This window comes from Pseudomonas sp. GW823-FHT05G12, assembly GCF_058795575.1.
Genome location: NZ_CM179501.1, coordinates 4,428,701 through 4,542,718, shown reverse-complemented (window position 1 = coordinate 4,542,718; position 114,018 = coordinate 4,428,701). Strand labels below are relative to the sequence as shown.

Here is a 114,018-nt window from a genome sequence, read left to right as displayed (position 1 = left end):
TGATCTCGGCCAAGCGGCGTAAGATCCCTACCTTCCACATGGAAGCTGGCAACCGTTGTTTCGACATGCGCGTGCCCGAAGAGATCAACCGCCGCATCGTGGACCATACCGCTGACATCAACCTTACCTACAGCACCATCGCGCGTGACTACCTGTTACGCGAAGGCCTACCAGCCGATCGCGTCATCAAGACCGGTAGCCCGATGTTCGAAGTGCTCAACCATTACCGCGACGGTATTGAGGCGTCCGATGTGCTTGAGCGGCTTGGGCTTGAGGCGGGTAAGTTCTTTGTGGTCAGCGCGCACCGCGAAGAAAACATCGATTCCGACAAAAACTTCCTCAAGTTGGTCGATGCACTCAATACCGTTGCCGAACAATTTGATTTGCCAGTTATTGTTTCTACCCACCCCCGCACCCAAAAGCGCGTCGACGTGATGGGGGTTACGTTCCATGCCAATGTACGCTTGCTGAAGCCCTTGGGTTTCAAGGATTACAACAAGCTGCAACTCACCTCCAAGGCGGTGCTGTCCGACAGCGGCACCATCAACGAAGAGGCGTCGATACTCAACTTCCCAGCCTTGAATATCCGTGAGGCTCATGAGCGCCCTGAAGGCATGGAGGAAGCGGCTGCGATGATGGTCGGACTTGATGCCGAGCGGATTCTGCAGGGGCTGAGCATTCTCGAAAGCCAATTGCGCGGCGAGCAGCGCAGCCTGCGATTGGTGGCCGATTACAGCATGCCGAACGTTTCGGACAAGGTGGTGCGTATCGTTCACAGCTACACCGACTACGTTAACCGCACAGTATGGAAACGGTACTGAACCTGTGGAAGGCATACCCGAGAAGAAACTGAAGGTGCTGGTGGTCAGTCAGTACTTCTGGCCAGAGAACATGCGTATCAATGACATGGTTCGTGACCTCACGGAAAAGGGCCACGAAGTCACGGTGCTGACGGGGTGGCCAAACTACCCCGAGGGCAAAGTTTTCCAGCGATACAAGGATAATCCTGACCAGTTCTATAACTACGAAGGGGCCGAAGTCGTCAGGGTGCCACTGGTACCCCGTGGCAAGCGCAGTATCCAGTTGATACTAAACTACCTTTCATTCGTGCTATCGGCATCTGTGCTGGGGCCACTCAAGCTCAGAGGAAAACAGTTCGATGCCATATTTGTTTATGCGGTGTCGCCGATTCTTGCCGCGATTCCCGCAGTGGTGCTTCGCCGTTTGAAGCGCGCGCCGTTGTTCATCTGGGTGCTCGACTTGTGGCCGGAAACGCTGCGCGCGGTGAATGTCATCCACAATCCCAAAGTGTTGGAACTGGTGGGTTTGGCTGTTTCCTGGATCTACAACCGCACCGATTACCTATTGTTGCAGTCTCACGGCTTTTTCGACAACGTGCGCCGTTATTGCACAAAGCCCATCGATGCAGATCGCCTAGTGTACTTCCCAAGCTGGGCCGAAGATGATTTTTCGGCTCAGGTGCTTGAGACTTCGAAGCTGATTAAACCCGATGATGCGACGTTCACCGTGGTGTTTGCCGGTAACTTGGGGGAAGCACAGGATTTTCCAGCAATTCTCGATGCTGCAGAGGTGTTGCGTAGCCAGGTTTCGGTGCGTTGGGTGATCGTTGGGGATGGTCGTATGAGTAGCTGGCTCGAGGAGCAGGTACGCAGCCGAGGGCTGGACAACATTTTGCTGCTCGGACGACATCCGTTGGAAGAAATGCCGCCGCTGTTTGCACAGGCTGATGCTTTGCTGGTGTCCCTGCGGACCAATGACGTCTTCGAGAAGACTATTCCCGGCAAGGTTCAGGCATACCTGGCATCCGGCCGCCCGATACTCGGCATGATCAACGGGGAAGCCGCGCGCGTGATCGAGTCGTCTGGGGCAGGGTTCGCCTGCGAATCGGGAAATGGCGGCGGGTTGGCCAATATTACCCGGCAGCTGGCGGAGCTAACTGCGGCACAACGCCAGCAGATGGGCACGGCAGGGCGGCAATATTACGAACAGGAGTTCGCTCGGCCTGCGCTGTTGACGCGACTGGAACGCCTTTTTAGCAACGCCACTATGAGAAGGTCAGGACGATGAGCCACAAGGTTTTTCTCACCGGAGCCAGCGGCTTCGTCGGGAGTGCAATTTTGCGCAGGCTCGTGGCTGATGGGACCCCCGTGACTGCTGCTGTCAGGCGGGGGAGTGCAGCGCCGTCTCCGTTGGTACGGAGCGTACTGTTCCAGTCGTTCGAACAAGATAACGATTGGGGGGGAGCACTGACAGAGTGTGATGTTGTGGTCCATAGCGCAGCGCGTGTTCATGTGATGAATGACACCGAGGCCGACCCGTTAGCAGCCTTCAGAAGAGTCAACGTAGAAGGGACATTGGCACTGGCCCGCCAAGCCATTGCGGCAGGGGTTAAACGGTTTGTGTTCATCAGTTCGATCAAAGTGAACGGTGAAGGTACCCTGCCTGGTAGACCTTATTCCGCCAATGACACCCCGCTGCCGCAAGATCCGTATGGCGTTTCAAAGCTGGAGGCTGAAATGGCCTTGCAGGCGCTCGCAAGGGAATCTGGCCTTGAGGTGGTGATCGTGCGCCCGGTGCTGGTGTACGGGCCAGGTGTAAAGGCCAACTTCCTTAATATGATGCGCTGGCTCGACCGAGGCATCCCTCTGCCGTTTGGGGCCATACACAATCGACGAAGCCTGGTAGCTCTGGAGAATCTGGTGGACTTGGTTGTCACGTGCATTGGTCATGAGGCGGCAGCCAACCAGGTGTTTTTGGTCAGTGATGGAGAGGACCTTTCCACTACCGAGTTGCTGCGGCGTATGGCGAAGGCGCTGGGCAGACCGGCGCGATTGCTGCCGGTACCGGCAGGCTTGCTGAGTGCTGGTGCCAAAGCGCTCGGCAAAGGTAGTTTATCTCAGCGCCTATGTGGGTCGTTGCAGGTGGATATCAAGAAAACACGCGATTTGCTCGGCTGGTGCCCCCCGGTAAAGGTGGATACTGCGCTTCAAGCTGCCGCCAGGCACTATCAGGAATACGATAAGAAATGATGCTTTTGTGGTTTCTTCCGGCCATATTGATTATGTCACTCTTGATGACAGCGGGCTTGCGCCGCTATGCGCTGGCACGCAGTGTCATGGACGTGCCCAATGCACGTAGCTCGCATACAGTCCCCACACCAAGGGGCGGCGGCGTGGCTATTGTTCTGACGTTCCTGCTTGCCATGATTGGCCTCATGCTGTCAGGTACCGAACAGATCAATACGCTGCTGGCGGTGGGGGGGGCAGGGGTATTGATCGCGGTCATTGGTTTCATGGATGACCATGGGCATATTGCTGCTCGCTGGCGACTGCTCGGGCACTTCGTTGCGGCTGCCTGGATGCTTGGTTGGCTGGGTGGGCTGCCACCACTGGTAATGTTTGGCTGGACGCTGGATCTGGGCTGGTTTGGGGGGCTGCTGGCTGCTTTCTATCTGGTGTGGTTGCTTAACCTGTACAACTTCATGGATGGTATTGACGGCATTGCCAGCGTCGAAGCCATTACCGCGTGCCTTGGCGCGGCGTGGCTTTACTGGCTCGCAGGCCTCGGCGGTACCGCTGTGTTGCCGTTGCTGCTGGCAGCGTCGGTATCAGGCTTTCTTTACTGGAACTTTCCTCCTGCGAAGATTTTCATGGGGGATGCAGGCAGCGGGTTCATCGGCATTGTGCTGGGCGGGCTTTCGCTACAGGCAGCGTGGGTGTCCCCCCCCATGTTTTGGTGCTGGCTGATTTTGCTGGGGGTATTCATTGTTGATGCAACCTATACCCTTGTGAGGCGTTTGCTGCGCGGCGACAAGGTCTACGAGGCTCACCGCAGCCATGCTTATCAATTTGCCTCGCGCGCTTACGGCAAGCACCTGCCGGTTACTGTCGCGGTAGCTGCCCTCAATGTCTGCTGGTTGCTGCCTATTGCATATTGTGTTGCCCAGTTGGGCCTGGATGGCGCGGTGGGGGTGGTGCTGGCCTATGTGCCATTGATATTGCTGGCGATACGGTACCGTGCGGGCGACCTGGAAAATTGACACTAGAGTAATGGGACAACGGATTGTCGGTTGACAAATGGAAGGCATTTAGAGGGGTTATGGGAATAGTGCGAAAAAAACTGCTTGCTCTGCCTCGTCGGCACAAGCGCATGTTGCAGGTGCTGACCGATATCGTGTTGATATGGGTCGCTCTGTGGATGGCGTTTGTGGTGCGTCTCGGTATCGAAGAGCTGGCCAACCCCATCATCGACCACTCGTGGTTGTTCCTGTGTGCCCCGGTTGTGTCCATCCCGCTGTTCATTCGTTTTGGTCTGTACCGCGCGGTCATGCGCTACTTCGGCAACGACGCTCTGATTGCCATCATCAAGGCCGTTACGCTGTCCGCGCTGCTTCTGGGGTTCATCATTTATTGGGCCAGCAACCACCAGAACGTCGTGCCACGCTCAATCACCTTCAACTACTGGTGGCTCAGCCTGATCATGATCGGCGGGCTGCGCCTGGCCATGCGCCAGTACTTCCTGGGCGACTGGTTTGCCGCAGCCGCGCAACATGTACCGTTCGCCCAACGTGACGATGGCCTGCCCAAAGTCGCCATCTATGGTGCAGGTGCCGCCGGTAACCAGCTGGTGGCTGCCTTGCGCATGGACCGGGCCATGCGCCCTGTGGCGTTCATCGATGACGATCCCAGTATCAGTGATCGCGTGATTGCAGGGCTGCAGGTCTACCGTCCAGAGCAACTTGACCAGATGATCAACGTGACGGGGGCCCAGGAAATTCTGCTGGCCATCCCTTCATCAACGCGCACCCGTCGCAGGGAGATTCTCAACTTCCTGGAAGGCTATCCGCTCCATGTTCGCAGTGTGCCGGGCATCATGGACTTGGCCAGCGGCCGGGTGAAAGTCGATGATATTCAGGAGGTCGACATTGGCGACTTGCTGGGGCGGGATACAGTGCCTGCCCAGGCTGACCTCCTGGAGCGCTGCATTACCGAGCAAACGGTGTTGGTGACCGGGGCTGGTGGTTCCATTGGTTCAGAGCTTTGCCGGCAGATTTTGGGGCAGACGCCCAAGTACTTGCTGCTTTTCGATCACAGTGAATTCAACCTCTACAGCATCCTCTCCGAGCTGGAGCAGCGTGTTGCCCGTGAATCCCTTACGGTCAGCCTGATACCCATCCTGGGCTCGGTGCGCAACCAGTCCCAGCTTCTGGACATCATGCGCACCTGGCACGTCGACACTGTCTATCACGCAGCCGCCTATAAGCACGTGCCGATGGTGGAGCACAACATCACCGAAGGCCTGATGAATAATGTCATCGGCACACTGCACACTGCCCAGGCCGCGTTGCAGGCCGGGGTTGCCAACTTCGTGCTGATTTCCACCGACAAGGCCGTGCGCCCGACCAATGTGATGGGCAGCACCAAGCGCTTGGCCGAGATGACCCTGCAGGCGCTGAGCCGTGAAGTGGCGCCGGTGCTGTTTGGCGACAGCAGCAACGTTTCGCAGGTGAACAAGACCCGCTTCACCATGGTGCGCTTCGGTAACGTGCTGGGCTCATCGGGGTCGGTGATTCCGCTGTTCCACAAGCAGATCAAGGCGGGCGGCCCGCTTACCGTCACCCACCCCAAGATCACCCGCTACTTCATGACCATTCCCGAGGCCGCGCAGCTGGTAATTCAGGCTGGTTCCATGGGCAAGGGTGGCGATGTGTTCGTGCTGGACATGGGCGAGCCGGTGAAAATTGTGGAACTGGCCGAGAAGATGATTCACCTGTCTGGCTTCAGTGTGCGCTCCGAGCGTAACCCGATGGGTGATATTGCCATCGAGTTCACCGGGTTGCGCCCGGGGGAAAAGCTGTATGAAGAGTTGCTGATCGGCGATAACGTCATTGCGACCCGTCACCCGATGATCATGAGTGCCAACGAAGACTTCCTGCCCTGGGATACGCTCAAGGAGTTCCTGCGGCAGCTGATGGCGGCAGCGGCGGTTGATGACTTTGTGCGGGTACGGCAGTTACTGCGCGAAACCGTGAGCGGCTATTCGCCGGAAGGCGAGATTGTCGACTGGATTTACCAGCAGCGGCGCCTGGAGCCTTGACCTTGCTTTGCAGGTAAACCTGCTTCCACAGGGCCGCAGCGCGGCCCCTGTATCTCCGCCATTCCAGCCTGAATGTCACGTTGCCATCGTCTTCGCTCTCGAATCAACCGCCGACAGGCTAGAATCCTGAAAGTGGAAGCGCAGACCCTGACAACGGAAGCAGACAAACATGACCATTCTGGTAACCGGCGGTGCAGGCTTTATCGGGGCGAACTTCGTTTTGGACTGGCTGGCCGGCGATGACGAACCCGTGGTCAACCTGGACAAACTCACCTATGCAGGCAACCTGCAGACCCTGAGCAGCCTGCAGGGCGACAAGCGCCATATCTTCGTGCACGGTGACATTGCCGATAGCCGGCTGGTCGCGGAATTACTGAATGCCCATCAGCCCCGCGCCATCATCAACTTTGCCGCCGAGTCTCACGTCGACCGCTCGATCCATGGCCCGCAAGCCTTCATCGAAACCAACGTCGTCGGCACGTTCCAGTTGCTGGAAGCCGCGCGTGCATACTGGGGCAGCCTTGATGAGCCGGCGCGGCAGGCATTCCGCTTCCTGCATGTGTCTACCGACGAAGTGTATGGCTCTCTGACTGCCGATGAACCGGCTTTCACTGAAACCCACCAGTACCAGCCTAACAGCCCGTACTCGGCCAGCAAGGCTGCCAGCGACCACTTGGTGCGTTCGTACTACCACACCTACGGCCTGCCGGTGCTGACCACCAATTGCTCGAACAATTACGGCCCTTATCACTTCCCGGAAAAGCTCATCCCGCTGATGATCGTCAACGCCCTGGCCGGCAAGCCACTGCCGGTGTATGGCGACGGTCAGCAGATTCGCGACTGGTTGTACGTAAAGGACCACTGCAGCGCCATCCGCCGCGTACTGGAGGCCGGCAAAGCCGGTGAGGTGTACAACGTCGGCGGCTGGAATGAAAAGCCCAACCTGGACATCGTCAACCGCGTATGCGCGCTGCTGGACGAACTGCGCCCACGCGCCGACGGCAAGCCCTACGCCGAACAGATCACCTACGTAAGCGACCGTCCAGGTCACGACCGCCGTTACGCCATCGATGCCCGCAAGCTGGAGCAGGAGCTTGGCTGGAAGCCTGCGGAAACGTTCGAAACCGGCATCCGCAAAACCGTGGCCTGGTACCTCGACAACCAGGACTGGGTGCAGAACGTGCAGTCTGGCAGTTACCGCGACTGGGTAGAAAAAAACTACGCAGGGCGTTCTGCATGAAGGTGCTGCTGCTGGGCAAGGACGGTCAGGTAGGATGGGAGCTGCAACGCAGCCTGGCCCCACTGGGGCAGTTGCTGGCGCTGAACGCCCGCAGCCAGGCGTACTGTGGCGACCTGGCCAACTTGCCGGGCCTGGCCGAAACTGTCCGTGTCTACGCCCCCGATGTCATCGTCAATGCGGCGGCCTACACTGCCGTGGACAAGGCCGAGAGTGACCGTGAGCAAGCCTTCAAGGTAAACGCCGACGCCGTCGGCGTGCTGGCCCGCGCTGCCGCCCAATGTGGCGCGCTACTGGTACATTACTCCACCGACTACGTGTTCCCGGGGCAGGGCACCCAGCCCTGGCGCGAAGACGATGCCGTTGACCCACTGAATACCTATGGCGCCAGCAAGCTGGCCGGCGAGCAAGCGATCCAGGCTGCCGGTTGCCAGCACCTGATTTTCCGCACCTGCTGGGTGTATGCCGCACGCGGCAACAATTTCGCCAAAACCATGCTGCGCCTGGCTGCGGAGCGTGACAGCCTGGGCGTGATCGATGACCAGCACGGTGCCCCGACGGGGGCCGAACTGATCGCCGACATCACCGCCCACGCCATTGTCGCCACCCGTCGCAACCCATCCCTGGCTGGCCTGTACCACTTGGCCGCTGAGGGTGAAACCACCTGGTGCGGCTATGCCCGTTACGTACTGGAGCAAGCGGCGGTCCATGGCGTGCCGCTGAAAGCTCATGCCGAGAACGTCACCCCCTTGACCACAGAGGCTTACCCGACGGCGGCCATGCGGCCGGCCAACTCGCGTCTCGATACCCATAAACTGCAGAAGGCCTTTGCCCTGACCCTGCCAGATTGGCGCCTGGGTGTGGCTCGCATGCTGACGGAAATCCACGAGAAAGGACCACTATGAAGCGTAAAGGCATCATTCTGGCGGGTGGGGCGGGTACCCGCCTGCACCCCGCGACCCTGGCAATTTCCAAGCAACTGCTGCCGGTGTACGACAAGCCGATGATCTATTACCCGCTGACCACACTGATGCTGGCGGGCATTCATGACATCCTGATCATCTCCACCCCGCAAGACACCCCGCGCTTCGAGCAGTTGCTGGGCAACGGCCACCGCTGGGGCATCAACATCACCTACGCCGTGCAGCCATCTCCGGACGGCCTGGCCCAGGCGTTCCTGATTGGCGAAGACTTCCTCGGCAACGCCCCCACCGCGCTGGTGCTGGGTGACAACATCTATTACGGCCACGACTTCCAGCAGTTGCTGCGCAACGCGATGGACCGCCAGGGCAGCGCCAGTGTGTTCGCCTATCACGTGCAAGACCCCGAGCGTTATGGCGTGGTCGAATTCGACGGGCAGGGTAATGCCATCAGCCTGGAAGAGAAACCGGCCAAACCCAAGTCCAACTATGCCGTGACCGGGTTGTACTTCTACGACAACGACGTGATCGAGATTGCCAAAAGCATTCGGCCATCCGCGCGTGGTGAGCTGGAGATTACCGACGTGAACCGCGCGTACCTGGAGCAGCACCGCTTGTCGGTAGAGATCATGGGGCGCGGGTATGCCTGGCTGGATACCGGGACGCATGACTCGTTGCTCGAGGCAAGTGGGTATATCGCGACGATCGAGCGGCGGCAAGGGCTGAAGGTGGCCTGCCCCGAAGAGGTGGCATTCCGGCAGGGGTGGATCGATGCCCAACAGTTGGAAACGCTGGCAGCACCGCTGGCCAAGACCGGTTATGGCCAGTATCTGCTGCGTTTGATTCAAGGCACGGTTTATTGAGGTAACAACCTCGGTGGGGCGGGGCCGCCATTCCACGGGCGGTTCAAGCCCCGAAGGGGCTGGGCCTGCTGGCCAATTTCCATCCGCCGTTCACCGTTGCCGCCGCTACCGTATTCGCGGGTAAACCCGCTCCTACGCAGATTGGTGGTGGACACACCTCGGGGGTTGGGCACGGGCCGTCGTGTAGGAGCGAGTTTACCCGCGAAAGGGCCGGCCCTGCTGGCCAATCCCCACCCGCCATTCACCGTCGCAGCCACCACCGTATTCGCGGGTAAACCCGCTCCTACGCAGATTGGTGATGGACACACCTCGGGGGTTGGACACAGGCCGTCGTGTAGGAGCGGGTTTACCCGCGAAAGGGCCGGGCCTGCTGGCCAATTTCCACCCGCCGTTCACCGTTGCCGCCGCCACCGTATTCGCGGGTAAACCCGCTCCTACGCAGATTGGTGGTGGACACACCTCGGGGTTGGACACAGGCTGGTGGTGGACACAGGTCGGCGGGTGGTCACGGGCCGCCGTAGGAGCGGGTTTACCCGCGAAAGGGCCGCCCCTGCTGGCCAATTCCCATCAGCCATTCACCGTCGCCGCCACCACCGAATTCGCGGGTAAACGCGCTCTAACGCCGTGAACCATCCCTCACCCCAGGGTTTTCCCACCCCCACAACCCGCGTATCATCTGCACACACAAATCTGAACATTCCCACGCCAGTTCCAGACCATGAGTCTTGCGCCCCCTGCGTGCATGGCAGTTTCAGGTACCCAGACAATCATCAGTGACATATAACGAATGGCCAGTTTCGTGGCCAGGCCAGGCATGCCGGCTGTCCGACGGATGGGACGGTGCCCGATGAGATTTGAAGGAATAGGTTTTGATCAAGCGTAGAAAGGTTGCAATCGTTGGTTGTGCGTACCGTTTTCCTGGCTCTTCCAATGCAGGCTTCTGGCAAAACCTGATGGAGGGCCGCGACCTGGTGACCCAGGTTGACCCGTCGCGTTGGAACAAACGCGAGTTCCTGCACCCGGACAAGGCCAGCCCTGCATCCAGCTACACCTTCGCCTCAGGCACCCTGGGTGATATCAGCGCTTTCGACGCTGGCTTCTTCAGCATCTCGCCGCGTGAAGCCGCGATGATGGACCCGCAGCAGCGCATGCTGCTGGAAATGTGCTGGGAAACCTTCGAAAACGCCGGGGTCAAGCCATCCAGCCTGCGTGGCAGCAACTGCGGCGTGTACCTGGGCATCGCCGGTGTCGAGCAGTCCTACCGCCTGCTCGAGGACCTGTCGGCCATCGATGGCGCCACGGCGACCGGCAACACCATGAGCATCGCGGCCAACCGCCTGTCGTTTTTCTACGACCTGCGTGGCCCGAGCATGGCCATCGATACCGCCTGCTCGTCGTCGCTGGTGGCCTTCCACCAGGCGTGCCAGGCCATCCTCAGCGGTGATGTCGACCAAGCCGTAACGGGCGGTATCAGCCTGCACATGCACCCGTTCGGCTTCATGATCTTCGCCAAGGCGACCATGCTGTCGCGTACCGGGCGCTGCCAGTCGTTCGACGAAAACGGCGACGGTTACGCCCGCTCCGAAGGCGGCGGGTTGTTCCTGCTCAAGGACTACGACCAGGCAGTGGCCGATGGAAATACCATTTTGGCGGTGGTGGCGGCCAGTGCAGTGAACACCGACGGGCGCAAGTCCAGCCTGACCCTGCCCAATGCCGAGGCCCAGGCGGCGTTGCTCAAGCGCGCTTACGCCCAGGCCGGCATCGCCCCCGAGCAATTGGACTACCTGGAGGCCCACGGCACCGGTACCGCCGTGGGAGACCCGATCGAAACCCGCGCCATCGGCGAGGCACTGGGCCAGGCGCGCGGCGCCGGCAACCCGCTGCCAATCGGCTCGGTGAAGAGCAACCTCGGGCACCTTGAAGCCGCCTCTGGCGTGGCTGGCCTGATGAAGGCACTGAACTGCCTGGCCGAGCGCACCGTGCCCGCTACCATTGGCGTGCAGGCGCTCAACCCGAACATCGCGTTCGCCGACCTCAACCTGCAGGTGGTCACCGAGCCCCTTCCGCTCAAGGCCGATGGCCAGTTGACCGTGGGGGTGAACTCGTTCGGCTTTGGTGGCGCCAACGCCCATGTCATCCTGCAAAGCCCCGAGCCACAGGCGCCGGCAGCGCAAGCGGCCAGCGCCCGGCGCGTGCCGTTACTGCTCAGTGCCAAGAGCGAACAAGGCCTGCGCGCAACCGCTGAACGCTTTGCCGCCTACCTGGCCGGGCAGCCCCAGGCCGACTATTACGATGTGGCCTACCAGGCGATGTTCCGCCGCGATGCACACAGCCACCGCCTGCTGCTGGTCTGCGACAACGCGGCCGAAGCCGCCCAGGCGCTGGACGACTATGCCCAGGACCCGACCCTCAGCGAACTGAGCGCAGTGCTGGAGGCCGGCCAGGCTCTGGACGGCGCCTCGGCACCGGTATTTGTCTACTCCGGCAACGGCTCGCAATGGCAGGGCATGGGCCGGGCGATGCTCGACCAGCCGCTGTTCGCCGCCGCCGTGGATGAAGTGGACGCGTTGTTCCAGCCCTTGGCGGGCTACTCGCTGCGCGCCGAGCTGCTGGGTGACAACGGCGAAGGCCGTTATGCACGTACCGAAATCGCCCAGCCTGCGCTGTTTGCCCTGCAAGTGGCGGTTACCAAAGTGCTGGCTGCCGAAGGCATCCACCCGGTGGCGGTGATCGGCCACAGTGTGGGTGAAGTGGCGGCTGCCTGGGCCAGCGGCGCATTGAGCCTGGAGGACGCCACCCAGGTCATCTACCACCGCAGCCGCCTGCAAGGCCTGACCCGTGGTACCGGGAAGATGACAGCGGTCGGCCTCTCGGGTGAGGCCACGGCGCAACTGATTACCGAACTGAAACTGGATGGCCGCCTGGTGGTGGCGGGCGAGAACAGCGCCCGCGGCGCCACTGTGGCCGGTGAGGTCGACGCCTTGGCACTGCTGGAAGCGGCCCTGGAAGAGCGCCAGGTATTCGCCCGTCGCCTGGACCTGGACTACGCCTTCCACTCGCCGGCCATGGACCCGATCAAGCAAGCGGTTATCGACGACCTCGCGCATATCCGCCCGCAGGCTACGAAGATCCCGTTCTACTCCACTGTCGTCGGTGGCCAGTTGAACGGCGAACGCCTGGACAGCCAGTACTGGTGGCAGAACATTCGCTTCCCGGTGCTGTTCCAGGGCGCGCTGGCTGCCTTGGTGCGCAATGGCCTTAACCTGTTCGTCGAAGTGGGCCCGCATGCGATTCTGCGCAGCTACGTCAACGATGTGCTGGTTGAGTGCGAACAACCGGGGCAGGTGATTGGCACCCTCAAGCGCAACGACCACAGTCCGCTGCTGCTGGAACGTACCGTAGCCCGCCTGCAGATTGCCGCCGTCGAGCCACAGTGGCAGGCACGCTTCCCGGTGACCGGGCGCCCGCTGCGCCTGCCTAACTATGCCTGGCAGCACGACCATTTCAGCTTGCCGGTCACTGCCGAGGCCTATGGCCCGCTGAGCCACGAGCGCGTGCACCCGTTGCTGGGTTACCCGGTAACAGACCAGGCGCTGACCTGGGAAAACCGCCTGGATACCCAGCAGTACCCAACCCTGGCCGACCACAAGGTGGGTGAGTCGGTACTGTTCCCGGGTGCAGGCTTTACCGAGCTGGCCCTGGCCGTGGCGCAACTGCACCAGCCGGGCGAGTTCGTCGATATCGAAGAGCTGGAAATCCACAACCCTCTGCTGTTGAGCAGCGAGGTCATCAAGAAAGTGCGCGTGCAGGTCGAAGAGGCCGACGGCACGTTGCGCATCAGCTCGCGCACATTGATGCAACGCGAAGACTGGGTACAGCACGTGGTCGCACGCTTGCCGGGCGAAGCGCGCGGTGTGCTGCTGGACACCCGCGCACCGGCGTTGCCAGCCCGCCCGGCAGACTTCACCGGCGAGCAGCACCTGGCAATGACCTGCGCGGTTGGCCTGAACTACGGCCCCGCTTACCAGACGGTGGCCGCAGCCTGGGTGGAAGGGGAGCGCGTGTTGGCTCAGTTGGTCGTGCCTGCTGCCATCGAACACGAACTGGCAAGCCTGCACCTGCACCCGGCGCTGCTGGATGGTGCCTTCCAGCTGATTACCGAGCTGCTGGCCAGCCGCCAGGGGCATGACGATGGCCTGGCGTTCATCCCCGTCAAGCTTGGGCGCGTTGCCTTTACCAATGCCGGCGGTGTGCCGGTGCTGGCCGAGGTGCGCCAGCGCAAGCGCACCGCACATTCGCTGCTGGTCGACTTCACACTGTTCGATGCCAGCGGCGCTGCCGTACTGGCGATCAAGGATGCGCGCATGCGTGCCGTGCGCCTGCAGTACGACCGCAGTGGCGACATCAAGCGTATGGGCCATGTGGGGCAGGCCGCGCCAGGCGCGGTTGTGCCAGTGCAGCGTAAAGCCGTGGCCTGCTCGCCGCTGGTCGAGGCCTTGCAGTGCCTGGCCGACGAGCCGGCACAGGTGCGTTACCTGAATGAAGTGGAGCCACTGCTGGATGTGCTGTGCAACAGCTTTGTCCTCGATGCGGTGGAACAGGCCGGCGGCCGCATCAGTGCCGAGCAGGTCGCGCAGTGGTCGCAGGGCCAGGGCGACTTCCTGGGGATGCTGTTGCGCCATGCCGAGCACGACGGCAGCCTGCAGCGTAGCGCGGACGGCAGCTGGCAACTGGTCGACCAGGGCGAGCGCCCGACCTCGCAGGCTATCTGGCAAGAGCTGTTCAAGAGCTACCCCGAGTACTTCCAGATTATCCATTCCGTAGGCCGTATCGGCCGGCATCTGTCGGCGTTGCTGGATGGCAGCCAGGCCTTCGACACCCTGCAACCGCGCGAAACCAGCGGCGCCAGCCTGGCGCGCCTGGTGCTGGGTGCGGCAGGGCAGCAGCACCTGCTCAGCGGCATTGGCCAGACCTTGGCCGCGCGCCTGGCGCAACTGCCGCCGGGCCAGCGCCTGCGTGTACTGGAATTCGGCTTCGGTGGCGCTTCGTTTGCCGAGCTGTTGTACGCCGGCCTGAATTTCGATCGCCTCGATTATGCCTACTGCGTCGCCGAGCCTGAGCTTGAGCAGCGCCTGCGTGACGATTGCCCGGCGCTGGAGGTACTTGGCCTGGAGCAACTGGCCGACGCCGGTACGTTCGACTGGGTGCTGGTGCCTACCGACTTTGGCCCCCTTGGTACCGTGGGTGACGCCCTGCGCCTGGCCAGTGGCCGGCTCAACCCGCACGGCCAGTTGGCGCTGCTTGGGCAGTACCCGGCGCGCTGGGCCGATTTCGTCTTCGGTGCCCAGCCAGACTGGTGGCTGGCCGGCCCGCAGCAGGCGTTGTCGCGCCAGCAAGGCCCGGCGTTCTGGAGCCATGAGCTGCAGCGGCATGGCCTGACCGCGTTGCGCACGCTGGAAGCGTTGCCGGGTAATGCCTGTGGTAGCTACCTGTTGCTGGCGGACAAGCCCGCCGGTGCCGACACTGCTGCACCCGTGGCCGTGCAGCGCTGGGCCGTACTCGCCGAAGCCGGGCAGGGCGCTGCCCTGCGCCTGGCAGAGCAACTGCGCGCCCAGGGCCAGCAGGTTGACCTGTTGCAGCCGGGTGACGCCCAGGCGCTGGTGGCTCAGCTTGGCGCCTTTGCCCAGCCCCCTGAGCATGTGCTGCACCTGGCCGGTTTCGACAGCGGCACAGGCCTCGATGGCCAGGCCGAGCGCTGCATGCAAGCGGCCGCGCTGGTGCAGGCCTGTGAGTCGCTGGCGATCGCCCCGCAGTGCTGGCTGTTCAGCCGTGGCGCTGCCGAGCACCTGCACAGCGCCGACACCGCCGCTGACGTTGCGGCCATCGGCGACGCGGCGTTGTGGGGCTTTGGCCGTACCCTGGCCAACGAATCCCCGAACTGTCGTATTCGCCTGCTCGATCTGGCCCACGCGGCAACGGTCGAGCTGGCGGTACCTGCGTTGCTGCACGCCGACAGCGAAACCGAGCTGGCCCTGGACGCCGAAGGCCGTCGCTACGTGCCGCGCCTGCGCGTGCTGGCCGACCAGCCGCGCCGCGCAGTGGGCGATGCGCAGTGGGTGTGCCTGGGCTTCGACCTGCCGGGCCAGCTGCGCAACCTGCGCTGGGAAGTGCGTGAGCCGCGTCAACCGGCGGCGGATGAGCTGGACATTCAGGTGCGCGCGACGGGCCTTAACTTCCGTGACGTGATGTTCGCCCTCGGCCTGCTGTCGGATGAAGCCATCGAAAACGGCTTCTCCGGCCCTACCCTGGGCTTCGAATTTGCCGGTGTGGTGCAGGGCAAAGGCGCCGAGGCAGTGGGCGACTTCGCCCCGGGTGACCGTGTGGTGGGCTTTGGCCCCTGCAGCTTCGCCAACCGCCTGGTCACCAACGCCAACGCCGTTGCACGCATCCCCGAAGGGATGTCGTTCGAAGCGGCGGCGACCATTCCGAGTACCTTCTTCACCGTGTACTACGCGCTGCATCACCTGGCGCGCCTGGAACCGGGCGAGAAGGTGCTGATCCACGGCGCTGCCGGTGGCGTGGGCATTGCTGCCATCCAGATCGCCAAATGGCTGGGCGCAGAAATTCACGCCACCGCAGGCAGCGACGAGAAGCGCGACTTCCTGCGCCTGCTGGGCGTCAGCCACATCTACGACTCCCGTTCGCTGGCTTATGCCGACCAGGTGCTGGCGGCCACCGGTGGGCGTGGCGTGGACGTGGTGCTCAATTCGCTGGCCGGTGAGGCCATCAACCGCAACCTGCAGGTGCTGAAGCCGTTTGGTCGCTTCCTGGAGCTGGGCAAGCGCGACTTCTACCAGAACACCCGTATCGGCTTGCGCCCGTTCCGCAACAACATCAGCTATTTCGGTATCGACGCTGACCAGCTGATGAGCGAGCGCCCTGCGCTTACCCGCCGCCTGTTCGCCGAAATGATGGAACTGTTCGAGCAGGGCATCCTGCATCCGTTGCCGTTCCGCGAGTTCGACGCCAACCAGGTGGTCGAGGCCTACCGTTACATGCAGCAGGCGCGGCAGATTGGCAAGGTCGTGGTGACTTACGCCAACCCCATCCAGCAAACCGTCGACACCCGTGTGCAGCCGGTGCGGGCATTGCAGCTTGCCGCCGATGCCAGCTACCTGGTCACCGGCGGCCTGGGTGGCTTTGGCCTGCGTACTGCGCAGTGGCTGATCGACAAAGGTGCCCGTCACCTGGTGTTGCTGGGCCGTCGTGGCCCGGCCAGTGAAGAGGCCCAACCGCAGCTGGCGTTGTGGCACGCCCAAGGTATCGATGTGCAGGCCGTGGCGTGCGACATCACCGACCGTGAGCAACTGCGCGGGGTGTTTGATCGCATTGGCGCCAGCCCATGGCCACTGCGTGGCCTGGTGCATGCCGCGACGGTGATTGACGACAGCCTGATCCGCAACCTTAACGGCGACCAGTTGCGTCGCGTGCTGGAGCCCAAGGCCAAGGGCGCGCAGTACCTGCATGAGCTGACCCAGGGCCTGGCGCTGGACTTCTTCGTGATGTTCTCCTCGGCCACCACCTTGTTCGGCAACCCCGGCCAGGCCAACTACGTGGCGGCCAACCACTGGCTTGAAGCCCTTGCGCGGCACCGTCGTGCTCAGGGCCAGGCAGCCACCGCCGTGCTGTGGGGCGCCATCGACGATGTCGGTTTCCTGGCGCGCAACAGCCAGATCAAGGACGCCCTGCAGAGCCGCATGGGGGGCTCGGCGCTGCGGGCCGAGGCCGCCTTGGCACAGCTTGAGGCCATGCTGTTGCAGGGAGATAACGGCCACGGCGTGCTGGAGCTGGACTTCAAGGCCCTGGCGCGCTTCCTGCCGAGCGCCACTACGCCGCGCTTCAGCGAACTGGCCCGTGCCTATGGCGGCGATCATGAGGATGAAGGTGGCGGTGAAGACATCCAGCGCATGCTGGAGGAGCTTGACGATGGCGAACTGCTCGAACGCTTCGTAGACATGCTCAAGCACGAGGTGTGCGAGATTTTGCGCCTGCCGCCAGCACGCCTGGATGCCCAGCGCCCGCTGCAGGAAATGGGGCTCGATTCGTTGATGAGCGTCGAGTTGGTAGTGGCGCTGGAAGAGCGTTTCGGTATTCGCCTGCCGGTGATGGAGCTGAGTGACAGCTCCAGCATCGACAAGCTTGCCGCACGCTTGCTGGAGCTGCTGCGTGGTGAAGCGGGCAGCGGCGAAGAGCAACTGGCGCAGAATGTGCTTGCCCGCCATGGCAGCGAGCACAGTGCCGAAGAGTTGGCGCAGTTGAACGCAGCCTTGGCCGACAGCAACGCGGCACCCAACCGATTGATTGATTAAGAGTGCCAGATGACAGCCAGAACCCCGACCGGCCTTGGTGGCGATGCCAAGCAACGCCTGATCCAGCAAGCCCTCGCCCGGCGCCGCCATGTGGCTGCCGAGGGCGAGCAGGGCGCCACCCTGGAGCAGGTACAGCAGGCTGCCCTGAAGGTGCCCGAAGCGCACTATCGCTTTGATCTGCACCCGGGGTACCAGCAACTGCGGGTACTCCAGCAAAGCGCCATGCAGTTGGGCGTGAGCAACCCGTTCTTCCGTATGCACCAGGGCACCGCCGGTGCCCAGACGCAGATTGGCGAGCGCGAGTTTCTCAACTTTGCCAGTTACAACTACCTGGGCTACTCCGGCCACCCGACCGTGGCCGAAGCGGCCAAGGCGGCGATCGACCGCTACGGCACCTCGGTGTCGGCCAGCCGCCCGGTGTCTGGCGACCGCCCGCTGCACCGCGAGCTGGAGCGCGAACTGGCGCGCCTGTACGAGGTGGACGATGCGGTGGTGATGGTCAGCGGCCATGCCACCAACGTCACCACCATCGGCTACCTGTTCGGGCCACGCGACCTGGTGGTGCATGACGAGCTGATTCACAACAGCGTGCTGCAGGGTATCCAGCTGTCCGGTGCCCGCCGTCTGAGTTTTGCCCACAACGACTGGCAGGCGCTGGACCGCCTGCTGGGCGAGCAACGCCAGCACTTCGAGCGGGTGCTGGTGGTGGTGGAAGGCATCTACAGCATGGACGGCGACTACCCCGAGCTACCCCGGTTCGTCGAGCTCAAGCATAAGCACAAGGTTTTCCTCATGGTGGATGAAGCTCATTCGCTGGGGGTGATGGGTGCGACGGGCAAAGGTATTCGCGAGCACTATGGGTTGGCTGGCGATGACGTCGACATCTGGATGGGGACCTTGAGCAAGACCCTGGCCAGTTGCGGCGGGTACATTGCGGGCCGCACGGCACTGATCGAGCACCTGAAGTTTCTGGCGCCGGGCTTCTTGTACAGTGTTGGCATGCCGCCGGCGGTCACGGCCTCTGCGTTGGCAGCGTTGAAGCTGCTGGCTGCTGACAGCGAGCGGGTTGCGCAACTGCAGGCGCGAGGGGAGCTGTTCCTGCGCCTGGCGCGTGAAGCTGGGTTGGACACGGCGACCAGTACCGGGTTGGCGGTGATCCCGGTGATTACCGGCAGTTCGTTCAAGGCTGGCCGCTTGTCCAGCGCCCTGTTCGAGCGTGGCATCAATGCCCAGCCGATCCTGTACCCCGCGGTGCCGGAGCATTCGGCGCGGGTGCGGTTTTTTGTGTCTTGCGAGCATACGGAAGAGCAGATCAGGCATACCGTGGCGGTGGTGGCGGAGGAGATGGCGCGGCTGGGGTGAGGGGCACGCCTACAGCCAGATGGCATCCCAGTGTGGGTATTCGCCGACATTGGGTGCCAGGCCGGCCCTGACCGGGTTGGCAATGATGTAGCGAGCGGCGTTGAGCAGGTCATCATCCTTGCGCATGGCGCGATCGCAGTAGCCCGGCTGCCAGATGGGGTTGGTTGTTACGCCGGCCTTGTGCAAGGCATGGCTGGACCTTGATTTGAAGCGGCGCATCAACGTGGCCAGTGTCACTTGTTTCAGCTCTATCAGCCAATGCACATGGTCGGGCATGACCACCCAGGCCAGCGTGACGCAGCTGTTTTCCCGGTCTGCCTGGCGCAGGTGATTGACCACCAGCCTGGCCAGGTTGAAGTTGTGAAACAGCGGGCGACGCTGGTGGGTGACGGTTGTCAGCATGTACAGCCTGCCGGGGTGTGAAACCCGGTGGCGGCGCAGATGGTGGGCGTGGGCGTAGTGCATGGGGTCATCCTTGAGGCTTCGATAGTTCGAGCCAGCGTAGACGCCCTCCTGGCGCCAGCAGCGATTCAACCATTGCAGAATGTGCCCACCGACCAGGGGGGCGGTGATTGGCCAGGGATATTGGCCAGCAGGCCCGGCCCTTTCGCGGGTGAACCCGCTCCTACACGACGGTCTGCGCCCAACCACCGATCTGTGCCCACCCCCGATCAGGTGTAGGAGCGGGTTCACCCGCGAATACGGTGGCGGCAGCAACGGTGAACGGCCAGGGATATTGGCCAGCAGGCCCGGCCCTTTCGCGGGTAAACCCGCTCCTACGACGGCCTGCGTCCAGCCACCGGGCCGGGGACTGGGCGTGGGTCAGATATGCGGTGCCTCATACGCATTCAACTGCTCCACAAACCGCCAATGGCTCTTCTTGCCAAACCCCATCAACCGCTTCAACCGGATATCCCAACGCATGTGGTGGTTGGCAATCCATGGCAATGCAAACAGGTGCGCCCCGCGCCATGGAATGAACGGGTTACGCCGCAGGCTGGCATAAATCTCGACGCGGTGGCTGGCCTGATGGCTCGCACAGCGGGCATGGAAACCAGACGTGTCCGCCACCACCAGGGTGTTGGCTGGCACCGCAAAGCGACGGGGCGGCGGCAGACCGAGGGCCGCCAGCTCGGGCTCGTCGATGCGGAACGAACCTTCACGGTGCATCTGCTCGCTGGAGCGCGCGGCCCCCAGGCTTTGACGATACTCCCAGGCCAAACGCTCCGGCGTCAGGCGGTGCGACCCCGGCACATAACTGAACGGCCCTTGGTCATCCGCCACATCGTCCAGAAACAACCACGCCTTCGCCGTGGGGTGGAAGGTGTCGGCATGCAGGCGGGTCTGCGGGTCCTGGTCGGCATTGGCGGCGTCGATCACGATCGACTGCAACTGGTAGGTAATGCCACCGGTATTGGACGACGCATAGGCAATCAGGTCGCGCACCCCACGGTCCGCCACAAACGCCGCACTGGCCGGGTTTTGCGCCAGCACGTCCTGGTCAAGGCTGACCCGGCGGGTAACCGCGCGGCCCTGGCGCATTTCCCATCCAGTGCTGCGCAATGCACCCAGCTCGGCGCGCAAGGCCGCAAACTGCTCGGCAGGCAGGGCGTTTTCACGAATAAAAAAACCGTTCTGCTCAAAATGCGCGCGCTCACCGGCATCCAGCCGCGAGGCCAGCGCATTGCGACGGTAACCTGCCATGGCCATCGCCAACTGACGACGCTGCACATGCAGGCCCAGGGCATTGAGCCGGGCGCTGCCCAGCACCGGGTTGTTCTCGAACGACTTGGCATGGGTAGCCAACTGCAGGCAATGCCAGGGGAGTGCCGCGTAACGGCCGATGTCCTTGATCGAAACAGGCATGATCTAGTCCTTTGATGGGGCCAATGGCCGGCCACAGCCGAGCATGGTCCGGGTATAGTTGAGCAACGGCGCCACTCGCCGATAGGCCACCGGCGCCGGGTGGGGCGCGCTGAGGCAGGCGAGGGCGTGCCAGGCATCGCAGGGCAGGTCTTGCTGGACGTCGGCATAGCGCGCATAGCGCAACAAGGCGCCGGCTACCAACTGGTCCAGGGTTAAACGCCGGGTGCGGCGGGGCAAGGGCTGATGGTCCTCGGTCAGGCCCCAGCCGGCATAGAACGGCGTGCCATAGGTGACCACCGGCAGCCCGCGCAGCAAGGCTTCGAAACCGGCGGTGGAACTGAGCGTATGCAGTGCATCGACCTGGCCATACAGGCTGGCGATGTCCACACCCGCCAGTACCTGATCGGCCAGCCCCACCAGCTGTGCCGGGGCAATGTGCCCGCGGCGCTTGCCGGCTTCCACGTCCGGGTGCGGCTTGTACAGAATCCAGGCATCCGGCAACCGCGCGCGCACCTGTTGCAGCAGCCGCAGGTTGCACCCGGCACCGCCACCGCTGCACAGCGCCGAGGCGTCATCCTCGACCTGGCCCACCACCAGTACCCGCAGCTGCCCCGGCTGCCCCAGCAAGGCCGGGCGCACATTGCTGCGCAGGTTGAACTTGCTGGTGCCGCTGGCAACGATCTGCGCCCGCAAGCGCGCCGCTTCGGCCAGGCATGGGGCGTCGAATTCACCATGCTGCAACAGTTGTTCCAGGTCGCTGGCAGACTGCGCATCGTAATGAATGCCACCCCGGTCCAGCACCAGTGACAGCGCCGGGCTGTTGGTAGCCCCCAACCCCGTGGAGCGCAAGAAACCATCCTCGACCCGCCACAGAGGCACCCCCGCCTGGCGCGCACGTTCGGCCAGGCCGGCCGGCTCGCGCGCAGCCCATACCAGCAGCCGGCCCTGTTCGGCCGCTACCTGGCTTATCAGTTGCGGGCTGTCCACGCTGAAGCGCAACTGCCCCCAACGGCTTGCGAAAAAGCGCCGGATGTTGTGCTGCTTGTGCCGCTTCACGCCCAGTACCGTGGTGGGGCCGGCAAACGCAGCATCGCGGGCTTTCTTGCTGGCCAGCTGGCGGGCAACGGTCAAGGCATCGGTCAATTGGCCGCTCAATGGGTCGACATAACGGCAGTAGCGCACATAGGCCGCCGCCACCAGTTGCACAAGGTCTGGCCTTGCCTGCCGGCGAGCAATGGCCATGCGGTCATCGGTCAGCCCCCAGCCCGCGTAGAACGGCAGCCCGAAGCAGGTGACCGGCACGCCCTGGATCAACGCCTCCAGCCCAGCCTGGCTGGTACCCACGTACACCCGCCGGGCACGCCGGGCCAGTGACGCCCAGGCTACCGGCCGCGCCTCCAGCGTTACCCTACGGGCCCGCGCGGCATCCAGCAGGCAACTGGGCTTTTGCCCGCCCAGGCAGTCCGGGTGAATGCGCACGCGCACGTCGGCATCCGGGTTTTCTGCCAGGGCCTCATCCAGCATTCGCACGTAATCGGCTTCGCATAGCCCGCCGCCCGGGATCGAATAATCCCCGGCAGTCTGGTCCACCACCAGCACCAGCGGCCGCTCGCGGCCCAGCGGGTCGTCGTCGGGCAGGTCCTGGGCGTTGTTGTACTTGCCGATGCCGCTGCTGCGCATCAAGGCAATCAGTTCGCGGGCGCAATTCAGTTCATATGCGCTGAGCGCCTCGGGTTGCTGCAGGATGTTTTCCAGCAGCGAAGGGCGGTCGGCCAGGTAGTGGATGCCCACCGGGTCGACCACCATGGACATCGGCGTATCGCCCTCGATGCCAAGCGAGGACGAGCGCAAAAAGCCGTCTTCCAGCGCAATGTAGGGCAGCGCCCAGCGCTGGCACAGCACCCGGGCATGGGCCGACGATTGCTTGTAGCCGATACCGGCAATGGCCTTGAGCCCCTTGGGCGCCTTGCGGCCACGGCGCCACAGCCAGAAGGGCGGGCCTTCCGGGCCGAGGAACTGCGGCAGGTGCAGGACCTTCCAGGCCACCCATTGCGACATGATGCCGACCCAGCCGCTGCCGTCTACCAAGGCATCGGGTGGCGAGTAACCTTCGGGCGAGTGGGGTGCAAAGGGCGGTGTGTTGTGCATTACACGGCCCGCCACATGTTGCGCACCGGCGGGAACGGCACCCAGCGCTTGCGGCGCAGGGCAAAGCCATTATGCAGGTACAGGTGCTGCGCCCGATGATTGCTCAGCGGCACCTCCAGCTCTACCTGGGTAAAGCCCTGGGCGGCGGCGTGCGCGCAGCACGCCTGCACCAGCGCCGAGCCCACGCCTTGCTGGCGTGCGGCCTTGCTGACCCGCAGCCCGTACAGCAAGAACGGGTAGCGCCATTCGCGCAGTTCGCTCAGGCAGAACCCGATAAACCGCACCCAGCCACTCAACACGCCGAACTCACCAACGAACGGCCGCCAGTGCAAGGCAAACGGCCCGCGCCGGCCATGCTTGAGCGCGGCAAAGCCCAGTGCCTGCTCGCCGTCGAAGGCCAGCAGCACACGGTCCCAGTGGATAGCCGCGCCCAGCAGGCGATAGCGGCAGGCCGTATTGCCAATCAGAAACGCCAGCGACCCCCGCCCCTCGGTCAGCAAGCGGGCCAAGGCAGGGTCTGCGGCACGCTCCGGCGACAGGTCCGATCCCAAAACGATACGCACCACGTTGTCAGGCTACCCCGGCACTGGCCATGGGCGTGTCCTGGCGGGTTGCCGGCGCCAAGGCATGGCCCAGCAATGTGCTGGAAAGCTGCTGCACCGGCATTGGCCTGGCCCCGCAGCCAGGCTGGCGGCGGTTGGACCACACCAGGTAGTCGGTATCACCCGCGGGCGCACCAACAGCCTGGTACACCTCGGGCAGGATCGGCACGTGGTCGCCAAAGAAGCACAGCAGCGCCTCGTTCGGCTGGGCCAGCAAGGTTTCGCGCAGCATGCCCAGCATGCGGTCGGCATTGCCGATGTGCCGCAGGTAGGGCGCCAGGTCTTTCATGCCCGGTTGCAGCGGGCGGTCGAACCAGGTGGGCAGCTCGTGCGCGGCTACGCTTTCCAGGTGCAACGGGCCATGGTTTTCCATGGTGACCGCATGGATGAACAGCGGCTGGGTGCGGCCTGGCGCCTGCAGCAGCGCGCGGATTTTGTCTGCTACGGCGCAATCACCAATGAACGGCCCGGCCTTTTGCGAAGCGTTGAACGCCTTCACATCGATGAATTCATCAAAGCCCAATGCCGGCAACACCTTGTTGCGGCCATAGAAACCACCATCGTACGGGTGGATGCAAATGGTCCGGTACCCCTGCGCCTTGAGCCTGGAGGCGATACTGGGCAGGCCTTGGCGGGCCAGCACCCGGTAGGGGTTGAAGCGGTGCACGCCCAGCCGGTCGGCAGGGATGCCGGTAAGGTAGGCGAACTCGGTCCGCACCGTATTGGCGCCCCAGGCCGCCACCTGCAGTTTGCCCCGGGCCAGCGCCTGGCTGGCCAGCAGGTCGTACTGTTCGAGCACTTGCGGGCGTACGCCAGGCCACAGCCCACGCACATCGAAGAACGACTCGCTCTGCACCGAGACCAAGTCCGGCAGCGCCCCGGCCTGGGCCACTGGCGGCTGCGAAGAGGCCGGCATAGCCCCACCCGCAAACGGCGAGCCCAGCCCGTCCCGGTCCACCGGCGCCCGCGCCGCCCAGAAGTACCGCCACAAGCTGGCCGCCAACCCCCAGCCACGCACATCCTGCTCGGCATCAAAGCTCGGCTTCACAGCCCGATGCCCCAGGCGCAGCAAGCCCAGGCCCAGCGCCAACGGCAGCAACGCCTCAAGCCGCGCGCCCGCCACCTCGAAGCTCAACCCCGCCCACAGGTAAACCAGAAAGCCCACCGCCAGCAGCGCGGCCTTGCCAAAGCCAAAGAACGGCAAGTACAACCGCGGGAACTTCACTGCATCGCTGAAATACTCGAAATCTGCACACACAAACGGCTCGCGCAGCGAGTGATACTTGGCGTTGCTGACCAGCACGATCAGCAGCCACAGCAGCAACACATTCACGCCACTGAACAACGGCCGCGCCGTCAGTGCATACAACAGCCCGAAGGCCACACACCACAGCCCCGCGTGCAGCAGCCAGCAATCGGCCGGGCGACGCAGGGCAGGGCGGGGAACCAGCAGGCGCTCGACCGCGACGGTCAAGCCCAGGCCGATCAAAGCGACCGGCAACATGGAAACATCAATCACTGTACTTCAACCCACGCAGGATCATCGAAGAAAGCCACTGCGGGATAAGCCCCAGCAGCCAGGTGCCCAGGTTGAGCGGGAACGGAAAGCTAATACGCGCCTGGTTCGCCGCCAGCCCGCGCTTGATACGCCTGGCCGCTTTGTCGGCGGTCCACAGAAAAGGTTTAGGCCCGGGCATTTCGAAGCACATCTTCGACTCCACATACCCCGGCACAATCACATTCACTTTCACCCCTTCCGGCGCCAGCCAGTCGCGGATGGCCTCGCCATACACACGGATAGCGGCCTTGCTGGCGCTGTAGGTCGGAGTGACCGGCAAGCCACGCCAGCCCGCCAGCGAGCTGAACAGGGCGATCTGCCCGTCGCCACGGCTGCGCATGGCGGGCAGGGCGGCCTCGACGGTGGCCAGGGCGGCCATCACGTTCACTTCCATCAGGGCGCGGCTGTCGTCCCAGTCTTCCGCTTCGCCATTGGCGCCCACGGCGGTGTTAAGCCCTGCGCCGACCAGCACCAGGTCGGGCTGATGCTGCTCGCTTACCCGGCGCACCATGGCCCGCAGGGCGTCCAGGTCGCGCACGTCGAGGGCTTCCAGCAGCACCTGGGCACCCAGGGCGCGGCATTGTTCGGCCATTTCGGCCAGGCGGTCCTGGCGCCGGCCTTGCAGGATCAGCGTCACCCCCGGGGCGGCGTAGGCAGGCGCCAGCGCGCCACCGATACCGCCTGTGGCGCCGGTGATGAGGATGCAGCGGGGTGAGGCATGCGAACTCATAGGTATTTTTCGATTCTTGAGGTTTTCGCCATCAGCACTTCCAGGCAGTTGGCCACGGCCATGTCCATGCCGCAGGCGGTGTAGAAGCCGCCGTTGACCTGGGTGGTGTGGATGACCGTGTTGCGGAAGCGATGGAAGAGCTTGATGTCCGGCATGTCCGGTGTGTGCCAGAAATCAGCCAGGCTGCCTTGGTGGGTAAGGCCGGGCATGGCGTAGATAGGGTCGGCCAGGGTGATGGTCGGGCGCCCGTGCAGCAGCGCCGAAGCGCCGGCGGTGCTGTTGACGGTAATCATGCCATTGATGTGCGAGAGCAAGGTTGGCATATGCCCGCTTTCCATGAACTCGACCCGGTCGGCTACATCGTATTCGCGGGCCAGCGCCTCGGTGACGCGCCGGTAGTTGACCAGGCCAGGCGTCAGCGGATGGTTCTTGACCAGCAGGCGGGCATTGAACGGGGCGTGCAGCGAGAACGAGTCGATCACGTGCTCGATGACCTGAGTCATGTTGTCGAACGGCGAGTGATCGCGGATCTGCGCGTCGCTGTCCAACTGCAGCGGCAGCAGGAAGGTGGGCTGGCGCTCACGGGCGACATCGGCGACCAGAGCGTCGTCGCGGCTGCGGGCGCGGAGCAGGCGCAGGCCTTGGCGAATGAAGCCTGCGTATTCCACTGCGGCGTTGAAAGGGGCATGGGTTCGGTAGTTCGGGTAGAAAAGGGCGTTAAGGGCGCCCCCGGTGTGATACATCACATCATGTGCTGCGCGCGCGGTGAACGACAGTTTGAACGAGTTGCCGTTTTGGTAGCGCGGGATGTATTTGCCCACATCGCGGTACCACTCCGGGTCCCGTGGCAAGCGCGAGTTGTTGTTGACGCCGTCGCGCTCCAGAGTGATCCAGTAAGGGCGGAAGTAGCCTTCCTCGAAGACGTGCACGCGAATGCCTTGCAGGCGGGCAAGCCTTATCGCCGTGCGGTGTACCGGGCGGCAGTCGCCGAACAGGACAAGGTCGGTGATGTTCAGCTCACCAAAAGTCTTCGCATAGTAGGCCTCTAAATCAGCTGTTTGCTGGCCACAGCGCTGCCGTGAACCGGAACCATAGAGCACGTCACCTACGTTGAAGCTTATGCTGTGCACCCGCTGATCAATCGAACGAAGGCCTTTGGCCAAACGATTGAAAAAGGGTGAGCTCACGCCTTGTAGAAACAGAAAGCTATTACGCGGAATCCCCAGCAGCGGACGACGCGTCGGCTCGAGAATCAGGCTGCCGGGCGCTTCCTGCCCAGCAAACTGCTCAACCGTCGTTTCAAATCCTGCCATCTGGAAGTTGCTCCGGGCTGCGGTAATGCATGCCAGTGTTGTAGTTCGTAAAGGGTCTGTTCTGCAGTGGTGAAACGATTGGTGATTCGGCTGACGTAGGTGGGATAAAGCAGGAGCGTCGCCGCCACCAGTTCATCCAGCGTTAACGTTCGACAGCGTCGACTTCGCACTTGAGCATCCAGCTCGTTGTCCATCGTCAGTCCCCAGCCGGCATAGAATGGCTGGCCATAGGTGGTAACCGGCACTCCACGAAGCAGTGCCTCGAAGCCCGACTGCGAAGTGAGCACATGCACCTCATCGACCACCGCCAACAGTTGATGCAGGGGAGTGTCGCCGATGACTTCGTCGCACCAGTGCACCGTTTGCGCTTCGTCGCTGCCGCTTGCACGTGTACCTGCCAGTACTTCTGGATGCGGCTTGTACAGCACCCAGGCCTGTGGATTACGTTCGCGTACTGCACGCAGCAACTGCAGGTTGCTGAGAATGCTTGTGCCACCGAAGCGAATCGAGGCATCACCCTCGACTTGCCCGGTGACGAGAATTACCTTGTGCGCATCTGTTGGCCGTTGCCAGGACTTGCCCGGCAGGTTGTATTTGGTCAGCCCCGCGTTGCAGATCGCCAGGCGCAGCTCTTGTGCGCGCATCAATAACTGGGTGTCAAACGTATTGTTGGCGAGCATTTGTTCCAAGCGCGACGGGCGTGTGGCGTCGTAATAAATGCCAATATCATCGATCACCCACGACAGTGGCCGAGCTTTACCAGCGCCTAGGCCGACAGAGCGCAAAAAACCGTCTTCAACGCGGTGGATCTTTTGGGGGTGGCCGAGCAGCTCAAAATCGAGTTTGCAGCCCCAAGTAATGACGGGCATCGACGCAGACACACGCTTCTTGGGTTTGACGAAGCGTATCGCACTGCCGTTGAAGAACAGTTTGGCTAATGGCTCTTTCCAGCGGCTGAAACCGCATACTTGCATCGATGCTGGCATCAAGCTGCGATGGTAGCGTTGCAGGCCTAACCATTTGATCAAAGATTCCGGGGTACTCGGCTCGCCCCGTTCAGGACAGATGTAGCGTGGGTAGCGCACCAAGCTCGCGTGGATCAGTTGGGCAAGACTAATCGGCGAGCGGCGAGAAGGGGCGGGCAGACGATCATCCGTCAGCCCCCATCCGGCATAAAATGGCATGCCCCAGGTATGTACCTGTACCCCCCACAGCAATGCGTCGAAGCCTAGCTGCGAAGTCATTACGTATACCGCGCGCATGCGCGGCAAAAGCTCAGCAGGATGAACGTTCTGAGTTAGAACCATCACCCGCGGGAGCTTTGCTACTGCAGCCAGATCGAAGTGCCCCGACTTACGCCCCGCAACCACGTCAGGGTGGACCTTGAGGAGAATTGTGCTGGCTGGGTAACGAGCCAAAGCTTCATTGAGCATCGCCACGAAATCGTCAGCTGTCGCACCTTGCAACGATGCGTCGCCGAACGTTTGGTCTGCCACTAGTACGCAGTTCGCTGGAAGGGCGGGCACTTCAATACGCGAATCGTTGTATTTCGACACCCGCTGCTCTTGCCAGAGCGCTTTGAGCGCCATCGCTCGTGCTTGCTGCTCGTGAGTGAGGGGCTCAGCGATCAACTGCTCCAGCCGAGAAGGTTGGCGGGCGTCGTAGTAGACACCGACATCATCGACAATCAGAGACAGTGGCGGCTCATCGGCACCTAGGCCTACAGAACGCAGGAACCCATCTTCGATGGTCAGCACCGGCTTTCCGGCTTTGCGCGCAGCGGCCATGGCCAAGTGCGCGCTTGGTTTGCGGCCCCATGCCATTACCCAATCCGCTTCCGAAACGTCAGCCACGACGCCGTTCTGCAGCTCGAAATCGGGCAGCAGCGCAGGCAAAGTTCTGATCTGCTGAGCCCCTTTGGACAGGATCAACAGGCGTTGGCGAGGCAAAACGTCATCCATAAACGTGTAGCGGGGTTCCGTTACCAAGGTCGCAATGGGCAGAAGGCCAAGTATCCAGTGGGCGATTTGAAGCGGCGAATCTTAATACAGATTCAGGATTGTTGGATGGTTTTATTGCGTTTTTTTCCCGGTGAAACGCAATGGATCCGGGTAGATCTCAGAGGATGACATCAAAGTGACATCTATTCACAGCAGGCTGAGGAGGTACTTGTACTTCTCCAGCAGCAGAGGCATGCGATCTCGCTCACGGTACTCTTGGATGGTTTCGGGGCGCAGGCAGTGGTAAAGCGCTGTCAAAAGGAACACATACTGCTGGTTCCGAGCAGCTTCATCAGGATTGAATTTCTCTGGTAGCGCGCTGCGGTAAGCTTCGCTGAACTCCTTCTGCGCTGACAGGAAAAGCGCCATTTCCTTTCGTCGGAACAGGCTTCCCAAATAGGCGCCGCCGTCGAAGCCAATGCGCCCTATCTTGACCTCGCTCCAGTCAATCAGATGCAACTGTCCATTGGTGACGAAGAGGTTTTTGCGTAGGTAGTCCATGTGGCAGATGCAATGTGGACTGCGCTGCGCCGCAACGGCCAGCTTACGTATTAATGGCTTGAACTTATCGAAACGCTCGGCCAATCCAGCAAATAGCGCATCCTCACGCCCAAGTGCAACTAGCCCAGGCAAACATCGCAAAAAATTGAATCGAGGCCTTAAGAGGAACCATGGCCGGAAGAAATCCATGCTCCATAGCAATGGTGCCTTGCTCAGCGATTGATCCCTTATCCAGCTATGGCTAAGGTCTTCCAGTTCAGTAATGCCCAGTGCCAGTTGACGCGCTATCGCGTGCATACGCGGTGGCTTGCCGCGTACAAACTCGGTGAAAATCAAACTCTCCCAGGGCGTTTCGATTACCCCCAGGCATGACGGGTATCTAAAATGTGTGCTACCTGTCAGCATTCCCTCCGCGCGATGCAGTCGCGCCTCCTGACTGCCAAGGAACGCAATCTTACGAATCGATTTTTCTACTAACTCGACGGGTTGCCCGGTACATGGGTCAATCAGGCGGTGGTGGCGCACGTAGTTAACAAACGAGGCATTCGAGGCCAAGTCCTGGCTACTGATGTCCAGCGCCAGCCCCCTCCACTGGGGCATCAGTGCGTGCAAGTGGTTTGCCAGGGGGGCATGGTGCCAGCGGTAGAGCGTCTTGCCCAGTGCAGGCGGGTGAGAAGGGGTATTCATGACATCCAATCAGCAGCAGCCCTTCGTCAATCTATAGCTCTAAAGACGACCATGCTGCGTCATGTAGGGCCAAGACACAACGAAAAATTACAACAAGATGTTGATTTTCAAGGCGCATACGGAGGCACGCAGGGTTGTATCCCTTGGGTTGGGTGGGCGGCGACGATCCTTCCGCGCTTCATTTTTAACGGCTCATGGGGGAGGTTTGATCCAGCTTCTGCCCTTGGCGCTTTGCTTAACATGCCAAAAACCTTACCATTCGGTACGCCGTACTATCTGCAATCTCAGAGACGAAAATGAACCACCTCAGCATCGCTAAAGAAGCTCTCATTGCACAGGCGCAGGCCGTAACCCAATTGGCAGACCGCTTGGATGGGGAATTCCAAAGCGCCGTTGAACTCATTCTCGGTTGCCAAGGCCGTACCGTAGTCTGCGGAATGGGCAAATCTGGCCTGATAGGACAAAAGATGGTTGCCACCTTCGCCTCCACGGGTACGCCAAGCTTTTTCCTGCACCCTGCCGAGGCTTTCCATGGCGATCTGGGAATGCTTAAGCCGATCGATGTCCTGATTCTCATCAGCTACAGCGGCGAAACGGAAGAGTTGATTAAGCTGATCCCGAGCCTGAAGTCGTTTGGGAACAAAATCATCGCCATGACGGGAAATGGCAAATCGACATTGGCAAAGCACGCCGACATTTGGTTGGATATTTCGGTGGAGCGCGAGGTTTGTCCGAATAATCTGGCACCGACAACATCGACTTTGGCGACTATGGCCATGGGAGACGCCTTGGCTGTCGCATTGATTGAAGCGATCCGCTTCAAGCCAATGGATTTTGCTCGTTATCACCCCGGTGGCAGCTTGGGTAGAAAGCTATTGACCCGCGTCTGCGATGTTATGCATTCACCAGCGCCGGTCGTAACACCAACTACAAGTTTCCATGACTGTCTGCTTGTCATGACTCAAAGCCGATTGGGCCTTACCATTGTGATGGATGGCGATAAGCTGGTCGGCATCGTCACTGATGGGGATCTCCGTCGTGCATTGCTGGCGGATGAAAGAACTATTCACTCCGTCGTGAGTGAGTTTATGACAGGCAACCCTCATACGATACAACAAGATGCGCAGCTTTCGGTGGCTGAATCTTACATGCTTGACAATAAAATTAGGGCTCTGGCGGTTACAAACGAAAGTGGTGTGCTTGTTGGTGTAGTAGAGATCTTTGATTGATCTGGTGTTGATGGTTTGAGCGCGCATAGCCATCAAGTAGAAGGTCTTGTTATTTTTACCAGAAAATTATTACAGTTTTTGGATGGAAGAAAAAGCTCTTAGTAAGAATATGCTGACGAACGGCTAGAGGTTTTAATAAAAATGAAATATTGGCGCGGTTATATATGGCCTAGATTGCTTTTTCAGCAATGCAGGACTAACGATAATGACCTTGCTAATATTACTGGGTATTTTGTTCGTTGCGTTGACCTTCTCTGGTTTTGGTTGGTACTTTCATCTATGTAAAGGTATGCACTATGAGTAGTGCTTTGTCTAAAAAAGCCACCTAAAGGTGGCTTTTTCTTACGACGCTTTACCTGCTTTGTAAAAATTTGCAAAACAGAAATTTGTCGCGTCGATGTAGCCTTCGGCGCCACCGCAGTCGAAACGCTTGCCCTTGAATTTGTAGGCGATCACGCAGCCTTTCTGCGCCTGTTGCATAAGCGCGTCGGTGATCTGGATTTCACCGCCTTTGCCCGGCTGGGTATTGGCGATGATGTCGAAGATATCCGGGGTCAAGATGTAGCGGCCAATGATCGCCAGGTTCGACGGGGCGTCTTCAGGCTTTGGCTTCTCGACCATGTTGGTGACGCGGAAAATGTCGTCACGGATCATGTCGCCAGCGATTACGCCGTATTTGTTGGTTTCCTGCGGGTCGACTTCTTGGATGGCGACAATCGAGCAGCGGAATTGCTTGTAAAGCTTAACCATCTGAGTCAGTACGCCGTCACCTTCCGGGTTGACGCACAGGTCATCTGCCAATACCACGGCGAATGGCTCTTCACCGATCAGCGGGCGGCCGGTGAGGATAGCGTGGCCGAGGCCTTTCATCTCGGTCTGGCGGGTGTAGGAGAACGAGCACTCGTCTAGCAAACGACGGATACCGACCAGGTATTTTTCCTTGTCGGTGCCCTTGATCTGGTTCTCCAGCTCGTAGCTGATGTCGAAGTGGTCTTCCAGGGCGCGCTTGCCGCGACCGGTGACGATTGAGATCTCATTCAGGCCGGCATCCAATGCCTCTTCGACGCCATACTGGATCAATGGCTTGTTGACCACCGGCAGCATTTCCTTAGGCATGGCTTTGGTTGCAGGCAGGAAGCGAGTACCGTAGCCAGCTGCAGGGAACAAACATTTGCGAATCATGAAATTCCTTATCAAAATGAAAGCGTGGAAGCATGGAAAATAATACACAAATGTACTTTGATGGGCAACTGAGAATTGCTATTCTGTAGCTCGCTGGAAGTTGTGAGCGTCGATCTGATTTTTTCCTGTACGGGATTCAGGGCGTTTAATTTATTAAGCTGTATAGATATATGATTGAGAGGGATGATGTCGGACTTGAAATATAGGGTGGCGGTTTGTGCGATTTGCCGAAATGAACGCAACTATATTGAGGAGTGGGTGGCTTTCTATAAGTCACTTGGGTTTGAGGGGGTCTTCATATATGACAATGTCAGCGATGATGGTACTTCAGAACTCTTGGCGTCATTGCATGCAGTAAAAGAATTAACTCGAGTTCACTGGCCGCGTAAAGAAGGTATTCCGCCCCAGCGTGATGCATATGGACACTTTTTAGAGTGTTATGCACAAGATTACGATTATGTGTTGATATGCGATCTTGATGAGTTTTTGGTTATTGACGATGGCAGTGTGCAGTCTCTAATTGCCGAGGCAGAGCATGTAAGCCCTAATGTAGGGGCTATTGCTTTCCCATGGCTAATATTTGGGTCCGGTGGTCAGCTCACGGAAACCAATGAATTGGTAATAGAGCGCTTCACAAAATGTGATGCAAAAGTGGCTAGGACGGTGAAAACACTGTTCGCGAGTAAGAATACTTACAATATGCGGACTCATATATGTGACCTGCTAGGTGGTATTTACCTTGATAATGCATTGAGAACGGCTGAGTGGGATCAGCGGATGCCTATCAAGTTAAAGTCACCAGTAGCCGGCAAAGCCAGGATTCATCATTACTACACAAAATCCAAGGAGGAGTGGCTGAGGCGTAGGGCGCAACCTAAAGCAGATAGGGCGAAATTGGAGTTGAAAAATATTGAAGAGTATGAAAAGTACAGCGCTCTCCATACTGAAAATCTCCAAGGTTGTGCATTGTCTGCGCAAGTCAGGCCAATCATACAAGAGTTACGCTCAAAGGTTGCTGGTTTGCAAGAAAGTGTGCGGAATGCTGAGGTGGAATTAGTCTCGGTAAGTAGTGAATGGCTATTTGGTTTGATAAAAAATATTTCAAGTTCAACGCCAGTCGCTCTTAGGCTTTCCGGTGAGACTGGAGATGAGGTCTCGATTAACTCGAAAAGAATCTCAGAGGATGTCCATATTTTCACATATAAGAATAAGTGGAGAAAGACTTACTCGAAAAGTTTCAGTTTGTCACTGGTAGGCTCTGATAGAACGCAGAGCTTCACTGAGAGCGACTACCCTGAAGCTATGAATAGCTTAGCTTTGTTAGCTAAATTTATGCCAAGCGCAGAAGAGCACATTTTCTCAATAGCCTTGCTGGCATTGAGCCAAAGAACTAGTCGCCAGGTTTTTGAGTTCTGCAATAAGATTGAATTTCCTCGAAATAGGAAATTCAAGCGGTTTTTTGCATTGCTTTCGGTATACGAAGTTAGTGCTGACAAGGATGCTTTTAGAAGAGAGCTCGAGAAAGAGGATGATGACTTCAAGAAAATGATATTTGATAGAAAAAAATCTCCGTATATATCTGGTTTGTTGTGCTAGTCATAATATGCGACCAGTTTCGGCTGGTCGCATGAAAGACAGGAATAATTACTTAAATTATTGTGCGCTCCCAAGGTGCGCGATGACTCAATCTTAGCTCAAAGAACTTTTTTGTCATTTCTTTGTAATTGGTGTCGTCAGCGCTTCCGTTACCGTCGTTGAAGCAAAGGAATTTATACTTAAACGCATCCTTGGATATGATGGCGCTAATATTGTTAGGTCGGACAATTAGTCCGGATGCGTCGGATTTGACTGCTTGCCCTGTTAGCTGCGCATAGTGATGATAGAAAAACGATGTAATGTTTACATCTTGTTCGCTTCTCAGTTTGGAAAGTCGAGTCTTGGTGAATGCGCTTGGGTACTTTGATTCGATTTCAGCCATAACTGATTTTTTCAGGCAGTAGGGCACATGTCGATGCAGGGTTCTCGCATTGTAATGTGGGAAGTCTTTAGCCAAAAGTGCTCTAACATTATTTGCTGCAATAAGATAGTCCGGTGCTTCTGCTGTAGGTATTCCGCTTACCATGCCATAGGGCTCAAAGTAAGTGACGGATCGGCCTGTCTCATCAAAAAAGTCTACAGGTAGGCAGGGTTGTGAAAGTATGAAGTCATCATTGAGATAGATGAATTTTTCTGTCAAACCTGGAATTCTGTGTAGGCAAGCTTCTATCGCATGCGAGTTGAATGTCGGTAGAGCACTTTTGTCTGGGAAAATCGCTTCGTGCGTAACCCAGTTTATTCTTGAGTCATCTACTAGCCAAGTGGGTTTGCTACAATTAGAGACGATATGAATACGATTCAGCCATGGGGCGTACTTGTTGAGTGAGCGCAGAGAGTACCGTAGCTCATCATTGCTTGTGTAGCGGTCGGGGTCGAACGGCTGCTCTGGGAATGACTCTTTCCAAAGAGACTGCCACGTAGTATCTGCATGATTTACCCAAGTGTAAACCGCATCAATCTTCTCACATTCAGCATCTGCAGCTTTATTAAAAATTCTGTCAAAGTCTTGAACGGCAAACCGCCTGACCCAAGCACGATTAGAGCGAACGGTAGCGTCGCCGTCCGGGCCAATGTCATATGGGTAAAAATGCAGAACGCACAATTGTCCTTGAGGGCTTGAAATCTCGACCACAAAGTTTGGTCGTGAACTAAGCGCTTTGGAGGTTGATGCTGTGTCGAGTTTTTGAGCTGCCGGGGATACAATGTTAACACCTCCACCTAGCGTGTAAATTGTAATGTCCGTAGGCGCGGCAGCCTTAAGGTCAGCCAGAAATGAAATAAGTCCAGTTATGTAGCCACTCCAAATTACAATACTATTCGGGTCTCTACCATCCTCAGCACCTTGACCAGTGTTTAAGTGCTTGCGGATATAAGCTGGTAAACCAGTGCGGTTAACCTCCATCAGGTCAATGGTTTTGGCGGTAGTCAGTGACGTCTGAGCGGTCTTCTGAAGCGCGGCCGGTGGGGCACCTTTGAATACACGCTTACGAAACATGTCATAGAAGAAGAGGTTAGGGTCACGAATTAGTTTTTTAAGTTTTTTGTAGCGTACGGGTTTATTAGTCATTGATTAAAAACCTTAAGCGGCGTTTAAATGTGTCGTACCTGTCTACATGTCCTGGTTTATTTTCGAACAATGCAGAAAAATGTGAAATTAGTTGGCCGTTATTTGAGCATAACTTGATAAAGTCTTCAATAAGTGTGGCGGATTCTTCTCCACTGGAAGATAGTACTTGATGCTTGCTTTTGAAGATCTCGAAGTTGCTTGCTCGGCTGTCGTGATATTTAGAAACTTTGGGTTTTGTGTGATGTAGGTGATATGCAAAATCTTTATTTAATAAAGCGGGCAAGCATAACCTGCCCAGCTCTCGCCGAAACCCAGAGGCGAATAACGGAGAGCGAGATGTTTGATTAGAAAAAAATGAAGGCGTTGGCGATATCAGTTCGTGGTGGCGCGCCAAGCGAATCATAAAGTCGAAATCTTCATAACCGTGACCTTCAAATTTTTGATCGAAGCCGCCAACTTGTAGAAAGTCTCCAGAATGCATAAAGGTAATGGATGAGGGGCTAGCGATATGCAAGAAATCTTTACGGGAAAAGTTGAAAAATCTTTTTGTTAGTTCGGCAGGGTTTAATTTTTTCTTTCTAAGGTCTTTCGTTCCTTTTGCTGTAAGATATACGCACGGAATGAAGAACAAAGGTGATTTCTCGCTGGCGAGAAGCGCGAGGTATTTAGTGAATAGCTCAAGATCGGGCCATATATCAACGTCCAATATAAGTAAGAACTTAGTTTGAACGCGTTCAAAGGCGATATTCCTAAGTAAAGAGGTGTTGATGGCGTGGTTGTCTGTTTTCTTGCTTGCTACATGTGTTTTTGAGAAGGAGCTAAGGGTATTATAGGCGAATCTGTCAATCAGTGTCCCACGATCAGCATGGCCAAATACTATTTTGCAGCCGATCGAATTGATAGTTTTGCATAGATGGTAGGCCTTAGACAATATATCGAATGGCCTCTGGGAGAAATCCAGTGGTACTAAGATAGTCAAGTCATCAAACGGCGATTTATTCATACGCAAATGCATTGCTTTCCGAGGTGGCTGCGATAATAGGTTTTGCTAAATGAAACGGCGCGCGATTAAAAGGTCCGCGCGCCGTTCACAGCTTAAGACGCCACTTGGCCAATGTGACCTTGTTTAATATCAGACGCTATTTTGGCACTCCTGCTGTCTTCACCATGCTTTTTGTTGTAGTCGGCAAGGGCTTTTTCAGCGGCTAATGTGTTCCCGGATTTATGCAGTGCATAGGCGAGGTCCAGCTTTGCGTCTCTGTTAGGTTTAAGGTCCTTCCTGGAAAGGAAGTAATTAAAGCTTTCAATAGCAGCATCCCAGTTGCTCAAGGCGAGATGAATCAGGGAGGTTTCTTGCAGCTTTAAACGCTCATTCGTAGACTCTAACCCGTTTATCAACGCTTCTTTGGCTAGCTCTGGATTACCAGCACGACGTCGCGCTCTAGCAAGCTTCAGCCAGGTGTCTGCGTGCAGCTGATTTGATTGGCTCGCAAGCGTCCAATACTTGTCTGCATCCGCCCATTTTGAATTCTGGAAAAATACTTCAGCAGCAGGTATGTTCAGCGCGCCAAAATCCTTGGTGTCTCGCATTTGTTTAAGTGTGAGCATGCACTCTTGATGCTGATTAGCATTGTATTGCGCTTCGAATAGTTTGAGGCGATGATCTTCGGTAGGGGAGGTGTATAGTACTTGTTTCCAAAGATCAGCGGCGTTTGCCCAATCACTACTTTCTAGTGCAACTGTTGCTCGGCAGCGGATTATATCCGGATGGGATTCGTTGTCCGCGAATGTAAGTTGCGCCAATGCCTTATCGGGTAGGCCCTGGGCTACGTAGTGGTTGGCCGCAGTTGCGACAATCGATGAGGGAATAGACTTTGGCTTGGCAGTTGTTATTAGTTTTTCATAAATACTGACCGCATCGTTAATTGGGCGCATCTTGAAAATGGCCTGCAGGCTGAAGCTATTGAGTTCATCGTTGTTGCCATGGATAGCTTGAGCATGCTCCAGCACCTCAAGGGAGCGCTTATGGTCCCCTGATTCCTGTAGTGACTTAATGAGTCTAGCGTATACGCCGACGTCAGGCTGCAACGGAGAGGCAATAGCTTGTTCAAAGCAATAAATAGCCAGACTCCAGTTTTTGGCAGTCATTGCAAAAGTGCCGGTTTCAAACAGGGCGGAAGTTTCGTGGTGCTTCGGGACTACATTGAGCTCGAGCTTTTTGATCGCCTCAACTGTACGACGGCAGTTGTTACCATCATGGAAGACGAAAGTCTTTTCGCATCGCGCGTAATAGAGCTTTGACTCTTCACTATCAGGGGTGAGCAAGTTCTCAATGTTACTTTCTACTTCTACTTGGCTCGAGCACACTGGGCCGAATCCGTCACGACGATAGTCAAAGTAGCCCGGCCTACTTGTATGTTTAGACAAGAATTCTGATTCGTCAAACTGATAGTAGATTACAGGCTTGTTCATTGCTGCCATGTCAAAAGCAACAGATGAATAATCCGTTATCATAATTTTTGAGGACTTAAACAAGGTTTGGATGGACTCTGATCCGTCGTCCTTCCAAATCTCTATATATTCAGGGCACTCGAATTCATTGATGTAAGGTCTAATATTTACGTGTGGTGCGAAGATAACCTTTGTATTGCTTTCGGTGGCAAGTTTCTTCAGTGTTTGGCTATTCAGCAATCCCTTCCAGTGGTGGGCGTACTCTGTTTCAGAGAAGTCTGGATTAATTTCCCTGATATTACTATTGCCAATCGGAGCGCCAACGATGTTGTTACGCCAAGTAGGCATAATCAAAATAGCTGAGCTCTGGGTGTGGTTTCCATCATAGAATACATCATGCCGGGGAAGCCCAGTGATAGCTACTTCCTTGCTGGAGAACAGGTATGGGCTCGTTCCAGAAATGGAGTTGAATTCATCTTGAGTTGAGGTGATAAAGCAGTCAATGTTTTTTGTGTTCAGCCAGACTGACAGATCATTATGAATTACACCGTGTTGCAAGAATGTAAACTTATAATTTATCAGGTCCCCAAAATGCTTTTTGGTGATGCCTGAGAAGATATAATTGTCCGCGTGGGACGAAATGAAATGTGCGCAGTTAATCAGTGCGGCCTTGTGCTCAATGCTGTCAAACGCGACTAAGTTAAATTCCTCGCGAGTAAGACGTTCGTAGTCTGAACTTTCTTCGTGGAGCACAAAGAATGCTTTAATTTCAGGGTGGTGCTTTGATATATACCGATATAGGTGCTCTGCGTTATCGTCGGCATAATTGTCTCTATCCATCAAAAGCCAGCATCCACCAAATTTACTTACCATGGTGGGTTCAGATACTGCTCGACGAATCTCCAAGATGTCTTCTGGAAGATTGGATTCGTCTATAGGTTTTTTGTCAAATGCACGATAGATTAATTCGATCGGAACTTCGTCTTTGAACTGTTTGCCTTGCAAAGTGATTCGGGTGGGCTTGTTCTGGGCTGTAATCCGGAAGTTATTCCCATCGCCCAACTGTAGCCACAAAATTCGCTCGTAAAGAAACGGTTCGTCAAAGAAGCGATGAATCCGTGTCTTGCTATAAGTTGGTACTAAAATCTTGTTGTCAACAAATACTTGTTCGTCTATTTCGTTAGTAGGTGTAAAGTATTTGAGCTTTACCAGATTTTTTGTGGCGTCGTAGTTGTCAATGTAACTTATGTTGAAGTTTGGCGTGTGCCCTTTGTATTTTGCCACTAGTCCAAGTTTTTGGAAGAACCACATTCCTGCAAGCTCGAAGTTCATCAGCGTATCTTGTTCGATATGGCTGAAAATTTCCTGCATTAATGACTTGTAGTGATCAAGCTGAGGTTCGGTTAAACTGCGAATATCGGAGTCAAATCGAATGACTTTATTTATGTGCCAGGCGATATCATACATGGCTACGCGCTGAATAAATTTCGGTACGCTTCCAAGTAGAGCGATACTTTTTTTGATCAGGCCTAGAGAACCAAGGCGAAGTTGATGGTCATATCGACCAGGGTGCTGCCAGGCGGTATCAAGTGTTGATGTTCCATTATCACGCTTTCTGTAAATGTACTTTGCATCTGCACAGAAGCCAACCTTATCTTTGTAGGCTTCAAGCAAGTAGCTATTTACAAACAAACTGTCTTCAAAGCCGGGCTTCACAAGAGGGTTAAATTGCAGGCCGCTCTGTATTAGTCTCGCGCGCTTGAAAAATACGGCATTGACATTCAGTGCAATGTTTCTACCGGGGTTGGAAATGGGTAGTGTTACATTGCCGTTTGCGAAGCGGAATCTCAAGGGGTGGCTATCGCTCAGTTCTTTCTTGTTTTCATAATAAAATATGAAATTCGCACAAACAGCTTTAAGTTCAGTGGTGTTAGAGCTAATGAACTTATCGATGCATTCAAAATAGTCGCGGGAGAGTAAATCGTCTGAATCGATGAAGGTTACCCATTCATTGGTGGCGTATTCTAGGCCATTGTTCCTTGCTGCACCTTGTCCAGCATTCTGCTGATATAGATATCGAATGTTTTTGGGGTGGCGACGTACCCAAGACGCTGCGATGTTTGCAGTATCATCCTGTGAGCCATCATCAACAATGATTAATTCAATGTGTTTTTCAAAGTCAATGGTCTGTTCTGTGACGCTGCTAAGAAACTCGTCAAGATAAGCTTCGACATTGTAAGCAGCTGTTACAATAGAGTATTTCCTAGTTGCACTTTTTTTAGGTGCAGGAACAACCACTTCTGCAACAGCGGTTTCAAGCTCGGGTGCTTGGACTGCGGCTGGTTTTTGGGAGAACTTAGCCAGGTTATTTTTCCGATTTTTCAATTTTTTTTCCATAAAAAAGCCAAGACATTCTTCATGTCTTGGCGAAAATAAAGAAGCTTAGTAGGCGCTTACTGCACGCCCCATTACCATGGTCTGTACAATTGGCGAAATGATTTTTTGCCACTCGTAGACCGCCGCATTAGTTACATAAATTGTGTCATCCGGTTTAATCATGATTTGGCGTGCATAAAACAACGCTGCAGGATCGCGCATGTCCAGTCGAAGAACTGTTGGTTTTGCATCAGCGGTGCCTTCAGGCATGCGGAACACAAATACACCTTCTGGGTTGGCATTTGCTTCACGCAGGCCGCCTACGCTGCCCAATGCATCAAGTAAGCTTGTATTCTGAGATGGCAAATCTTTCAGGCCGGGTTCGCCAACTGCACCCATGGCCACAAAACGTTGACGCGCGCGGTCCAGCACGACTTCTGAGTTCGGACGTAGAACCATGTTGTTGCCCGCCAGTACATCTTCATAGTTGAACTGCTGAACCTGGCTGCCCGTGCGAACGGTGACGTTGACCAAGTGCGGTTCTAAAACTGGCCCGCCTGCTTGGTTGACAGCGTCCAGCAATGTCAGCGGTCCTTGAAGTGTACTGAAACGACCAGGTGTCTTCACGGCGCCCGCGACCAGCACTGAACCTGACAAATCCCCTACCAGTTCAACGTGGGTCTGCACATCAGTTGTTACGCCTTTAAGCTGCTTGCGAATCATGTTCTCAACTTGGTTGAGTGTCATGCCGGCTACATACTGACGACCAACGTAGGGTAGCGAAATGGTGCCTTGATCATCGATTCGAGTCTTAAGTTGCGTGCCTCCAGTGGCCAACGGTGCGAACAGCGCCGAACCTTCCGGAGCGTTGTCGGTGATCAGCACATTGAGAATATCTCCGGGCATAAGCCGCGCGGTAGGTGCTACTGGCTTGGCGATACTGGATTGAGCAGGCCGCACGGTGGGGCGCATATATGGCGCAATGGTGTTGGCATTGATCTCGACGAGGTTATACGACTCATTTTTGCTCTCGATATCACCCTTGTATGGGCCTGCGCCCGATAGGGTGCCGCCACATCCAGCCAGGCTTAGGGCTGCGAGGGTCAGTGCTGCCAATTTCAGCTTGAAGTTGTGGGATGCAACAACGGATTTAATCACGATGATCCTCGATAGAAGCCAGGATGAAGCGGGTGATGCCGTACAGCATTAGCAGGCCAAGTAATATGGTTGCCAGGTTGTACAGTCGTTCTGGATACAGGGCCAGTTGGGGAGTGTTGGGGCTGACGACAGTAACCAGAGTGCGAATTTTTTTACTGGCTTCGATACGTGCGTTATCAAGAGCGGCCACGGCTGTCTTATAGCTCTCTTCGGCGATACCTGAATCCAGGGTAAGCTGCTGGAATCGAGAGGCGACAACGTTCAATTGCGAGCCATTGGGCGAAGACACGAGCAGGCGTTTTTCTTTGGCCAGTTGCTGGGTGATGGCGTTGACTTTCTGTATTTGCTGCTTGACCTGAGGTGCATCGGCGCGCAGCTTAAACTGCATTTCAGTGAGAGTTGCCTGTTCCTTGGTGTACTGTCCTTCAAGCTCGGCAATAATACTGGCACGGCTTTGGGCAGTGTTACCGCCGTCAAGTACCTTGTTGATGTTCTGGAAATTTATCAGCTCAGTTTTGCGCTCAGCATAATTGAGGCGTGCAGTTTCCAGTTCACCTTTGGCGAATTTCATTTGCTCGCGGGCAATACTATGACTGACTTCGTTTACGAACTGCTCGCTTGCCTTGAGGATGGTGCGCAGCATTTGTTCTGAAAGCTCTGGTGTGAAGGCTTGCACTTCGACCCGCAGTAGACCTGTGGTTTCGTCATAATGTGCCGAGACCATCCGCTGGTAGTACTTAAGCAAGTCTTCGCGATCGGCATCCTTGTCCAACCAGAAAAAAATGTCACTGCGTTGAGCAGAGTATTGCTGTACCCAGTGGAGTCGGTCTTCGAGCAGTAGCATCATGTCAGTTGACACAATGTACTCGCGCAGGTATAGGGTCTCTTCTCGTGAGGCTGGGTTATTACCTGTCAGCAGTGTGGCTAAGCCGGGGACTTGCGCACCCTGATTGCCGCCGTCCTGACGAACCACTACTTGGGCATAGCTAACGTAGCGGTCGATGGCGAACCCGCCGTAATAAATGGCCGCCAGGATCATTGGCAAGACCACCATGCCAATTGCTAGGCGCCAGCCCTTGAGTTTACCTGTACTGCTCATATGTGATGCATCCTTGAATTGGAACCGTGCTGCGATGTTGGAAAGGAAGGGTCATCCGTTATAGGCTTTTATGCCTTCAGCGACATCGTCATAGATTTGGATACCGCCATCACGTACCAGCAGAACGATGTCGCATAACTTTTCAATTTCCGGCATGGAGTGGGAGACTAAGACGACGTTTGACTTCTGCAATCTCTCCTTGAAAACTTCTGCGCATTTGCGCTTGAACTGCGCATCACCCACCGACATCACTTCATCGATCAGGTAGTAATCAAAGTCGAATGCCATGCTCAGGCCGAACGCTAGGCGTGAGCGCATGCCGGAGGAGTATGTCTTGATCGGTTCGTCTATCCAGTCACCAATTTCTGCAAATTCTTGTACGTATCGAATTTTTTCGCGCATGGCGTCGCCAATTGCGCCGTAAATACGGCACACGAACTTCACGTTGTCGCGGCCTGTCATGCTGCCTTGAAAGCCGCCTGTCAGGCCAACTGGCCAGGAGATGCTGCGATCAGTGACAATTGTGCCAGAGTCGGGCACATCCGCGCCGCCGAGCAGGCGCATAAGCGTCGACTTGCCCGCACCGTTGCGTCCTATAAGTCCGATGTTTTTCCCTGGCGGTATGGCCATTGAGAGATTGCGGAAGACATACCGTCGGCCGTTGGGTGTCAGATACGACTTGGTTACGTTTCTAAGCTCGAACACGTTTGGCCTGTACTTAACCGTTTTTCGTGGAAATCAGGTGCATCCTGCGGGCGCGGTAGGCTCCCAGAGATAGGAACAGCAAAATCAATGTGAAGCTGATGACATAGGTCTCGGACACGCCATCCACCGGGGTGTAATGAGGCAGCACCTCGGCGCGAATCAGTTCAAGGATATGCAGGAACGGGTTCAGCAGTAGCAGAGGCATCATTGCCTGGGGTAGGTAAGACGCAGGAACCAGCACACCTGAAATGAAATACAGTGGAAAGAACGCCATGCGAATAACGATTTTTATGCTAGGAAGGGCGTGAGTGATAAGCGCTAGAAGCATGCCCAATCCAAGCGCAAACATAAGGCCTAACAGCAAGGTGGCGACCCATTGCAATGGGCTTTTGATCGACATATCGAAGCCTACCCATGCGAACCCAAACAGCAGCATGGTGTAAACGGTGACGGCAATGCAGGTCTCGACAATAACGCGTGCGATATATGTATCGAGTGGTTTGATCTGTTTGTAGCCAAACAGCGAACGGTTTTCGCGAAGACTGTCCATTAAACGTAGGGCGGTATTGCGATAGAGCAGGAATGGGGCTAGGCCAACCAAAATGAATACCGGGTATTCAACGCCGGAAACGGTACGGCCTCGTATCAGTGCGAACAGCAGAGAAAAAAGAAGGAGGTGAACCAGGGGCTCGAGTAGCATCCACAGCGCGCCTAGGCGTGTGTCGCCGACACGAGCACGCGCCTCGCGTAGGACAAGGGCAAAGATGACGGATTTCTGGATCTGCAGAGACGAACGAGGCTTCAAGATTGCGACCGCAAAACAATGCGGCGCGCCTAGGCACGCCGGAATTCATCTTCAGGAAAGTCCCGTCCTGCGGGCTATTTCACGCGGATATTCCGGAAACTTCCCTGTTCGTAAGGGGCAGAAGGGTAAGCGTCAGGAGGCATGAGCGTCAAGAGAGGTACACCAATAACGAAGGAAAGTTCTGGCTCGCTGTCTATTTTTAAGACGAATGGCGTAAGCGCCATACCATTCATGGGTTTTTTTTGCAACTGTTAATTCGTTTTGTCCTTGGGGTGCGAAGGACTCAAAGGGCGTGGAGCGCCTGGTCGAGCGCTCCGCTGTTTCGCTAGCTTCTATGTTGTTGCTGCTTCGATCAGGGGCTTGGCGTAGGGGCTACGCTATCTCGTGTTGCTCGGTTCAGGCTTGGGCGCCCTCAGTGTTCGATCTGGCGCTATGTGGGGTTGAAATTTTATTCTAAGCAATGATGTCGAGCATTCTAGCCGCTGAATTTAAAATTGCTTCCGTCAATATGACTCCAGGATTGCTTTACTTCGTTATACAAAGACTTCGTGCCATCTGAAAGGCCTAGCATTTGTGCAGCCAAGTAGGCGTAGGCCGCGCACGGAAAGTTTCGGCGGTTTGTTAGCTCAAATGATAGAATTAAGCAATCATAAATGTCTCGCAAGCTAATTGCATATCCATTTACAATGGCGGATGAGTTTCCTTTGGTGAAGGCTGTTAATAGAAGACTTTTGGCTAGGTAGTAAAAGATGTAGTGGTTGCTTATGTCCATTTCGCTCCAATGGCTCCATGCTGCCATGCCCATAGCTAAAACATCTTTATGTCTTGACTCGCGGGCGGCTAAGCTAAGCGAACTTTGGGAGAAATTATCTCCAAATTGAACCGGCCTACCTGCTACAAGAAATCTAGACCAAGTGATCCCGCTCTTAATAATTTTTGCAGGGTTTCCGCCAATTACGACGTTGCTTGGGTGGCGACCGCTTACAACTGCGCCGGCTCCTACAACGGTGTCATTCGAAATTTGCGCGCCCTTAAGAATTAACGCATTGGTAGCAAGCCAGACCCTGTCGCCAAGAAGGATATCTCGAGAGTAGTTGATGCGCTCTCCATTTTCGGCGAAAATTGAATGCATGTCTGATGAGAGTAGTTGAGGGTTGGCAAATAGGCAGTCTTTTCCAATAATTACATTGCTGTTTTCGGATGCATGAATTTTTATGTCGCCGTTGCAGATTAGCCCCTCGCCGATAATAACCTTACACCCTGGCGCAACGATGATTCGTCCGCGAATCTCGCTCATGCCACCAATTCTAAGTTCGGATCCTTCGCCAATTGTGATGTTTGCCTTGGTTAGTTTGATGTCCAGGCCAAGCTCTAGGATTGAATTGGATTCCATTTCAATCCAGGATGATACCATGTGAAGGTTTTTGTGGTTAACTGTCTTTGGAAGAGAGGCAGTTTTAGAGTAGCGAGACCCCATTAAATAAACCCCAACTAAATTTTGCGTTACATTGTTTAATGATTTTGGCTGAATGGCCTTGGGGTGAAAAAGCAGTTCATGACAGCTATTCATCTTTTCCTGGAACATTGGTCGATTCTGATGCTGTCAGGCCAAGATCCTGAACTCTTCACCTTTCAATCGTCCAGTAAGGTAAGCGGCTTCCGCTCAACCAAAGCTCCAGCCCTTTACTTTCAATGCAATCCAGCATTTCTCGAAGGCGTCTCCAGTATCTTCAACTTTTACACGGTAAGACCACGTTATCAAGAGGAAATGATCTGTGAGCGGCTTACGGGGCTTGGTGATCAGTTCCTTGCGCAGATGCACCATGGGGCAGCGAGGATTCAGCAGGGCTGGGAAAAGTCTACGTGTAACTGATACGAGGAGCTGAGCCCGTCGTCCGATGAGGTGGAGGGGGGGGCTCTGGGCATTCAAGCTGCTAGCGCCGCTGGTCGTCGTCGGACCATTATCTCCTGCGAGATCAAGAGGCGCTGAAGCGCGGCACGTCATATATGGCCCAATGATATATTGCCTTAAGCAATATTTTATGAACTATGCTTAAGTGCCCCATCAATGCTCGAATGTGTAAAATCGCCTCTTTTTCACTTTTCACCATCCCAAAATGATGAGGCTTCAGCAGGTAACTAGCTTAACCTCATCATTTAGGAGCATCTGTTGAAAATCGCGTAAAAGAAGTCAATGGTGGTTAGGCTGGCTTTGGACTACTCTGGATCCAATCAAGAAATAATCAGCGGCGGGAAAGATTTGACCAGGTCATCCAGCGCCTTGATCTGCGCGAGGAACGGTTCCAACTTATCTAATGGAAGTGCGCTAGGACCATCGCACTTGGCCTGATCCGGATTCGGGTGCGCTTCCAGGAATAGGCCAGCCAAGCCCACGCCCATGCCTGCGCGCGCAAGATCGACGATCTGCTCACGTCGGCCGCCGGAAGCAGCACCGGATGGGTCGCGATTCTGCAGGGCGTGCGTCACGTCAAAAATGATCGGCAGGTCATTGCACATGCGCTTCATCACGCCAAAGCCAAGCATGTCTACAACCAAGTTGTCGTAGCCCATGCAAGTACCGCGATCGCAGAGAATTAACTGGTCGTTACCAGCCTCCTTGAATTTGTGCACGATGTTTTGCATTTGCGATGGGCTAAGGAACTGGGGCTTCTTGATATTGACAGGTTTGCCAGTCTTGGCCAGCGCGACCACAAGGTCGGTTTGCCGCGCAAGGAAGGCAGGAAGCTGCAGCACATCAACCACTTCAGCAACCGGAGCAGCTTGATAAATTTCGTGAACGTCGGTGATGATCGGGACGCCGAACTCAGCTTTCACCTTTTCAAAGATGCGCAATCCTTCTTCCATGCCTGGGCCGCGGAAGGAATGGATGGAAGAGCGATTGGCTTTGTCAAAGCTGGCCTTGAAAACATACGGGATGCCCAGCTTCTCTGTAACGCGTACGTATTCCGCGCATGCTTTCAGGGCAAGGTCTTCGGACTCAAGGACGTTGATTCCACCGAACAGGACAAAAGGAACCAAGTTCGAGCATTCGATTGTGGGGGTGATTCTGATCATTTTTTACTCAATATGTCCATGGGGAGGGGCCCATAGGGAGTGGCGAGGGGGTAAGCAGCATTCCCTCGCTACGCGTGGTTGATCCGATTCTACAATTTTTTGCCAGGTTGATCAGGGTTTACTGAGATGGGCGGATCAGGGCAGCTCTGAGCGTAATACATCTGATTTAGGGTGTTTCTCCACCAGAAGAAACGGGCTTTTCCTCGCCCTTAAAAGCTAATCATTCGAGCTTTTCCCTTTCCCACGCGTGCTCAATGCCTATAATGGCGCCGAATCTGAACCTGGCAATGACTGCTGGGTTCAAGCATCACCCAGCATCAAGGATCTCCCTGCAATGGCGTTTTACCGTACACCCCACGATGTCACTGCTTTGCCAACCTGGAAGGCGCTTCAGCAACACCGCGATGCCATGCAAGGCTTCAGTATGCGTGAAGCCTTTAGCAACGATGTCGATCGTTTCGACCGATTCTCCCTGAGTAGCTGCGGCCTGTTCCTGGATTATTCGAAAAACCTGATCACCGACCAGACTCGTGACTTGTTGGTGAACTTGGCCAGCGAGGTGGGCCTTCAGGGTGCGATCCGGTCGATGCTCGGCGGTGAGGTCATCAACGCTACCGAAGGTCGTCCGGTGCTTCACACGGCATTGCGCCGGCCGGTGGCTGACAAGCTGTATATCAACGGGGTGGACATCATTCCTGAGGTGCACAAGGTACTTAACAAGATTACCGATTTGGTCGGTCGTATCCACAATGGTCTGTGGCGCGGCTACACCGAAAAACCGATTACTGACGTGGTCAATATCGGAATTGGCGGTTCGTTCCTTGGCCCTGAGCTGGTTTCCGAAGCGTTGCTGCCCTATGCCCAACGTGGCGTGCGCTGCCACTATCTCGCAAATATCGACGGTAGCGAGTTCCATGAGCTGTCTGCCAATCTGCGCGCTGAAACCACGTTGTTTATCGTTTCGTCGAAGTCGTTCAACACCCTTGAAACCCTGAAGAACGCTACCGCAGCGCGTACGTGGTACTTGGCGCAGGGTGGTACGGAGGCTGAACTTTATCGTCATTTCATCGCCGTCTCGAGCAATAAGTCTGCTGCATTAGCTTTCGGTATTCGAGAGGAAAACATCTTCCCAATGTGGGATTGGGTGGGTGGACGTTATTCGCTGTGGTCGGCAATCGGCCTGCCGATTGCCCTGGCGATCGGTACTGCAAATTTCAAGGAACTGTTATCTGGTGCGCATGCCATGGACCAGCATTTCCAGTCCGCGCCTTTCAGTGAAAACATGCCCGTGTTGCTGGCTTTGCTGGGCGTGTGGTACGGCAACTTCTGGGGGGCGCATAGCCACGCGATCCTGCCGTATGATCACTACCTGCGCAACATCACCAAACACTTACAGCAGTTGGATATGGAGTCCAATGGTAAGAGTATTTTGCAGGATGGCACACCCGTCAAAACTGAGACCGGGCCGGTAATCTGGGGCGGTGTTGGCTGCAACGGGCAACACGCCTACCACCAACTTTTGCATCAAGGCACTCAGCTGATTCCAGCTGACTTCATCGTACCAGTAGTGAGCTTCAATCCCGTAGCGGACCATCACCAGTGGCTGTACGCCAACTGCCTTTCGCAGAGCCAGGCGTTGATGCTGGGCAAAACGCGTGATGAGGTCGAAGCTGAACTGCGTGGCCAAGGCTTGAGCGAAACAGATATCGAAAGGTTGGCACCACACAAGGTAATTCCAGGCAACCGCCCGAGTAATACCTTGGTGGTCGAGCGCATCAGCCCACGACGTTTGGGTGCCTTGGTAGCCATGTACGAACACAAAGTCTTCGTTCAAAGCGTTATCTGGGGCATCAACGCGTTTGACCAATGGGGCGTGGAACTCGGCAAGGAGTTAGGTGAGGGGGTCTATCAGCGCTTGAACGGGAGCGTTGAAGAGAATGCTGAAGATGGGTCCACGCAGGGACTGATCAACCACTTCCGCAGTCGGCACCGGGGTTGATTCTTCCTAGCGCCAAGAGTCTTTAACGGGTGTAGGTAGGCGTAAGCTTGAAGCCGAACAGAGTTTTTATCGTTTAAATGCTATCGTAAGTCATTCAAATGTATAGCCTCTGCCATGGTGACGCTCGCTTTTTGAAGCGCTATGAGTAATCGAGGCGTGCCAATTACGGCGCGTCTCCCTTAACGTGAAACGATGAAAATCCTTAACCTCAAGAAGTTGTTTATGCCTGATATTTCAGCAGACACAGCCAGCCTTATCCATGCCATAGCCTCTGCCACTGCGGTAATCGCTGCGCTGATCGCCGCCAGTGCGATGATCATTGCCCATATGACCTCGGATGTAAAAAGCCAGCAAACCGAAGTGCCCGTTTCGCGGGGGGCGCAGGTGGTTACTGTTGTCCAGGAGTCGGACGTGCAGGCCAGGCTGGAGATCGAGCAGCTCATGGAGCAGAACGATGCGCTCAGGGCCGAACTTGAGCGCGAGCGGGCCGGGCGGTTGAAGCTGGAGGCCAGCCTGAAGCCCAGAGCGCTGACGCCGCAGGCGCATGATGCGTTCAAGGCATTGGCGGGCGAGCTGAAGGCTAAGACGCTGGCGCCGGTGGTGTTGCTGAATATCCACAAAGATGACAAGGAAGCTGTGCGCTTTGCCAAGGAAATTGCCGTTGCGCTGACCAAGGCGGGTGTGCAGGTTCAGATCAAGCAATTGGCTCTGCAGAAGCACAATACCGGTACCCAGGTGGTCGTTTATGCCGGGGTGGGCGGTGACGAGCTTGAGCAGGCATTCAAGACCGCTGATTTTGCCTCGGATATCAAACGCTCGGGGCAGAGCCCGCGGGTGAAGGTGGATGATGGGGATGCAATTGCCATTTCGGCGTTTATCAGTGTTTATCCGCGCAGTGAGATTTGAGCGGCGGGTGGGGGCTGTGATCCTGTAGGCATGGGGTGGATGGCACCGGCGGTGCCGGTGTTCGCGGGCGCGCCCGCTCCCACAGTGTGGGGGCTTGGCCAATGCAGTGGTTTGCCCTCGTCACGACTGGCCTGATAAAGCCCATTTCTTCGACTGCAAGCGAGGCGTAGCCTCGCCTGGTCTCGCGTCATTCCCTTCAGTGGTGCCTGTTTTTCGCAATCTCGATGTCGTTCATCAGGGCTTTTGCGGTGGCCAGCAGGTAATCCGCTGCGCCCAGCATCTTGTGGTCGTCTTCCATGTCACCTTCGCGTACCAAGTGCTTGCAGTAGCCCAGCAGGACGGAGACGTGTTCATAGGCGTCATCGACGGGGATGCCGGGTTGGACGCGCAGCAGGTCCAGGGTGGGGTTGCCGGCTTCGAGGAAGGTTTCGATGCCTGCGGTGAGGAGGGGGGATTGGTTGTTGTTTTTCATGGTAGTTGCTCCTGATAGGTGGAACTGCCACGCAGATCTTTCTCACGGACCAGGGCGGCAGTCGTACACGGGGTGAGAAACCGAGGGAGCTACAAAGCTCGGCCAGACCGAAGTCTGCCCGCGTACGACTGCCATGACAGGCAAGTCAGGTAGCTCGCATCAGGTTCTCACACCCGGTCACCAACATGGCGACCCGGTGACGTTATCCCTGAGACATTTCCCCGACAATTCAGCTGCTTCTGACTGGCACGTAGGATAGTTCGCTTGGTTGTCCGAGCTGAAGAGGTGGGGCGGGGTTTCAGGAAAGTCTGACGTGCGGAATGTGCATTCCAAGGCAAATCTCTTCGCGGTGATTGTTGACTGTTGTTGGGGGGGCACGCGGAAGGGGGGCTGCTGGCCAGTTTTTACTGGGTGTTCAGCGGGGCTGCGGATATCGTATTCGCGGGTGAACCCGCTCCTACGTCGAGCGGGGGTGGGCTCAGGTCGGGGTGGGGGCGCTGGCCAGTTTTTACTGGGGGGTTAGCGGGGCTGCGGATATCGTATTCGCGGGTGAACCCGCTCCTACGCCGAGCGGGGGTGGGCTTAGGTCGGGGTGGGGCTGGTGGCCAGTTTTTACTGGGGGGGCAGGGGGGGCGCGGCTGTCGTATTCGCGGGTGAACCCGCTCCTACATTGAGCGGTGGGGGGTGGTCCAGGTGGCCAGGGCTTCGCGTATGCGCGCGCAGGCTTTGCCATCGCCATAGGGGTTATGGGCGAAGCTCATTTCGCGGTACGCCGCCTCATCGGTCAGCAAGGTACTCAACGCCCGCACAATCGATGCCACTTCGGTGCCCACCAGCTTGACCGTACCTGCCGCCACGGCTTCTGGGCGCTCGGTTGTATCGCGCATCACCAGCACCGGTTTGCCCAGGGCCGGTGCTTCCTCCTGAATGCCACCCGAGTCGGTCAGAATCACATAGGCCCGGGTCATGAGGTAAACGAACGGCAGGTAATCCAGCGGTTCGACAAGGTGGATGTTGCTTATATCCCCCAACAGCCGGTTGACCGGCTCGCGCACGTTGGGGTTGAGGTGCACCGGGTACACCACGTCCAACTCGGGGAATTGCCGCGCAATCTGCACCAGGGCCTGGCAGATGCGCTCGAAGCCGCCACCAAAGTTCTCGCGCCGGTGGCCGGTGACCAGCAACAGCCGGCGCTCGGCTGCCAGGTAGCTGAAGTGGCTGGCGAAACGGGCCTTCAGCGCGGGGCTTTGCAGCTTTTGCTCCACCTCCAGCAAGGCGTCGATCACGGTGTTGCCGGTGGTGAAGATGTGCGCCGGGGCGGTGCCTTCGCGCAACAGGTTGTCGCGCGAGGTGGCGGTGGGCGCGAAGTGCAGCGCGGCAAGGGCCCCGGTCAGGCGCCGGTTGCCTTCTTCGGGCCAGGGTGAATACAGGTTGTTGGTGCGCAGGCCGGCTTCTACATGGGCAATGGGGATTTGCTGGTAGTAAGCCGCCAGGCTGGTGGCAAAGGTGGTGGCAGTGTCGCCGTGCACCAGCACCACGTCGGGCTTGAACGCAGCCAGCACCGGTCGGATGCCTTGCAAGATGGCAGTGGTCACACCGGTCAGGTCCTGGCCGGCTTTCATGATGTTCAAGTCGTAATCGGGGCTGATGCCGAATAGCTCCAGCACCTGGTCGAGCATTTGCCGGTGCTGGCCGGTGACGCACACGCGGGCTTCGAAGCGGCTGTCCTGGGCCAGTTGCAGGGCTAACGGGGCCATCTTGATGGCTTCTGGGCGGGTACCGAAAACAGTCAGGGTCTTGAGGGGCACGGCAGTGATCCTCTTGCTCGGGTCCTTGAAGCAGGCCGGTTTCCATTGCTCAAGAATCTAGCAGGCGGGCAATGGCGTGCCAGTTTGCCGGGGGGAGGCTTACCGACTGGGGAAGGGCGGTTTACCGGGCGGGCCTTGTTCGGCGGGCGTTGTAGGAGAATGGCCGGGCAATGGTGGGCAGCGGGTATCGGACAAACGGGGATTTGGCTACAGGCACAGGGCCAGGGCCTTGTGCGTTCAGGGCCGGGCCGAGCGGGGCGGAAACGGCCACGGTTGGTGGGTGGGCGAAGTTGAGCGTTTTGCTGACCGATTCGGTAACCATTCGCCGGGGGGCTTGGGTATTGTGCGGCCGGGTTACCCGCTAGGGTTGGTTGCGCAGCCGAAGGAAAGCGGTTGCTGGAAAATGACCAACCCAAGGAGTGTTGACCATGCGCAATAACGTTCTGTCGTACCTGCTGCTGCCGCTGTTCGCCAGTCTGTCGTTCTCCCTGAGCGCCGCCCCGGCCAGCACCATGGCTGTGCCCGAACCGGTGCCAGTGGTGGCCCAGGCCCAGGCACAGCAGGCGCCAAGGCTGGACTTGAACACGGCGGATGCACTCACCCTGCAAAAGGAGCTGAACGGCATTGGCAAGGCCAAGGCGGAGGCTATCGTGGCCTACCGCGAGGCCAATGGGCCGTTTGCTTCGGTGGATGAGCTGCTGGAGATAAAGGGGATAGGCAATGCGTTGCTGGAGCGCAACCGGGACAAGGTGATGGTGGAGTAAGCGGGCAGGGGCCGGGGTGATGCCCTGGCCCGGCCTTTAGCGGTCCTGCGCGTCCTTGGCATCCGCTTCGGCATTACGCTCATGTACCTTGCGCAGTTGTTCTTCGGTCAGCGGCAGTTTCTTGGCCGTGTCGCGCAGCAGCATCAACCCGCCGACAATCGAGCCGAGGGCTATGATGAGTATCAGCCAGGCATACCAGGGCATTGTCGTTCTCCTTAGATCGGGCCGTGGGCAACGGTTACATGAATTTTGAGCAATTGCCCGTTCCGTTGGTTCAATTATAGGTGCCAGGCCTTGTTGGGCCAATTCCGTGACCTGCGGGCCCCAAAGCCTGCGCCACTTCGTTTACAATGCGCGCCGTTTTCGACTTGCCAAGAGACCCTGCCCATGTCCGCCTGCCAGACGCCCCTGATCGTCGCCCTGGATTTCCCTACCCGTGAGGCCGCCCTGAAGCTGGCTGACCAGCTTGACCCTGCGCTGTGCCGGGTGAAGGTTGGCAAGGAGCTGTTCACCAGCAGCGCTTCGGGCATTGTCGAAACCCTGTGTGACAAGGGCTTCGAAGTGTTCCTGGACCTCAAGTTCCACGACATTCCCAACACCACCGCCATGGCGGTAAAGGCTGCCGCCGAGATGGGCGTGTGGATGGTCAACGTGCATTGCTCCGGTGGCCTGCGCATGATGGCGGCCTGCCGTGAAGAACTGGCCAAGCGCAGCGGCCCGCAGCCGTTGCTGATTGGCGTGACCGTGCTGACCAGCATGGAGCGTGAAGACCTGGCCGGCATTGGCCTGGATGTCGACCCCCAGGAGCAAGTGCTGCGTTTGGCGGCGCTGGCGGAAAAAGCGGGTATGGACGGTTTGGTGTGCTCGGCGCTCGAGGCCCCGGCACTGAAGGCGGCGCACCCCTCGCTGCAATTGGTGACCCCGGGCATTCGCCCGGCGGGCAGCGCGCAGGATGACCAGCGCCGTATCCTCACCCCGCGTCAGGCACTGGATGCCGGTTCGGACTACCTGGTAATCGGCCGGCCGATCAGCCAGGCTGCAGACCCTGCGCAAGCGTTGGCAGCGGTGGTGGCGGAGATCCGTGGGTAATTAACCTGCGGCTGTCCAGCAAGGGCCTGTGCCGAACCACCGATGCCTGTGTCGAACCCCTGATGTGGCTGCACCCCCGATCCGTGTGTAGGAGCGGGTTTACCCGCGAATACGGTAGCGGCGGCAACGGTGAACGGCCGGTGGAAATTGGCCGGCAGGGCTGGCCCTTTCGCGGGTGAACCCGCTCCTACGACGGGCTGTGCCGGGCCATGGAGGTGTGTCACCGCGAATACGGGGGCGGGGGCAACGGTGGACGGCCGGTGGTAATTGGCCGGCAGGCCTGGCCCTTTCGCGGGTGAACCCGCTCCTACGACGAGCTGTGTCGAGCTATCGATGTGTGTCACCGCGAACACGGTAGCTGCGGCAACGGTGAACGGCTGGTGGAAATTGGCCGGCAGGGCTGGCCCTTTCGCGGGTGAACCCGCTCCTACGACGGGCTGTGCCGAGCCTCGATGTGTGTGTCCGGGAATGCGGGGGCGGCGGCAACGGTGGACGGCCGGTGGAAATTGGTCGGCAGGGCTGGCCCTTTCGCGGGTGAACCCGCTCCTACGACGGGCTGTGCCGAGCCATCGATGTGTGTCCCCCGCGAATACGGGGGCGGGGGCAACGGTGGACGGTTGGTGGAAATTGGTCGGCAGGGCTGGCCCTTTCGCGGGTGAACCCGCTCCTACGACGGGCTGTGCCCAGCCACCGATGTGTGTCACCGCGAACACGGTGGCGGCGGCAACGGTGGATAGCCGGTGGAAATTGGCCGGCAGGCCTGGCCCTTTCGGTCCACCGATGCCTGTGTCGAACCATTGATGTGGCTGCGCCCCCGATCCGTGTAGGAGCGGGTTTACCCGCGAATACGGTGGCGGCGGCAACGGTGGGCGGCCGGTGGAAATTGGCCGGCAGGCCCGGCCCTTTCGCGGGTGAACCCGATTACAAGGGCATGTGCCGGGCCATCGGTGCCGTGCAGGGGCGTTTAAACCTTCAACACCAACTTGCCAAAATTCTCCCCGCTGAACAGCTTCAACAAGGTCTCCGGGAAGGTTTCCAGCCCTTCCACCACATCCTCTTTGCTCTTCACCTGACCACTGGCCAACCAGCCGGCAATTTCCTGCGCGGCCTTGCCGTAGTCCTTGGTGTAATCCATCACCACAAAACCTTCCATGCGCGCGCGGTTCACCAGCAGCGACAGGTAGTTGGCCGGGCCTTTTACCGCTTCTTTGTTGTTGTACTGGCTGATCGCGCCGCAAATCACGATGCGTGCCTTGAAGTTGATGCGCGTCAGCACGGCATCGAGGATATCGCCGCCCACGTTGTCGAAGTACACGTCCACGCCTTTGGGGCATTCGCGCTTCAGGCCGGCCAGCACGTCTTCGGCCTTGTAGTCGATCACGCCGTCAAAGCCCAGCTCGTCCTTCAGGTACTGGCACTTTTCGGCACCGCCGGCAATGCCGACCACGCGGCAGCCTTTGATCTTGGCAATCTGCCCGACAATGCTGCCCACCGCACCGGCCGCGCCGGAAATGACCACGGTGTCGCCAGCCTTGGGTTGGCCGACCTCAAGCAGGGCGAAGTAGGCGGTCATGCCGGTCATGCCCAAGGCTGACAGGTAACGGGGCAGGGGGGCCAGCTTGGGGTCGATCTTGTGCAGGCCCTGGGGCTCGCCGGTGAAGTAGTCCTGCACACCGAGGGCGCCGCTCACGTGGTCGCCGGGCTGATAACCGGGGTGATTGGAGGCAATCACCTCACCGACACCCAGCGCACGCATTACCTGGCCCAGGGCCACGGGCGGGATGTAGGACTTGCCTTCGTTCATCCAGCCACGCATGGCCGGGTCCAGCGACAGGTACAGGTTGCGCACCAGTACCTGGCCTTCGCCGGGTTGTTCGGCGGGTACGGTCTCGAAGCTGAAGTCGTCACGGCGCACGGCGCCGACCGGGCGTTTGGCAAGCAGGAAGCGGCGGTTGGTCTGGGTCATGGCGGGTCCTTGTGGGCGGTGGAGGGCGTAAGGCTGTCAATCTACCTTGTTGATGAAGACGGTTCCTTAAAATCACTGACAAGCATGGTAGCCCAACCGTTGCTGTGATGATGCTGCCCGGCCGAGTGGTGGCTGACTATGCTCTGAACCCCACCCCAACCCTCACAGGAGCACGCGATGAGCATGACCTTTTCTGGCCAGGTAGCCCTGGTGACCGGCGCGGCTGCCGGCATCGGCCGGGCAACCGCCCTGGCGTTCGCCCACGAGGGCATGAAAGTGGTGGTGGCCGACCTCGACCCGGTCGGCGGCGAGGCCACCGTGGCGCAGATCCACGCGGCGGGCGGCGAAGCGCTGTTCATTGCCTGCGACGTGACCCGCGACGCCGAAGTGCGCCAGTTGCATGAGCGCCTGATTGCCGCATATGGCCGGCTGGACTACGCCTTCAACAACGCCGGGATCGAGATCGAGCAACACCGCCTGGCCGAAGGCAGCGAAGCGGAGTTCGATGCCATCATGGGCGTGAACGTGAAGGGCGTGTGGTTGTGCATGAAGTATCAGTTGCCCTTGTTGCTGGCCCAAGGCGGTGGGGCCATCGTCAATACCGCGTCGGTGGCGGGGCTTGGGGCAGCGCCGAAGATGAGCATCTACAGCGCCAGCAAGCATGCGGTCATCGGCCTGACCAAGTCGGCGGCCATCGAGTACGCCAAGAAGGGCATCCGCGTGAACGCCGTGTGCCCGGCCGTGATCGACACCGACATGTTCCGCCGCGCCTACCAGGCCGACCCGCGCAAGGCCGAGTTCGCCGCAGCCATGCACCCGGTAGGGCGCATTGGCAAGGTCGAGGAAATCGCCAGCGCCGTGCTGTACCTGTGCAGTGACGGCGCGGCGTTTACCACCGGGCATTGCCTGACGGTGGATGGTGGGGCTACGGCGATCTGAGTGGATGCCGTGCGGGCTGCTTCGTGGGCAAGCCCGCCCCTGACAAATGCGGCCACCAGGCCAAACCCTACGATGTCGCGCATGGACAGGAGGGTCGTGCCCAGGCCGTTCTGAGCAAGCCGGGCAGCCAGCCGGTCACCCGGCTAAAAGCTGACGCCTATTTTCAGGCCATACTCGTCACGGGTTTGTTCGTCCGAGTCGGTCATCAGGAACTGCCCGTCCAGTTCATAGTTGTAGCGGCTGAAGTAAAGCGAAGCGTATACCGGCACAGTACCGTGTTGGTTGAACAGCACGCTAAGTTCGGCAAAGGGGTTGGTGGTATCTTTCAAATCAACCTCTTCGTTGCTGATGCCATGTATTTTCAATTGCGAATCGCCATTGATAACCTGGCGTATGCCCGCTTCGAAACGCAAGGTGGCATTATTGAAGCGGTAATTGTACCCCGCCGCCAGTTTGGCGAACGGCGTGCGGTTGGTAAGGTCGATATCATGGCGGCTGGTATTGGGTTCCAACCGGTTCCATTTGTAACCGGCGCCCAGCAGCAGGTCGACTGAATGCCGTTCGGCCAGCGCCAACCGCCAACCCAGGTCCAGGTCGGCCTGGCCGTCCTTGAGCTTCTGGTCATGCTGTTTCGAGTACATGCCACTGGCCTCGGCCTGGTAGACAAGGCCTTGCCTGGCCGTCATCTTGTTGCCGAAGTTGATGAATAAGCCACCTTCGGGCATATCTTCGGTTTCATTATTACGGCCGTTGAGTTCCAGTTGGGTGTAGCTCCCTTGTAGGCCAAGGGTGAACAACGGGGCGGTGGAAGTTTCGGCATAGCCAACGGTTGGCACAGTAAACAGCAGCAACGGGGTGACCACAGCAGTAAATATGGCTGTTTTCATTGCAAACTCCAGGGTGCACTGCAGGTCCGGAGAACGGGCCAGTTACCGATCACGATAGCGACGTTTTTATTGTGTGCAGGGGTGTTTAAAAAAATTTCAATACCCCACTTTTGGCGCAAATTTAATGGCGTCAATAGTGTTCGATAAAGTGTGGATTGGAATAAATGAATGTTTCACTTGCGTCGATTTAATATGGGCAGGTGCCGTCGCAGGTTGAGGGACGGGCTATCATTGATGGCCTAGTGATATCTTTTACAGCTGGCACTGAAAGCGACCCTTTTGCAGCCAAAAACGACAAGACATAGCTATTTGACACTATTCTGACGCCAGGCCCTTGTTCATTGGCAGATAACGTTGCCACCCTTAGCCTTCGGGATAACCTCACTGGCTGAAAGGGGATCGGTGATGGGCACGAGCAAGCACGGTGTGCTGGCCAACCTGGGCATGGCCCGCAAACTTGGCCTGGGCTTTGCCTTGGTGCTGCTGCTGACGCTGGCGGTGGCGGCCATCGGCGTCGTGGCGTTGCAAAGCGTTGGCCAGCGCTTCGACAGCTTGCGTCAGCTGGCCCAGTTCAATACCGACTTGCTGCGCTTGCGCGAGCATGAGCAGGCGTTTGCCCTGCGCTCCGACATGCAGCAGGCCGACGCTTTGCGTGGCGGCCTGCAGGGTTTGGTCGAACGCGCCCGGGGCCTGCCGGCGCTGGCGGCGGCGCAAACCGATCTTGCCGCCTATGGCCAGGCATTCGAAGCCTTTGTCGAGGCCGTGCAAGCCAAGGAGCTGGCGCTGGACATGGCCAGCTGGTCGGTTTCCAACGTGTCCAACAACCTTGATGTGCTGCAGGCCGGCCTGGCCGATGACGGCGTGTACACCCTCAAGCAGTCCCAGGGCCAGCAGGGTGGCGAGTTTCTTGAGCAAGCCGCGCAGGTGGCCCAGGTGTCGCGGCTGATGCTGCAGGCCATGGACGAAGCACGGGTACGCCTGGAAAAAAGCCGCAAGGGCGAGGAGGGTGTGAGCCAGGAGCGTATTGCCCAGACGGTGGAGGCCGCTGGCCTGGTCAGCCAGTTGCAAGGCGCGGTTGGCGATGCCGGTTACCAGAGTGTGTTGGGCGAAGTGGCGGGGCACATTGGCAGTTTCTCGGAAAAACTCAACGAATACACCGACCAGCTGGCCCGCGAGCAGGGGCTTAAGGCGCAGTTGCAAGCCAGCGCCGAGCGGGTTACCGGGCGTGTCGACCAAGCCTATCTTGGGCAGGAGCAGGCCCTGCAAGGCGAGCTGCAGCGCAATGCCATCGCCATCGGCCTGGCCACGGCGCTGGCGTTGCTTGTCGGCGTGTTGGCGGCCTGGCTGATTACCCGCGCTGTGGTCGGCCCGTTGAAGCATGTGATCGCCCGCGCCCAGCGCATTGCGGCGGGTGAACTGGGCTTCGACGCCCAGGCGCCGCGCCGGGATGAGGTGGGGCAACTGATGCAGGCCATGCAGCAGATGGCGGCGGGGCTCTCGGGCATTGTCAGTGGCTTGCAGCAGGGTATCGAACAATTGGCCGGCAGCGCCCAGGCGTTGTCGACGGTGACTGAGCAGACCAACCGCGAGGTGGGCAGCCAGAAGGAGGAAACCGAACAGGTGGCGACCGCCATGCAGCAGATGACTGCCACCGTGCACGATGTGGCGCGCAATGCCGAGGAGGCGGCGCAGGCGGCCCAGGCCGCGGACGAGAAGGTCGACACCGGCCAGCAGGTGGTGCGCCAGAGCATGCAGCGCATCGAGCAGCTGGCGTCGGCGGCAGAAGCTGCCAGCGCCGGCATCGACAGCCTCAGTGCCGAAATCCACACCATCGGTGACGTGCTGGAAGTGATCAAGAGCGTGGCCGAGCAAACCAACCTGCTGGCGCTGAATGCCGCCATCGAGGCTGCCCGCGCCGGCGAGCAGGGGCGCGGCTTTGCCGTGGTGGCCGATGAAGTGCGCGCGCTGGCGCGGCGTACCCGGCAATCCACCGAACAGATCGAGACCTTGGTGGCCAGCCTGCGCGGCAATGCCCAACAGTCGGTGGCGCAGATCCGCGGCAGTACCGAGCTGGTGCGGCTGGCCGTGGCCGATGCACTGCAGACCGAAAGTGCGCTGGGCAGCATTGCCGCAGCGGTGTCATTGATTCAGCAGATGAACCAGCAGATTGCCGCAGCCGCCGAGCAGCAGAGTTCGGTGGCGGAAGAGATCAGCCGCAGTGTCACGCAGATTCGCGGCAGTGCGGACCAGGCGGCATTGGCGATGCAGGACAATGCCCGGTCCAGTGTCGAGCTGGCGCAGCTGGGCACTGATTTGAAGGGCATGGTGGGGCATTTCAGGTTGTAATCTCGTTGTCTGTGCCGGCCCATTCGCGGGTTTTGTGATTTCCCGTCGTAGGAGCGGGTTTGCCCGCGAAGAGGCCACCACAGGCAACAAATACCCTCACCCCCTACGCGGGTTAAGAATCACCAAAGCCAACACCCCCGCCACAATCCCCCAGAACGCCGAACCAATCGAGAACAAGGTCAGCCCCGAAGCGGTCACCATAAAGGTGATCACTGCTGCCTCCCGCTCGCGCGCCTCGTTCATGGCCACGGTCAAACCGTTCATGATCGAACCAAACAGCGCCAGTGCCGCAATCGACAGCACCAGTTCTTTCGGCAATGCCGCGAACAGTGCCGCCAAGGTGGCCCCGAATACCCCGGCAATGCCGTAGAAAATCCCGCACCACACCGCCGCGGTGTAGCGTTTGCCCGGGTCTTCATGGGCATGCGGCCCGGTGCAGATCGCCGCGCTGATCGCCGCCAGGTTGACCCCGTGCGAGCCGAACGGCGCCAGCAGCAGCGAGGCAAAGCCAGTGGCCGAAATCAGCGGCGAGGCCGGTACCTGGTAGCCGTCGGCACGCAGGACGGCCACGCCGGGCATGTTCTGTGAGGTCATGGCCACCACGAACAGCGGAATGCCGATGCTGATGGTTGCCGCCAGCGAGAAGCTTGGGGTGGTCCACACCGGCTTGGCCACTTCCAGGTGGAAGCCGCTGAAGTCCAGCAGGCCCAACGCGCCGGACAATGCCGTGCCCACCAGCAGCGCGGCCAGCACGCAATAACGCGGCGACAGGCGCTTGACCAGCAGATAGCTGAAGAACATGCCCAGCACCAGCAGCGTGCGGTGCTGCGCTGCCACGAAGATTTCGCTGCCGATCTTGAACAGGATGCCCGCCAGCAGTGCCGAGGCCAGCGAGGCCGGGATGCGTTTGACCAGGCGCTCGAAGCTGCCGGTCAGGCCGCACACCAGCACTAGCAAGGCGCAGGTGATGTAGGCGCCAATGGCTTCGCCATAGCTGACCCCACCCAGGCTGGTGATCAGCAGCGCCGCGCCGGGGGTGGACCAGGCGACGGTGATCGGTGTGCGGTAGCGTAGCGACAGGCCGATGCTGCATACCGCCATGCCGATCGACAGCGCCCAGATCCAGGACGAGATCTGCGCGGTGGTCAGCCCGGCCGCCTGGCCGGCCTGGAACATCAGCACCAGCGAACTGGTATAGCCGGTGAGCATGGCAATGAAGCCGGCGACCACCGCCGAGGGGGAGGTGTCTGCCAGGGGCCGCAGGCGTGCGGAAGTGGCATCGGTCATGAACAAAATCCTTGTAAAGGTGTAAGCAGTTTTTTCAGACTACAGCGAGCAAGGTTGATCCTTGCCATACAGCGGCCATTGCTTTTAGCCGTACAGTCGCCAAATATTGGGCGCAATTGCGAAACTGCTTTGCAGGGAGGGTCGATGTACAAGGTTTATGGCGACTACCAGTCGGGTAACTGTTACAAGGTCAAGCTCATGTTGAGCCTGCTGGGCCGGCCGTATGAATGGCACCCGGTGGACATTCTCAAGGGTGAGACCGAAACGCCCGAGTTTCTGGCGATGAACCCTAACGGCAAGGTACCGGTGCTGGAACTGGAAGACGGTAGCTACCTGTGGGAGTCCAACGCCATTCTCAACTACCTGGCCGATGGCAGCGAGTTCCTGCCCAGCGAGCCGCGCCTACGTACCCAGGTGCTGCAGTGGCAGTTTTTCGAGCAGTACAGCCATGAGCCTTACATTGCCGTGGCGCGGTTCATCCAGTTCTACCTGGGGCTGCCGGACGAGCGCCTGGACGAGTACCGCAAGTTGCACAAGGGCGGTTACAAGGCGCTGAAGGTGATGGAGCGACAGTTGCAGATGACGCCTTACCTGGTGGGTGAGCAGTACTCGATTGCCGATGTGGCGTTGTATGCCTACACCCATGTGGCGCAGCAGGGCGGGTTCGACCTGGCAGAGTATCCGGCGGTAAGGGCCTGGCTTGAGCGGGTCAGCAGCCACCCGCGGCATGTGCCGATGGTGGGCTGAAAACCGACCTGTTTTCCAGGCTTGTGGGAGCGGGCGTGCCCGCGAACACGGGCGCAGCCCGTGCCAACCACCGCGGTGCCTGCTTCGCGGGCTCGCCCGCTCCCACAAGGGATCTGCAGCGTCAGTCAGATGGCAGCAAATCGCTTATTCCGGCGGTTAGGGTCTGGCTTGAGCGGGTCAGCAGCCACCCGCGGCATGTGCCGATGGTGGGTTGAAAACCGACCTGTTCTCCAGGCTTGTGGGAGCGGGCGTGCCCGCGAACACGGGCGCAGCCCGTGCCAACCACCGCGGTGCCTGCTTCGCGGGCTCGCCCACTCCCACAAGGGATCTGCAGCGTCAGTCAGATGGCGGCAAACCGCTCATCCAGGTAAGCGATGATTGCCTTGGACTCATACATCCAGGTCACCTTGCCGGCTTCTTCAATGCGCAGGCATGGCACTTTCACCCGGCCGCCACCTTCTTGCAGGGCCTGGCGGTGCACCGGGTCGTTCTTGGCGTCGCGCAGCGCCACCGGCACGTTCAACCTGTGCAGGGTGCGGCGGGTTTTGACGCAGAACGGGCAGGCGTGGAACTGGTACAGCGCCAGCCCCTTGGCCGCTTGCTCGATGCGGGCCTGGGCGGCGGCGTCGCGTTTGCGCTTGGCCGGGCGGCTGATCCAGTCACCGAAGACGATGAGCTGGCCGAGGCCAACCCGCAGGGCTTTGACGATCATGGGCAACTCCTGAAATGCAAAAGCCGACCTTGAAGGGTCGGCTCGGGGTCAGCAACCAATCACTTGATCAGGCTGAGGAACTCGCTACGGGTGGCGGCGTTGTCGCGGAACTCACCCAGCATCACCGAGGTGATCATGGTCGAATTCTGCTTCTCGACACCGCGCATCATCATGCACATGTGCTTGGCTTCGACCACCACGGCTACACCCGCGGCACCGGTTACCTGCTGCACGGCTTCGGCGATCTGGCGGCTGAGGTTTTCCTGGATCTGCAGGCGGCGGGCGTACATGTCGACGATACGTGCCACCTTGGACAGGCCCAGTACCTTGCCCTTCGGCAGGTAGGCAACGTGTGCCTTGCCAATGAACGGCAGCATGTGGTGTTCGCACATCGAATACAGCTCGATGTCCCGGACCAGCACCATTTCGCTGTTGTCAGAGCTGAACAAAGCGTTGTTGGTGACTTCTTCCAGTGTTTGCTCATAACCGCGGCAAAGGTACTTCATCGCCTTTGCAGCCCGCTTGGGCGTGTCGAGCAGGCCCTCACGGGAGACGTCCTCGCCAATCTGGCTGAGGATCTCGGTGTAGTTCTGTTCCAGGGACATGGATCTACCTGTGGGAAAAAATCGCAAAAACGAAGGGTACGGCGGTGAGGGCGGCGCTGCAAGCGCGGCGTTACTCGTCGCGGCCTTCGAGCATGGTTCGCTTCAGCATCACATACACCGCGCCGGTGCCGCCGTGGCGGGCACTGCACGAGGCAAAACCGAGCACTTGCGGGTGCTGGCGTAGCCAGGTGTTGACGTGGCTTTTGATCATCGGGCGCTTGCCGTCCAGGCGCGCGGCCTTGCCGTGGGTCACCCGCACGCAGCGCACCTCCAGTCTGGTGGCTTCGGCGATGAAGTCCCACAAGGTTTCGCGGGCCTTTTCCACCGTCATGCCGTGCAGGTCGAGGCTGCCCTCGAACGGAATCTGCCCCAGCTTCAGCTTGCGCAGCTGGCCTTCCTGCACGCCATCGCGGCGCCACATCAGCTCGTCTTCGGCGCCTACGTCGATGACGAACTGGTCGGACATGCCATCGATGACCAAAGCCTTGTCACTGCGCACGGTCGCCGCCTGGCGCAGGCCGGCCAGCTTCTGGCGGTCGGCCTTGGGCTTGCCGACGTCGGCACGGTCGTGGCGGATCGGCTTTACGCCGCGCACTTCGGCCTTGAACAGGGAAAAATCGTCGTCTTGCATGATGCCTCCACGTAGGCGGCGTAGTTTACGCGACTGTGGGGCCGTGTGCAGCCTGTGCGGGCCTCTTCGCGGGTGAACCCGCTCCTACGGGGATTGCACATGGCTTCAGGCCGATGCGATCGGGGTGGGCCTTGTGTCGCGAAAGGGGTGCGCAGCGCCCCCGAGGATTTCAGCTTCACTGCATGAGTTGCCGGGGCAGCCTGTGCGGGCCTCTTCGCGGGTGAACCCGCTCCTACCGGGATGTCACAGAGCCTGAAGGCGGCGGGGTACCTGTAGGAGCGGGTTTACCCGCGAAGAGGCCCGCACAGGTTACGCAAAACCATCAATCGTGCTTCTTCATCAGGTGCGGCGACAGGTTAAGCTCCCGCCCGCGGCGCAAGCGGATACGGCTGCGCCGCCAGAAGCGCACACCCAGCCATAGCAATACCAGGCCCGCCACGGTCAGGGTGCCGGACAACGGTTTGTTGGCATTCAGTTCCTGCAGGGCAGGGTAGTTGCCCAGCAGCCCGGCGACGCCGGCCATGGCCAGCAATACGCCCAGCGTCGCCAGCAGGGCCGACAGGCCGGCCGCCAGGCGGGCGCCCCAGTTACGCGGTTCGCGCGGGCGCAGGCGCTTGGCGTCGAAACTGCCTTTAAGCTTCATTCCGCTCTCCTCGGTGGATATCCGGAATTCGACCTGCTGCTGCCCATCGGGTTCCGCCCGGCTGCCGGGCGGTCCTGCAAGCCGCTCAGATCAGGCTCGCGGTGGGTGCGACGCAAGCGAAGTTGTCAGCCATCACGGCCATTTCGCACTGGTGAATCTGCGCGGCCGGAATGACGCCGTCCTTGAATGCCAGGTCGCGGGTGGCCGACGCGTCTTCTACCAGGGTGCACCGATAACCATAGTCCTTGGCGCGGCGAACGGTGGTGCTGACGCTGGAATGGCTCATGAAACCACAGACGATCAGGTCCAGGTGGCCCAGCTCCTGCAAAGTTTCGTGCAGCTTGGTGTTCTTGAACGCGTTGGGCATGCGTTTTTCGATGACGATTTCACCTTCCAGCGGCTCCAGCCCCGGAATGAACTGGCCAGCCGGCCCCTGGGGGTCGAAGCGGCCACCAACAGTGCCCAGGTGGCGAACATGGATGATCGGACGGCCGCTTTTACGGGCGGCGTCGAGCAACCTGGCGATGTTGGCCACGGCCTCGTCCATGCCCGACAGCTTCAGGGGACCACTGAGGTACTCCTTTTGTGCATCGATGATGATCAGGCTGGCGTGGCTCAGCTTGGCCGGCGGATAGTCGCGGCCAGTGAGGCGAAACATCGTGGTTGGAACGGACATCAAGGGCTCCTTGGATAGGGCTTTTGTATACCTATTCTCCCCTGCCTTGGCGCCAATGGGAATGGTTGACAACGCAAGCGGCGTGGTTACTGGCCTGTGGCTAGCCTTTGGGCAAGGCAAAGGAACAAATGTGCGGGTGGGGCTGTTAGACTTTTGTCCGGTCTGAAAATAGGAGTACCCCGTGATCACATCTCGTCTGCGCACGCTGCGCGACTACATCCGCTGGGCGGTCAGCCGCTTCCACGAGCATGACCTGTTCTTCGGTCACGGTGCCGACAACGCCTGGGACGAAGCCCGCCTGCTGGTGCTGGGTGCGGTGCACCTGCCATGGGAGGTGGCCGACAGCTACCTGGACTGCATGCTCGAGGACGATGAGCGGGTACGCCTTCAGCACCTGCTCAAACGCCGTATCGAAGAACGTGTACCGGCCGCCTACCTGCTGGGCGAGGCCTGGTTCTGCGGCATGTCGTTCATCGTCGACGAGCGGGTGCTGGTACCGCGTTCGCCCATTGGTGAGCTGATCGAAAAACGTTTCGAGCCGTGGCTGGCCAGCGAGCCGGCGCGCATTCTGGACCTGTGCACGGGGTCGGGTTGCATCGGCATCGTCGCCGCCGACGTGTTCCCCGAGGCCGAGGTGGTGTTGGCCGACCTGTCGTTCCAGGCCCTTGAAGTGGCCAACCAGAACATCGAGCGCCATGGCCTGGACGGGCGCGTGTACACTGTGCAGGGCGATGGCTTTGGCGGTTTGCCGGGGCAGCGTTTCGACCTGATCCTGTCCAACCCGCCGTATGTCGATGCCGAAGACTTCGACGACATGCCGGCCGAGTACCACCATGAGCCCGAGCTGGGCCTGGCCTGCGGCAGCGACGGCCTGGACCTGGTACGGCGGATGCTGGCCGAAGCGGCTGACCACCTGACCGAGAAGGGATTGCTGATTGTCGAAGTGGGCAACAGCCAGGTGCATGTCGAGGCGTTGTACCCCGAGGTGGACTTTGCCTGGCTGGAATTCGAGCGTGGCGGGCATGGGGTGTTCATGCTCACCGCTGAGCAGTGCCGCCAGCATCAGGAATTGTTCAAGGCCCGCGTTTAGGCTGTTTGGGGCTGCTATGCAGCCCATCGCGACACAAGCGTTATCCGTGTGGGTTTACCCGCGAAGAATACACCGCGGTGGATGGCACGGGCTTCGCCCGTGTTCGCGGGCAAGCCCGCTCCCACACGAATCGTGCCAACTTTTAGAAATTGAGCAAGACACAAGCGGCCTTGTGTCGCGAAGCGGCCCCAGTCTCCACCAGCTGATGCGGTCTTAGCGGGTAGCAATCCAGATCAACAGCCCTGCCTGGAACACGGCAAACGCCACCAGGCAGGTAATGGTGAAACGCAATCCGCCGTCTTCGCGCTGGTATTTGGCCACGCGCTCATCCCGCTCGCGCAGTTGCCCTTCCTTTTCCTGCAGTTGCTGGTCAGCCTGCTGCAGCAGGTTGGCGGCATCCAGAATCTCCACCCGCTGCAGGCGCTCGCTGCTCCAGGCGGCCTTCAGCTGGCCCACTGTCATATCCGCGATACGGCCCTTCAGGTGCTGGCTGTCCTCGTACTGCACCTCGATACCCACCCCGCGCAAGCACTGGTCTCGGCGCAGGCGTGAGTCCTCGTTCAGGGCGTCCTTGCTCGGCAGCGCCATGCCTTCCACCCGGTAGTGCGACCACTTGCGCTGCAACCACTGAGCGGCCTGGGCCAGCATGAAACGGCCGATGCCACGGTTCACCGGTTCCAGTTGCAGGCCATGTTCATTGCCAATGCGCACCAGGCGCTCGGCATGGTCGACGCGGATGTCCAGGCGGTTCTGCTCTTTGTGCACTTTCTGCCCAGGCAACTGGATTTCCATGCGCAGCAGGCTGTGTGCCTTGTCATGGCGCTCGGCATAGCCGAACTGCACAAAACGCAGCGGCCGCGCGCCGGTGCTGCGGTCGGTCGGCAGTGCTGCCAGGCGTAGCAGCTGGAAATGTTCGGCGGTCAGCTCGGCCCAGGGCAGGGCGGGGATTTCCTGGGGTTCTTCGGCCGGCTCGACGGCGGTGGGGGAGGTGGTCATCAGGGCTTGTCCTCAGCTATGCCTGCTGTATCGGCAGGCATGGCTGAGACCTGAGCCTGTTTGACCTACGCCGAAGGCAAATGCTGGATGAACGTCACAATTCGCTCGCCCAGCTCCCGCGCCAGCGGCAGCTCGGGGTTGAGGTAGCTGTCGCGCTGCTGGCTCATGCCCTTGGGGCTGATGCGCAGCATGTGGTTCATGCCATCGATCAGGACCAGTTGTGCATCTGGCTTGGCCGCTTTCAGCCGTTGGGCGTCGGCCACGTCCACCTGCACGTCGTTGCGCCCCTGCACGATCAGCGCGGGCATGGGCAGGCGGGCAAAGGCGGCTGCCGGGTTTTGCTGGAACAGCGAAATCAGGTACGGCTGCACGCTGGGGCGAAACACCTGGCGCAACGGCGCAGGTACATCCAGGCTGGTCTGCCCGGCCTGCAGGCGGTCGAGCAGGGCGCTGCCACCGGCCAGTTGCGCGGGCGGCAGGCGCTGGGCCAGTTGTTCGTGCAGCACCTCGGCCAGCGGCCGGCCGCTGCCGGCCAGGGTGATGACTGCGCTGGCGCCCGCCTGCTCGGCGGCCAGGCTGGCAATCAGTGCGCCTTCGCTGTGGCCAATCAGGATCAGCGGGCCGAAGCGCGGGTCGGCTTTGAGCTTGTGGCTCCAGGCGACCACATCGGCCACATAGCGCTCCACGCTGAGGTCACGCTCGTCAGGCGTGGCCGGCTGGCTGGCGGCCACCCCGCGTTTGTCGTAACGCACGCTGGCAATGTGTTCGTTGGCCAGCAGCAGGGCCAGGCGCTTCAGGTTGTCGACCCGGCCCGAAGCCGGGTTGTTGCCGTCGCGGTCGGTGGGGCCGGAGCCGGCGATGATCAGCACCACTGGCGGCGGGGTGGCCTGTTGCGGCAGCAGCAGGCTGCCGTGCAGCACGCCCTGGCCGGTGTCCAGGTCGATCGGGCGTTGCAGTACAGTGGGGGCGGCGGCCTGGGCCAGGCCGGTGCACAGCAGGAAGAGCAAGGCGACGAGGCGCGACATCATGCGGTACTACATGGGGAGATGTGGGTTTGACCCAATGTTCGCAGGAAGGTTCTGGGGGGCGAATTGCAGGTTCGGCCCTTTCGCGGGCACGCCCGCTCCCACAGGTATTTCACAGCATTTGGATCTGTGGTGATCCTGTGGGAGCGGGCATGCCCGCGAAGAGGCCCGCACAGGCGATCAAACCATCTGTATACTGCTGCTTTCGTCCATTTCAGGCAGAACTCGCGGAGCGTCCATGTCCGGCAATACCTACGGCAAGCTGTTCACTGTCACCACCGCTGGCGAGAGCCATGGCCCGGCGTTGGTCGCCATTGTCGATGGATGCCCTCCGGGCCTGGAAATTTCCCTCGCCGACCTGCAGCACGACCTTGACCGGCGCAAGCCCGGCACCAGCCGGCACACCACCCAGCGCCAGGAAGCCGACGAGGTGGAAATCCTTTCCGGCGTGTTCGAAGGCCGCACCACCGGCTGCTCGATCGGCCTGCTGATCCGCAACACCGATCAGAAGTCCAAGGACTACTCGGCCATCAAGGACCTGTTCCGCCCGGCCCACGCCGACTACACCTACCACCACAAGTACGGTATCCGCGACTACCGCGGCGGCGGCCGCAGCTCCGCCCGTGAAACCGCCATGCGCGTGGCCGCCGGCGCTATCGCCAAGAAGTTCCTGGCCACCCAGGGCATCACCGTGCGTGGCTACATGAGCCAGCTGGGCCCGATCGAAATCCCGTTCAAGACCTGGGAGTCGGTGGAGCAGAACGCCTTCTTCAGCCCCGATCCGGACAAAGTACCTGAGCTGGAGGCCTACATGGACCAGCTGCGCCGAGACCAGGATTCGGTGGGCGCCAAGATCACCGTGGTCGCAGAAGGCGTGATGCCCGGGCTGGGCGAGCCGATCTTCGACCGCCTGGATGCAGAGCTGGCCCATGCGCTGATGAGCATCAACGCGGTCAAGGGCGTGGAAATCGGCGCCGGTTTCGCCAGTGTGGCCCAGCGCGGCACCGAGCACCGGGACGAGCTGACCCCGGAAGGCTTCCTCAGCAACAACGCGGGCGGCATTCTGGGCGGTATTTCCTCGGGCCAGCCGATCGTTGCCCACCTGGCACTGAAGCCCACTTCCAGCATCACCACCCCGGGCCGCTCGATCGATGTCGATGGCAACCCGGTGGACGTCATCACCAAGGGCCGCCACGACCCGTGCGTGGGCATCCGTGCCACGCCGATTGCCGAGGCGATGATGGCCATCGCGTTGATGGACCACCTGCTGCGCCACCGTGCGCAGAATGCCGATGTGCAAGTGAATACCCCGGTGCTGGGCCAGCGCTGATCCAACTGCACCGGCCTCTTCGCGGGTAAACCCGCTCCTACATTGGGATATCACTGCCCTCAGGTGCAGTGACAGGGTGAAATCCGCGTAGGAGCGGGTTCACCCGCGAAGAGGCCGGCCCAGGTCCCCACAAGGCCACCCCATGCAACCCATCCCCTACTGGCGCCTGTCCAGCTTCTACCTGTTCTACTTCGCCCTGCTGGGCTCCACCGCACCGTTCCTGGCGCTGTACTTCGACCACCTGGGCTTTTCCCCGGCGCGCATCGGCGAGCTGGTGGCCATCCCCATGCTGATGCGCTGCGTGGCCCCCAACCTGTGGGGCTGGCTGGGCGATCGCACGGGCCAGCGCCTGTTGATCGTCCGCCTTGGCGCGCTGTGCACCCTGGCCACCTTCGCCCTGATCTTCTTCGGCAAAAGCTACGCCTGGCTGGCGCTGGTGATGGCCCTGCATGCGTTTTTCTGGCATGCGGTGCTGCCGCAGTTCGAGGTCATCACCCTGGCCCACCTGCATGGGCAGACGTCGCGCTACAGCCAGGTACGTCTGTGGGGTTCGATCGGTTTCATCCTCACCGTGGTTGGCCTGGGCCGCTTGTTCGAATGGTTGAGCCTGGACATCTACCCGGTGGCGCTGGTCACGATCATGGCCGGCATCGTCGCCGCCAGCCTGTGGGTGCCCAATGCCCAGCCGGTGGAGCAGGGCGGGCGCAGCGGCACGGGGGGCTTCCTGCAGCAGTTGCGTGCCCCGGGGGTGATCGCGTTCTACGTGTGCGTGGCCCTGATGCAGCTCAGCCACGGGCCGTACTACACCTTCCTTACCCTGCACCTGGAGCACTTGGGCTACACGCGCGGTGCCATCGGCCTTCTATGGGCGCTTGGGGTGGTGGCCGAGGTGCTGATGTTCATGGTCATGAGCCGCCTGTTCGCTCGTTTCAGCGTGCAGCGCGTGTTGTTGGTCAGCTTCCTGCTGGCGGCATTGCGCTGGCTGCTGCTGGGTAACCTGGCGCAGGAGCCGGCAGTACTGATCTTCGCCCAGCTGCTGCACGCGGCCACCTTCGGCTGCTTCCATGCCGCCAGCATCGCTTTCGTCCAGGCCAGCTTCGGCGCCCGCCAGCAGGGCCAGGGCCAGGCGCTTTACGCAGCGCTGTCGGGGACCGGCGGTGCGCTGGGGGCGCTGTACTCAGGCTACAGCTGGAAGCTGCTGGGCCCCACCTTCACCTTTGGTATGGCCAGTGCCGCAGCCTTGGCCGCAGCCGTTATCATTGCCCTTTGTTCGCAACCGACCAGGACCCGCCCCTGATGAGCATTCTCAGCGTTTTCCACCCCGCCAGCCCGGCACTGCCGAACAAGGTGCTGACTCACCACGACGACATCGCCGCTACGTTGGCCGAGCAGGGCGTGCGCTTTGTGCATGCCGAACCTGGCCTGCGGGTGCGCCCGGGCACGGCCCAGGACGAGGTGCTGGAGGTTTGCCGCGCGTATCTGGATGAGTTGATGACGGCGCATGGCAGCAAGGCCTTCGCGCTGCTCAACCGCGACGGTGAAGACCCGGCACAGGTCGATGTGCGTGATGAACATGTGCATGATGCTGACGAGCTGTTTGCCGTGGTCAGCGGGCGGGCGCAGGTTGGCCTGCGGCTGGGGGACTGGGTGTATTCGGTGCTGTGCGAGAAGGGTGACCAGCTGCTGGTGCCGGCCGGGACGCGGCGTTGGGTTGAGTTGGGTGATACACCGTTTTGCCTGGCGTTGCGCTTGTATGGCAGCGAGCAGGGCATGCAGGCGCGGTTTACCGGGGATGTAACGGCACGGGCGTTTCTGGGGATCGACGAGTTGTAATGGCATTGCCGGCCTCTTCGCGGGTGAACCCGCTCCTACATTGACTGCGCGATGCCAAGGGCGGCGCAACCGTCGGTCGTAGGAGCGGGTTTACCCGCGAAGAGGCCAGGTCAGGCGACACAAATCTCAACGATAGGTCGGCAGTGCAAACCGCTGCTGGCTTTGCAGCATCGAGATCACCGGCAATTCACTGGCCTCTTCAGCCAGGTCACGACGGATGGCACTGATCGCCCAGGACAGCTGCTCGGCACTGTGCAGTTGCCCATAGGTCAGCACCCGGCGGGTAACCTTGCCATCCGCTGCGCGCAGGGTAAGCAGTACACCGCCATCGGGCCGGGCTTTGGTATTCACCTGATAGGCGGAAAATACCGATGCGAACTTTTGCTGGATGAGGTCCATATCAACTCCTGGCTGTTGTGTGGCAGACATGAGTTGATGGTTGCAGTGACCGTGCCAGAATCCTGTTTGGCGAAAAAACCAGTAAATACAGGAGGTTACGGGGAATTTCCAGAAGCGGCATCGTGCAGGCTGCACGGTCGTGCATTTTGCACAGTGCATTTTGCACGGGTCAGGGTTTGCCTATCGGCTTCATAGAATCTGAACCTTTGACCGCAATGGCATGCCTGACGAACACTTGGGCCATCAATTATGCCAGGAGGTTCCCTATGTCCAGCCAAGCCGCACCCGCCACCATGACCGATGACGAAACCGCTGCGTTCGCCGAGCAGGTGTTCGAACGTGCCCGCCAGGGCGACGCCGACATGCTCGGGCGCCTGCTTGCCAGCGGCCTGCCGGCCAACCTGCGTAACCACAAGGGCGATACCCTGCTGATGCTGGCCAGCTACCACGGCCACCACGAGGCGGTGCGCGTGCTGCTGGCGCAAGGTGCCGATCCGCTGATTGCCAACGACAATGGCCAGCTGCCGATTGCCGGTGCCGCATTCAAAGGGGACCTGGCGATGATTCGCCTGCTGGTGGAGCATGGCGTGCCGGTGGATGCCGCCGCGCAGGACGGTCGCACCGCGCTGATGTTGGCGGCCATGTTCAACCGCAGCGAAATCCTCGACTACCTGCTGGCACAAGGGGCCGATCCGGCGCACCAGGATGCCCGTGGCATCACCGCCCTGATGGCGGCGCAAACCATGGGCGCAGCAGACACCGCCGCGCGCCTGCAAGTGCTGGCCGGCTAACCGCCTGGGGGCATTTGCGGCTATCCTTGGAGACTTTTCACCCGTCGCAGGCCCCCTTTCATGAAAACTCAGTTGCTCGAATTCATCAGCCTCATTGGCGCCGGCTGCATGCGTGAGGCAGACATCGAGCGTATCGCCGACGAGGCCGCCCAGGCCTACGCCGACCCTGCCGCCTTCCTGGCCGCCAATCCCGACATCAACTACGACGACACTTTCCCGATTCCCCTGGGCGAATGGGTGGTGCTGGGCAGCCTGCCGGATACCGTGGTGTTCCAGGCCGACAGCTATCAGGAGCTGTTCCAGCAGATCAGTGATTCGTTCGACAACAGCGTGCTGTTTACCCTCAAGCCCAAGCAACTGGCCCGTACCGAGCCACTGACCGCGCTCAACCGTATCCAGGTGCAGATGGGCGCGCTGAACAAGGAGGCGGGGGGTTATGTGCTGCTCAACTTCAGCCAGTTGCTGGATGACGAGCTGCAGATGGTCATGGTGGGGCAGCAGGACCTGGCACGGGTAATGGAGCTGGGTGCAGCGCTGGGCATCAAGGTCGAGCCGGCGCTGGAGGCTTTGAAAGTCGCCGTCCACATCTGATACCAGTGATTGCTTGTTCGCGGGCATGCCCGCTCCCTCAGGTACTCCAGCGCATCAGGCCCTGTGATAACCCTGTGGGAGCGGGCGAGCCCGCGAAGAGGCCGGCTCACGAAACATCAATCTTCAGCCCAGCGCAGTGTCGAGAAACATCATCACCGCAAACCCGCCCATCAACCCCAGGGTCGCCGCTGTCTGGTGCCCGTTGCGGTGGGTTTCGGGGATCACCTCGTGGCTGACCACAAAGATCATCGCCCCTGCCGCCAGCCCCATGCTGATCGGGTAGGCGAGGGCAAAGCCGGTAGAAATCCCCAGCCCGATCACCGCCCCTAGCGGCTCCATCAGGCCCGACCCTATCGCCACCAACGCGGCCTTCAGGTTGGAAAGCCCTGTGGCGCGCAAGGCCAGTGCCACGGCCAGCCCCTCGGGGATGTCCTGGATGGCGATGGCACTGGTCAGCGGCAGGCCGATGTTCATGTCGCCATTGGCAAAGCTCACGCCAATCGCCATGCCTTCAGGCAGGTTGTGCAGGGTAATCGCCAGCACAAACAGCCACACCCGGCTGATGCGCTCGGCTTCGGGCCCGCACGGGCCGGTGCTTTCGTGTTCATGCGGGGTGAAGCGGTCCAGGCCCAGCATCAGCAGCACACCCAGGCCCATGCCCAGCACCACGGTAAACGCGGCGGCCGGGCCGTTGCCCGTGATCTCGCGGGCAGCCTCCAGGCCCGGCAGAATCAGCGAAAACGAACTGGCTGCCAGCATCATGCCGGCAGCAAAGCCCAGCATCACATCCTGGGTGCGTGCATTGACATCGCGCAGCACCACCGCCAGCACGGCGCCCAGTGCGGTGGCGCCAAAGCCCGACAACCCGCCCAGCATGGCCAGGTGCAGGTTTTCGGCATGGTCGCCGTTCACCGCGTTCCAGAGGCTGGCGGCCAGCAGCACGCACACCGCCAGCAGGCTCAGCCCCAGGCCGGCACTGAGCCAAGGGGTATCGATGGCCTGTTGGCGCCAGGCCTGCAGCAGTGAAGGTGGGGCGGCGCTTTGGCTATGGGTAGGTGGCATACGAACCTCGAATCAGTGAATGCAATCAGTCTACCGAGGGACCTGCGACATCCGCCAAGGATTCCCTTCTATTGGCGCGATAGCTGACTATGCTGTGCAGCAAAGCCTCTGGACAGGAATTCAGACATGGGATCTACCTTTAACAGCCTGGTCGGGCTGATCATTCTGGCGCTGGATATCTGGGCCATTCTCAACGTGATCAAGAGTGGCAGCGAGGTGGGCATCAAGGTGTTGTGGATCTTGTTGATCGCCTTGCTACCGGTGGTGGGGCTGGTGATCTGGGCGATTGCCGGGCCGCGGGGGAATGTGCGGCTCTAAGCGCGGTACTGACATAGCCAGTAATAGGGGCGTGACAAAATTTTCACATTGGTTTAAACAGAATCCGCACCCGCATAATGCTGCGTTGGCCTAGCGCCATCGCCTCTTCGCAAACCGCAATCCTAGGACCTTCCCATTCATGGCTAACACGGACGCCTTGAAGCAACAGGGCGCGCGAACGTCATTTTCGCCGACCTTGAAATCCCACCTGGCCTACACGCTGCTCAGCGGCCTGGTGATCATGCTGATGCTCAGCCTCGTGCGCCTGGCGCTGCTGGCCTACAACAACGACATGGTCGGCGATACCCCTTATTCGACGGTCGCCGAAGGCTTCCTCAACGGCTTGCGCTTCGACCTGCGGGTGGTGGTTTACATCAGTATTCCGCTGCTGCTGGCCATCCTCAGCCCCTGGGCCATGGCCCGGCGTGGCGTGTTCCGTTTCTGGCTGACCCTCGCTTCGAGCGTGGTGATGTTCCTCGGCCTGATGGAAATGGACTTCTACCGCGAGTTCCACCAGCGCCTCAACGGCTTGGTTTTCCAATACATCAAGGAAGACCCGAAAACCGTCATGAGCATGCTCTGGTACGGTTTCCCGGTGGTCCGCTACCTGCTGGCCTGGGCCGTCGGGACCTGGCTGCTGAGCCTGCTGTTCAAAGGTATCGATCGCGCCACCCGTGCCGAAGGCCTGTACCGCGTTGCCCCGTGGTACAAGCGCCTGGCGGTATTCATGGTGATCTTGCTGGTGGCCGTGGTCGCTGCCCGTGGCACCCTGCGCCAGGGCCCGCCGATGCGCTGGGGTGATGCCTTCACCACGGACTCCAACTTCGTCAACCAGCTGGGCCTGAACGGCACCCTGACCCTGATCGACGCTGCCAAGAGCCGTTTTGGCGAGGACCGTGCCAACATCTGGAAGCCAGTCCTGGAGCAGGACGTGGCCACGCAAAGTGTGCGTGAGCAACTGCTGACCGCCCACGACACGCTGGTCGACGCCGACGAAGCCGCTATCCGCCGCGACTTTGTGCCGCCGGCTGACCGTACCCTGCCGATCAAGAACGTGGTGGTGATCCTGATGGAAAGCTTCGCCGGCCACTCGGTAGGCGCGCTTGGCAGCCCCAACAACATCACCCCGTACTTCGACAAGCTGGCCAAAGAAGGCCTGCTGTTCGACCGCTTCTTCTCCAACGGCACCCATACCCACCAGGGCATGTTCGCCACCATGGCCTGCTTCCCCAACCTGCCAGGTTTCGAATACCTGATGCAGACCCCGGAAGGCGGCCATAAGCTGTCGGGCCTGCCGGCGCTGCTCAGCGCCCGTGACTACGACGACGTGTACGTCTACAACGGCGACTTTGCCTGGGACAACCAGTCCGGGTTCTTCGGCAACCAGGGGATGACCACCTTCATCGGCCGTAATGACTTCGTCAACCCGGTGTTCTCCGACCCGACCTGGGGTGTGTCCGACCAGGACATGTTCGACCGCGGCAACGAAGAGCTGGCCAAGCACGATGGCAAGAAGCCGATCTACGCGCTGCTGCAGACGCTGTCCAACCACACGCCGTATGCCCTGCCGAAGGACTTGCCGGTTGAGAAGGTTACCGGCCAGGGCCGTCTGGACGAGCACCTGACCGCCATGCGTTATTCGGACTGGGCGCTGGGCCAGTTCTTCGAGAAGGCGCGTAAGGAGCCTTACTTCAAGGAAACCCTGTTCGTCATCGTCGGTGACCATGGCTTTGGCAACCACCAGCAGGTTACCGAGCTGGACCTGGGCCGCTTCAACGTACCGCTGCTGCTGATTGCCCCGGGCATTCAGGAGAAGTTCGGTGCGGTGAACCACACCGTGGGTACCCAGGTCGACATCGTGCCGACCATCATGGGCCGCCTGGGTGGCAAGGCTCGCCACCAGTGCTGGGGGCGTGACCTGCTCAACCTGCCCGAGGGTGACCAGGGCGTGGGCATGATCAAGCCGTCGGGCAGCGAGCAGATTGTCGGGCTGGTGCAGGGTGACCGTATCCTGATCGAGTCCAAGGACATGAGCCCGCGGATGTACCGCTACCAGTTGGGCAGCGAGTTCAAGGCCGAACTGATCGAAAGCCCGGACCAGCCGGAAATGCTCAAGAAGCTGGAAGCGTATATCCAGACGGCGACCAAGAGCCTGCTGGATAACACCGCTGGCGTGGTGCACGGCACACCGAAGTAAACCGGGGCCGCGTTGCGGCCCATTCGCGGGCTTGCCCGCTCCCACAGGCATTGCACAGGGTTCGAACCTTGTGCTGGCCCTGTGGGAGCGGGCAAGCCCGCGAATGGGCCCCGCACATTTTTCCCGGACTGAACATTATCCCTGCCCCAAGGTCAGTTATTCAGGCATCACACACCTGGTGTTCGTTGACTGAGAGGGTCCGTTCAATGAAAGAGTGGGAAGTCATTTTTGCCGACCAGAAGGGCGAACCGTCCGCATTGCTGTTGCATGCCGAGCATTGCCCCAGCGAGGAAGACGCTGCACGGGCCATCCGCTCACACCTGTTTCCGGTGATGGACGAGCTGGACCTCAACGACTTTCAGGACCGTATCATCTCCCCGACCGCACGCTGGCTCAAAGAGCATAGTGGTGTGACTATCACCAGTATTCACGAAGTACCCTGAACCACACGTTTGCGTGGTGCCTTGGCAGGCGCTACGCTGGTGGAGGGCCTACCTGTTCTTTGGGTTGGCGCCGCCTCAATAATTCGCGTCTTGCATCAGCTCGAACTGCCCGGCCTTTGCCGGCAGGTGCGTAGTGCACGGAAAGTCTATCCATTGCTTTATTCAGGAGGACGATTCATGAGCAGCCAGAACGACGATATCAGCAGCAACGTCCTGCGCCAGATGAAGGCAGGCGGTTTCGACTTCACCCAGATCCACCCCATCGAGTTCTATGCCGTATTCCCAGACGAAGCAGGGGCCCGTCGTGCAGCCGGGCAGTTTCGCGGGGAATCGCTCAATGCCCAGGTGAAGGAGCTGGGCGACGGTGCCTGGCACCTGGAACTGAGCAAGGTCATGTACGCCACCCATGGCGGGATTGGCGACTTTGAAGAGGCCTTCGAGCAGTTGGTGACACCGTATGGGGGTGAGGTGGAAGGGTGGGGCGTCAAGCACGAGCGGCTCACGGCCTGACAGTTTTGTGTTGGCCCGTTCGCGGGTTAACCCGCGCCTACACATTGATGGATGGTGGACACCACCTGCCGTTGTAGGAGCGGGTTCACCCGCGAATACGGTGGCGGCAGCAACGGTGAACGACCAGGGATATTGGCCAGCAGGCCCGGCCCTTTCGCGGGTGAACCCGCTCCTACGACGGTCTGTGTCCGACCCCAGGTGTGTGTCCAACCCCCGGTGTGCGTCCACCACCGTGTAGGCGCGGGTTTACCCGCGAAGAGGCCCTCAAGGCTTACGCGTTGCCATGTGCCCCAAATAGGCCAACAGCGCATCCAGTTCCTGTTCACTCAACACACTTTCGGCAAACCCCGGCATCTTCGCCTGCGGCCAGTGCCGCAGGCTTTGCGGGTCGCGTATCAACTTGCGTAAATAAACCGGCTGAAAATACTCGGTCGGGTTATACGGCACATTCAAGTCCGGCCCCACCTGCCCATCCCCCGCACCGTTCAACCGGTGGCACACCAGGCAATTCTGCTGGAACAGGGCAAAGCCCTGACGCACCGGGCTGTCGGCCGGCAGCTTCGGGTCGGGCAGCAGCGCAGGAAACCGCTGGTCCGCCGGGGCCAGCTTGCGAAGGGTGGCAATCTGGAATGGCCACTGTTCAGGGCGGATGCCGCTGGCCTGCGGCGCAGTCCACACTAGGTAGAACGGCCCGGCACTTGGCTTGCCTTGACCCAGTGGCGGCCACGGCTTGCCTGGGTCTTCCACGGCCAGCCAGGCCCGTGCTGGCCCTGGCTGCAGCAATGCCGCAGCGGGCATTTCGGCGGCAAAGCCATCCAGCGCCACGGCCTGCAGGTGATCGCGGGCGCTCACGCCTTCCAGCAGCGTGGCCAGCGGCACCGCCCGATAGTGCATGGGGCGTTTGTAGGATACGTCCTGCTCGATACTGATGTCCTGGGCCTCAGGGTGGCCAAGCAGTTCGGCGCTGCTCCACTGGCGCGGTGTCGCGCCCAGTTCAAGGTGCAGTTGCGCCGCCGACAATGGCAGGCTCAGGAGCAACGCTAGCAGGGCAAGGCAGTGGCGCATAGGCAATCTCCGACCATCAAGGCCAGCAGGTTACCTGTGCGTTGCCCGTTGGCGCCACCGCTGCCGTCAGCCAAACAAACGTGTCAGGTTCGGCAAGATCAATAGCAACGTGGTGGCAAATAAAATGAGCCCGGCTTGGCGAATTTTCGATTGTCTGAACATGGCGGACCGCCTTCTTGTTGTTATTCCTGAATACCCGTTGGCTTCCTTGTCGTCGCGCTTCGGGTCGATCGCAGCGGCGTTGCATGGCGCCGGACTGCTTGCCTCTTGAAAGTGGATATACCTTCAACAGTAGGGTGTGCGTTATCCATATTTGAGAACCCTTTGTTCTAACCGTGCACTAAAACCATTCCTCTGGCTATGAGGCCAATTGCTATCTAGCTGGCACGCTCTATCTAGACAGTGGCGCAACTACCCGGCACGCGCCGACGAAATGTGACCGTTCGTCAGTGCAGCCTACTTGCTTGTACGTGCCTTTCGCGGCAGTCTCTACAGCAGATTCCCACCCATGTCGTTCAGGACTACCCCTATGTCGTTACGCATCTGCATCCTTGAAACCGATGTCCTGCGACCGGAGTTGACGGCGCAATATCAGGGCTACGGCAGGATGTTCGAGCAGCTCTTCTCGCGTCAGCCGATTGCCGCCGAATTTTGTGTGTACAACGTGATGCACGGCGACTATCCCGCCGACAGTGAAAAGTTCGATGCCTACCTTGTGACGGGCAGCAAGGCCGATTCGTTCGGTACCGACCCGTGGATCCAGACGCTAAAGGCCTACCTGCTCAAGCTGTACGAGCGCGGTGAAAAGCTGCTGGGCGTGTGTTTTGGCCACCAGTTGCTGGCCTTGACCCTGGGTGGCAAGGCCGAGCGGGCTGAGCAAGGCTGGGGCGTGGGTATTCATCGCTACTCGTTGGCGGCGCATGCGCCGTGGATGGACCCGGAGGTGTCGGAGCTGACCTTGCTGATCAGTCACCAGGATCAGGTGACCGAACTGCCGGAAGGCGCTACGGTGATCGCCTCCAGCGATTTCTGCCCGAATGCCGCGTATCACATTCGCGACCAGGTGCTGTGCTTCCAGGGACACCCGGAATTCGTGCATGACTACTCCCGCGCACTGCTCGATGCGCGCCAGGAATACCTGGGTGACGAGGTGTACCACAAGGCCGTCGCCAGCCTGGCCACCGAGCACCAGGGTGATTTGGTAGGGGAGTGGATGTTGCGCTTTATCCAGCAGCCGTCAAAGGCCGGCGACAGCGCCGCGTAATCGGTGGCAACCCTTCGCGGGCACGCCCGCTCCCACAGGTGATGCACAATTTCCAGCATTGTGCGCAACCTGTGGGAGCGGGCGCGCCCGCGAAGAGGCCATCAAAGCCAACCCGATTTCTTGAAGCTGGCATACAACCCGGCACACCCCGTCACAATCACCCCCAGTACTGCGAAGTAACCGTAGTGCCAGCTCAGCTCCGGCATGTTCTGGAAGTTCATGCCGTAAACCCCGGCAATGGCCGTAGGGAATGCCAGAATCGCCGCCCAGGCCGCGAATTTGCGCTGCACGATGCTTTGCCGTGACGACTCCAGCAGCATGCCGATCTCGATCGTCTGGCTGGCAATGTCGCGGATGCCGGCCAAGTCTTCCATCTGCCGCGTCACGTGAATCTGCACATCACGAAAGTACGGGCGCATGTTCTTGTCGATAAACGGGAAGCTCAGGCGCTGCAGTTCTTCGCTCACTTCAACCAGGGGTGCCACGTAGCGGCGCAGGCGCAGGATGTCACGGCGCAGGCTGTGCAGGCGGCGGATGTCGTCTTCCCGCAGCGAGCCGCCCAGTACGCTTTCCTCCAGCGCTTCGATCTCGCCATGAATGGCCTCGCTGACCGGCTGGTAGTTCTCGGTGACGAAGTCGAGCAGGGCGTACAGCACGAAGTCTTCGCCATGTTCCAGCAGCAGGGGCCGAGCCTCGCAGCGCTGGCGGACCATGGCGTAGGATTTGGAGTGGCCGTTGCGGCAGGTGATGATGTAGCCGTTGCCCGCGAAGATATGGGTTTCGATGAATTCCAGTTTGCCTTCGTGGCGCACTGGCGAATAGGTGACGATGAACAACGCGTCACCGAAGGTTTCCAGCTTGGGTCGGCTGTGTTTTTCCAGGGCATCTTCGATGGCCAGTTCGTGCAGGTTGAACTGCGACTGCAGGTTGGCCAGCTCCTCGGCATTGGGCTCTTCCAGGCCGATCCACACGAAATGCCCCGGCTTGCGCGCCCACTCGCTGCCTTCGTCGATGCTGATGTTGGTAACCTTTCTGCCGGCGCTGTACACCGCCGATGCCACGACTCGACCCATGGTTGTCCGCTTATTCGTTTGAACACGGATACAGCTTGGGCTGTACCCGGCTCCAGAGCAACCCCGGATCAGGCCAGTTCTTTTTCCATGCGGTCAATGCACTGCTGCATTTGCCCACGGCATTGCTCGATCAGCGCTGGCAGGTCCTGCAGCGTCATGCCCGTCGTGGCAATGGGTGGCAGCGAGCGCACGATTACCGTGCGCTGGCGCCAGCTGTTCAGGCTCAGGCGCCTGGCATAGCGGCTGACGCAGACCGGCACGATCGGCACACCGGCCTCGATGGCCATGTGAAATGCGCCTTTCTTGAACGCCAGCAGATGCTCGCCGGGATTGCGGGTGCCTTCGGGGAAAATCCAGATTGAGGTGTCGTCCTGCAGAACCCGGGTGGTCTTCTGTAAGGCCCTGCGCGCCTGATAGGCATTCTTGCGGTCGACCAGCACGTTGCCGCCCAGCCAGAACAATTGGCCGAACAGCGGGATCCAGCCCAGGCTCTTCTTGCCGATGGCGACGGTGCGCTGCGGCACCACTTGGCCCAGCACGAACAGGTCGAAGTTGGACTGGTGGTTGGCCACGATCACGCAGCCGGGCGGGTGGTCCCACAATGGGCCTACTTCGGCCTTGACCTTGATGCGCATCAGCCAGGTGGCCGGCAAGCTGTAGAGCCGGGCGAAAACGCGGCTGTTGTCAGGGTTGAAGGGGCGGCACAGGCCAATGAGCAGGCCCACGGTGCCAACGGCAAGAAAATGCAGCCCCAGCAGGAACATACGCAATGAATAAAGCATGGTACGACTCACACCAGACGGTCGCGGGGCAGTGTACGGGTGTGCACTGGCTGGGGCAAACCTTGGTGCAGGCCTGTTCCGGCCCTTTCGCGGGCAAGCCCGCGAAAAGGGCCCGTGCGGCTAGCCCATGTGCTGCTGATCCAGCTCGATCGCCTTGTCCAGCGCCTCCAGCAGCCCTTTGCGCACTTTCAGCTTGGTGTTCTTGTGCGCCAGCATGTTCAGCTTCTTCAGCTCCCGCGCTGCGGTCATTGCCGCTTCCTGCAACTGCTCGGCCGGCACCACCTTGTCGAGGAAGCCGGCATCCACGGCACCCTGCGGGTCAAACACTTCGGCATTGATCACCGAGCGGTGGAAGGCCGAGCGGCGCAGGCGGTCGCGGGCCAGTTCAATGCCGGCGTGGTGCATGGTCATGCCGATCTGCACTTCGTTCAGGCATACCTTGTACGGCCCTTCGACGCCGATGCGGTAGTCGGCCGACAGCAGCAGGAAGGCGCCCTTGGCCACGGCATTGCCGGGGCAGGCGACCACCACCGGGAACGGGTGCGACAGCAGCCGGCGGGCGAGGGTGGAACCGGCGGTGACCAGGCTGATGGCCTCTTGGGGGCCGCGGGTCATCACCTTGAGGTCGTAACCGCCTGACAGAATGCCCGGCTGCCCGGTGATGATCACTACTGCACGCTCCTCGGTAGCGCGGTCCAGCGCTGCATTGAAGGCAGTGATGACGTCCGGCGAGATGGCATTGACCTTGCCGTTGTTCAGGGTAAGGGTGGCGATGCCGTCTTCGGCGTGGTAGGTAATCAGCTCGCTCATGGCAGAGTCCTTTTGTTGGCGTGGCGACGACGTTACCCAGCGCCAAGGGCGAGGTAAAGCAGCAAGGCTGACTGGTCGGTCAGTGCTCACGGCAGCCCAAGTGCAAATACATGAAAAAATTGAAAAAAATGCTTGCCAAAGGGAAAGTCTTTCACTAAATTAGCGCACCTCGACGGGCTGCAAGGCTTGAAGAGAAACGGTGAAGTGTCCGAGTGGTCGAAGGAGCACGCCTGGAAAGTGTGTATACGAGAAATCGTATCAAGGGTTCAAATCCCTTCTTCACCGCCACATTCTACGAAAAGCCCCCGCGCTGAAAAGTACGGGGGCTTTTTGTTTTCAGGGCCATTGGGGCTGCTGTGCAGCCCATCGCGACACAAGCGGGCTTGCCCGCGAAGCCAACACCGTGGTGGATGGCACGGGCTTCGCCCGTGTTCGCGGGCAAGCCCGCTCCCACAGGTCGCGAAAGGGCCGCAGAGCGGCCCCGGCAATCTAGAAGCTGATCGAAGCCGAAAGCCGAGCGGTACGCGGTGCCCCCTGGAACAGGTAGTTATCCCCCAGGTAATCCCCCACATCGCGCCAGTAACGCTTGTCCAGCACGTTATCCACCGTCAGCCGCAGCACCGTGTCATACCCGGCAACACGGGTACTGTAGCGGCTACCAAGGTCGAACACGGTATACCCGCCAACCTCCACATTGCCCGCCTGGCTCGCATACTTGCTGGCGCTATACCGCGCACCGCCCAGCAGCGCGAGCCCCGGAACCGGCAGGGTATATTCCGCATGCAGCGCCGCCCGGAATTTAGGCACGTTGATCGCCTGGTGCCCTTCATAGGCTTCGGTACCGCTGTTCTGCACCCGCGCCCGAATGGCTGCCGCACTGGCCTGTACCTGCAGGTTCGGGGTCACCCGGCCGCTGGCGCCCAGTTCCAGGCCGGTATTCTTCTGCTGGCCTTGCTGCACGTAGGTGAAGTTGCCGGTGCCGTCCGGGCGCGCGTACTGGTAAGCCTGGCGGATCTGGAACAGGGCGGCACTCAGGCTCAGGCCTTGCCAGTCGTGCTTGACGCCCAGTTCCAATTGGCGGGAGGTGGTGGGCGCAAGGATCTCAGCTGCATTGCTGGCGAACCAAGGGGCCGTGCCTCCGGCAGACAGGCCCTTGGCGTAGCTGGCGTATACCGTGGTGTTCGGCTGCGGTTTGTAGATAAGCGCAGCGTTGGGCAGTAGCTCGTATTGGCGGGTATGGCGCCCGGCTACGCCGTTCTCGTCCCAGGTCTTTTCATCCAGGCGCACTTCACGGGCGCCCAGCACGGTCTGCCATTGCTCGTTGAAGCTGATGCGGTCGCTGACGAACAAGCCGTACTGGCGGCTGTCCAGCCGGCGTTCGCTGGCGCCGACGGGTTTGTCGGACGGATCGAGGTCTGGGGCGCCGGTATGGATGTTGCCGGTCCCAAGCCACTCGTTGTAGTACGGGCGCTGATCCAGTGTGCGTCGCTGCGCACTGGTACCCACAGTCAGCTCGTGCCCCACCCCCAGCGCATCGAAGTGCCCGTTGAGCATGGCCTGCGCCTCGTCGGTTCGGCGGGTATCGTCGGGGCTGCGGAAGTCATAGATGTCGTAGTCACCATTGCTGCCGAAAAACGCCCCCTCGCTCGAACCCCAGGCAAACGCGCTGTAGTCGTCGATCACCACTTTGCTGCGGGAGGCGCTCACGGTGCCGGTCCAGGTATCGTTGAAGCGGTATTCGAAGCGCCCGCCCAGGTTCAGCGAGTCGTTCTGCACGGGCTTTGCCCAATGCTGGTAGGCCAGGCGGTCTTCCGGGTCGATGCCGTGGGGCACTTCAGTGCCTCCGAGCAGTTGGTAACCCGGCACCGACGCCTGTTCGCGATGCTGGTACTCGGCATCCAGCTGCAGGGTGGCATCCGGGTTGATCTGCCAGTCGAATGCCAGCGAGGCGAAGTCGCGCTTGCCGTCAGCGTGGTCGACGTAGGTGCGGATGTCTTCATGGGCCAGGTTGGCGCGCAGGCCGAACTGCTTTTCGCTGCCGAACCAGCCGCCAAGGTCGGTGGCCAGATAGCGTTCGCCCTGTTCGTTGGTCGATACCGTGACGCTGCGTATGTCTTCGGCGCGCTTGGTCACATAGTTGATCAAGCCGCCCGGCTCCGACACGCCGGTCTGCAGCCCGGACAGGCCCTTGAGCAATTCCACCTGCTGCTTGTTTTCCAGGGCTACGTTCTGCTCTCCGGCAATGGTCTGGCCATTGATGCGGTAGCTACTGGCGGCGTTCAGCTCGAAGCCGCGCACATTGAAGTTTTCGTAGTAGCCGATGGGTGCATAGCTTTCGCCGACCGAGGCATCGCTTTGCAACACTTCGCTAAGCTTGCGTACCTGGCGGTCTTCCAGCAACTGCTGGCTGAACACGCTGACAGAGGCGGGGGTGTCGAGCAGGGGCGCGGGCTGGAAGCCGCCCACAGCGGCCTGGCGTGCCTGGTAGCCATCATTGGCGTAGGTGTCGGAGACCTGCAACGGGGCCAGCATCACGCTGTCTTCGGCAAACACAGAGGGGCACTGCAGGGCCAGGCCCAGGCTGAGCAGGCTCAGGGGCAGGCGGGGGTGATGCGGGGGCATGCGGTGGGGCTCCTGGATGCGCGATACCTGTGCCGGCCCTTTCGCGGGTAAACCCGCTCCTACACCGGTTGGTGAAACACCGGTTGGTGAAACACCGGTTGGTAATGCACCGGTTGGTGATACACCAGGTGGTGATACCCCTGTAGGAGCGGGTTTACCCGCGAAGAGGCCGGCACAGGCCATGAAAAAGGCGGCATCTTACCAGCCGCCTTCCACATAAAACGATCCGGGCCCGGTGTATTCAGTCAGCCAGTCCTGATCGGCCGCTTGTGCTGCCGCCAGTTGTCATCGATCTTCGACCAGGTCTTGCCATCGGTAATGGCCATCAGCTTGCGTCCATCCTTGAAGGTGGCCAGAAAGGTCGCTTCTTCTTCCTTGCCACCCAACCACAGCCCGGCCAGCAGCCCTACTGGCCCTGCCACCAGGGCGCCGGCCACGCCCCAGCCCAAGGCGCTGCCAAGGTTGCGGTTGGTTTCCAGGCTGGCCAGCCGCAAGTCGCTGATGCGTGCCAGGGAAATCCGCTCACCGGGTGAGGGGCTGCGCGCGGTCTTGAGTGTGAGCGATCCATTGCGATACTCGCCTTCACCTTGCAAGAAATCGCCGGACTGTACCGTGAGTCTTGTCATAAATTCATCCTGTCAGGGAAAGGGCATTCCAGCGCTTACTGAGCGCTGCCCCGGCAGGCAAGTCAACGGCATTGCGACGGAGGGTAGTGCGGTACTTTGTCGCCATGGCTGGCCTCTTCGCGGGCATGCCCGTACCCACCACTGCCCTGAGTTTTGTGAGGCACCTGTGGGAGCGGGCGTGCCCGCGAAGAATCCAGCGCGCATTTTTCAGGCCACCTGCAAGGCATTCTTGCGCTTGCGTTCGGCCCATCCCCAGGCCAGCAACGCCAGCCCGCCAATCACCAGCCCCGCCACCACGATCCCCATCCAGCCCTGGCGCTGGAACAGCTGCGTGCCCAGCAACGACCCAAGCGCCCCGCCAATGAAGTAGCAGGTGATATAACCGGCATTCAGCCGCGTGCGTGCCTCGGGCCGCAGGGCGATCACTGCGTTCTGGTTGCTCACATGCACCAGTTGTACCGCCAGGTCGAGCATCAGCACGCCCAGCAGCAAGGCGAGCAGGGACTGTTCGGCAAACCCCAGCGGCACCCACGACAGCAGCAACACCACCAGGCCCACGGTGGTACCCAGCGCGCCCTTGCCGCGGTCTGCCAGGCGCCCGGCCCAGTTGGCCGACAATGCACCCGCCGCACCGGCCAGGCCGAACAGGCCGATCACTGCATCCGAATAGTGGTAGGGGCCTTTTGCCAACAGAAACGCCAGGGGTGTCCAGAACAGGGCGAACAGGCTGAATGCCAACAGACCGAGCAGCGAGCGCAGGCGCAGCACGGGCTCTTCGATGAACAGACGGAACACGGAGCCGATCAGCGCCGGGTATTTCAGCCCGGCGTGGCTGTGGTGCTGTGGCAGGCTGCGGTACAGCGCCACGGCGGTAACTGCCATCAGCACTGCGGCCAGCACGTAGATACTGCGCCAGCCACCCAGCTCGGCCATGAAGCCGGCAGCAGTGCGCGCCAGCAGGATGCCCAGCAGCAGGCCGCTCATCAGTGTGCCGACCGCGCGCCCACGCTGATGGGGCTCGCTCAGGGTCGCTGCCATCGGCACGAGGATCTGTGCCACCACCGAGAACAGCCCGGTCAGCGCCGTGCCGAGCAGCAGCCAGGGCAGGCTGGGTGCACAGGCGCTGATGACCAGGCCCAGGGTGGAGACAACGGTCATCACGGTAATCAGCCGGCGCTGCTCGAACAGGTCGCCCAGCGGTGCCAGCAGCAACAGGCCGGCGCCATAGCTGAGTTGCGCGGCAATCACGATGCTGCCGGCGCTGGCGGTGCTCAAGCCAAACTGCTGGGCGATGCTGTGCAGCAGCGGTTGGGCGTAATAGTTGCTGGCCACGGCCAGGCCTGTGGCGGTGGCCATCAGCAGGATCAAGGCGCGGCTGAGAGTGGGGGTGTGCATGCAATTCTCGTGGGGTCAGTGGTGTGTAGTGATGATTATCAGCAAGTGTCAGGCATGACACCAATGTATAGTTTTCAGTCTATTCATCTTGAAAGCAGATAGATCGATGAACCTCAAGCAGCTCGAATATGCCCTTGCCGTGGCCGACACCGGCAGTTTTACCCGCGCGGCGGAGCGCTGCCATGTGGTGCAGTCGGCCCTTAGCCATCAAGTAGCGCGGCTGGAGGCGCAGCTGGGGGTGAGCCTGTTCGAGCGTAGTTCGCGGCGGGTACGCCTGACCCCTGCGGGGGAAGCCTTTGTGCTCAGCGCGCGGCCCGCGGTGGAAGCGGCCCGGCGCATTGCCGATGACGTGGCGGCGGCCTGCGGCCAGGTGCGCGGGCGGCTGGCGATTGGTGAAATCAGCTCGCTCACCGCGCTGGATCTGGTCGACCTGTTGGCGGTGTTCCACGGTCGTTATCCGGATGTGGATGTGCGCTGGCTCACGGCCAAGAGCGAATTGCTGATCGCTGACGTACTCGAGCGGCGCCTGGACGTCGGCTTTATCGGGCTGTGGCAGGGCGAAGTAGTGCAGGGGGTGCAGCATCGGTTGCTGGCCCGGGAAGAACTGGTGGCGGTGTTGCCGTTGGGGCACCGCTTGGCGGGTAGGGCACAACTGGCGCTGGCTGACCTGGCAGGCGAAGTGTTGGTGGACTTCCCCGAAGGCACCGGGGCGCGACGACAGACCGACGAGGCGTTTCAGGCGGTGGGGTTGCAGCGCAGGGTGCAGTTCGAGATCGGGCATGTTCGTCTGGTAGAGAAATTCGTGCAGCGGGGCATGGCCGTCGGCCTGGTGCCCGAGCGGGTGGCTCAAGGCATCGAAGGTGTAGCAGTGGCGCGGTTGGTGGATGCGCCGGTGCGGCACTTGTATGCGGTGTGGTCGTCCAGCCCCACACCGGCTGCCCGGGCTTTTCTGGACGTGATGGAACAGTGCCTGGGGGCAAAGAAAGGCTAAGCCTGTGCCGGCGCTGTCGCGGCACAGGCAACCTTTGAATCAGGCTGCAAACCCACCATCTACAGTCAGGCTGGCCCCGGTGATATACCCGGCTTCAGGCCCTGCCAGGTAAGCCACGAAGCTGGCAATCTCCTCCGGCTCGCCATATCGCCCAATGGCCATGAGCGGAATCAGGCTCTCGGCAAACTCGCCACTGGCCGGGTTCATGTCGGTGTCCACCGGGCCGGGCTGCACATTGTTCACGGTAATGCCCTGCGGCCCGAGGTCGCGTGCCATGCCGCGGGTCAGGCCAACCAGTGCCGACTTGCTCATGGCGTACGGTGCACCACCGGCAAACGGCATGCGCTCGGCGTTGGTGCTGCCAATGTTGATGATACGACCGCCCTGGCCCATATAGCGTGCCGCGGCCTGGCTGGCGACGAACACGCTGCGTACGTTCACGGCCAGCATGTGATCGAAGTCGGCCAGGTCGAACTCTGTCACTGGGGCCACTGCCAGCACACCGGCGTTGTTGACCAGGATATCCAGCCGGCCCAAGGCCTTCACGGTGTCATCCACCGCCAGCTGCACGGCCGCGGCATCAGCGCTGTCAGCCCGCAGGGCCAAGGCTTTGCCGCCGTTCTCGGTAATTTCCCGGGCCAGTTCTTCGGCCGGGCCGGCAGAGCTGACATAGGTGAAGGCCACTTGCGCGCCTTCGCGGGCCAGGCGCCGTACGATGGCTGCGCCAATGCCTCGGGAACCGCCCTGAACCAGGGCCACTTTGCCTTCGAGTGTAAGTTGCTTGGACATGCTGTTCTCCTGCTGGAAGCCAGGCCGAAATGCCTTGGATGGGCACAGTATCGGCGCTCGATTGCCTACTGATAAGATGGTAATCACTATCAGCAGAGTAAACCTTTGGTTGCTAATCATGGCCATGGAATCATTCAGCGCGTTGGAATGCTTCATCCGCAGTGCCGAGGTCGGCAGTTTTGCCGAAGCCGCCAGGTGCCTGAGCCTTACCCCGGCTGCCGTGGGCAAGCACGTTGCGCAGCTGGAAGCGCGCCTGGGTGTGCGGTTGTTCCAGCGTAGTACCCGCAAGCTGACCTTGACCGAAGCGGGGCAGCGTTTTCTCGGCGAGGTCAGTGACAGCTTTCGCACCATTCAGTACGCCGTGGCCAACCTGGCCAGTGCAGAAGGCCAGCCGGCCGGGTCGTTACGGGTGAGCATGGGCACGGTGTTCGGGCGTTTGTATGTGCTGCCGTTGCTGGGGGAATTCTTGCGCCGATACCCGGCGATTACCCCGGATTGGCATTTCGACAACCGCCAGGTCGACCTGATCGGCCAGGGCTTCGATGCAGCGATTGGCGGTGGTTTCGAACTGCCGCCAGGGGTGGTGGCGCGCAAGCTGACCCCGGCGCACCGGGTGTTGGTGGCGGCGCCGGCCTATCTGCAGCGGCACGCGCCGATAGAAGACCCGCAGGTGCTGCAACGCCATGACGGCATCCTGGTGCGGTCACCGCAGACCGGGCGGGTGCGCTCGTGGCCGTTGACCAGCCGTTGGCAGGCGCAGCAGCCGCTGCAATTGCGCCAGGCGATGACCATGAGCGATTCGGACGCGGCGTGCGCGGTGGCCGAGCAGGGGCTGGGCATTGCCCTGGTGAGCCTGCCGTTTGCCGTGCCCTACTTGCTGGCCGGGCGGCTGCTGCGGGTGTTGCCGGACTGGTATGTGGACGATGGGCATATCAGCCTGTATTTCGCCGAGCACAAGCTGTTGCCGGGCAAGACCCGGGCGTTCATCGATTTTGTGGTGGAGCAGTTTGCCGAGCAGGGGCTGGCGGGGCGGTTCGATGCCCTGCAGGCCCTTTAGAGAATTATTGCCTGTGCCGGCCCTTTCGCAGGCCCGCCCGCGCCCACAGGGATATCACAGCCCTGAAGACAGTGGGGTCCTTGTGCGGGCGTGCCCGCGAAGAGGCCGGTTCAGACAACATCGACAATGAACGATACCTGCGCCCCCAGGCTCACCTCGTCATCCACCCGCTTGCCCAGCAACAGCTGCCCCAGCGGCGAACGCGGGGTAATCACCGTCGCCAGCCCGTCACCCTCGCCAATCTTCAACCCCGCTGCCTCAGGCCCGAGAAACAGCCGGCGCTGCCCGCCATCTTCATTTTTCAGGGTCACCAGGTTGCTTACCTGCACACCGCGCGCCGGGTCGTAATCACGCAGCAGCAACTGCTGGTAGATCACCAGCGCCTGGCGGATCTCGGCACTGCGGCGGGCCTGGCCAGTGGCCAGGTACGAGGCCTCCAGGCCCAGCGTGTCGTACTTGTTCTCGGCGATGTTCTCTTCGGCGGTGGCAGCCTCGTAGGCGGTTTGCGCCGCGCGGGTCAGCACGTCCAGGTCATGCTCGAGGGTGGCGACAATCAGCGCCAACAGGTGGGGCTTGTCCATGGTCAGTAACAGAACTCCAGCACGTTGGCCTGGCTTTTTTCGGTGGGCGCGGTACGGTTTTGCTGCAGCCAGAACTGGCACTTGGGGCTGTTGAGGTTGCGCGGGTTGCCTTGGGCGGCATCGGCGGCCTGTTGCAGCTCCTGTTTGTGCAGGATGTCCTTGTAGCGTTCGAACATCTCGGCCTGGGCATCCTGGGCAGTGGCCGGTGCAGGCGTTGCAACGGGGCGGTCTGCATGCGGGGCTACAACCTGGGCCAGAGGTTGCACCTGCTGTGGCCACAACTGCTGGGCCAGCCACAGGCTCGCGGCAATGGCCATGGCGCCTAGCCACAGGCCCAAGGCAACGCACATGATCAACGGCAACGGCTTGAGGGTGATCTTCAATTCACGGTGGCGCGGCATGGCAGCTTCCTGGCAACGTGGTAGGGGGGCATTGTCGCATGCGCTTGGGCATTTTTCTGCGCAGATGCTTTTGTCAGCGCCAATTTATGCGCAGAATTCGCGGTTTTTGCACCAGCACGGGAGGGGCGCATGAAAGCCACCTGGGACATCTTCTGCAGCGTCGTCGACAACTACGGCGATATCGGCGTTACCTGGCGCCTGGCCCGGCAGTTGGTGGCCGAGCACGGCCTGGCGGTGCGCCTGTGGGTGGATGACCTCAACGCTTTCACGCCCATGTGCCCTGGCGCCGATGCCACGGCGGCGCAACAGTGGCAGCACGGTGTGGATGTACGCCACTGGCCGGCAGCGTGGTTGCCGGTGGCGCCGGCCGATGTGGTGATCGGCGCATTCGCCTGCCAGTTGCCCACAGCGTATGTCGAGGCCATGCGCGCCCGTCCGCAGCCGCCGCTCTGGCTCAACCTCGAGTACCTGAGTGCCGAGGACTGGGTGGAGGGTTGCCACGGGTTGCCTTCGCCGCAGCCCAACGGTTTGCGCAAGGTATTTTTCTTCCCGGGCTTTACCGACAAAACGGGTGGTTTGCTGCGCGAGGGTTCGCTGCTGGCCCGGCGTGACGCGTTCCAGCAGTCGGCGGAGGCGCGCCGTGCCTTTTTGCAGGGGCTTGGTGTAGACCTTGTGCCGGGTGCGCTGCTGATCTCGTTGTTCGCCTATGAAAACCCGCAGCTTGGCAACTGGCTTGATGCCCTGGCCACGGCTGACCAGCCTTGCCACCTGCTGGTCCCGCAAGGGCGCGTCGTCGCGGGGCTCAGCCAGTGGTTGGGCGAGGGGCCGCTGCACGTGGGTGATGTGCGCACCCGCGGGGCGCTGACCGTTCAGGTGCTGCCTTTCGTCAGCCAGGACGACTTCGACCGGCTGTTATGGTGCTGTGATTTCAATGCCGTGCGTGGCGAAGACTCATTCGTGCGTGCGCAGTGGGCGGGGCAGCCGATGCTGTGGCACATCTATGTGCAGGACGAGAATGCCCATTGGGAAAAGCTCGAAGCGTTCCTCGCGCATTATCGCTGCGGCCTGTCAGACGATGCCGATGCAGCCCTGCTGGGCCTGTGGCGTGCCTGGAACATGGATTTCGACATGGGCCAGGCCTGGCGGGCGGCCCGCCAGCATTGGCCGGAACTGCAGCAGCATGCTCGCCTTTGGGGGGCGCGACAGGCCGCTCAGCCGGACCTTGCCACAGCGCTAGTACACTTTTACCGAAATTCGCTATGATACGCGGCCTCGATTTTTATAAATCCATCCAGATTCGGATACTTCGTAATGAAAACTGGTAAAGAACTGAAACCCGGTACCGTCCTGCGGATCGACAACGACCCGTGGCTGGTTCAAAAAGCTGAGTTCACCAAGTCGGGCCGTAACAGCGCGATCATGAAGACCAAGCTGAAGAACCTGCTGACCGGCTACAAGACCGAAACCGTATACGGTGCGGACGACAAGCTGGACGACGTGATCCTGGATCGCAAAGAAGCGACCCTGTCGTTCATCAATGGTGACGAGTACACCTTCATGGACACCACCGACTACACCATGTACGAGCTGAACGCCGAAGACATCGAAGCCGTTCTGCCGTACATCGAAGAAGGCATGGAAGACGTCTGCGAAGCCGTGTTCTTCGAAGGCCGTCTGGTGTCGGTTGAGCTGCCGACCACCATCAGCCGTAAAGTTGTCTACACCGAGAACGCTGCTCGCGGTGACACCTCCGGCAAAGTCATGAAGCCTGCCAAGCTGGCGAACGGTACCGAGATCTCGGTTGCCGACTTCATCCAGATCGACGAGTGGATCGACATCGACACTCGCGACAACAGCTTCAAAGGCCGTTCCAAGAAGTAATGCTTCTTGCGAGACGCAAAAAACCCGGCGCAAGCCGGGTTTTTTATGCCTGTGTGCTCGTGCTTTGTGGGTGCAACTGTCGTGCTCAATTTCTAAAAGCTGGCGCAGATCCGTGTGGGAGCGGGCTTGCCCGCGAACACGGGCGAAGCCCGTGCCATCCACCGCGGCGTATTCTTCGCGGGTAAACCCACCCACAGAGGATCGCGCAAGCCTTTGCGTCTTAGACGGTTACGTGCAGGCGCACATCCACATTACCCCGGGTGGCATTGGAGTACGGGCACACCTGGTGCGCCTTTTCCACCAGCCCTTCGGCATCGGCCTGGGCCAGGCCCGGCAGGTTGATGTGCAGGTCGATGTCCAGGCCGAAACCGCCCGGGATCTGGCCGATGCCCACCTTGGCGGTGATCGAGGAATCTGCCGGCAGGGCTTTCTTCTCTTGCCCGGCCACGAATTTCAAGGCGCCGATGAAGCAGGCCGAGTAACCGGCGGCGAACATCTGCTCGGGGTTGGTGCCGTCACCGCCCGCGCCGCCCAGTTCTTTGGGGGTGCTGAGCTTGACTTCCAGCTTGCCATCGCTGGAGCGGGATTTGCCGTCGCGCCCACCGGTGGAGGTTGCTTCTGCGATGTACAGCGGAGTGACCTTTTGCATCTTGAGCCTCGCTAATGTGCTGTGCACTCCCGTTTGCAGGAGGGCGGGGGTTGGTGTGGGATTTAAATTAGCGCGCAATTAGTTAGCGCGCAAGATAAATAATCACCGTTCATCGGAACGGCCATTTCACAGCATAGCGCTCAGAGGTTTTTTTGCAGGTTGTCGCGCAGGATCAGCAGGTCGGCTTGCAGTTGCTGCAGCTGCTCCAGGCTGCGCCCGCTGGCCTTGAGAATGCATTGCGGCACCTCTTTGGCCTGCTGTTGCAGGGCGCGGCCCTTGTCGGTCAGTTGCACCATCACTACCCGTTCATCTTCGCGGCTGCGGTTGCGCTGCAACAGGCCTTCGCTTTCCAGGCGCTTGAGCAGCGGGGTCAGCGAGCCTGGGTCGGTCAGCAGGTGCTGGCTGATTTCGCCCACGGTCAGGCCGTCACGCTCCCACAGCACGAGCATGGCAAGGTATTGCGGGTAGGTCAGGCCTAGCGCCTGCAGCAGCGGCTTGTAGACCTTGGTCATCAGCAACGAGGTGGAGTGCAGGGCGAAACAGACCTGGTTGTCCAGCAGCAGCTCGTCACAGGAGGCTTGGGTGTCGGCGTTCATGCAGGTCCTTGAAAGTCATCAATGGAAAATTCTGGCACGCTGATCATCAGTGCGCGAATTAATCGCGCAATTCACTGCGCAAGGCCAGGTCCCAGGGTGGAATCGGGCTGAAGCGGCTCTTGAGGAATTCGAGCAGCAAACGGCTGCGAGAGTTCGTTTCATGTGCCAGGCGTAGCGCGTAAATGCCGCTGGTCTCGGCTTCAGGCAAGCCGCCGTCGCAGAACAACGGGATCAGCTCGCCGCGCAGCAGGTATTCACTGATCAGCCAAGTGGGAAGGTGGGCTATCCCCAGGCCGGCGAGGGCGCCGAACAGCAGGGTTTCGGCATTGTTGGCGGCCATGCGCATGCGCGCGGGGCGATACAGGCGGGTTTGCCCGGCCACACTGAAGCGCCAGGCGAACGGCGGCGCCAGGCCATCCCAGTCCAGCCCGTCATGCCCGGGCAGTTCGCTGGGGCAGGTGGGGATGCCGCGGCTGGCCAGGTAGGCGGGGCTGGCGCAGGCGATGCGTACCATGTAGGCGAGCGGTGTGGCGACCAGGCGGGTGTCGGCCAAGGGGCCGGCGCGCAACACCAGGTCGACCTCGCCCAGGTGGCTGCCCTGCAGGTCGACAAAGCTGTCGATCAACCGCAGTTGCACGTCCAGGCCCGGGTAGGCCACCAGGAAGTCGGCAATGGCCGGGGCCAGGTGGCGGCGGCCAAACGCGGCAGGGGCGTCGATGCGGATCAGGCCTTCCGGGGCATTGCTCAGTGACACCGCTTCAGCCCGGGCCAGGCGCAACTCCTCGATGATGCGCCTGGCCCGCTCGGCAAAGGCGTTGCCTGCAGGCGTGGCCCGCACCGCGTGGGTGCTGCGGGTGAACAGGCGGCTGCCGACGGCGCTTTCCAGGTTGTCGATGCGCCGTGCTACCGCAGACGGGGTCAGCGGGTGGCGACGGGCGGCGGCAGAAAAGCTGCCGGTTTCCAGCACATCGAGGAACAGGCTCAATTGGTCGGTCAGGATATCGGGGCTCATGGCTGCCTTGCTTTTGCGAAAAACGCACAGCCATTGTGCGCTGCTGTGCGTTTCCCCGCCAGCGCACAATCGTTAGCATGCTCGCATTATTGGTACAGGCGGACGAGGCCCTGATGATCGAGTGGTTGTTGTATATCGTGCTGGGCGCTGCCCTGGGCACCATGGGGGGCTTGTTTGGCATAGGCGGCGGGCTGATTGCGATTCCGGCGCTGGGCGTGCTTTTTGGCCTGGACCAGCAGTTGGCGCAGGGGACCGCGTTGGTGATGGTGGTGCCGAACGTGCTGCTGGCGCTGTGGCGGTATCACCAGCGCAACCGCATCGCGTTGCGCCATGCGTTGCCGCTGTCGGCGTGCAGCTTCCTGTTCGCCTGGTTGGGGTCGATCTGGGCGGTGGGGCTTGATGCGCATTCCATGCGCCTGGGTTTTGTCGGCTTCCTGGTAGCGTTGGCGGTGTGGAACGTGGTGCGGATGTTCATGAAGGTGTCGCCGCCGAGTGCCGAGCTGCGTCATGCCTGGCCGTGGCTGGGTGTGCTGGGCAGCTTTGCCGGCACCATGGGCGGCTTGTTCGGGGTGGGTGGGGCCGTGGTGGCCACGCCGATCCTGACCAGTGTGTTCGGCGCTACTCAGGTGGTGGCGCAGGGGCTGTCACTGGCGCTGGCGGCGCCGAGTACCTTGGTCACGCTGGTGACCTATGGCGTGCACCATAGCGTTGACTGGGGGGTTGGGATTCCCTTGGCAGTGGGTGGCTTGCTCAGCATCAGCTGGGGCGTGAAGCTGGCCCACGCGTTGCCGGAGAAGGTATTGCGGGCGATGTTCTGTGTGTTCCTGGTGGTCTGTGCGGTGATGCTGGGGTTTGAGCTTTGAGATTGTGGGGCCGCTTTACGGCCCCCGATCACTTGAAACCCTCAACGATGTAGTCGGCCATGCAGTCGGTGATTGGCGAGGGGGTCTGCGTACTGCGCACCAGCATTACATTGGCCATGGGCAACTGTGGCAGTCCTTCGCTCTCACCCAGAATGCGGATGTTGCCCCCGATCAGGCTCTGCAGCTGCGCGGTCACTGCCAGCCCGGCTGTGACGATGGCAAAGATCGCCGCCAGGCTTGGGCTGGTATAGGCAATACGGTAATCGATGCCCTGTGCCTCCAGCGCATTGCAGGTCCAGGCGCGACAGAAGCAGTCGGTGTTGAACAGCGCCACCGGCATCGGCCGCTGTTCATGCGGGCAAAAGCCTTCTGCCGCGGCCCACACCAGGCGTTCCTGGCGCAGCAACTGGCCAATCTCGTTGCCGGGCTCGCGGGTGACGATGGTCAGGTCCAGATCTTGGCGCAGCATCAACTGCTTGGACGAATCGCAATGCACTTCCACCTGCACCAGCGGGTAGGCCTGGGCAAAGCTCGACAAGATGGTCGGCAGGAAGCGCATGGCGTAGTCGTCTGGTGTGCCGATGCGCACCAGCCCCACCATGTGCGGCATGCGCAGGGTGTTGAACACTTCGCCATGCAACTTGAGAATGCGCCGGGCATACCCCAGCAGTACCTGGCCTTCGGCGGTCAGCCGCACCTGACGGCCATCACGTTCGAATAGCTGGCGCTGCAGAATGTCTTCTTCCAGGCGTTTCATCTGCATGCTGACCGCTGACTGGGTGCGGTTGACCACTTCGCCTGCGCGGGTAAAGCCGCCTTGCTCGGCAATGGCGACGAAGGTGCGCAGGACGTCCGCGTCGAGGCTCTGGTACTGGGACATTGCATCAATCTCCGAGATGCATCGCATCAGAAACATTCGTTGGATTGATCTTAAGCCTGGCGTGAGACTGAGGCCATCAACACGGAGGGCTTCACGATGAAAGGTCATGTCAGCAGCATCCAGCAACCTGCCTTTTCCCTGAGCTACCTGTGGCATGCGGCCTTGAAGCGTCTGGCGCGTTGGCTGGAGTTGTACCGTCAGCGTCAGGAGCTGGCCAGCCTCAGTGATGCAACCTTGCGCGACTTGGGGTTGAGTCGGGCGGATATCCAGCAAGAGGCCGAGCGGCATTTCTGGGATGATCCACTGAGGAAGTGATGCCATGCGTGGCAGTCGCTTCAGCTCCAGCTCCAGCTCTTGCTTTGGCTTTTGCTTCTAAGCGCGCGGTAGTTCAGGCGATGCAGATTGCGACTTCAGGAGGCCGAGCGCAGGGCTTGCGGAGGGAGGTGACGGGCATGGATGCCCGTCAAGCGCTGGGCCCCAGGATGGGGCCTGCAGCGCGGTCCTCCCGGGAGCAAGCCCGGAGCGAGGGGACCCCGGAGCGCAGCGTAGGGGCCGGATGATGGGAGCCGACGGTTTTGGTTACTTTGGCCACGACCAAAGTAACCCGCCGGAAGGGCGGAACGGTGAATAGGCGCCAACATCGTGAATGAATATCTGCTTGATGTGTAAGCGTGTAACCCAAAAGCTCAAAAGCTTAAGCGCCGGTTTTGATCGGGCGTACAGTCCGTTTGCGATGGCGACGCCAACTCACCTTTCCGCCCTTACGGCGGGTCCCTTTTTGTCGTGGCAAAAAGGGACCAAAAACCGTCGGCTCCCATCATCCGGCCCCTACGCTGCGCTCCGGGGTCCCCTCGCTCCGGCCTTGCTCCCGGGAGCACGCGCTGCAGGCCCCATCCATGGGGCCTCAGCGCTTGACGGGCATCCATGCCCGTCATCTCCCTCCGCAATGCCTCCACTCGGCCTCCTGAAGTCGCAATCTGCGTCGCCTGAACTACCGCGCGCTTAGAAGCAAGATCAAAAGCGAACTCGGTGATCGGCCGGTACCGCCGATGCATTCGGTGAGGTTCTGCCCGGACATCTGGATAAGGATATCGCCGGCATGGCTGCCCTCGGCCTGGTGTACCTGGAAGAACGCCGTTGCTCTTGCTCTTGCTCTTGCTCTTGCTCTTGCTCTTGCTCTTGCTCTTGCTCTTGCTTTTGCTTCTAAGCGCGCGGTAGTTCAGGCGACGCAGATTGCGACTTCAGGAGGCCGAGCGCAGGGCTTGCGGAGGGAGGTGACGGGCATGGATGCCCGTCAAGCGCTGGGCCCCAGGATGGGGCCTGCAGCGCGGTCCTCCCGGGAGCAAGCCCGGAGCGAGGGGACCCCGGAGCGCAGCGTAGGGGCCGGATGATGGGAGCCGACGGTTTTGGTTACTTTGGCCACGACCAAAGTAACCCGCCGGAAGGGCGGAAGGGTGAATAGGCGCCAACATCGTGAATGAATGTCTACTTGATGTGAAAGCGCACAACCCAAAAGCTCCAAAGCTTAAGCGCCGGTTCTGATCGAGCGTACAGTCCGTTTGCGATGGCGACGCCAACTCACCTTTCCGCCCTTACGGCGGGTCCCTTTTTGTCGTGGCAAAAAGGGACCAAAAACCGTCGGCTCCCATCATCCGGCCCCTACGCTGCGCTCCGGGGTCCCCTCGCTCCGGCCTTGCTCCCGGGAGCACGCGCTGCAGGCCCCATCCATGGGGCCTCAGCGCTTGACGGGCATCCATGCCCGTCATCTCCCTCCGCAAGGCCTCCACTCGGCCTCCTGAAGTCGCAATCTGCGTCGCCTGGACTACCGCGCGCTTAGAAGCAAGATCAAAAGCGAAAAGCGAAAAGCGAAAAGCGAAAAGCGAAAAGCGAAAAGCGCTCAGCGCCGCACTTGCTTGAGGGTTTCGGCAATCAGGAATGCCAACTCCAGCGACTGATCAGCATTCATCCGCGGATCACAATGGGTGTGATACCGGTCAGACAACGCATCCTCGGTGATCGGCCGGGCACCGCCGATGCATTCGGTGACGTTCTGCCCAGTCATCTCGATATGGATACCGCCAGCATGGCTGCCCTCGGCCTGGTGTACCTGGAAGAACTGCTTCACCTCATCCAGAATCTGCGCAAAATCGCGGGTCTTGTAACCGCTGCTGGCCTTGATGGTGTTGCCGTGCATCGGATCGGAACTCCACAGCACCTTGCGCCCCTCGCGCTCGACAGTGCGGATCAGCCCCGGCAAGTGGTCGCCAACCTTGCCCGCGCCCATGCGCACGATCAGGTTCAGACGCCCCGGGTCGTTCGCCGGGTTGAGCGTGTCGATCAGGCGGATCAGCTCTTCGGGGTTCATGCTCGGGCCAACCTTGACCCCAATCGGGTTGTGCACGCCACGCAGGAACTCCACATGAGCCCCATCGAGCTGGCGGGTGCGGTCGCCAATCCACAGCATGTGCGCCGAGCAGTCGTAGTAGTCGCCAGTCAGGCTGTCCTGGCGCACGAAGGCTTCTTCATAGTTCAGCAGCAGCGCTTCGTGAGCCGTGAAGAAGCTGGTTTCGCGCAGTTGCGGCGCACTGTCCAGGCCACAGGCACGCATGAACGCCAGGGTTTCATCGATGCGATTGGCCAATTGGTGGTACTTGTCGGCCAGCGCCGAGTTGGCGATGAAGTCCAGGTTCCACTTGTGCACCTGATGCAGGTCGGCAAACCCGCCCTGGGCGAACGCACGCAGCAGGTTGAGGCTGGCGGTGGCCTGGTGGTAGGCCTGCAGCAGGCGTTCCGGGTCCGGAATGCGGCTTTTGGCGTCGAAGCCGATGCCGTTGACGATGTCGCCACGGTAGGCGGGGAGGGTGACGTCGCCGATGGTTTCATCGCCAGATGAGCGCGGTTTGGCGAACTGCCCGGCCATACGCCCCACTTTCACCACCGGGCAGCCGGCGGCAAAGGTCATGACAATGGCCATTTGCAGCAGCACCTTGAAGGTGTCACGGATTTTTGCAGCCGAGAACTCCGCGAAGCTCTCGGCGCAATCGCCGCCCTGAAGCAGGAAGGCACGGCCTTCGGTGACCTCGGCGAACTGCCGGCGCAGCTCGCGCGCCTCACCCGCGAACACCAGCGGCGGGTAGCTGGCCAGGGTCTGTTCAACCTTCAGCAGGTGCGCGGCATCGGGGTAGGTCGGTTGCTGCTGGATCGGCAGGGCGCGCCAGCTGTCGGGGCTCCACGGTTGGTTCATCTTGGGCTCGGTCTTGTCGGTTGTAGGCTATGAGCCATGGTAACAGTTGGCGCTGCGCTTGTTGCATCAAGGGTGTTGGCGGACAATGCGCGTTTTTGCGCAGGTGGGTGGTGGACATGACGGCGGAACGGCAAGAGCGGCTGCTGGCACGGGTGGAGGATGCGTTTGGCGTCATCAGCGTGTACGAAGTAGACGACTACCGCTTTCTGGAATTCGGCGATGCGATCGAGCAAAGCTGCGTGTTCACCGCCGACCCCAGCTGGCTGGAGTACGACTATACCCGCGCCATGCTGGTGGGGGCGCTGTGCCACGAATCGCCGGAGAGCGCACTGTTTCTGGGCCTGGGCGCCGGCACGCTGACCCAGGCCTGCATGAAGTTCCTGCCGCTGGAAGACATCGAGGCCATCGAACTGCGCCCGGATGTGCCGCGCCTGGCCATGGATTACCTGGGCCTGGATGACGACCCGCGGCTGTATGTGCGCATCGGCGATGCCCTGGAGCTGCTGCCCACGGCAGAGAAGGCCGACCTGCTGTTCGTTGACTTGTACACCGACCATGGTCCTGGGGTCGGGCACCTGGCGTGGAACTTCCTGGAGAACTGCCAGCAGCACCTGAACCCGGGCGGCTGGCTGGTGATCAACCAGTGGGCCACCGATGATGGCAGGCCGCTGGGCGCGGCGTTGCTGCGCGGGTTGTACCACCGGCATTACTGGGAGCTGCCTGTGAAGGAGGGCAATGTGATTCTGCTGGTGCCGGCAGACCTGGAGCAGTCGCTGGACCTGGACGGTTTGAGAGCCCGGGCCGAGGCGCTGGCGCCGCGTTTGGGGTACAGCCTCGATGGGCTGATCCGCGAGATTCGGCCGGCTACGTGAGTGGCTGACGCGCGCCGACACCGAGCGCGTAAGGCTTCAGGGGATTATCGATTCAGCCTGTCGTGCGCGATGGCCCGATACTGGCCCTGCCTCCATGAAAATTTTCCTCACGTACGCGACTATTTCAGGTATAGTACGCGCCGGTCTTTTAGCGGACCTCAAAATCAGGTGGTGCAAATCCTCCGAGTCCAGCTTCGGCTGCGCGTCCGCTAGGCGGACCTTCCCAAGTTTTCTTTTTCAATCGTTTTCGCAAATCCCCGCCGCCAAAGCTGCCTGGGTGACCTGACGGTCTTTCAAGGCATGTGCAGCTTTGGAGCATGGGTCTTTGCGGATGCACCTAGAGGCAGACCCATGACCCAGGAAACCGGCGGCTTCGCCGCTCTCGATCTTAACCCGAACATTGTTGCTGCCGTTGTGGCTACCGGCTACGAAGAGCCGTCCGCCATTCAGCAACAATCGATCCCGATCATCCTCGCCGGTCACGACATGATCGGCCAGGCGCAGACTGGCACCGGCAAAACCGCTGCCTTCGCCCTGCCGATCCTGAACAAGATCGATGTGAGCAAGCGCGAACCGCAAGCCCTGATCCTGGCGCCAACCCGTGAGTTGGCGCTGCAAGTTGCTACCGCTTTCGAAACCTACGCCAAGCAGATGCCGGGCGTGAACGTTGTCGCCGTCTACGGTGGTGCCCCGATGGGCCCACAGCTGCGTGCGATCCGCAACGGCGCGCAAATCGTCGTGGCCACCCCGGGCCGTCTGTGCGACCACCTGCGTCGTGACGAAAAAGTCTTGTCGACTGTACAGTACCTGGTACTGGACGAAGCCGACGAGATGCTGAAGCTGGGCTTCATGGACGACCTCGAAGTGATCTTCGACGCAATCCCGGCTACCCGTCAGACCGTACTGTTCTCCGCAACCCTGCCGTCTTCGATCCGTTCGATCGCCGAGCGTCACCTGCGTGAACCCAAGCACGTCAAGATCCAGACCAAGACCCAGACCGTTACCGCGATCGAGCAGGCCCACCTGATGGTCCACGCGGACCAGAAGATCCCGGCTGTGCTGCGTCTGCTGGAAGTGGAAGAGTTCGACGCGCTGATCGCCTTCGTGCGTACCAAGCAAGCCACCCTGGACCTGGCCGCCGCGCTTGAAGCCAAAGGCTACAAGGCTGCTGCACTGAACGGCGATATCGCTCAGAACCAGCGTGAGCGCGTGATCGACTCGCTCAAGGATGGCCGCCTGGACATCGTCGTCGCCACCGACGTCGCTGCCCGAGGCCTGGACGTACCGCGCATCACTCACGTGTTCAACGTTGACATGCCGTACGACCCGGAGTCCTACGTACACCGTATCGGCCGTACTGGCCGTGCCGGTCGCGATGGCCGTGCACTGTTGCTGGTTACCCCGCGTGAGCGCCGCATGCTGCAGGTGATCGAGCGTGTTACCGGGCAGAAGGTTGCCGAAGCGCGCCTGCCGAATGCCCAGGCCGTGCTGGATGCCCGCATCAAGAAGCTGACCTCGAGCCTGGCGCCGCTGGTAGCCGAAGCAGAAGCCACCCACGGCGAGCTGTTCGACCGCCTGACCACCGACCTGGGTTGCAGCGCGCGTGCCCTGGCTTCGGCCCTGCTGCGCAAGGCCACCAATGGCCAGGCGCTGGACCTGGCGGCGGTAGAGCGTGAGCAGCCGCTGGTGCCGAGCTTCGCCCCGCGTGGTGAGCGTACCGAGCGCGGTGAGCGTGGCGAGCGTCCTGACCGTGGTGACCGTGAGCGCCGTGCACCGCTGCCGTTGGCCGAAGGCCGCGTGCGTTGCCGTACCGCCCTGGGTGCCCGTGATGGCATCGCTGCCAAGAACCTGCTGGGTGCGATCCTCAACGAAGGTGGCCTGGCGCGTGACGCTATCGGCCGCATCCAGGTGCGCGACAGCTTCAGCCTGGTCGAGCTGCCGGAAGACGGCCTCGAGAAGCTGCTGTCCAAGCTCAAGGACACCCGCGTGGCTGGCAAGCAGCTGAAGCTGCGTCGCTACCGCGAGGATTGATCCTGGCGTAACGGAAAAATCCCCGGCTTAGGTCGGGGATTTTTTTTGCCTGTACCGGCCCTTTCGCGGGCTTGCCCGCTCCCACAGGTACTGAAATCTGTGGGGTACCTGTGGGAGCGGGCAAGCCCGCGAAGAGGCCCTTCAGTCGAACCGATAGATGTCCATCCCCAGCGCGCCCAGGGTAAACCCCTGATGCACCACGCCGAACTTGCTCCCGGCCCCGAGGGCAAAGAACAGCGGCAGCAAATGCTCATCACTGGGATGGTTGCGCACCGCAAACGGCGCCTGCTGCCGGTAATCCAGCAACGCCGCCTGGTCATCCTCCTGCAGCCGGTCTACCACCCAATCCCTGAACGCCAGCGCCCACGGCTCGATCACATCCGGCCCTGCATGCCAGTCCAGCTCACCCAGGTTGTGGGTAATGCTGCCCGAACCTATCAGCAGTACATCCTCGGCACGCAACCCCGCCAGTGCCTGGCCCACCTTCAGCTGCAGCGCCGGCCCCATGTGGCTGGGCAGGGAAACCTGCACCACGGGAATGCTGGCATCCGGGTACATCAGCGACAGCGGCACCCAGGCGCCATGGTCGAATGGGCGTTGCATGTCCAGCCGCGCGGGTAACCCCGCAGCCTTCAACCGCTCACTGACCTGACCAGCAAGCCCGGGCTCGCCCGGCGCCGGGTACTGCACCGCATACAGGGCTGGTGGGAAGCCGTAGAAGTCATGCCAGGTTTCGGGCTGTGCGCTGCCGGTGACCAGCAGCTCGCGGCTTTCCCAGTGTGCCGACACCACCACGATCGCTTTCGGCCGGGGCAGCGCGTTGGCCAACCCGGACAGTGCCGGCCCGCTGGCGCCCGGTTGCAGGGCAAGCATGGGGGAACCATGGGAAATGAACAGGCTGGGCAGCATGGCGGGGTCCTGAAGGTTAAGATGCAACCATCATCGATTAACTACAGATCGAAATCCAAACCAAGTTTTACCGACAAATCATCTAAAAATCGGGAGTAATCATGGAACCAGCGTTCTGGCAGCAGCGGTGGGCCGACAACCAGATCGGCTTTCACCAGGCGCAGGTGAACCCCTATCTGCAGACGTATTGGCCACAGTTGCAGTTGGCGCCCGGCAGCCGCGTGCTGGTGCCGTTGTGCGGCAAGAGCCTGGACTTGGCCTGGTTGGCAGGGCAGGGCCATCGCGTATTGGGTGTGGAGCTGTCGCGGCGGGCGGTGGAGGATTTTTTCCGTGAGCACGGGCTTGAGGCCGAAGTGCGGCAGCAGGGCGCATTCGAGGTTTGGCGCAGTGGAGATGTACAGCTGTGGTGTGGCGACTTCTTTGCCTTGAGGGCAGAGGATGTGGCTGACTGCGTGGGGCTGTATGACCGGGCGGCGGTGATTGCGCTGCCGGTGCAGATGCGTGCGCGGTATATGCAGCTGTTGTCGGGTTTGCTGCCGGCGAATTGCCGTGGGTTGGTGGTGACGCTGGAGTATGACCAGTCGTTGTTGGCCGGGCCGCCGTTTTCGGTCAGGGATGAAGAGCTGAGACAGGGGTTTGCGGGGTGGCAGGTGGAGCAGCTGGAGGCTGTGGAGGTGATTGAGGACAGCCCGAAGTTTGTGCAGGCCGGGGCGTCGAGTTTGTTGGAGCGGGTGTACCGGCTCAGCCGGTAAGCAGGTAGGGCAGGCTGACCCGGCCCATGTGGGAGCGGGCGCGCCCGCGAAACAGGCGACGCGGTAGATGGCACCGGCTTTGCCGGTGTTCGCGGGCGCGCCCGCTCCCACAGAAGGCTGCGTAAGGCCGGGAATAAAAAAGGGCGACCGAAGTCGCCCTTTGTTTTTATCAGGTGGATCAGCCGCGCTGACGCAGGGCCTCGATGCGGTCTTCCAGCGGTGGGTGGCTCATCAGCAACCCGGCCAGGCCGTGCTTGAGGCCGCCATTGATGCCGAAAGCCTTCATGGTGTCCGGCATGTGCACTGGCAGGCCTTGTTCCACGCGCAGGCGCTGCAGGGCGCCGATCATTGCCGCGGTACCGGCCAACTGCGCACCGGCTTCGTCGGCGCGGAATTCGCGGCGGCGCGAGAACCACATCACGATCATGCTGGCCAGGATGCCAAGGATCAGCTCGGCAACAATGGTCGCCACATAGTAGGCAATGCCTTGGCCCTCTTCATTCTTGAAGATGACCTTGTCCACAAAGTTGCCGATGATGCGTGCAAAGAACATCACGAAGGTGTTCACCACGCCCTGCACCAGCGCCAGGGTGACCATGTCGCCGTTGGCAACGTGGCCGATTTCGTGGGCCAGTACCGCGCGCACTTCATCGGGCGAGAAGCGCTCCAGCAGGCCCTGGGACACCGCGACCAGCGCGTCGTTGCGGTTCCAGCCGGTGGCGAAGGCGTTGGCCTCGTAAGCCGGGAAGATACCCACCTCAGGCATTTTGATGCCCGCTTCGCGGGACAGCTCTTCGACCGTTTGCAGCAGCCACTGCTCGTGGCGGGTGCGCGGCTGGCTGATGATCTGGGTGCCGGTGGTCATCTTCGCCATCCACTTGGAGATGAACAGCGAGACGAGGGAGCCGGCAAAGCCGAACACGGCGCAGAACACCAGCAGGCTGCTGAGGTTCAGGTCGACCCCGTTGGCGGCCATGAACCCGTTGAAACCGAACAGGCTCAGGGTAATGCTTGCAACCAGCACCACCGCGAGGTTGGTGGCTACAAACAACAGAATGCGCATCATGGTTGTTACGTTCTCCTGACGGATGAGTTGTCGCTTACTGCGGGGTATATAAGGGGCCTGCCGCGCCGATTCAATCGGGGGACTATTTCAAACTGTGTACGGCGGAGTATGGCAGAGGATGGCGTGGGGGCTGTGGGATAGAGCGTTGCAGGATGTAAGAAACATTCGGCTTGGGGCTGCGTCAAGGCCGCTGGGGGTTTGCCGCAAGTGGTGTGGCGCCTGTGAGATCGAGCGCCGCGCGCGCGGCGCTTCGCGGGTAAACCCGCTCCTACGTTTGTTTCGGGCCAATTATGCCTGTGGGATTTGCGCGCGAACGCCCTGGCGCATGCCTCGATATCGCGTCGTACAAACAAGGCGATCGCGCGCGCCTGGCACAGGATGGACTGGCCCGAAACAAACGTAGGAGCGGGTTTACCCGCGAAGCGCCGCGCGGGCGGCGCTCGATCTACGCCCCACCACCAACCCCGCGTCGAACCTCTCGTCGCCCCCGGCGCCCCCCGGCGCTCCCCCCCGTCGAACCCTACTGCGAATAACCCTTCAGGAAATTGCCGATCCGGCCAATTGCCGCTTCCAGGTCATCCACCCGCGGCAAGGTCACCACGCGGAAGTGGTCCGGCCAGGGCCAGTTGAACGCCGTTCCTTGTACGATCAGCAGCTTCTCCGACAGTAGCAGGTCAAGGGCGAACTTCTCGTCGTTGAGGATCGGGCAAACCTTCGGGTCGATCCGCGGGAACGCATACAGCGCACCCATCGGCTTCACGCAGCTGACGCCAGGGATGTCGTTGAGCAGTTCGTAGGTGCGGTTGCGTTGCTCCAGCAGGCGGCCTGGCGGCAGCACCAGGTCGTTGATGCTCTGGTAGCCGCCCAGCGCGGTCTGGATGGCATGCTGGGCCGGCACGTTGGCGCACAGGCGCATGTTGGCCAGCATGTCGATGCCTTCGATGTAGCTTTGTGCGTGGTGCTTGGGCCCGGAGATGATCAGCCAGCCGGAGCGGAAACCCGCCACCCGGTACGACTTGGACAAGCCGTTGAAGGTCAGGCACAGCAGGTCCGGGGCCAGCGAGGCGGTGCTGATGTGCACGGCTTCGTCGTACAGGATCTTGTCGTAGATCTCGTCGGAGAACACCACCAGGTTGTGCTGGCGCGCCAGCTCCAGCATGCCCAGCAGCAGCTCCTTGGAGTAGACCGCGCCGGTCGGGTTGTTCGGGTTGATGATCACCAGCGCCTTGGTGTTCGGGGTGATCTTGGCCTTGATGTCCTCAAGGTCCGGGAACCAGTCGGCCTGCTCGTCGCACAGGTAGTGCACCGGCTTGCCGCCGGCCAGGCTCACGGCGGCTGTCCACAGTGGGTAGTCGGGGGCCGGGATCAGCACTTCGTCGCCGTTGTTGAGCAGCGCCTGCATCGACATGACGATCAGCTCGGACACACCATTACCCAGGTAGATGTCCTCGATGGTGACGCCTTCGATTTCTTTCTGCTGGCAGTACTGCATCACCGCCTTGCGTGCGCTGAACAGGCCTTTGGAGTCGCTGTAGCCCTGTGCGGTGGGCAGGTTGCGGATCACATCCTGAAGGATTTCATCAGGCGCCTCGAAGCCAAACGGCGCCGGGTTGCCGATGTTCAGCTTGAGGATGCGGTGACCTTCCTCCTCCAGGCGTTTGGCGTGCTTGAGCACTGGGCCGCGAATGTCGTAGCAGACATTGGCGAGCTTGTTCGATTTGCTGAACTGCATGATGGGATCCCGATTGAGAAAACGCGCTACGCCCCGCCGAAAGGTTTGAAAGGGCAGGAAGCGGGTGCCAGACTGAACGCCTGGCACACGAAGCCAACTAATATACGTGCCACCCGCGCCCCGGAAAAGACGGTGCGGGGTGAAATTCAGCCTGCCGAGGTCCCTACATGAAAAAGATCGAAAAAACCCTGGACGAATGGCGGTCGATGCTCGACCCCGAGCAGTACCAGGTCTGCCGCCTCAAGGGCACCGAACGGCCATTCAGTGGCAAGTACAACAGCGAGCGCCGCGACGGCATCTACCACTGCATCTGTTGCGGCCTGCCGCTGTTCGATGCGCAGACCAAGTTCGACGCCGGCTGCGGATGGCCGAGCTTCTACGCGCCGATCGAGGACAGCGCGATGATCGAGATCCGCGACACATCCCACGGCATGATCCGCACCGAGGTCACCTGCGCCCGTTGCGACGCGCACCTGGGGCATGTGTTCCCTGACGGCCCGCCACCGACCGGCCTGCGCTACTGCATCAACTCGGTGTGCATCGACCTTCGTCCGCGCGACTGACCGGAGCCCGACCATGGCTGCAACGATGCTGAACATTCCCTGCGTGACCCTGGGCGGCGAGCACAAGACGCTCGGCGACTTCCCGGGCAAGGTGCTGTTGGTGGTCAATACCGCCAGCCAGTGCGGTTTTACCCCGCAGTACAAGGGCCTGGAGCAACTGTGGCAGGCCTACCGCGACCGTGGCCTGATGGTACTGGGTTTCCCGTGCAACCAGTTCGGCAAGCAGGAACCTGGCGATGCGCGGGAAATTGCGCAGTTCTGTGAGCGTAATTTCGGCGTGAGTTTTCCGCTGTTTCGCAAGGTCGAGGTCAACGGCCCGGGCGCTCACCCTCTGTTCGTCGAACTCAAGCAGCGCGCGCCGGGTATTTTGGGTAGCCAGAAGATCAAGTGGAACTTCACCAAGTTTCTGGTCGACCCGGCCAGTGGCCAGGTCAAGCGCTATGCCCCCACCACCAAGCCACAGGCCCTGGAGGCGGACATCGAGCGTTTGCTCAGCCGCTGAAGGGCACCCAATGGTCGACCAGGGCCATTAGCTCTTCGCGGCGGAATGGCTTGGCCAGGTAGTCGTTCATGCCCGCCGCCCGGCAGCGTTCGCGTTCTTCGGGCATGGCGTTGGCGGTGAGGGCGACGATGGGCAACTCGGGCCAGCGGCCGCTTTGGCGGATACGCCGGCTGGCCTCGTAGCCGTCCATCACCGGCATGTTGCAGTCCATCAGCACCAGGTCGAATTCCTCACGCGCCAGCAGCTCAAGGGCCTCCGCGCCCTGGGTGGCCAGTTGCACCTGGCAGCCGAGCTTGGCCAGCATGCCCTTGGCCACCAGCTGGTTCACCGGGTTGTCCTCTACCAGCAGGATCCTCGCACGGCCTTGTTCCTGGGTAATGGCCGGGATGGCCAGCGGGTGTTCGGGCTCATGGCCTTGCAAGGTGCGGCGCAGGGTCTGGTACAGGGCGTTGCGTGCCAATGGTCGGGCCAACTGGTGCAGCGGGGCCAAAGCCAGGGACTGCTCGTTGGGCAGGAAGTTGCCGTAGGCAGTCACCAGCAGAATCGGGGTTTTCAATGCCGGGCGCAGTTCGAACAGGTGCTCGACGTCGTCGGTGATCAACAGGTCGATCACTGCCGCATCCAGCGTGGTGCAACTGTCATGGCGCTGGTAGGTCAGGCCCCAGGCGGGCAACAAGTGCTGCAACAGTTCATTGAGCCCGCTGCCGGCTGCGCTCAGTGCGGCCACGCGGCCATGCAAGGGCACTGGCGGGATGGCTTCGGTGTGCACGGTCAGTGGCAACTCGGCGGTAAAACAGCTGCCAAAGCCCGGCTCGGAGCGAATGTGCAGGTGGCCCTGCATGGCCTTGCACAGGTTGCGCGTCAGCGCCAGGCCCAGGCCGGTGCCACCGTACTGGCGGGTGATGCCGGCGCCGGCCTGGGTGAAAGGCTGGAAGATGCGCGCCTGGGCGTCTTCGGGGATGCCGATGCCGGTATCCCGTACCTCCAGACGCACACCACCGACAATGGCCGCCAGGCGCACGTCGACGCGGCCGAAGCGGGTGAATTTCAGCGCGTTGGACAGCAGGTTGCTGACGATCTGCCGCACACGCGTGGGGTCGCCAAGCACGCTGCTGGGGAAGTCGCTGTCGATCAGGCAGGTCAGCTCCACGCTTTGCGCGGTGTTCTGCGACAGCAGGTTGGCGGTGTCTTCCACCATCGAGCCCATGTCGAACGCAATGCGTTCCAGCTCCAGCTGGCCGGCATCGAACTTGGACAAGTCGAGAATATCGTTCAGCAGCTCTACCAGCACCTTGCCCGAGTCATGGGCGATAGCCAGTTGCTGGCGTTGCTCGCTGGGCAGCGGGTTGTCCAGCGCCAGGGCGATCATGCCGAGCATGCCGTTGAGCGGGGTGCGGATTTCGTGGCTCATGTTGGCCAGGAAGGCGGCGCGTGCCTGGGCCATGTCCAGCGCTCGGCTGCGGGCTTGTTCCAGCTCCTGGTTGGACAGGCTCAGGCTGCTGTTGCTGGCCTTGAGCTCGTTGGTGCGCGCCGACACGATGTCTTCCAGCTCGTTCAGGTACTGGGTCAGGCGGTTTTCCGCGGTGCGCCGCTGTTCGATCTCGGTGGCCATGCTGACGAACTGCTGGTTGGCGACCTTCACCAGCACGCCGATTTCGTCATGCTCGTGTCCGTGTGGGCATTCCAGGCGAGTTTGCCGGGGTTTGCGCGGATCGCTGCCGCTGAGTGCGCCAATCACCGTCACCAGCGGCTTGGTCAGCATCATGTAGAACAGCGCCAGCAGGAGGCCGGTGAGCACCAGGCTGCGGGCAAAGCCATTGAGCAGGGTGATGCCGGCACGGTCGAGAAAGCGGCTGCCGAAGGCGAAGGTGTCGATGTCCAGGTACAGGGTGCCCAGGTATTCCTCTGGCATGTGGGTCAGGTACAGGCGCTCCTTGAACTGGCGTTGCTCGCCGAACAGGAAGTCGCTGAGTGGCCGGGAGCGGTCCTGCAGTTTTGGCCGCTCGACATCGGCCAGCACCGTTTCGTTGTTGTCGATCAGCCGCGCGCGGATGACGGCCGGCGACTGCAGCAGGCCGCGGGTCAGCTCCAGCGCCAGTTCCGAGTCGATGTTGTAGGCGATGCGCGAGGCCGGGTTGTGGCTGATTTGCAGCAACGCGTTCACTTCACGGTTGATGGACGCGTCTTCGCTGGCATAATCGATGCCGATCTGGATGAGACTGAGCAATGTTCCCAGGATGAAGCCGACCAGGACTGTCAACCGGGCTTGCTTGTATGACAGGCGATTGGTGAACTTGATATCCATGAGTCCCGAGCCGGTTTCCCGTTCCTTGCGCTGCGCAAGCATAGCCGAATAGCCCCGGCTGCTGGTGGGTCTGTCTGTTCATTTCAGTTGATCGCCAAGCGGGGGCCGCTTGGCGCCCCTTCGCGGGCTTGCCCGCTCCCACAGGTACAGCTTAGCCCCAGGCTGCAAGCCCTGTGGGAGTGGGCAAGCCCGCGAAGGGGCGCGCAGCGGCCCCCAAAAAACTGAAATTGTTAGGAGTCGTCATGGACGCTCGCTTGATCGCTTTTCTGGACCGCGCCGAATCGGTACTGGCGCGCCTTGAACCCCTGTTGCCGGCACAACGCCCGCACATCGACTGGGGCACCACACTGGCCGCGCGCTGGCAGCGTGATGGCCGCAGCGGCTACCTGCTGCCGCTGGACGTCAGCCTGGACATCCGCCTGACCGACCTGATCGGCGTCGACAAACAGCGCGACCAGCTGGGCCGCAACACCCACCAGTTCATCAACGGCCTGCCAGCCAACCACGCGTTGCTGTGGGGCTCGCGTGGTACCGGCAAGTCGTCGCTGGTACGTGCCCTGCTGGCCGAGCACGCCAGCGCCGGCCTGCGCCTGATCGAAATCGAACGTGACCACCTGGCCGACCTGCCACGGGTGGTCGAGCAGCTGCAGAAGCTGCCGCAACGCTTCATCCTGTTCTGCGACGACCTGTCGTTCGAAGCCGGGGAGGGTGACTACCGGGTGCTCAAGAGCGTGCTCGACGGCTCGCTGGAGCAGGCCCCGGACAATGTGCTGCTGTACGCCACCTCCAACCGCCGCCACCTGGTGCCCGAGAAGGAAAGCGACAACGAGAACTGGAAGCGTGTCGACGGCGAACTGCACCCCAGCGAAGCGGTGGAGGACAAGATTGCCCTGTCTGACCGTTTTGGCCTGTGGCTGTCGTTCTACCCGTTCACCCAGGACCACTTCCTGAACGTTGTCGAGCACTGGATTGGCCAGTTGGCACAACCTGCGGGCCTTGTGTGGCAGCGCACCGAAGAACTCGACATCCTCGCCGTGCGCTGGGCCACCGGCCGCGGTAACCGTAATGGCCGTTGTGCCTATCAGTTCGCCCGCTACTGGGTCGGGCTGCAATTGCTGGAGCAAAAGTAAATGATCGACCTCAATGCCAGTGGCGCCGGCCTCGACGGCTATAACCTGCTGGCGGCGCAAGTGCAGGCGCTGTTCGCCGACGAGCGTGACTTCATCGCCAACGCCGCGCAGTTTTCCGCGTTTCTGTATAACCAGGTGGACGACCTGAACTGGGCGGGGTTCTACCTCAACCGCAACGAAGAGCTGGTACTGGGCCCGTTCCAGGGCCAGGTGGCGTGTGTGCGTATTCCGTTCAGTAAAGGTGTGTGCGGGGCTGCGGCGGCAACGCGGCAGACCCAGCGGGTCGAGGATGTTCATGCATTCCCGGGCCACATTGCCTGTGACAGCGCTTCCAACAGCGAGCTGGTGATCCCGTTGGTGAAGGACGGCAGGTTGATTGGCGTGCTGGACCTGGACAGCCCGACGGTCGGGCGGTTCAGCGAGGCGGACCAAGTGGGGCTGGAGCGGTTGGCAGGGATCTTTCTGGCGTTGACTGACTGCTGATCGATGTTGCCTGTGCCGGCCTCTTCGCTTGTAGGAGCGGGTTTACCCGCGAATACGGTGGCGGCGGCAACGATGAATGACCAGGGATATAGGCCAGCAGCCCCGGCCCTTTCGCGGGTAAACCCGCTCCTACGACGGCCTGCGCCCAACACCCGATGTGGGTACCCCGCCGTGTAGGAGCGGGTTTACCCGCGAATACGATGGCGGCGGCAACGATGAATGACCAGGGATATTGGCCAGCAGCCCCGGCCCTTTCGCGGGTAAACCCGCTCCTACGACGGCCTGCGCCCAACACCCGATGTGGGTACACCGCCGTGTAGGAGCGGGTTTACCCGCGAATACGGTGGCGGCGTCAACGATGAATGACCAGGGATATAGGCCAGCAGCCCCGGCCCTTTCGCGGGTACAGGTTAACCAATCAGTCGTAGATCACCTTCTTCTTCCAGGTTTCTTCCTCATCGGTCTTGAGCCCATCGGTCAATTCGTTGTGCTCGTCCTCCGCCGGTGCCATGCG

Annotated in this window: 97 protein-coding genes, 1 tRNA gene and 3 pseudogenes (2 of these 101 only partly in view); 46 read left to right on the top strand and 55 right to left on the bottom strand. The window is 60.3% G+C overall.

Annotation, left to right across the window (positions count from 1 at the left end; genetic code table 11):
• The 10 genes from wecB (AC3RCM_RS20735) to AC3RCM_RS20690 all read left to right on the top strand — a co-directional run.
• Window positions 1–821 carry the 3' portion of a non-hydrolyzing UDP-N-acetylglucosamine 2-epimerase gene (gene wecB, locus AC3RCM_RS20735; protein ID WP_104962349.1) on the top strand. 310 nt of this gene lie to the left of the window's left edge, so 821 of the gene's 1,131 nt are visible here — the last part of the coding sequence; the start codon falls outside the window, past its left edge; the stop codon is at window positions 819–821.
• A gap of 13 nt (window positions 822–834) precedes the next feature.
• Window positions 835–2,088: a glycosyltransferase family 4 protein gene (locus tag AC3RCM_RS20730; protein ID WP_104962911.1), complete on the top strand. Its 1,254-nt coding sequence runs from the start codon at window positions 835–837 to the stop codon at window positions 2,086–2,088.
• Window positions 2,085–3,050 (top strand): UDP-glucose 4-epimerase family protein, encoded by a 966-nt coding sequence (locus AC3RCM_RS20725; protein WP_492629115.1) that lies wholly within the window; start codon window positions 2,085–2,087, stop codon window positions 3,048–3,050. Before AC3RCM_RS20730 ends, AC3RCM_RS20725 begins: the two co-directional genes overlap by 4 nt.
• Window positions 3,047–4,060 (top strand): MraY family glycosyltransferase, encoded by a 1,014-nt coding sequence (locus tag AC3RCM_RS20720; protein ID WP_492629114.1) that lies wholly within the window; start codon window positions 3,047–3,049, stop codon window positions 4,058–4,060. Before AC3RCM_RS20725 ends, AC3RCM_RS20720 begins: the two co-directional genes overlap by 4 nt.
• 59 nt (window positions 4,061–4,119) lie before the next feature.
• Window positions 4,120–6,117 carry a polysaccharide biosynthesis protein gene (locus AC3RCM_RS20715; protein ID WP_492629113.1) on the top strand — a complete coding sequence of 666 codons (1,998 nt, stop codon included), beginning with the start codon at window positions 4,120–4,122 and terminating at the stop codon, window positions 6,115–6,117.
• A 169-nt stretch (window positions 6,118–6,286) separates the two neighbouring features.
• Window positions 6,287–7,357, top strand: a complete 1,071-nt coding sequence (gene rfbB, locus AC3RCM_RS20710; protein WP_064492624.1) for a dTDP-glucose 4,6-dehydratase — start codon at window positions 6,287–6,289, stop codon at window positions 7,355–7,357.
• Window positions 7,354–8,259 carry a dTDP-4-dehydrorhamnose reductase gene (gene rfbD / locus AC3RCM_RS20705; protein ID WP_198748386.1) on the top strand — a complete coding sequence of 302 codons (906 nt, stop codon included), beginning with the start codon at window positions 7,354–7,356 and terminating at the stop codon, window positions 8,257–8,259. Before rfbB ends, rfbD begins: the two co-directional genes overlap by 4 nt.
• On the top strand, window positions 8,256–9,137 hold the full coding sequence (rfbA, locus tag AC3RCM_RS20700) for a glucose-1-phosphate thymidylyltransferase RfbA (RefSeq protein ID WP_492629112.1): 882 nt from the start codon (window positions 8,256–8,258) through the stop codon (window positions 9,135–9,137). The genes rfbD and rfbA overlap by 4 nt, the downstream gene beginning before the upstream one ends.
• 869 nt (window positions 9,138–10,006) lie before the next feature.
• On the top strand, window positions 10,007–17,506 hold the full coding sequence (locus AC3RCM_RS20695) for an SDR family NAD(P)-dependent oxidoreductase (RefSeq protein WP_492629111.1): 7,500 nt from the start codon (window positions 10,007–10,009) through the stop codon (window positions 17,504–17,506).
• Between the two features lie 9 nt (window positions 17,507–17,515).
• On the top strand, window positions 17,516–18,868 hold the full coding sequence (locus AC3RCM_RS20690; protein WP_064492476.1) for an aminotransferase class I/II-fold pyridoxal phosphate-dependent enzyme: 1,353 nt from the start codon (window positions 17,516–17,518) through the stop codon (window positions 18,866–18,868).
• A gap of 9 nt (window positions 18,869–18,877) precedes the next feature.
• On the opposite strand, the gene AC3RCM_RS20685 is transcribed toward AC3RCM_RS20690, so the two are convergent.
• The 9 genes from AC3RCM_RS20685 to AC3RCM_RS20645 form a co-directional block, all read right to left on the bottom strand.
• Complete coding sequence (locus AC3RCM_RS20685) at window positions 18,878–19,333, bottom strand: REP-associated tyrosine transposase (protein WP_492629110.1); 456 nt, start codon at window positions 19,331–19,333, stop codon at window positions 18,878–18,880.
• Window positions 19,334–19,690: 357 nt separating this feature from the next.
• Window positions 19,691–20,734 carry a phytanoyl-CoA dioxygenase family protein gene (locus AC3RCM_RS20680; protein ID WP_121162023.1) on the bottom strand — a complete coding sequence of 348 codons (1,044 nt, stop codon included), beginning with the start codon at window positions 20,732–20,734 and terminating at the stop codon, window positions 19,691–19,693.
• A 3-nt stretch (window positions 20,735–20,737) separates the two neighbouring features.
• Window positions 20,738–22,882 (bottom strand): capsule polysaccharide biogenesis protein, encoded by a 2,145-nt coding sequence (locus AC3RCM_RS20675; RefSeq protein ID WP_492629109.1) that lies wholly within the window; start codon window positions 22,880–22,882, stop codon window positions 20,738–20,740.
• Complete coding sequence (locus AC3RCM_RS20670; protein WP_492629108.1) at window positions 22,882–23,448, bottom strand: GNAT family N-acetyltransferase; 567 nt, start codon at window positions 23,446–23,448, stop codon at window positions 22,882–22,884. Before AC3RCM_RS20670 ends, AC3RCM_RS20675 begins: the two co-directional genes overlap by 1 nt.
• 4 nt (window positions 23,449–23,452) lie before the next feature.
• The gene (locus tag AC3RCM_RS20665) at window positions 23,453–24,988 is read right to left on the bottom strand and encodes an LTA synthase family protein (protein WP_492629107.1); all 1,536 of its coding nucleotides are present in this window, start codon (window positions 24,986–24,988) and stop codon (window positions 23,453–23,455) included.
• Window positions 24,989–24,995: 7 nt separating this feature from the next.
• A complete protein-coding gene (locus AC3RCM_RS20660; protein WP_003252728.1) occupies window positions 24,996–25,772 on the bottom strand; it encodes an SDR family NAD(P)-dependent oxidoreductase in 777 nt (258 codons plus the stop codon).
• Entirely contained in the window at window positions 25,769–27,085 is a 1,317-nt protein-coding gene (locus tag AC3RCM_RS20655) for a capsule polysaccharide biogenesis protein (RefSeq protein WP_104962338.1), read from the bottom strand. Before AC3RCM_RS20655 ends, AC3RCM_RS20660 begins: the two co-directional genes overlap by 4 nt.
• Window positions 27,025–29,046 (bottom strand): capsule polysaccharide biogenesis protein, encoded by a 2,022-nt coding sequence (locus AC3RCM_RS20650; RefSeq protein WP_104962910.1) that lies wholly within the window; start codon window positions 29,044–29,046, stop codon window positions 27,025–27,027. The genes AC3RCM_RS20655 and AC3RCM_RS20650 overlap by 61 nt, the downstream gene beginning before the upstream one ends.
• A gap of 186 nt (window positions 29,047–29,232) precedes the next feature.
• Window positions 29,233–30,273, bottom strand: coding sequence for a phosphotransferase family protein (locus AC3RCM_RS20645; protein ID WP_104962337.1), 1,041 nt, complete (start codon window positions 30,271–30,273; stop codon window positions 29,233–29,235).
• Window positions 30,274–30,569: 296 nt separating this feature from the next.
• Here AC3RCM_RS20645 and AC3RCM_RS20640 point away from each other — a divergent pair, with 296 nt between their 5' ends.
• Window positions 30,570–31,502 (top strand): KpsF/GutQ family sugar-phosphate isomerase, encoded by a 933-nt coding sequence (locus AC3RCM_RS20640; protein ID WP_104962336.1) that lies wholly within the window; start codon window positions 30,570–30,572, stop codon window positions 31,500–31,502.
• A 342-nt stretch (window positions 31,503–31,844) separates the two neighbouring features.
• Here the strand turns inward: AC3RCM_RS20640 and galU are convergent, their stop codons facing one another.
• Window positions 31,845–32,684 carry a UTP--glucose-1-phosphate uridylyltransferase GalU gene (galU, locus tag AC3RCM_RS20635; protein ID WP_104962335.1) on the bottom strand — a complete coding sequence of 280 codons (840 nt, stop codon included), beginning with the start codon at window positions 32,682–32,684 and terminating at the stop codon, window positions 31,845–31,847.
• Window positions 32,685–32,870: 186 nt separating this feature from the next.
• On the opposite strand from galU, the gene AC3RCM_RS20630 reads away from it, so the two are divergent.
• Complete coding sequence (locus tag AC3RCM_RS20630; protein WP_158682570.1) at window positions 32,871–34,280, top strand: glycosyltransferase family 2 protein; 1,410 nt, start codon at window positions 32,871–32,873, stop codon at window positions 34,278–34,280.
• Window positions 34,281–34,332: 52 nt separating this feature from the next.
• Here AC3RCM_RS20630 and AC3RCM_RS20625 read toward each other — a convergent pair whose 3' ends face one another.
• From AC3RCM_RS20625 to kdsA, 9 genes are all read right to left on the bottom strand, one after another.
• Window positions 34,333–35,847 (bottom strand): stealth conserved region 3 domain-containing protein, encoded by a 1,515-nt coding sequence (locus AC3RCM_RS20625; protein ID WP_104962333.1) that lies wholly within the window; start codon window positions 35,845–35,847, stop codon window positions 34,333–34,335.
• Window positions 35,840–36,850 carry a galactosyltransferase-related protein gene (locus AC3RCM_RS20620; RefSeq protein ID WP_492629106.1) on the bottom strand — a complete coding sequence of 337 codons (1,011 nt, stop codon included), beginning with the start codon at window positions 36,848–36,850 and terminating at the stop codon, window positions 35,840–35,842. The genes AC3RCM_RS20625 and AC3RCM_RS20620 overlap by 8 nt, the downstream gene beginning before the upstream one ends.
• 92 nt (window positions 36,851–36,942) lie before the next feature.
• Entirely contained in the window at window positions 36,943–40,695 is a 3,753-nt protein-coding gene (locus AC3RCM_RS20615; RefSeq protein WP_492629105.1) for a CDP-glycerol glycerophosphotransferase family protein, read from the bottom strand.
• Window positions 40,696–40,740: 45 nt separating this feature from the next.
• Window positions 40,741–41,832, bottom strand: a complete 1,092-nt coding sequence (locus tag AC3RCM_RS20610; protein ID WP_104962331.1) for a polysaccharide biosynthesis/export family protein — start codon at window positions 41,830–41,832, stop codon at window positions 40,741–40,743.
• Window positions 41,825–42,931 carry a KpsE/RkpR family capsule polysaccharide export protein gene (locus AC3RCM_RS20605; RefSeq protein WP_104962330.1) on the bottom strand — a complete coding sequence of 369 codons (1,107 nt, stop codon included), beginning with the start codon at window positions 42,929–42,931 and terminating at the stop codon, window positions 41,825–41,827. The genes AC3RCM_RS20610 and AC3RCM_RS20605 overlap by 8 nt, the downstream gene beginning before the upstream one ends.
• 51 nt (window positions 42,932–42,982) lie before the next feature.
• Entirely contained in the window at window positions 42,983–43,561 is a 579-nt protein-coding gene (locus AC3RCM_RS20600) for an ABC transporter ATP-binding protein (protein ID WP_256597865.1), read from the bottom strand.
• Window positions 43,562–43,649: 88 nt separating this feature from the next.
• Window positions 43,650–44,441, bottom strand: a complete 792-nt coding sequence (locus AC3RCM_RS20595) for an ABC transporter permease (protein WP_104962328.1) — start codon at window positions 44,439–44,441, stop codon at window positions 43,650–43,652.
• Between the two features lie 475 nt (window positions 44,442–44,916).
• Window positions 44,917–46,026 (bottom strand): acyltransferase, encoded by a 1,110-nt coding sequence (locus AC3RCM_RS20590; protein ID WP_158682569.1) that lies wholly within the window; start codon window positions 46,024–46,026, stop codon window positions 44,917–44,919.
• A gap of 647 nt (window positions 46,027–46,673) precedes the next feature.
• Entirely contained in the window at window positions 46,674–47,516 is an 843-nt protein-coding gene (kdsA, locus tag AC3RCM_RS20585) for a 3-deoxy-8-phosphooctulonate synthase (RefSeq protein WP_104962326.1), read from the bottom strand.
• Window positions 47,517–47,850: 334 nt separating this feature from the next.
• On the opposite strand from kdsA, the gene pgi reads away from it, so the two are divergent.
• Window positions 47,851–49,515, top strand: coding sequence for a glucose-6-phosphate isomerase (pgi, locus tag AC3RCM_RS20580; RefSeq protein WP_104962325.1), 1,665 nt, complete (start codon window positions 47,851–47,853; stop codon window positions 49,513–49,515).
• Between the two features lie 192 nt (window positions 49,516–49,707).
• On the top strand, window positions 49,708–50,421 hold the full coding sequence (locus tag AC3RCM_RS20575; protein WP_492629104.1) for a hypothetical protein: 714 nt from the start codon (window positions 49,708–49,710) through the stop codon (window positions 50,419–50,421).
• Window positions 50,422–50,617: 196 nt separating this feature from the next.
• On the opposite strand, the gene AC3RCM_RS20570 is transcribed toward AC3RCM_RS20575, so the two are convergent.
• Both AC3RCM_RS20570 and wecB (AC3RCM_RS20565) read right to left on the bottom strand, forming a co-directional pair.
• A complete protein-coding gene (locus AC3RCM_RS20570; protein ID WP_020193848.1) occupies window positions 50,618–50,893 on the bottom strand; it encodes a DUF3077 domain-containing protein in 276 nt (91 codons plus the stop codon).
• Between the two features lie 665 nt (window positions 50,894–51,558).
• A complete protein-coding gene (gene wecB / locus AC3RCM_RS20565; RefSeq protein WP_492629103.1) occupies window positions 51,559–52,701 on the bottom strand; it encodes a non-hydrolyzing UDP-N-acetylglucosamine 2-epimerase in 1,143 nt (380 codons plus the stop codon).
• A gap of 428 nt (window positions 52,702–53,129) precedes the next feature.
• Here wecB (AC3RCM_RS20565) and AC3RCM_RS20560 point away from each other — a divergent pair, with 428 nt between their 5' ends.
• Window positions 53,130–53,465 carry a ComEA family DNA-binding protein gene (locus AC3RCM_RS20560; protein ID WP_020193049.1) on the top strand — a complete coding sequence of 112 codons (336 nt, stop codon included), beginning with the start codon at window positions 53,130–53,132 and terminating at the stop codon, window positions 53,463–53,465.
• 36 nt (window positions 53,466–53,501) lie between these two features.
• Here AC3RCM_RS20560 and AC3RCM_RS20555 read toward each other — a convergent pair whose 3' ends face one another.
• Entirely contained in the window at window positions 53,502–53,669 is a 168-nt protein-coding gene (locus tag AC3RCM_RS20555) for a DUF2897 family protein (protein ID WP_010952850.1), read from the bottom strand.
• 183 nt (window positions 53,670–53,852) lie between these two features.
• Here AC3RCM_RS20555 and pyrF point away from each other — a divergent pair, with 183 nt between their 5' ends.
• A complete protein-coding gene (gene pyrF / locus AC3RCM_RS20550) occupies window positions 53,853–54,554 on the top strand; it encodes an orotidine-5'-phosphate decarboxylase (protein ID WP_010952851.1) in 702 nt (233 codons plus the stop codon).
• 964 nt (window positions 54,555–55,518) lie between these two features.
• Here pyrF and AC3RCM_RS20545 read toward each other — a convergent pair.
• Window positions 55,519–56,520, bottom strand: coding sequence for an NADP-dependent oxidoreductase (locus AC3RCM_RS20545; RefSeq protein WP_064491202.1), 1,002 nt, complete (start codon window positions 56,518–56,520; stop codon window positions 55,519–55,521).
• Between the two features lie 177 nt (window positions 56,521–56,697).
• On the opposite strand from AC3RCM_RS20545, the gene AC3RCM_RS20540 reads away from it, so the two are divergent.
• Entirely contained in the window at window positions 56,698–57,459 is a 762-nt protein-coding gene (locus tag AC3RCM_RS20540) for an SDR family oxidoreductase (RefSeq protein WP_064491201.1), read from the top strand.
• Window positions 57,460–57,602: 143 nt separating this feature from the next.
• Here AC3RCM_RS20540 and AC3RCM_RS20535 read toward each other — a convergent pair whose 3' ends face one another.
• Window positions 57,603–58,346, bottom strand: coding sequence for a hypothetical protein (locus tag AC3RCM_RS20535; RefSeq protein ID WP_492629102.1), 744 nt, complete (start codon window positions 58,344–58,346; stop codon window positions 57,603–57,605).
• Window positions 58,347–58,751: 405 nt separating this feature from the next.
• Between AC3RCM_RS20535 and AC3RCM_RS20530 the strand changes: the two are divergent.
• Together AC3RCM_RS20530 and AC3RCM_RS20525 are read left to right on the top strand one after the other, a co-directional pair.
• Window positions 58,752–59,783: pseudogene (locus AC3RCM_RS20530) on the top strand (methyl-accepting chemotaxis protein); the annotation flags it as partial.
• A 27-nt stretch (window positions 59,784–59,810) separates the two neighbouring features.
• Window positions 59,811–60,692: a methyl-accepting chemotaxis protein gene (locus tag AC3RCM_RS20525; protein ID WP_371264248.1), complete on the top strand. Its 882-nt coding sequence runs from the start codon at window positions 59,811–59,813 to the stop codon at window positions 60,690–60,692.
• Between the two features lie 96 nt (window positions 60,693–60,788).
• Here the strand turns inward: AC3RCM_RS20525 and AC3RCM_RS20520 are convergent, their stop codons facing one another.
• Entirely contained in the window at window positions 60,789–61,979 is a 1,191-nt protein-coding gene (locus AC3RCM_RS20520; RefSeq protein ID WP_104887196.1) for a benzoate/H(+) symporter BenE family transporter, read from the bottom strand.
• Window positions 61,980–62,123: 144 nt separating this feature from the next.
• On the opposite strand from AC3RCM_RS20520, the gene AC3RCM_RS20515 reads away from it, so the two are divergent.
• Together AC3RCM_RS20515 and AC3RCM_RS20510 are read left to right on the top strand one after the other, a co-directional pair.
• Entirely contained in the window at window positions 62,124–62,726 is a 603-nt protein-coding gene (locus AC3RCM_RS20515; protein ID WP_104887197.1) for a glutathione S-transferase family protein, read from the top strand.
• A 149-nt stretch (window positions 62,727–62,875) separates the two neighbouring features.
• A pseudogene (locus tag AC3RCM_RS20510) lies at window positions 62,876–62,941 on the top strand (glutathione S-transferase family protein); the annotation flags it as partial.
• A gap of 125 nt (window positions 62,942–63,066) precedes the next feature.
• Here AC3RCM_RS20510 and AC3RCM_RS20505 read toward each other — a convergent pair.
• The 5 genes from AC3RCM_RS20505 to AC3RCM_RS20485 all read right to left on the bottom strand — a co-directional run bounded on the left by AC3RCM_RS20505 (window position 63,067) and on the right by AC3RCM_RS20485 (window position 65,993).
• A complete protein-coding gene (locus AC3RCM_RS20505; protein WP_010952857.1) occupies window positions 63,067–63,438 on the bottom strand; it encodes a glutaredoxin family protein in 372 nt (123 codons plus the stop codon).
• A 59-nt stretch (window positions 63,439–63,497) separates the two neighbouring features.
• The gene (gene folE / locus AC3RCM_RS20500; RefSeq protein WP_003252789.1) at window positions 63,498–64,043 is read right to left on the bottom strand and encodes a GTP cyclohydrolase I FolE; all 546 of its coding nucleotides are present in this window, start codon (window positions 64,041–64,043) and stop codon (window positions 63,498–63,500) included.
• Window positions 64,044–64,113: 70 nt separating this feature from the next.
• Window positions 64,114–64,674 (bottom strand): Smr/MutS family protein, encoded by a 561-nt coding sequence (locus AC3RCM_RS20495; protein WP_104887198.1) that lies wholly within the window; start codon window positions 64,672–64,674, stop codon window positions 64,114–64,116.
• Window positions 64,675–64,996: 322 nt separating this feature from the next.
• Window positions 64,997–65,317 carry a hypothetical protein gene (locus tag AC3RCM_RS20490; protein WP_020190529.1) on the bottom strand — a complete coding sequence of 107 codons (321 nt, stop codon included), beginning with the start codon at window positions 65,315–65,317 and terminating at the stop codon, window positions 64,997–64,999.
• Window positions 65,318–65,402: 85 nt separating this feature from the next.
• On the bottom strand, window positions 65,403–65,993 hold the full coding sequence (locus tag AC3RCM_RS20485; RefSeq protein WP_003252796.1) for a cysteine hydrolase family protein: 591 nt from the start codon (window positions 65,991–65,993) through the stop codon (window positions 65,403–65,405).
• Window positions 65,994–66,174: 181 nt separating this feature from the next.
• Here AC3RCM_RS20485 and prmB point away from each other — a divergent pair, with 181 nt between their 5' ends.
• On the top strand, window positions 66,175–67,083 hold the full coding sequence (gene prmB, locus AC3RCM_RS20480) for a 50S ribosomal protein L3 N(5)-glutamine methyltransferase (protein ID WP_020190530.1): 909 nt from the start codon (window positions 66,175–66,177) through the stop codon (window positions 67,081–67,083).
• Between the two features lie 213 nt (window positions 67,084–67,296).
• On the opposite strand, the gene AC3RCM_RS20475 is transcribed toward prmB, so the two are convergent.
• Both AC3RCM_RS20475 and AC3RCM_RS20470 read right to left on the bottom strand, forming a co-directional pair.
• On the bottom strand, window positions 67,297–68,079 hold the full coding sequence (locus AC3RCM_RS20475) for a hypothetical protein (RefSeq protein WP_020193726.1): 783 nt from the start codon (window positions 68,077–68,079) through the stop codon (window positions 67,297–67,299).
• A 65-nt stretch (window positions 68,080–68,144) separates the two neighbouring features.
• Window positions 68,145–69,107: an alpha/beta hydrolase gene (locus tag AC3RCM_RS20470; RefSeq protein WP_064492980.1), complete on the bottom strand. Its 963-nt coding sequence runs from the start codon at window positions 69,105–69,107 to the stop codon at window positions 68,145–68,147.
• A gap of 235 nt (window positions 69,108–69,342) precedes the next feature.
• Here AC3RCM_RS20470 and aroC point away from each other — a divergent pair, with 235 nt between their 5' ends.
• The 3 genes from aroC (at window position 69,343) to AC3RCM_RS20455 (ending at window position 72,267) form a co-directional block, all read left to right on the top strand.
• Window positions 69,343–70,434, top strand: coding sequence for a chorismate synthase (gene aroC / locus AC3RCM_RS20465; protein WP_003252803.1), 1,092 nt, complete (start codon window positions 69,343–69,345; stop codon window positions 70,432–70,434).
• Window positions 70,435–70,576: 142 nt separating this feature from the next.
• Complete coding sequence (locus AC3RCM_RS20460; protein ID WP_020192206.1) at window positions 70,577–71,731, top strand: MFS transporter; 1,155 nt, start codon at window positions 70,577–70,579, stop codon at window positions 71,729–71,731.
• Window positions 71,731–72,267, top strand: a complete 537-nt coding sequence (locus AC3RCM_RS20455) for an oxidase (protein ID WP_064492978.1) — start codon at window positions 71,731–71,733, stop codon at window positions 72,265–72,267. The genes AC3RCM_RS20460 and AC3RCM_RS20455 overlap by 1 nt, the downstream gene beginning before the upstream one ends.
• A gap of 126 nt (window positions 72,268–72,393) precedes the next feature.
• Here AC3RCM_RS20455 and AC3RCM_RS20450 read toward each other — a convergent pair whose 3' ends face one another.
• Window positions 72,394–72,666 carry a DUF3509 domain-containing protein gene (locus tag AC3RCM_RS20450; RefSeq protein ID WP_003252809.1) on the bottom strand — a complete coding sequence of 91 codons (273 nt, stop codon included), beginning with the start codon at window positions 72,664–72,666 and terminating at the stop codon, window positions 72,394–72,396.
• 266 nt (window positions 72,667–72,932) lie between these two features.
• On the opposite strand from AC3RCM_RS20450, the gene AC3RCM_RS20445 reads away from it, so the two are divergent.
• Together AC3RCM_RS20445 and AC3RCM_RS20440 are read left to right on the top strand one after the other, a co-directional pair.
• Window positions 72,933–73,457, top strand: a complete 525-nt coding sequence (locus AC3RCM_RS20445) for an ankyrin repeat domain-containing protein (protein WP_003252811.1) — start codon at window positions 72,933–72,935, stop codon at window positions 73,455–73,457.
• A 60-nt stretch (window positions 73,458–73,517) separates the two neighbouring features.
• Complete coding sequence (locus AC3RCM_RS20440) at window positions 73,518–74,048, top strand: hypothetical protein (RefSeq protein WP_409320459.1); 531 nt, start codon at window positions 73,518–73,520, stop codon at window positions 74,046–74,048.
• A gap of 123 nt (window positions 74,049–74,171) precedes the next feature.
• Here AC3RCM_RS20440 and AC3RCM_RS20435 read toward each other — a convergent pair whose 3' ends face one another.
• Entirely contained in the window at window positions 74,172–75,110 is a 939-nt protein-coding gene (locus tag AC3RCM_RS20435) for a ZIP family metal transporter (protein WP_064492977.1), read from the bottom strand.
• Window positions 75,111–75,236: 126 nt separating this feature from the next.
• Here AC3RCM_RS20435 and AC3RCM_RS20430 point away from each other — a divergent pair, with 126 nt between their 5' ends.
• The 4 genes from AC3RCM_RS20430 (at window position 75,237) to AC3RCM_RS20415 (ending at window position 78,578) form a co-directional block, all read left to right on the top strand.
• Entirely contained in the window at window positions 75,237–75,428 is a 192-nt protein-coding gene (locus tag AC3RCM_RS20430; RefSeq protein WP_003252818.1) for a PLDc N-terminal domain-containing protein, read from the top strand.
• Window positions 75,429–75,567: 139 nt separating this feature from the next.
• Window positions 75,568–77,625, top strand: coding sequence for an LTA synthase family protein (locus AC3RCM_RS20425; protein WP_492629101.1), 2,058 nt, complete (start codon window positions 75,568–75,570; stop codon window positions 77,623–77,625).
• A gap of 206 nt (window positions 77,626–77,831) precedes the next feature.
• Window positions 77,832–78,068, top strand: coding sequence for a hypothetical protein (locus AC3RCM_RS20420; protein WP_020192211.1), 237 nt, complete (start codon window positions 77,832–77,834; stop codon window positions 78,066–78,068).
• A gap of 177 nt (window positions 78,069–78,245) precedes the next feature.
• Window positions 78,246–78,578 carry a ribonuclease E inhibitor RraB gene (locus AC3RCM_RS20415; protein WP_003252824.1) on the top strand — a complete coding sequence of 111 codons (333 nt, stop codon included), beginning with the start codon at window positions 78,246–78,248 and terminating at the stop codon, window positions 78,576–78,578.
• 264 nt (window positions 78,579–78,842) lie between these two features.
• On the opposite strand, the gene AC3RCM_RS20410 is transcribed toward AC3RCM_RS20415, so the two are convergent.
• Window positions 78,843–79,643 carry a cytochrome c gene (locus AC3RCM_RS20410; protein ID WP_336095389.1) on the bottom strand — a complete coding sequence of 267 codons (801 nt, stop codon included), beginning with the start codon at window positions 79,641–79,643 and terminating at the stop codon, window positions 78,843–78,845.
• Window positions 79,644–80,172: 529 nt separating this feature from the next.
• On the opposite strand from AC3RCM_RS20410, the gene AC3RCM_RS20405 reads away from it, so the two are divergent.
• Window positions 80,173–80,907 carry an amidotransferase gene (locus AC3RCM_RS20405; RefSeq protein WP_010952873.1) on the top strand — a complete coding sequence of 245 codons (735 nt, stop codon included), beginning with the start codon at window positions 80,173–80,175 and terminating at the stop codon, window positions 80,905–80,907.
• A gap of 101 nt (window positions 80,908–81,008) precedes the next feature.
• Here the strand turns inward: AC3RCM_RS20405 and AC3RCM_RS20400 are convergent, their stop codons facing one another.
• From AC3RCM_RS20400 to AC3RCM_RS20390, 3 genes are all read right to left on the bottom strand, one after another.
• On the bottom strand, window positions 81,009–81,980 hold the full coding sequence (locus AC3RCM_RS20400) for a magnesium and cobalt transport protein CorA (RefSeq protein WP_003252830.1): 972 nt from the start codon (window positions 81,978–81,980) through the stop codon (window positions 81,009–81,011).
• 68 nt (window positions 81,981–82,048) lie between these two features.
• Entirely contained in the window at window positions 82,049–82,762 is a 714-nt protein-coding gene (locus tag AC3RCM_RS20395) for a lysophospholipid acyltransferase family protein (RefSeq protein ID WP_064491513.1), read from the bottom strand.
• A 120-nt stretch (window positions 82,763–82,882) separates the two neighbouring features.
• Window positions 82,883–83,572, bottom strand: a complete 690-nt coding sequence (locus AC3RCM_RS20390) for a crotonase/enoyl-CoA hydratase family protein (RefSeq protein WP_076403568.1) — start codon at window positions 83,570–83,572, stop codon at window positions 82,883–82,885.
• Between the two features lie 198 nt (window positions 83,573–83,770).
• Between AC3RCM_RS20390 and AC3RCM_RS20385 the strand changes: the two genes are divergently transcribed.
• A tRNA-Ser gene (locus AC3RCM_RS20385) sits at window positions 83,771–83,860 on the top strand.
• A gap of 201 nt (window positions 83,861–84,061) precedes the next feature.
• Here AC3RCM_RS20385 and AC3RCM_RS20380 read toward each other — a convergent pair.
• The 3 genes from AC3RCM_RS20380 to AC3RCM_RS20370 all read right to left on the bottom strand — a co-directional run bounded on the left by AC3RCM_RS20380 (window position 84,062) and on the right by AC3RCM_RS20370 (window position 88,215).
• Entirely contained in the window at window positions 84,062–86,194 is a 2,133-nt protein-coding gene (locus tag AC3RCM_RS20380; RefSeq protein ID WP_104887205.1) for a TonB-dependent siderophore receptor, read from the bottom strand.
• A 245-nt stretch (window positions 86,195–86,439) separates the two neighbouring features.
• Window positions 86,440–86,820 (bottom strand): hypothetical protein, encoded by a 381-nt coding sequence (locus AC3RCM_RS20375; RefSeq protein WP_020190956.1) that lies wholly within the window; start codon window positions 86,818–86,820, stop codon window positions 86,440–86,442.
• Between the two features lie 207 nt (window positions 86,821–87,027).
• Entirely contained in the window at window positions 87,028–88,215 is a 1,188-nt protein-coding gene (locus AC3RCM_RS20370) for an MFS transporter (RefSeq protein WP_014754115.1), read from the bottom strand.
• 106 nt (window positions 88,216–88,321) lie between these two features.
• On the opposite strand from AC3RCM_RS20370, the gene AC3RCM_RS20365 reads away from it, so the two are divergent.
• Entirely contained in the window at window positions 88,322–89,206 is an 885-nt protein-coding gene (locus AC3RCM_RS20365) for a LysR family transcriptional regulator (protein ID WP_064490986.1), read from the top strand.
• Window positions 89,207–89,245: 39 nt separating this feature from the next.
• On the opposite strand, the gene AC3RCM_RS20360 is transcribed toward AC3RCM_RS20365, so the two are convergent.
• Window positions 89,246–89,995 (bottom strand): 3-oxoacyl-ACP reductase family protein, encoded by a 750-nt coding sequence (locus AC3RCM_RS20360; protein WP_064490987.1) that lies wholly within the window; start codon window positions 89,993–89,995, stop codon window positions 89,246–89,248.
• Between the two features lie 118 nt (window positions 89,996–90,113).
• On the opposite strand from AC3RCM_RS20360, the gene AC3RCM_RS20355 reads away from it, so the two are divergent.
• Window positions 90,114–91,052, top strand: coding sequence for a LysR family transcriptional regulator (locus tag AC3RCM_RS20355; RefSeq protein ID WP_492629100.1), 939 nt, complete (start codon window positions 90,114–90,116; stop codon window positions 91,050–91,052).
• A 110-nt stretch (window positions 91,053–91,162) separates the two neighbouring features.
• On the opposite strand, the gene AC3RCM_RS20350 is transcribed toward AC3RCM_RS20355, so the two are convergent.
• Together AC3RCM_RS20350 and AC3RCM_RS20345 are read right to left on the bottom strand one after the other, a co-directional pair.
• Window positions 91,163–91,633 carry a GreA/GreB family elongation factor gene (locus AC3RCM_RS20350; RefSeq protein ID WP_492629099.1) on the bottom strand — a complete coding sequence of 157 codons (471 nt, stop codon included), beginning with the start codon at window positions 91,631–91,633 and terminating at the stop codon, window positions 91,163–91,165.
• A gap of 2 nt (window positions 91,634–91,635) precedes the next feature.
• Window positions 91,636–92,034 (bottom strand): hypothetical protein, encoded by a 399-nt coding sequence (locus tag AC3RCM_RS20345; RefSeq protein ID WP_020193656.1) that lies wholly within the window; start codon window positions 92,032–92,034, stop codon window positions 91,636–91,638.
• A 129-nt stretch (window positions 92,035–92,163) separates the two neighbouring features.
• On the opposite strand from AC3RCM_RS20345, the gene earP reads away from it, so the two are divergent.
• Both earP and efp read left to right on the top strand, forming a co-directional pair.
• Window positions 92,164–93,297, top strand: coding sequence for an elongation factor P maturation arginine rhamnosyltransferase EarP (earP, locus tag AC3RCM_RS20340; protein ID WP_064490990.1), 1,134 nt, complete (start codon window positions 92,164–92,166; stop codon window positions 93,295–93,297).
• A gap of 48 nt (window positions 93,298–93,345) precedes the next feature.
• Window positions 93,346–93,915, top strand: a complete 570-nt coding sequence (efp, locus tag AC3RCM_RS20335) for an elongation factor P (RefSeq protein ID WP_003252871.1) — start codon at window positions 93,346–93,348, stop codon at window positions 93,913–93,915.
• A gap of 220 nt (window positions 93,916–94,135) precedes the next feature.
• Here the strand turns inward: efp and AC3RCM_RS20330 are convergent, their stop codons facing one another.
• From AC3RCM_RS20330 to AC3RCM_RS20320, 3 genes are all read right to left on the bottom strand, one after another.
• A complete protein-coding gene (locus AC3RCM_RS20330) occupies window positions 94,136–94,564 on the bottom strand; it encodes an organic hydroperoxide resistance protein (RefSeq protein ID WP_104962299.1) in 429 nt (142 codons plus the stop codon).
• Window positions 94,565–94,704: 140 nt separating this feature from the next.
• Entirely contained in the window at window positions 94,705–95,160 is a 456-nt protein-coding gene (locus tag AC3RCM_RS20325; RefSeq protein WP_020192084.1) for a MarR family winged helix-turn-helix transcriptional regulator, read from the bottom strand.
• A 58-nt stretch (window positions 95,161–95,218) separates the two neighbouring features.
• Window positions 95,219–96,172, bottom strand: a complete 954-nt coding sequence (locus AC3RCM_RS20320) for a LysR family transcriptional regulator (protein WP_064490991.1) — start codon at window positions 96,170–96,172, stop codon at window positions 95,219–95,221.
• Between the two features lie 113 nt (window positions 96,173–96,285).
• Between AC3RCM_RS20320 and AC3RCM_RS20315 the strand changes: the two genes are divergently transcribed.
• The gene (locus tag AC3RCM_RS20315; protein WP_003252877.1) at window positions 96,286–97,035 is read left to right on the top strand and encodes a sulfite exporter TauE/SafE family protein; all 750 of its coding nucleotides are present in this window, start codon (window positions 96,286–96,288) and stop codon (window positions 97,033–97,035) included.
• A 28-nt stretch (window positions 97,036–97,063) separates the two neighbouring features.
• On the opposite strand, the gene AC3RCM_RS20310 is transcribed toward AC3RCM_RS20315, so the two are convergent.
• The gene (locus AC3RCM_RS20310; RefSeq protein WP_003252879.1) at window positions 97,064–97,915 is read right to left on the bottom strand and encodes a LysR substrate-binding domain-containing protein; all 852 of its coding nucleotides are present in this window, start codon (window positions 97,913–97,915) and stop codon (window positions 97,064–97,066) included.
• Window positions 97,916–98,011: 96 nt separating this feature from the next.
• Here AC3RCM_RS20310 and AC3RCM_RS20305 point away from each other — a divergent pair, with 96 nt between their 5' ends.
• A complete protein-coding gene (locus AC3RCM_RS20305) occupies window positions 98,012–98,230 on the top strand; it encodes a DUF1127 domain-containing protein (protein ID WP_020192087.1) in 219 nt (72 codons plus the stop codon).
• A gap of 710 nt (window positions 98,231–98,940) precedes the next feature.
• Here AC3RCM_RS20305 and AC3RCM_RS20300 read toward each other — a convergent pair.
• Together AC3RCM_RS20300 and AC3RCM_RS20295 are read right to left on the bottom strand one after the other, a co-directional pair.
• Window positions 98,941–99,047, bottom strand: a pseudogene (locus tag AC3RCM_RS20300) (3-deoxy-7-phosphoheptulonate synthase); the annotation flags it as partial.
• A gap of 765 nt (window positions 99,048–99,812) precedes the next feature.
• Window positions 99,813–101,159, bottom strand: coding sequence for a class II 3-deoxy-7-phosphoheptulonate synthase (locus tag AC3RCM_RS20295; protein ID WP_010952895.1), 1,347 nt, complete (start codon window positions 101,157–101,159; stop codon window positions 99,813–99,815).
• A gap of 116 nt (window positions 101,160–101,275) precedes the next feature.
• Between AC3RCM_RS20295 and AC3RCM_RS20290 the strand changes: the two genes are divergently transcribed.
• Both AC3RCM_RS20290 and AC3RCM_RS20285 read left to right on the top strand, forming a co-directional pair.
• Complete coding sequence (locus AC3RCM_RS20290; RefSeq protein ID WP_010952896.1) at window positions 101,276–102,031, top strand: spermidine synthase; 756 nt, start codon at window positions 101,276–101,278, stop codon at window positions 102,029–102,031.
• 351 nt (window positions 102,032–102,382) lie between these two features.
• Complete coding sequence (locus tag AC3RCM_RS20285) at window positions 102,383–104,062, top strand: DEAD/DEAH box helicase (protein ID WP_003247096.1); 1,680 nt, start codon at window positions 102,383–102,385, stop codon at window positions 104,060–104,062.
• Between the two features lie 141 nt (window positions 104,063–104,203).
• Here the strand turns inward: AC3RCM_RS20285 and AC3RCM_RS20280 are convergent, their stop codons facing one another.
• Window positions 104,204–104,971, bottom strand: coding sequence for a DODA-type extradiol aromatic ring-opening family dioxygenase (locus tag AC3RCM_RS20280; RefSeq protein WP_108192078.1), 768 nt, complete (start codon window positions 104,969–104,971; stop codon window positions 104,204–104,206).
• A 101-nt stretch (window positions 104,972–105,072) separates the two neighbouring features.
• Between AC3RCM_RS20280 and AC3RCM_RS20275 the strand changes: the two genes are divergently transcribed.
• Complete coding sequence (locus AC3RCM_RS20275) at window positions 105,073–105,723, top strand: thiopurine S-methyltransferase (protein WP_064491743.1); 651 nt, start codon at window positions 105,073–105,075, stop codon at window positions 105,721–105,723.
• 178 nt (window positions 105,724–105,901) lie between these two features.
• Here the strand turns inward: AC3RCM_RS20275 and htpX are convergent, their stop codons facing one another.
• Both htpX and AC3RCM_RS20265 read right to left on the bottom strand, forming a co-directional pair.
• On the bottom strand, window positions 105,902–106,789 hold the full coding sequence (gene htpX, locus AC3RCM_RS20270) for a protease HtpX (protein ID WP_010952899.1): 888 nt from the start codon (window positions 106,787–106,789) through the stop codon (window positions 105,902–105,904).
• A gap of 520 nt (window positions 106,790–107,309) precedes the next feature.
• Window positions 107,310–108,521 carry a pyridoxal phosphate-dependent aminotransferase gene (locus AC3RCM_RS20265; RefSeq protein WP_012271123.1) on the bottom strand — a complete coding sequence of 404 codons (1,212 nt, stop codon included), beginning with the start codon at window positions 108,519–108,521 and terminating at the stop codon, window positions 107,310–107,312.
• Window positions 108,522–108,688: 167 nt separating this feature from the next.
• On the opposite strand from AC3RCM_RS20265, the gene msrB reads away from it, so the two are divergent.
• On the top strand, window positions 108,689–109,084 hold the full coding sequence (gene msrB / locus AC3RCM_RS20260; RefSeq protein ID WP_010952901.1) for a peptide-methionine (R)-S-oxide reductase MsrB: 396 nt from the start codon (window positions 108,689–108,691) through the stop codon (window positions 109,082–109,084).
• 13 nt (window positions 109,085–109,097) lie between these two features.
• Window positions 109,098–109,586 carry a glutathione peroxidase gene (locus AC3RCM_RS20255; RefSeq protein WP_064491528.1) on the top strand — a complete coding sequence of 163 codons (489 nt, stop codon included), beginning with the start codon at window positions 109,098–109,100 and terminating at the stop codon, window positions 109,584–109,586.
• Here AC3RCM_RS20255 and AC3RCM_RS20250 read toward each other — a convergent pair.
• Window positions 109,576–111,933 (bottom strand): hybrid sensor histidine kinase/response regulator, encoded by a 2,358-nt coding sequence (locus AC3RCM_RS20250; protein WP_064491527.1) that lies wholly within the window; start codon window positions 111,931–111,933, stop codon window positions 109,576–109,578. The genes AC3RCM_RS20255 and AC3RCM_RS20250 overlap by 11 nt on opposite strands.
• A gap of 200 nt (window positions 111,934–112,133) precedes the next feature.
• On the opposite strand from AC3RCM_RS20250, the gene AC3RCM_RS20245 reads away from it, so the two are divergent.
• Window positions 112,134–113,021 (top strand): ATP-binding protein, encoded by an 888-nt coding sequence (locus AC3RCM_RS20245; protein WP_020191217.1) that lies wholly within the window; start codon window positions 112,134–112,136, stop codon window positions 113,019–113,021.
• Window positions 113,022–113,504 (top strand): GAF domain-containing protein, encoded by a 483-nt coding sequence (locus tag AC3RCM_RS20240; RefSeq protein ID WP_064491526.1) that lies wholly within the window; start codon window positions 113,022–113,024, stop codon window positions 113,502–113,504.
• A 418-nt stretch (window positions 113,505–113,922) separates the two neighbouring features.
• Here AC3RCM_RS20240 and AC3RCM_RS20235 read toward each other — a convergent pair whose 3' ends face one another.
• Window positions 113,923–114,018: the final stretch of a hypothetical protein gene (locus AC3RCM_RS20235; protein ID WP_064491457.1), read on the bottom strand. It continues 672 nt past the right edge of the window; 96 of the gene's 768 nt are visible here — the last part of the coding sequence; the start codon falls outside the window, past its right edge; the stop codon is at window positions 113,923–113,925.

Coding starts and splice junctions, on each gene's coding strand:
- AC3RCM_RS20625 (WP_104962333.1), bottom strand. CDS start 35,847: ATGACTAATAAACCCGTACGCTACAAAAAACTTAAAAAACTAATTCGT.
- AC3RCM_RS20390 (WP_076403568.1), bottom strand. CDS start 83,572: ATGAGCGAGCTGATTACCTACCACGCCGAAGACGGCATCGCCACCCTT.
- AC3RCM_RS20685 (WP_492629110.1), bottom strand. CDS start 19,333: ATGCACTACGCCCACGCCCACCATCTGCGCCGCCACCGGGTTTCACAC.
- AC3RCM_RS20410 (WP_336095389.1), bottom strand. CDS start 79,643: ATGCGCCACTGCCTTGCCCTGCTAGCGTTGCTCCTGAGCCTGCCATTG.
- AC3RCM_RS20495 (WP_104887198.1), bottom strand. CDS start 64,674: ATGCAAGACGACGATTTTTCCCTGTTCAAGGCCGAAGTGCGCGGCGTA.
- AC3RCM_RS20660 (WP_003252728.1), bottom strand. CDS start 25,772: ATGAGTTCGCATGCCTCACCCCGCTGCATCCTCATCACCGGCGCCACA.
- AC3RCM_RS20555 (WP_010952850.1), bottom strand. CDS start 53,669: ATGCCCTGGTATGCCTGGCTGATACTCATCATAGCCCTCGGCTCGATT.
- AC3RCM_RS20450 (WP_003252809.1), bottom strand. CDS start 72,666: ATGGACCTCATCCAGCAAAAGTTCGCATCGGTATTTTCCGCCTATCAG.
- AC3RCM_RS20620 (WP_492629106.1), bottom strand. CDS start 36,850: ATGAATAAATCGCCGTTTGATGACTTGACTATCTTAGTACCACTGGAT.
- AC3RCM_RS20380 (WP_104887205.1), bottom strand. CDS start 86,194: ATGCCCCCGCATCACCCCCGCCTGCCCCTGAGCCTGCTCAGCCTGGGC.
- AC3RCM_RS20375 (WP_020190956.1), bottom strand. CDS start 86,820: ATGACAAGACTCACGGTACAGTCCGGCGATTTCTTGCAAGGTGAAGGC.
- AC3RCM_RS20440 (WP_409320459.1), top strand. CDS start 73,518: ATGAAAACTCAGTTGCTCGAATTCATCAGCCTCATTGGCGCCGGCTGC.
- AC3RCM_RS20245 (WP_020191217.1), top strand. CDS start 112,134: ATGGACGCTCGCTTGATCGCTTTTCTGGACCGCGCCGAATCGGTACTG.
- AC3RCM_RS20240 (WP_064491526.1), top strand. CDS start 113,022: ATGATCGACCTCAATGCCAGTGGCGCCGGCCTCGACGGCTATAACCTG.
- AC3RCM_RS20255 (WP_064491528.1), top strand. CDS start 109,098: ATGGCTGCAACGATGCTGAACATTCCCTGCGTGACCCTGGGCGGCGAG.
- AC3RCM_RS20475 (WP_020193726.1), bottom strand. CDS start 68,079: ATGACCACCTCCCCCACCGCCGTCGAGCCGGCCGAAGAACCCCAGGAA.
- AC3RCM_RS20615 (WP_492629105.1), bottom strand. CDS start 40,695: ATGGAAAAAAAATTGAAAAATCGGAAAAATAACCTGGCTAAGTTCTCC.
- AC3RCM_RS20295 (WP_010952895.1), bottom strand. CDS start 101,159: ATGAACCAACCGTGGAGCCCCGACAGCTGGCGCGCCCTGCCGATCCAG.
- AC3RCM_RS20435 (WP_064492977.1), bottom strand. CDS start 75,110: ATGCCACCTACCCATAGCCAAAGCGCCGCCCCACCTTCACTGCTGCAG.
- AC3RCM_RS20350 (WP_492629099.1), bottom strand. CDS start 91,633: ATGGACAAGCCCCACCTGTTGGCGCTGATTGTCGCCACCCTCGAGCAT.
- AC3RCM_RS20445 (WP_003252811.1), top strand. CDS start 72,933: ATGTCCAGCCAAGCCGCACCCGCCACCATGACCGATGACGAAACCGCT.
- AC3RCM_RS20485 (WP_003252796.1), bottom strand. CDS start 65,993: ATGTCCGTTCCAACCACGATGTTTCGCCTCACTGGCCGCGACTATCCG.
- AC3RCM_RS20305 (WP_020192087.1), top strand. CDS start 98,012: ATGAAAGGTCATGTCAGCAGCATCCAGCAACCTGCCTTTTCCCTGAGC.
- AC3RCM_RS20455 (WP_064492978.1), top strand. CDS start 71,731: ATGAGCATTCTCAGCGTTTTCCACCCCGCCAGCCCGGCACTGCCGAAC.
- AC3RCM_RS20425 (WP_492629101.1), top strand. CDS start 75,568: ATGGCTAACACGGACGCCTTGAAGCAACAGGGCGCGCGAACGTCATTT.
- AC3RCM_RS20675 (WP_492629109.1), bottom strand. CDS start 22,882: ATGCACAACACACCGCCCTTTGCACCCCACTCGCCCGAAGGTTACTCG.
- msrB (WP_010952901.1), top strand. CDS start 108,689: ATGAAAAAGATCGAAAAAACCCTGGACGAATGGCGGTCGATGCTCGAC.
- AC3RCM_RS20540 (WP_064491201.1), top strand. CDS start 56,698: ATGAGCATGACCTTTTCTGGCCAGGTAGCCCTGGTGACCGGCGCGGCT.
- AC3RCM_RS20560 (WP_020193049.1), top strand. CDS start 53,130: ATGCGCAATAACGTTCTGTCGTACCTGCTGCTGCCGCTGTTCGCCAGT.
- AC3RCM_RS20575 (WP_492629104.1), top strand. CDS start 49,708: ATGAAAATCCTTAACCTCAAGAAGTTGTTTATGCCTGATATTTCAGCA.
- pyrF (WP_010952851.1), top strand. CDS start 53,853: ATGTCCGCCTGCCAGACGCCCCTGATCGTCGCCCTGGATTTCCCTACC.
- rfbB (WP_064492624.1), top strand. CDS start 6,287: ATGACCATTCTGGTAACCGGCGGTGCAGGCTTTATCGGGGCGAACTTC.
- AC3RCM_RS20400 (WP_003252830.1), bottom strand. CDS start 81,980: ATGGGTCGAGTCGTGGCATCGGCGGTGTACAGCGCCGGCAGAAAGGTT.
- AC3RCM_RS20645 (WP_104962337.1), bottom strand. CDS start 30,273: ATGAATACCCCTTCTCACCCGCCTGCACTGGGCAAGACGCTCTACCGC.
- AC3RCM_RS20515 (WP_104887197.1), top strand. CDS start 62,124: ATGTACAAGGTTTATGGCGACTACCAGTCGGGTAACTGTTACAAGGTC.
- AC3RCM_RS20680 (WP_121162023.1), bottom strand. CDS start 20,734: ATGCCTGTTTCGATCAAGGACATCGGCCGTTACGCGGCACTCCCCTGG.
- rfbD (WP_198748386.1), top strand. CDS start 7,354: ATGAAGGTGCTGCTGCTGGGCAAGGACGGTCAGGTAGGATGGGAGCTG.
- AC3RCM_RS20290 (WP_010952896.1), top strand. CDS start 101,276: ATGACGGCGGAACGGCAAGAGCGGCTGCTGGCACGGGTGGAGGATGCG.
- kdsA (WP_104962326.1), bottom strand. CDS start 47,516: ATGATCAGAATCACCCCCACAATCGAATGCTCGAACTTGGTTCCTTTT.
- AC3RCM_RS20505 (WP_010952857.1), bottom strand. CDS start 63,438: ATGATCGTCAAAGCCCTGCGGGTTGGCCTCGGCCAGCTCATCGTCTTC.
- AC3RCM_RS20370 (WP_014754115.1), bottom strand. CDS start 88,215: ATGCACACCCCCACTCTCAGCCGCGCCTTGATCCTGCTGATGGCCACC.
- efp (WP_003252871.1), top strand. CDS start 93,346: ATGAAAACTGGTAAAGAACTGAAACCCGGTACCGTCCTGCGGATCGAC.
- AC3RCM_RS20415 (WP_003252824.1), top strand. CDS start 78,246: ATGAGCAGCCAGAACGACGATATCAGCAGCAACGTCCTGCGCCAGATG.
- AC3RCM_RS20360 (WP_064490987.1), bottom strand. CDS start 89,995: ATGTCCAAGCAACTTACACTCGAAGGCAAAGTGGCCCTGGTTCAGGGC.
- AC3RCM_RS20665 (WP_492629107.1), bottom strand. CDS start 24,988: ATGTTGCCGGTCGCTTTGATCGGCCTGGGCTTGACCGTCGCGGTCGAG.
- AC3RCM_RS20545 (WP_064491202.1), bottom strand. CDS start 56,520: ATGACCCAGACCAACCGCCGCTTCCTGCTTGCCAAACGCCCGGTCGGC.
- AC3RCM_RS20430 (WP_003252818.1), top strand. CDS start 75,237: ATGGGATCTACCTTTAACAGCCTGGTCGGGCTGATCATTCTGGCGCTG.
- AC3RCM_RS20525 (WP_371264248.1), top strand. CDS start 59,811: ATGCAGGCCATGCAGCAGATGGCGGCGGGGCTCTCGGGCATTGTCAGT.
- AC3RCM_RS20640 (WP_104962336.1), top strand. CDS start 30,570: ATGAACCACCTCAGCATCGCTAAAGAAGCTCTCATTGCACAGGCGCAG.
- AC3RCM_RS20285 (WP_003247096.1), top strand. CDS start 102,383: ATGACCCAGGAAACCGGCGGCTTCGCCGCTCTCGATCTTAACCCGAAC.
- AC3RCM_RS20725 (WP_492629115.1), top strand. CDS start 2,085: ATGAGCCACAAGGTTTTTCTCACCGGAGCCAGCGGCTTCGTCGGGAGT.
- aroC (WP_003252803.1), top strand. CDS start 69,343: ATGTCCGGCAATACCTACGGCAAGCTGTTCACTGTCACCACCGCTGGC.
- AC3RCM_RS20690 (WP_064492476.1), top strand. CDS start 17,516: ATGACAGCCAGAACCCCGACCGGCCTTGGTGGCGATGCCAAGCAACGC.
- AC3RCM_RS20325 (WP_020192084.1), bottom strand. CDS start 95,160: ATGAACGCCGACACCCAAGCCTCCTGTGACGAGCTGCTGCTGGACAAC.
- AC3RCM_RS20365 (WP_064490986.1), top strand. CDS start 88,322: ATGAACCTCAAGCAGCTCGAATATGCCCTTGCCGTGGCCGACACCGGC.
- earP (WP_064490990.1), top strand. CDS start 92,164: ATGAAAGCCACCTGGGACATCTTCTGCAGCGTCGTCGACAACTACGGC.
- AC3RCM_RS20630 (WP_158682570.1), top strand. CDS start 32,871: ATGTCGGACTTGAAATATAGGGTGGCGGTTTGTGCGATTTGCCGAAAT.
- AC3RCM_RS20520 (WP_104887196.1), bottom strand. CDS start 61,979: ATGACCGATGCCACTTCCGCACGCCTGCGGCCCCTGGCAGACACCTCC.
- folE (WP_003252789.1), bottom strand. CDS start 64,043: ATGTCCCTGGAACAGAACTACACCGAGATCCTCAGCCAGATTGGCGAG.
- AC3RCM_RS20420 (WP_020192211.1), top strand. CDS start 77,832: ATGAAAGAGTGGGAAGTCATTTTTGCCGACCAGAAGGGCGAACCGTCC.
- AC3RCM_RS20590 (WP_158682569.1), bottom strand. CDS start 46,026: ATGTTCCAGGAAAAGATGAATAGCTGTCATGAACTGCTTTTTCACCCC.
- AC3RCM_RS20600 (WP_256597865.1), bottom strand. CDS start 43,561: ATGGCCATACCGCCAGGGAAAAACATCGGACTTATAGGACGCAACGGT.
- rfbA (WP_492629112.1), top strand. CDS start 8,256: ATGAAGCGTAAAGGCATCATTCTGGCGGGTGGGGCGGGTACCCGCCTG.
- AC3RCM_RS20460 (WP_020192206.1), top strand. CDS start 70,577: ATGCAACCCATCCCCTACTGGCGCCTGTCCAGCTTCTACCTGTTCTAC.
- AC3RCM_RS20605 (WP_104962330.1), bottom strand. CDS start 42,931: ATGAGCAGTACAGGTAAACTCAAGGGCTGGCGCCTAGCAATTGGCATG.
- AC3RCM_RS20330 (WP_104962299.1), bottom strand. CDS start 94,564: ATGCAAAAGGTCACTCCGCTGTACATCGCAGAAGCAACCTCCACCGGT.
- AC3RCM_RS20345 (WP_020193656.1), bottom strand. CDS start 92,034: ATGCCGCGCCACCGTGAATTGAAGATCACCCTCAAGCCGTTGCCGTTG.
- AC3RCM_RS20265 (WP_012271123.1), bottom strand. CDS start 108,521: ATGCAGTTCAGCAAATCGAACAAGCTCGCCAATGTCTGCTACGACATT.
- AC3RCM_RS20490 (WP_020190529.1), bottom strand. CDS start 65,317: ATGAAGCTTAAAGGCAGTTTCGACGCCAAGCGCCTGCGCCCGCGCGAA.
- AC3RCM_RS20650 (WP_104962910.1), bottom strand. CDS start 29,046: ATGGATGACGTTTTGCCTCGCCAACGCCTGTTGATCCTGTCCAAAGGG.
- AC3RCM_RS20655 (WP_104962338.1), bottom strand. CDS start 27,085: ATGGCAGGATTTGAAACGACGGTTGAGCAGTTTGCTGGGCAGGAAGCG.
- AC3RCM_RS20395 (WP_064491513.1), bottom strand. CDS start 82,762: ATGCTTTATTCATTGCGTATGTTCCTGCTGGGGCTGCATTTTCTTGCC.
- AC3RCM_RS20405 (WP_010952873.1), top strand. CDS start 80,173: ATGTCGTTACGCATCTGCATCCTTGAAACCGATGTCCTGCGACCGGAG.
- AC3RCM_RS20280 (WP_108192078.1), bottom strand. CDS start 104,971: ATGCTGCCCAGCCTGTTCATTTCCCATGGTTCCCCCATGCTTGCCCTG.
- AC3RCM_RS20470 (WP_064492980.1), bottom strand. CDS start 69,107: ATGATGTCGCGCCTCGTCGCCTTGCTCTTCCTGCTGTGCACCGGCCTG.
- htpX (WP_010952899.1), bottom strand. CDS start 106,789: ATGATGCGCATTCTGTTGTTTGTAGCCACCAACCTCGCGGTGGTGCTG.
- AC3RCM_RS20275 (WP_064491743.1), top strand. CDS start 105,073: ATGGAACCAGCGTTCTGGCAGCAGCGGTGGGCCGACAACCAGATCGGC.
- AC3RCM_RS20355 (WP_492629100.1), top strand. CDS start 90,114: ATGGCCATGGAATCATTCAGCGCGTTGGAATGCTTCATCCGCAGTGCC.
- AC3RCM_RS20720 (WP_492629114.1), top strand. CDS start 3,047: ATGATGCTTTTGTGGTTTCTTCCGGCCATATTGATTATGTCACTCTTG.
- AC3RCM_RS20310 (WP_003252879.1), bottom strand. CDS start 97,915: ATGTCCCAGTACCAGAGCCTCGACGCGGACGTCCTGCGCACCTTCGTC.
- AC3RCM_RS20715 (WP_492629113.1), top strand. CDS start 4,120: ATGGGAATAGTGCGAAAAAAACTGCTTGCTCTGCCTCGTCGGCACAAG.
- pgi (WP_104962325.1), top strand. CDS start 47,851: ATGGCGTTTTACCGTACACCCCACGATGTCACTGCTTTGCCAACCTGG.
- AC3RCM_RS20250 (WP_064491527.1), bottom strand. CDS start 111,933: ATGCTTGCGCAGCGCAAGGAACGGGAAACCGGCTCGGGACTCATGGAT.
- AC3RCM_RS20570 (WP_020193848.1), bottom strand. CDS start 50,893: ATGAAAAACAACAACCAATCCCCCCTCCTCACCGCAGGCATCGAAACC.
- AC3RCM_RS20535 (WP_492629102.1), bottom strand. CDS start 58,346: ATGAAAACAGCCATATTTACTGCTGTGGTCACCCCGTTGCTGCTGTTT.
- galU (WP_104962335.1), bottom strand. CDS start 32,684: ATGATTCGCAAATGTTTGTTCCCTGCAGCTGGCTACGGTACTCGCTTC.
- AC3RCM_RS20315 (WP_003252877.1), top strand. CDS start 96,286: ATGATCGAGTGGTTGTTGTATATCGTGCTGGGCGCTGCCCTGGGCACC.
- AC3RCM_RS20320 (WP_064490991.1), bottom strand. CDS start 96,172: ATGAGCCCCGATATCCTGACCGACCAATTGAGCCTGTTCCTCGATGTG.